Annotated in this window: 100 protein-coding genes, 2 tRNA genes and 2 pseudogenes (2 of these 104 only partly in view); 43 read left to right on the forward strand and 61 right to left on the reverse strand. The window is 72.7% G+C overall.

What is annotated here, in order from left to right; all coding sequences use genetic code 11:
* Together ACZ5DC_RS15885 and ACZ5DC_RS15890 are read right to left on the reverse strand one after the other, a co-directional pair.
* Positions 1–616, reverse strand: partial view of an alpha/beta fold hydrolase gene (locus tag ACZ5DC_RS15885; protein WP_468653070.1) — the 5' portion only. The gene continues 338 nt to the left of window position 1, outside the view; only the first 616 of its 954 coding nucleotides appear in the window; the start codon lies at positions 614–616; the stop codon falls past the left edge of the window.
* On the reverse strand, positions 613–2,139 hold the full coding sequence (locus ACZ5DC_RS15890) for a flavin-containing monooxygenase (RefSeq protein WP_468653072.1): 1,527 nt from the start codon (positions 2,137–2,139) through the stop codon (positions 613–615). The genes ACZ5DC_RS15885 and ACZ5DC_RS15890 overlap by 4 nt, the downstream gene beginning before the upstream one ends.
* 178 nt (positions 2,140–2,317) lie before the next feature.
* On the opposite strand from ACZ5DC_RS15890, the gene ACZ5DC_RS15895 reads away from it, so the two are divergent.
* Entirely contained in the window at positions 2,318–2,938 is a 621-nt protein-coding gene (locus tag ACZ5DC_RS15895) for a MerR family transcriptional regulator (RefSeq protein ID WP_366749948.1), read from the forward strand.
* A 24-nt stretch (positions 2,939–2,962) separates the two neighbouring features.
* On the opposite strand, the gene ACZ5DC_RS15900 is transcribed toward ACZ5DC_RS15895, so the two are convergent.
* The gene (locus ACZ5DC_RS15900) at positions 2,963–3,766 is read right to left on the reverse strand and encodes an exodeoxyribonuclease III (RefSeq protein ID WP_468653074.1); all 804 of its coding nucleotides are present in this window, start codon (positions 3,764–3,766) and stop codon (positions 2,963–2,965) included.
* 81 nt (positions 3,767–3,847) lie between these two features.
* On the opposite strand from ACZ5DC_RS15900, the gene ACZ5DC_RS15905 reads away from it, so the two are divergent.
* Entirely contained in the window at positions 3,848–4,324 is a 477-nt protein-coding gene (locus ACZ5DC_RS15905; RefSeq protein ID WP_468653076.1) for a GNAT family N-acetyltransferase, read from the forward strand.
* A 109-nt stretch (positions 4,325–4,433) separates the two neighbouring features.
* Here ACZ5DC_RS15905 and ACZ5DC_RS15910 read toward each other — a convergent pair.
* The 7 genes from ACZ5DC_RS15910 to galU all read right to left on the reverse strand — a co-directional run bounded on the left by ACZ5DC_RS15910 (position 4,434) and on the right by galU (position 9,973).
* Positions 4,434–4,507 (reverse strand) — tRNA-Ala (locus tag ACZ5DC_RS15910).
* 91 nt (positions 4,508–4,598) lie between these two features.
* Positions 4,599–5,834 (reverse strand): divisome protein SepX/GlpR, encoded by a 1,236-nt coding sequence (gene sepX / locus ACZ5DC_RS15915; RefSeq protein WP_468653078.1) that lies wholly within the window; start codon positions 5,832–5,834, stop codon positions 4,599–4,601.
* A gap of 176 nt (positions 5,835–6,010) precedes the next feature.
* Positions 6,011–6,625 (reverse strand): GNAT family N-acetyltransferase, encoded by a 615-nt coding sequence (locus ACZ5DC_RS15920; RefSeq protein WP_468653080.1) that lies wholly within the window; start codon positions 6,623–6,625, stop codon positions 6,011–6,013.
* 20 nt (positions 6,626–6,645) lie between these two features.
* Positions 6,646–7,149 carry a MogA/MoaB family molybdenum cofactor biosynthesis protein gene (locus ACZ5DC_RS15925; RefSeq protein ID WP_468653082.1) on the reverse strand — a complete coding sequence of 168 codons (504 nt, stop codon included), beginning with the start codon at positions 7,147–7,149 and terminating at the stop codon, positions 6,646–6,648.
* Positions 7,146–7,658: a cyclic pyranopterin monophosphate synthase MoaC gene (gene moaC / locus ACZ5DC_RS15930; protein ID WP_103809876.1), complete on the reverse strand. Its 513-nt coding sequence runs from the start codon at positions 7,656–7,658 to the stop codon at positions 7,146–7,148. Before moaC ends, ACZ5DC_RS15925 begins: the two co-directional genes overlap by 4 nt.
* Before the next feature lie 84 nt (positions 7,659–7,742).
* Positions 7,743–9,065: a molybdotransferase-like divisome protein Glp gene (glp, locus tag ACZ5DC_RS15935; RefSeq protein ID WP_468653084.1), complete on the reverse strand. Its 1,323-nt coding sequence runs from the start codon at positions 9,063–9,065 to the stop codon at positions 7,743–7,745.
* Positions 9,062–9,973, reverse strand: a complete 912-nt coding sequence (gene galU / locus ACZ5DC_RS15940; RefSeq protein ID WP_366749754.1) for a UTP--glucose-1-phosphate uridylyltransferase GalU — start codon at positions 9,971–9,973, stop codon at positions 9,062–9,064. The genes glp and galU overlap by 4 nt, the downstream gene beginning before the upstream one ends.
* 95 nt (positions 9,974–10,068) lie before the next feature.
* On the opposite strand from galU, the gene ACZ5DC_RS15945 reads away from it, so the two are divergent.
* Complete coding sequence (locus ACZ5DC_RS15945) at positions 10,069–10,689, forward strand: 5-formyltetrahydrofolate cyclo-ligase (RefSeq protein ID WP_468653087.1); 621 nt, start codon at positions 10,069–10,071, stop codon at positions 10,687–10,689.
* Between the two features lie 67 nt (positions 10,690–10,756).
* Here the strand turns inward: ACZ5DC_RS15945 and ACZ5DC_RS15950 are convergent, their stop codons facing one another.
* Positions 10,757–13,675, reverse strand: coding sequence for a penicillin acylase family protein (locus ACZ5DC_RS15950; RefSeq protein ID WP_468653089.1), 2,919 nt, complete (start codon positions 13,673–13,675; stop codon positions 10,757–10,759).
* A 195-nt stretch (positions 13,676–13,870) separates the two neighbouring features.
* Here ACZ5DC_RS15950 and ACZ5DC_RS15955 point away from each other — a divergent pair, with 195 nt between their 5' ends.
* The 6 genes from ACZ5DC_RS15955 to mscL all read left to right on the forward strand — a co-directional run bounded on the left by ACZ5DC_RS15955 (position 13,871) and on the right by mscL (position 20,179).
* Positions 13,871–15,400, forward strand: a complete 1,530-nt coding sequence (locus ACZ5DC_RS15955; RefSeq protein ID WP_468653091.1) for a potassium/proton antiporter — start codon at positions 13,871–13,873, stop codon at positions 15,398–15,400.
* A 244-nt stretch (positions 15,401–15,644) separates the two neighbouring features.
* Positions 15,645–16,940, forward strand: a complete 1,296-nt coding sequence (locus ACZ5DC_RS15960) for an MFS transporter (RefSeq protein ID WP_468653093.1) — start codon at positions 15,645–15,647, stop codon at positions 16,938–16,940.
* Between the two features lie 67 nt (positions 16,941–17,007).
* Positions 17,008–17,322: an FmdB family zinc ribbon protein gene (locus ACZ5DC_RS15965; protein ID WP_468653095.1), complete on the forward strand. Its 315-nt coding sequence runs from the start codon at positions 17,008–17,010 to the stop codon at positions 17,320–17,322.
* A 99-nt stretch (positions 17,323–17,421) separates the two neighbouring features.
* On the forward strand, positions 17,422–18,255 hold the full coding sequence (locus ACZ5DC_RS15970; RefSeq protein WP_468653097.1) for an S-methyl-5'-thioadenosine phosphorylase: 834 nt from the start codon (positions 17,422–17,424) through the stop codon (positions 18,253–18,255).
* 808 nt (positions 18,256–19,063) lie between these two features.
* Entirely contained in the window at positions 19,064–19,555 is a 492-nt protein-coding gene (locus ACZ5DC_RS15975; RefSeq protein ID WP_468653099.1) for a hypothetical protein, read from the forward strand.
* A 147-nt stretch (positions 19,556–19,702) separates the two neighbouring features.
* A complete protein-coding gene (gene mscL / locus ACZ5DC_RS15980; protein WP_468653101.1) occupies positions 19,703–20,179 on the forward strand; it encodes a large conductance mechanosensitive channel protein MscL in 477 nt (158 codons plus the stop codon).
* A gap of 23 nt (positions 20,180–20,202) precedes the next feature.
* On the opposite strand, the gene ACZ5DC_RS15985 is transcribed toward mscL, so the two are convergent.
* Complete coding sequence (locus ACZ5DC_RS15985; RefSeq protein WP_468653103.1) at positions 20,203–20,394, reverse strand: hypothetical protein; 192 nt, start codon at positions 20,392–20,394, stop codon at positions 20,203–20,205.
* Between the two features lie 123 nt (positions 20,395–20,517).
* On the opposite strand from ACZ5DC_RS15985, the gene ACZ5DC_RS15990 reads away from it, so the two are divergent.
* From ACZ5DC_RS15990 to ACZ5DC_RS16005, 4 genes are all read left to right on the forward strand, one after another.
* Positions 20,518–21,756: a low temperature requirement protein A gene (locus ACZ5DC_RS15990; RefSeq protein ID WP_468653105.1), complete on the forward strand. Its 1,239-nt coding sequence runs from the start codon at positions 20,518–20,520 to the stop codon at positions 21,754–21,756.
* A gap of 40 nt (positions 21,757–21,796) precedes the next feature.
* Positions 21,797–22,822, forward strand: a complete 1,026-nt coding sequence (locus ACZ5DC_RS15995) for a P1 family peptidase (RefSeq protein ID WP_468653107.1) — start codon at positions 21,797–21,799, stop codon at positions 22,820–22,822.
* A gap of 150 nt (positions 22,823–22,972) precedes the next feature.
* A complete protein-coding gene (locus ACZ5DC_RS16000) occupies positions 22,973–24,193 on the forward strand; it encodes a L,D-transpeptidase (RefSeq protein ID WP_468653109.1) in 1,221 nt (406 codons plus the stop codon).
* Between the two features lie 157 nt (positions 24,194–24,350).
* Positions 24,351–25,097: a DUF6227 family protein gene (locus ACZ5DC_RS16005; RefSeq protein WP_468653111.1), complete on the forward strand. Its 747-nt coding sequence runs from the start codon at positions 24,351–24,353 to the stop codon at positions 25,095–25,097.
* Positions 25,098–25,100: 3 nt separating this feature from the next.
* Here ACZ5DC_RS16005 and ACZ5DC_RS16010 read toward each other — a convergent pair whose 3' ends face one another.
* The 5 genes from ACZ5DC_RS16010 to ACZ5DC_RS16030 form a co-directional block, all read right to left on the reverse strand.
* Entirely contained in the window at positions 25,101–25,349 is a 249-nt protein-coding gene (locus tag ACZ5DC_RS16010; protein WP_468653113.1) for a hypothetical protein, read from the reverse strand.
* A 142-nt stretch (positions 25,350–25,491) separates the two neighbouring features.
* Positions 25,492–27,630, reverse strand: coding sequence for a PTS fructose transporter subunit IIABC (locus tag ACZ5DC_RS16015; RefSeq protein WP_468653115.1), 2,139 nt, complete (start codon positions 27,628–27,630; stop codon positions 25,492–25,494).
* A gap of 391 nt (positions 27,631–28,021) precedes the next feature.
* A complete protein-coding gene (gene pfkB, locus ACZ5DC_RS16020) occupies positions 28,022–28,969 on the reverse strand; it encodes a 1-phosphofructokinase (RefSeq protein WP_468653117.1) in 948 nt (315 codons plus the stop codon).
* Complete coding sequence (locus tag ACZ5DC_RS16025) at positions 28,966–29,727, reverse strand: DeoR/GlpR family DNA-binding transcription regulator (protein WP_014673267.1); 762 nt, start codon at positions 29,725–29,727, stop codon at positions 28,966–28,968. Before ACZ5DC_RS16025 ends, pfkB begins: the two co-directional genes overlap by 4 nt.
* Before the next feature lie 249 nt (positions 29,728–29,976).
* Complete coding sequence (locus tag ACZ5DC_RS16030) at positions 29,977–31,506, reverse strand: MFS transporter (protein ID WP_468653120.1); 1,530 nt, start codon at positions 31,504–31,506, stop codon at positions 29,977–29,979.
* A gap of 62 nt (positions 31,507–31,568) precedes the next feature.
* Between ACZ5DC_RS16030 and ACZ5DC_RS16035 the strand changes: the two genes are divergently transcribed.
* Positions 31,569–32,546 (forward strand): helix-turn-helix transcriptional regulator, encoded by a 978-nt coding sequence (locus ACZ5DC_RS16035; RefSeq protein WP_468653122.1) that lies wholly within the window; start codon positions 31,569–31,571, stop codon positions 32,544–32,546.
* 86 nt (positions 32,547–32,632) lie between these two features.
* Here ACZ5DC_RS16035 and ACZ5DC_RS16040 read toward each other — a convergent pair whose 3' ends face one another.
* Together ACZ5DC_RS16040 and ACZ5DC_RS16045 are read right to left on the reverse strand one after the other, a co-directional pair.
* On the reverse strand, positions 32,633–33,241 hold the full coding sequence (locus ACZ5DC_RS16040) for a TetR/AcrR family transcriptional regulator (protein WP_468653543.1): 609 nt from the start codon (positions 33,239–33,241) through the stop codon (positions 32,633–32,635).
* A gap of 527 nt (positions 33,242–33,768) precedes the next feature.
* Positions 33,769–34,767, reverse strand: a complete 999-nt coding sequence (locus tag ACZ5DC_RS16045) for a sigma-70 family RNA polymerase sigma factor (RefSeq protein ID WP_366749776.1) — start codon at positions 34,765–34,767, stop codon at positions 33,769–33,771.
* 218 nt (positions 34,768–34,985) lie between these two features.
* On the opposite strand from ACZ5DC_RS16045, the gene ACZ5DC_RS16050 reads away from it, so the two are divergent.
* Positions 34,986–35,522, forward strand: a complete 537-nt coding sequence (locus tag ACZ5DC_RS16050; protein WP_468653124.1) for a GNAT family N-acetyltransferase — start codon at positions 34,986–34,988, stop codon at positions 35,520–35,522.
* Positions 35,523–35,592: 70 nt separating this feature from the next.
* Here the strand turns inward: ACZ5DC_RS16050 and ACZ5DC_RS16055 are convergent, their stop codons facing one another.
* Positions 35,593–36,384 (reverse strand): dioxygenase family protein, encoded by a 792-nt coding sequence (locus ACZ5DC_RS16055; protein WP_468653126.1) that lies wholly within the window; start codon positions 36,382–36,384, stop codon positions 35,593–35,595.
* 108 nt (positions 36,385–36,492) lie between these two features.
* On the opposite strand from ACZ5DC_RS16055, the gene ACZ5DC_RS16060 reads away from it, so the two are divergent.
* Positions 36,493–37,005 carry a MarR family winged helix-turn-helix transcriptional regulator gene (locus ACZ5DC_RS16060; protein WP_366749779.1) on the forward strand — a complete coding sequence of 171 codons (513 nt, stop codon included), beginning with the start codon at positions 36,493–36,495 and terminating at the stop codon, positions 37,003–37,005.
* A gap of 36 nt (positions 37,006–37,041) precedes the next feature.
* On the opposite strand, the gene ACZ5DC_RS16065 is transcribed toward ACZ5DC_RS16060, so the two are convergent.
* On the reverse strand, positions 37,042–38,580 hold the full coding sequence (locus tag ACZ5DC_RS16065) for an MFS transporter (protein WP_468653128.1): 1,539 nt from the start codon (positions 38,578–38,580) through the stop codon (positions 37,042–37,044).
* 225 nt (positions 38,581–38,805) lie between these two features.
* On the reverse strand, positions 38,806–39,453 hold the full coding sequence (locus tag ACZ5DC_RS16070) for a TetR/AcrR family transcriptional regulator (protein ID WP_468653130.1): 648 nt from the start codon (positions 39,451–39,453) through the stop codon (positions 38,806–38,808).
* Positions 39,454–39,819: 366 nt separating this feature from the next.
* On the opposite strand from ACZ5DC_RS16070, the gene ACZ5DC_RS16075 reads away from it, so the two are divergent.
* The 3 genes from ACZ5DC_RS16075 to ACZ5DC_RS16085 all read left to right on the forward strand — a co-directional run bounded on the left by ACZ5DC_RS16075 (position 39,820) and on the right by ACZ5DC_RS16085 (position 43,096).
* A complete protein-coding gene (locus ACZ5DC_RS16075) occupies positions 39,820–41,130 on the forward strand; it encodes a M6 family metalloprotease domain-containing protein (protein ID WP_468653132.1) in 1,311 nt (436 codons plus the stop codon).
* Between the two features lie 190 nt (positions 41,131–41,320).
* Positions 41,321–42,976, forward strand: a complete 1,656-nt coding sequence (locus ACZ5DC_RS16080; RefSeq protein ID WP_468653545.1) for an IclR family transcriptional regulator domain-containing protein — start codon at positions 41,321–41,323, stop codon at positions 42,974–42,976.
* A 44-nt stretch (positions 42,977–43,020) separates the two neighbouring features.
* A tRNA-Arg gene (locus ACZ5DC_RS16085) sits at positions 43,021–43,096 on the forward strand.
* Positions 43,097–43,164: 68 nt separating this feature from the next.
* On the opposite strand, the pseudogene ACZ5DC_RS16090 reads toward ACZ5DC_RS16085, so the two are convergent.
* The 4 genes and pseudogenes from ACZ5DC_RS16090 to ACZ5DC_RS16105 form a co-directional block, all read right to left on the reverse strand.
* Positions 43,165–43,322 (reverse strand): annotated as a pseudogene (locus ACZ5DC_RS16090) (site-specific integrase); the annotation flags it as partial.
* Positions 43,323–43,582: 260 nt separating this feature from the next.
* Complete coding sequence (locus tag ACZ5DC_RS16095; RefSeq protein ID WP_468653134.1) at positions 43,583–44,395, reverse strand: maleylpyruvate isomerase family mycothiol-dependent enzyme; 813 nt, start codon at positions 44,393–44,395, stop codon at positions 43,583–43,585.
* Between the two features lie 171 nt (positions 44,396–44,566).
* Positions 44,567–46,075: an FAD-binding oxidoreductase gene (locus tag ACZ5DC_RS16100; RefSeq protein WP_468653136.1), complete on the reverse strand. Its 1,509-nt coding sequence runs from the start codon at positions 46,073–46,075 to the stop codon at positions 44,567–44,569.
* A 165-nt stretch (positions 46,076–46,240) separates the two neighbouring features.
* Positions 46,241–47,443: an MFS transporter gene (locus ACZ5DC_RS16105; RefSeq protein WP_468653138.1), complete on the reverse strand. Its 1,203-nt coding sequence runs from the start codon at positions 47,441–47,443 to the stop codon at positions 46,241–46,243.
* Between the two features lie 138 nt (positions 47,444–47,581).
* Between ACZ5DC_RS16105 and ACZ5DC_RS16110 the strand changes: the two genes are divergently transcribed.
* Positions 47,582–48,556, forward strand: a complete 975-nt coding sequence (locus tag ACZ5DC_RS16110; protein WP_468653140.1) for an ArsR/SmtB family transcription factor — start codon at positions 47,582–47,584, stop codon at positions 48,554–48,556.
* A gap of 103 nt (positions 48,557–48,659) precedes the next feature.
* The gene (locus tag ACZ5DC_RS16115; protein ID WP_468653142.1) at positions 48,660–49,166 is read left to right on the forward strand and encodes a glutathione peroxidase; all 507 of its coding nucleotides are present in this window, start codon (positions 48,660–48,662) and stop codon (positions 49,164–49,166) included.
* Positions 49,167–49,298: 132 nt separating this feature from the next.
* On the opposite strand, the gene ACZ5DC_RS16120 is transcribed toward ACZ5DC_RS16115, so the two are convergent.
* From ACZ5DC_RS16120 to ACZ5DC_RS16130, 3 genes are all read right to left on the reverse strand, one after another.
* Positions 49,299–49,490 carry a DUF397 domain-containing protein gene (locus ACZ5DC_RS16120; RefSeq protein ID WP_030642837.1) on the reverse strand — a complete coding sequence of 64 codons (192 nt, stop codon included), beginning with the start codon at positions 49,488–49,490 and terminating at the stop codon, positions 49,299–49,301.
* 203 nt (positions 49,491–49,693) lie between these two features.
* On the reverse strand, positions 49,694–50,551 hold the full coding sequence (locus ACZ5DC_RS16125; RefSeq protein WP_468653144.1) for a helix-turn-helix domain-containing protein: 858 nt from the start codon (positions 50,549–50,551) through the stop codon (positions 49,694–49,696).
* A 208-nt stretch (positions 50,552–50,759) separates the two neighbouring features.
* On the reverse strand, positions 50,760–51,515 hold the full coding sequence (locus tag ACZ5DC_RS16130; RefSeq protein ID WP_366749790.1) for a GOLPH3/VPS74 family protein: 756 nt from the start codon (positions 51,513–51,515) through the stop codon (positions 50,760–50,762).
* Between the two features lie 181 nt (positions 51,516–51,696).
* Between ACZ5DC_RS16130 and ACZ5DC_RS16135 the strand changes: the two genes are divergently transcribed.
* From ACZ5DC_RS16135 to ACZ5DC_RS16145, 3 genes are all read left to right on the forward strand, one after another.
* The gene (locus tag ACZ5DC_RS16135; RefSeq protein WP_468653147.1) at positions 51,697–54,108 is read left to right on the forward strand and encodes a D-alanyl-D-alanine carboxypeptidase; all 2,412 of its coding nucleotides are present in this window, start codon (positions 51,697–51,699) and stop codon (positions 54,106–54,108) included.
* 242 nt (positions 54,109–54,350) lie between these two features.
* Positions 54,351–56,171 carry an MFS transporter gene (locus tag ACZ5DC_RS16140; RefSeq protein ID WP_468653148.1) on the forward strand — a complete coding sequence of 607 codons (1,821 nt, stop codon included), beginning with the start codon at positions 54,351–54,353 and terminating at the stop codon, positions 56,169–56,171.
* Between the two features lie 167 nt (positions 56,172–56,338).
* On the forward strand, positions 56,339–57,898 hold the full coding sequence (locus tag ACZ5DC_RS16145; RefSeq protein WP_468653150.1) for a sodium:solute symporter family protein: 1,560 nt from the start codon (positions 56,339–56,341) through the stop codon (positions 57,896–57,898).
* A 22-nt stretch (positions 57,899–57,920) separates the two neighbouring features.
* On the opposite strand, the gene ACZ5DC_RS16150 is transcribed toward ACZ5DC_RS16145, so the two are convergent.
* Positions 57,921–59,036 (reverse strand): ADP-ribosylglycohydrolase family protein, encoded by a 1,116-nt coding sequence (locus ACZ5DC_RS16150; RefSeq protein ID WP_468653152.1) that lies wholly within the window; start codon positions 59,034–59,036, stop codon positions 57,921–57,923.
* A gap of 177 nt (positions 59,037–59,213) precedes the next feature.
* On the reverse strand, positions 59,214–59,543 hold the full coding sequence (locus ACZ5DC_RS16155; protein ID WP_468653154.1) for a zinc ribbon domain-containing protein: 330 nt from the start codon (positions 59,541–59,543) through the stop codon (positions 59,214–59,216).
* A 535-nt stretch (positions 59,544–60,078) separates the two neighbouring features.
* Here ACZ5DC_RS16155 and ACZ5DC_RS16160 point away from each other — a divergent pair.
* Positions 60,079–60,585, forward strand: a complete 507-nt coding sequence (locus ACZ5DC_RS16160; protein ID WP_468653156.1) for a DUF2165 domain-containing protein — start codon at positions 60,079–60,081, stop codon at positions 60,583–60,585.
* On the opposite strand, the gene ACZ5DC_RS16165 is transcribed toward ACZ5DC_RS16160, so the two are convergent.
* From ACZ5DC_RS16165 to ACZ5DC_RS16175, 3 genes are all read right to left on the reverse strand, one after another.
* Positions 60,578–61,141, reverse strand: coding sequence for a hypothetical protein (locus tag ACZ5DC_RS16165; RefSeq protein WP_468653157.1), 564 nt, complete (start codon positions 61,139–61,141; stop codon positions 60,578–60,580). The genes ACZ5DC_RS16160 and ACZ5DC_RS16165 overlap by 8 nt on opposite strands.
* 93 nt (positions 61,142–61,234) lie before the next feature.
* Positions 61,235–63,820 carry a bifunctional FO biosynthesis protein CofGH gene (locus ACZ5DC_RS16170; RefSeq protein WP_468653158.1) on the reverse strand — a complete coding sequence of 862 codons (2,586 nt, stop codon included), beginning with the start codon at positions 63,818–63,820 and terminating at the stop codon, positions 61,235–61,237.
* A 25-nt stretch (positions 63,821–63,845) separates the two neighbouring features.
* Positions 63,846–64,712: an LLM class F420-dependent oxidoreductase gene (locus ACZ5DC_RS16175; RefSeq protein ID WP_468653160.1), complete on the reverse strand. Its 867-nt coding sequence runs from the start codon at positions 64,710–64,712 to the stop codon at positions 63,846–63,848.
* Between ACZ5DC_RS16175 and ACZ5DC_RS16180 the strand changes: the two genes are divergently transcribed.
* The 4 genes from ACZ5DC_RS16180 (at position 64,705) to afsS (ending at position 70,194) form a co-directional block, all read left to right on the forward strand.
* A complete protein-coding gene (locus ACZ5DC_RS16180; protein WP_468653162.1) occupies positions 64,705–66,192 on the forward strand; it encodes a CehA/McbA family metallohydrolase in 1,488 nt (495 codons plus the stop codon). The two genes, ACZ5DC_RS16175 and ACZ5DC_RS16180, sit on opposite strands and share 8 nt — an antisense overlap.
* 91 nt (positions 66,193–66,283) lie before the next feature.
* Positions 66,284–66,679: a nitroreductase/quinone reductase family protein gene (locus ACZ5DC_RS16185; RefSeq protein ID WP_366749801.1), complete on the forward strand. Its 396-nt coding sequence runs from the start codon at positions 66,284–66,286 to the stop codon at positions 66,677–66,679.
* A gap of 164 nt (positions 66,680–66,843) precedes the next feature.
* Positions 66,844–69,807: an SARP-family global regulator AfsR gene (afsR, locus tag ACZ5DC_RS16190; protein ID WP_468653164.1), complete on the forward strand. Its 2,964-nt coding sequence runs from the start codon at positions 66,844–66,846 to the stop codon at positions 69,805–69,807.
* 201 nt (positions 69,808–70,008) lie between these two features.
* Positions 70,009–70,194: a regulatory protein AfsS gene (afsS, locus tag ACZ5DC_RS16195; RefSeq protein WP_468653166.1), complete on the forward strand. Its 186-nt coding sequence runs from the start codon at positions 70,009–70,011 to the stop codon at positions 70,192–70,194.
* A 186-nt stretch (positions 70,195–70,380) separates the two neighbouring features.
* Here afsS and ACZ5DC_RS16200 read toward each other — a convergent pair whose 3' ends face one another.
* Positions 70,381–70,995 (reverse strand): ATP-binding protein, encoded by a 615-nt coding sequence (locus ACZ5DC_RS16200; protein WP_468653168.1) that lies wholly within the window; start codon positions 70,993–70,995, stop codon positions 70,381–70,383.
* Between the two features lie 118 nt (positions 70,996–71,113).
* Here ACZ5DC_RS16200 and ACZ5DC_RS16205 point away from each other — a divergent pair, with 118 nt between their 5' ends.
* Positions 71,114–71,965, forward strand: coding sequence for a helix-turn-helix domain-containing protein (locus ACZ5DC_RS16205; RefSeq protein WP_468653170.1), 852 nt, complete (start codon positions 71,114–71,116; stop codon positions 71,963–71,965).
* Positions 71,946–72,149: a DUF397 domain-containing protein gene (locus ACZ5DC_RS16210; protein ID WP_468653172.1), complete on the forward strand. Its 204-nt coding sequence runs from the start codon at positions 71,946–71,948 to the stop codon at positions 72,147–72,149. The genes ACZ5DC_RS16205 and ACZ5DC_RS16210 overlap by 20 nt, the downstream gene beginning before the upstream one ends.
* A 29-nt stretch (positions 72,150–72,178) precedes the next feature.
* On the opposite strand, the gene ACZ5DC_RS16215 is transcribed toward ACZ5DC_RS16210, so the two are convergent.
* The 3 genes from ACZ5DC_RS16215 to kbpA all read right to left on the reverse strand — a co-directional run bounded on the left by ACZ5DC_RS16215 (position 72,179) and on the right by kbpA (position 76,142).
* A complete protein-coding gene (locus ACZ5DC_RS16215) occupies positions 72,179–72,742 on the reverse strand; it encodes a hypothetical protein (RefSeq protein WP_468653174.1) in 564 nt (187 codons plus the stop codon).
* A 123-nt stretch (positions 72,743–72,865) separates the two neighbouring features.
* On the reverse strand, positions 72,866–75,229 hold the full coding sequence (gene afsK / locus ACZ5DC_RS16220) for a protein serine/threonine kinase AfsK (protein ID WP_468653176.1): 2,364 nt from the start codon (positions 75,227–75,229) through the stop codon (positions 72,866–72,868).
* Positions 75,230–75,407: 178 nt separating this feature from the next.
* The gene (kbpA, locus tag ACZ5DC_RS16225) at positions 75,408–76,142 is read right to left on the reverse strand and encodes an AfsK-binding protein KbpA (RefSeq protein WP_366749810.1); all 735 of its coding nucleotides are present in this window, start codon (positions 76,140–76,142) and stop codon (positions 75,408–75,410) included.
* A gap of 134 nt (positions 76,143–76,276) precedes the next feature.
* Between kbpA and ACZ5DC_RS16230 the strand changes: the two genes are divergently transcribed.
* A complete protein-coding gene (locus ACZ5DC_RS16230) occupies positions 76,277–76,912 on the forward strand; it encodes a TetR family transcriptional regulator (protein WP_366749953.1) in 636 nt (211 codons plus the stop codon).
* Positions 76,913–76,996: 84 nt separating this feature from the next.
* On the opposite strand, the gene ACZ5DC_RS16235 is transcribed toward ACZ5DC_RS16230, so the two are convergent.
* On the reverse strand, positions 76,997–77,449 hold the full coding sequence (locus tag ACZ5DC_RS16235) for an Lrp/AsnC family transcriptional regulator (RefSeq protein WP_366749811.1): 453 nt from the start codon (positions 77,447–77,449) through the stop codon (positions 76,997–76,999).
* Positions 77,450–77,531: 82 nt separating this feature from the next.
* On the opposite strand from ACZ5DC_RS16235, the gene ACZ5DC_RS16240 reads away from it, so the two are divergent.
* The 3 genes from ACZ5DC_RS16240 to ACZ5DC_RS16250 all read left to right on the forward strand — a co-directional run bounded on the left by ACZ5DC_RS16240 (position 77,532) and on the right by ACZ5DC_RS16250 (position 80,249).
* Complete coding sequence (locus tag ACZ5DC_RS16240) at positions 77,532–78,194, forward strand: LysE family translocator (protein WP_468653178.1); 663 nt, start codon at positions 77,532–77,534, stop codon at positions 78,192–78,194.
* 60 nt (positions 78,195–78,254) lie between these two features.
* Positions 78,255–78,923: a pyridoxine/pyridoxamine 5'-phosphate oxidase gene (locus tag ACZ5DC_RS16245; protein ID WP_468653180.1), complete on the forward strand. Its 669-nt coding sequence runs from the start codon at positions 78,255–78,257 to the stop codon at positions 78,921–78,923.
* Between the two features lie 147 nt (positions 78,924–79,070).
* Complete coding sequence (locus tag ACZ5DC_RS16250) at positions 79,071–80,249, forward strand: flavin-containing monooxygenase (RefSeq protein ID WP_468653182.1); 1,179 nt, start codon at positions 79,071–79,073, stop codon at positions 80,247–80,249.
* 43 nt (positions 80,250–80,292) lie between these two features.
* Here ACZ5DC_RS16250 and ACZ5DC_RS16255 read toward each other — a convergent pair whose 3' ends face one another.
* On the reverse strand, positions 80,293–81,600 hold the full coding sequence (locus ACZ5DC_RS16255) for an MFS transporter (protein WP_468653184.1): 1,308 nt from the start codon (positions 81,598–81,600) through the stop codon (positions 80,293–80,295).
* Between the two features lie 71 nt (positions 81,601–81,671).
* On the opposite strand from ACZ5DC_RS16255, the gene ACZ5DC_RS16260 reads away from it, so the two are divergent.
* Positions 81,672–82,700, forward strand: a complete 1,029-nt coding sequence (locus ACZ5DC_RS16260) for a GlxA family transcriptional regulator (protein ID WP_468653186.1) — start codon at positions 81,672–81,674, stop codon at positions 82,698–82,700.
* Here ACZ5DC_RS16260 and ACZ5DC_RS16265 read toward each other — a convergent pair.
* Positions 82,605–83,885 carry an MFS transporter gene (locus ACZ5DC_RS16265; protein WP_468653188.1) on the reverse strand — a complete coding sequence of 427 codons (1,281 nt, stop codon included), beginning with the start codon at positions 83,883–83,885 and terminating at the stop codon, positions 82,605–82,607. The genes ACZ5DC_RS16260 and ACZ5DC_RS16265 overlap by 96 nt on opposite strands.
* Before the next feature lie 141 nt (positions 83,886–84,026).
* On the opposite strand from ACZ5DC_RS16265, the pseudogene ACZ5DC_RS16270 reads away from it, so the two are divergent.
* Positions 84,027–84,146 (forward strand): annotated as a pseudogene (locus ACZ5DC_RS16270) (cyclase family protein); the annotation flags it as partial.
* Positions 84,147–84,413: 267 nt separating this feature from the next.
* Here the strand turns inward: ACZ5DC_RS16270 and ACZ5DC_RS16275 are convergent.
* The 3 genes from ACZ5DC_RS16275 to ACZ5DC_RS16285 form a co-directional block, all read right to left on the reverse strand.
* Positions 84,414–84,887 carry an ATP-binding protein gene (locus ACZ5DC_RS16275; RefSeq protein WP_468653548.1) on the reverse strand — a complete coding sequence of 158 codons (474 nt, stop codon included), beginning with the start codon at positions 84,885–84,887 and terminating at the stop codon, positions 84,414–84,416.
* Positions 84,888–85,716: 829 nt separating this feature from the next.
* A complete protein-coding gene (locus ACZ5DC_RS16280) occupies positions 85,717–86,229 on the reverse strand; it encodes an EF-hand domain-containing protein (RefSeq protein WP_468653190.1) in 513 nt (170 codons plus the stop codon).
* 179 nt (positions 86,230–86,408) lie between these two features.
* A complete protein-coding gene (locus ACZ5DC_RS16285; protein ID WP_366749819.1) occupies positions 86,409–86,783 on the reverse strand; it encodes an STAS domain-containing protein in 375 nt (124 codons plus the stop codon).
* 350 nt (positions 86,784–87,133) lie between these two features.
* Here ACZ5DC_RS16285 and ACZ5DC_RS16290 point away from each other — a divergent pair, with 350 nt between their 5' ends.
* A complete protein-coding gene (locus tag ACZ5DC_RS16290) occupies positions 87,134–87,691 on the forward strand; it encodes a sigma-70 family RNA polymerase sigma factor (protein WP_468653192.1) in 558 nt (185 codons plus the stop codon).
* 122 nt (positions 87,692–87,813) lie between these two features.
* Positions 87,814–89,127, forward strand: coding sequence for a zf-HC2 domain-containing protein (locus ACZ5DC_RS16295; protein ID WP_468653194.1), 1,314 nt, complete (start codon positions 87,814–87,816; stop codon positions 89,125–89,127).
* Between the two features lie 45 nt (positions 89,128–89,172).
* Here ACZ5DC_RS16295 and purU read toward each other — a convergent pair whose 3' ends face one another.
* Entirely contained in the window at positions 89,173–90,057 is an 885-nt protein-coding gene (purU, locus tag ACZ5DC_RS16300; RefSeq protein WP_468653196.1) for a formyltetrahydrofolate deformylase, read from the reverse strand.
* 61 nt (positions 90,058–90,118) lie between these two features.
* A complete protein-coding gene (locus ACZ5DC_RS16305) occupies positions 90,119–90,616 on the reverse strand; it encodes an SCO4402 family protein (RefSeq protein WP_468653198.1) in 498 nt (165 codons plus the stop codon).
* 117 nt (positions 90,617–90,733) lie between these two features.
* On the opposite strand from ACZ5DC_RS16305, the gene ACZ5DC_RS16310 reads away from it, so the two are divergent.
* Positions 90,734–92,059, forward strand: coding sequence for an ABC transporter substrate-binding protein (locus tag ACZ5DC_RS16310; RefSeq protein WP_468653200.1), 1,326 nt, complete (start codon positions 90,734–90,736; stop codon positions 92,057–92,059).
* Positions 92,060–92,069: 10 nt separating this feature from the next.
* On the opposite strand, the gene ACZ5DC_RS16315 is transcribed toward ACZ5DC_RS16310, so the two are convergent.
* A complete protein-coding gene (locus ACZ5DC_RS16315; RefSeq protein ID WP_468653202.1) occupies positions 92,070–93,764 on the reverse strand; it encodes a hypothetical protein in 1,695 nt (564 codons plus the stop codon).
* A 198-nt stretch (positions 93,765–93,962) separates the two neighbouring features.
* Positions 93,963–95,348, reverse strand: a complete 1,386-nt coding sequence (locus ACZ5DC_RS16320; RefSeq protein WP_468653204.1) for a transcriptional regulator — start codon at positions 95,346–95,348, stop codon at positions 93,963–93,965.
* 282 nt (positions 95,349–95,630) lie between these two features.
* Here ACZ5DC_RS16320 and ACZ5DC_RS16325 point away from each other — a divergent pair, with 282 nt between their 5' ends.
* Entirely contained in the window at positions 95,631–96,296 is a 666-nt protein-coding gene (locus ACZ5DC_RS16325; RefSeq protein WP_468653206.1) for a bifunctional DNA primase/polymerase, read from the forward strand.
* Positions 96,297–96,398: 102 nt separating this feature from the next.
* Here the strand turns inward: ACZ5DC_RS16325 and ACZ5DC_RS16330 are convergent, their stop codons facing one another.
* Both ACZ5DC_RS16330 and ACZ5DC_RS16335 read right to left on the reverse strand, forming a co-directional pair.
* The gene (locus tag ACZ5DC_RS16330; protein WP_468653208.1) at positions 96,399–97,298 is read right to left on the reverse strand and encodes an alpha/beta fold hydrolase; all 900 of its coding nucleotides are present in this window, start codon (positions 97,296–97,298) and stop codon (positions 96,399–96,401) included.
* Positions 97,299–97,566: 268 nt separating this feature from the next.
* A complete protein-coding gene (locus ACZ5DC_RS16335) occupies positions 97,567–98,259 on the reverse strand; it encodes a metal-dependent transcriptional regulator (protein ID WP_014673345.1) in 693 nt (230 codons plus the stop codon).
* 250 nt (positions 98,260–98,509) lie between these two features.
* Between ACZ5DC_RS16335 and ACZ5DC_RS16340 the strand changes: the two genes are divergently transcribed.
* Positions 98,510–99,265, forward strand: a complete 756-nt coding sequence (locus ACZ5DC_RS16340) for an SIS domain-containing protein (protein ID WP_468653210.1) — start codon at positions 98,510–98,512, stop codon at positions 99,263–99,265.
* A gap of 16 nt (positions 99,266–99,281) precedes the next feature.
* On the opposite strand, the gene ACZ5DC_RS16345 is transcribed toward ACZ5DC_RS16340, so the two are convergent.
* From ACZ5DC_RS16345 to pdxH, 3 genes are all read right to left on the reverse strand, one after another.
* On the reverse strand, positions 99,282–100,694 hold the full coding sequence (locus ACZ5DC_RS16345) for a PAS domain-containing protein (protein WP_468653212.1): 1,413 nt from the start codon (positions 100,692–100,694) through the stop codon (positions 99,282–99,284).
* Positions 100,695–100,807: 113 nt separating this feature from the next.
* Positions 100,808–100,999: a hypothetical protein gene (locus ACZ5DC_RS16350; RefSeq protein WP_468653214.1), complete on the reverse strand. Its 192-nt coding sequence runs from the start codon at positions 100,997–100,999 to the stop codon at positions 100,808–100,810.
* Positions 101,000–101,321: 322 nt separating this feature from the next.
* Positions 101,322–102,008: a pyridoxamine 5'-phosphate oxidase gene (pdxH, locus tag ACZ5DC_RS16355; protein ID WP_468653216.1), complete on the reverse strand. Its 687-nt coding sequence runs from the start codon at positions 102,006–102,008 to the stop codon at positions 101,322–101,324.
* A gap of 176 nt (positions 102,009–102,184) precedes the next feature.
* Between pdxH and ACZ5DC_RS16360 the strand changes: the two genes are divergently transcribed.
* Positions 102,185–103,285: a citrate synthase 2 gene (locus ACZ5DC_RS16360; RefSeq protein WP_468653218.1), complete on the forward strand. Its 1,101-nt coding sequence runs from the start codon at positions 102,185–102,187 to the stop codon at positions 103,283–103,285.
* 102 nt (positions 103,286–103,387) lie between these two features.
* Here ACZ5DC_RS16360 and ACZ5DC_RS16365 read toward each other — a convergent pair whose 3' ends face one another.
* From ACZ5DC_RS16365 to ACZ5DC_RS16400, 8 genes are all read right to left on the reverse strand, one after another.
* The gene (locus tag ACZ5DC_RS16365; protein ID WP_468653220.1) at positions 103,388–104,413 is read right to left on the reverse strand and encodes an isopenicillin N synthase family dioxygenase; all 1,026 of its coding nucleotides are present in this window, start codon (positions 104,411–104,413) and stop codon (positions 103,388–103,390) included.
* A 250-nt stretch (positions 104,414–104,663) separates the two neighbouring features.
* Entirely contained in the window at positions 104,664–105,269 is a 606-nt protein-coding gene (locus tag ACZ5DC_RS16370; protein WP_468653222.1) for a TetR/AcrR family transcriptional regulator, read from the reverse strand.
* The gene (locus tag ACZ5DC_RS16375) at positions 105,257–106,003 is read right to left on the reverse strand and encodes an enoyl-CoA hydratase family protein (protein ID WP_468653224.1); all 747 of its coding nucleotides are present in this window, start codon (positions 106,001–106,003) and stop codon (positions 105,257–105,259) included. The genes ACZ5DC_RS16370 and ACZ5DC_RS16375 overlap by 13 nt, the downstream gene beginning before the upstream one ends.
* A complete protein-coding gene (locus ACZ5DC_RS16380) occupies positions 106,000–107,568 on the reverse strand; it encodes a 4-coumarate--CoA ligase family protein (protein WP_468653226.1) in 1,569 nt (522 codons plus the stop codon). Before ACZ5DC_RS16380 ends, ACZ5DC_RS16375 begins: the two co-directional genes overlap by 4 nt.
* Before the next feature lie 56 nt (positions 107,569–107,624).
* On the reverse strand, positions 107,625–108,785 hold the full coding sequence (locus ACZ5DC_RS16385) for an acyl-CoA dehydrogenase family protein (protein ID WP_468653228.1): 1,161 nt from the start codon (positions 108,783–108,785) through the stop codon (positions 107,625–107,627).
* 54 nt (positions 108,786–108,839) lie between these two features.
* Positions 108,840–110,681 (reverse strand): acetyl/propionyl/methylcrotonyl-CoA carboxylase subunit alpha, encoded by a 1,842-nt coding sequence (locus ACZ5DC_RS16390; RefSeq protein ID WP_468653230.1) that lies wholly within the window; start codon positions 110,679–110,681, stop codon positions 108,840–108,842.
* Between the two features lie 8 nt (positions 110,682–110,689).
* Positions 110,690–112,288 carry an acyl-CoA carboxylase subunit beta gene (locus ACZ5DC_RS16395; RefSeq protein ID WP_468653232.1) on the reverse strand — a complete coding sequence of 533 codons (1,599 nt, stop codon included), beginning with the start codon at positions 112,286–112,288 and terminating at the stop codon, positions 110,690–110,692.
* A protein-coding gene (locus ACZ5DC_RS16400) for an acyclic terpene utilization AtuA family protein (protein ID WP_468653234.1) crosses the window boundary here: on the reverse strand, positions 112,285–112,711 show its final stretch. It continues 1,250 nt past the right edge of the window; 427 of the gene's 1,677 nt are visible here — the last part of the coding sequence; its start codon lies beyond the right edge, outside the window — the gene reads right to left on this strand; the stop codon is at positions 112,285–112,287. The genes ACZ5DC_RS16395 and ACZ5DC_RS16400 overlap by 4 nt, the downstream gene beginning before the upstream one ends.

A 112,711-nucleotide genomic window follows, 5' to 3' on the forward strand; every position in this document is an offset into this window, starting at 1 on the left:
CGCACGCCTCCACCATGTGCGGGGCCGAACCCGCGCCCATCGTGGCGTACTTGAGGACGCTCCGCGCGACCGGTGTGACCGGCCCGAGGGGCGCGCGGGAACCGAGGACGCGACGGGTGATCCAGGTGCGCACGCGCCCGGCGGGCAGCGGCACCACCCGCGACTGGGCGACCAGCCCCGAACTCCCCGTGCTGCACAGCAGGACGGCGGCGGCGTGTTCCCGGAAGCGGGGGCGCCCGGCCGCCGCCATGACCGTCATGCCGCCCAGGGAGTGACCGGCGACGAGCGCCTTCTCCCCGCGCGCCAGCGTCTCTGCGAGCACCGCTTCCAGATCGTCCGCCAGCGCCTCGGTGGTACACGTGGGGCTCGCGGGACTGCGCCCGTGCCCCCTCTGGTCGTAGGCGATCACCCGGTGGTCGGTGGCCAAGTCCCGTATCTGCGCCGCCCAGAACGCCGTCGAGCAGGTCCAGCCGTGGGCGAGGACGACCGGTGGCGCGTCCTCGTGGCCGTGCACCTCCACGTGCAGCCGCGCGCCGTCGGCGGAGACGGCGGTGAGGGTACGGGCCGGGACGGGCGGGGCGTAGGGGCCGGAGGTGACGTGGGCGCTCCGGCTCATGCGGCGGCCCCGCTCTTGCGGCCGGCCGGCCCGGCGCCGGGGCCGGACACCGGCGCCGGTTTCCGCAGCACCTCGTACTCCGCGAGGTCCACCCGCCGGGTGGCGCGCCGGAACTCGGTCGTCGTACCGGGCCAGATGGTGGTGTTGCGGCCGCTCGCGTCCAGGTACCAGCTGGTGCAGCCGCCGGTGCTCCACACGGTCCGCTTCATGCGCTCCTGCACCCTGTCGTTCCAGGCGTCGACGGCGGCGGGCCGCGCGTCGAGGGCGGTACGGCCGCCCAGGACGTCGAGCTGGCGCAGATAGTCGGCCATGTAGCTGAGCTGGGACTCGATCATGAGGATCATGGAGGAGTTCCCGAGGCCGGTGTTGGGCCCGATGATCGTCATCCAGTTCGGGAACCCGGCCGCCGAGGCGCCGCGCAGCGCCCGCATGCCGTTCTTCCAGGACTCCGCGAGCGTGATGCCCTCCGCGCCGACCACGCGCTCGGCGATGGGCATGTCCGTCACGTGGAAACCGGTGCTGAAGATGATCACGTCGACCTCGGCCTCGGTGCCGTCGGCCGCCACCGCCGTGGACCCGCGGATCTCGCTCAGCCCGCCGACGACGTCCACGTTCGGCCTGGCCAGCGCCGGGTAGTACGCGCTGGACAGCAGGATGCGCTTGCAGCCGATGCGGTAGTCCGGGGTGAGCCTGGCGCGCAGCTCCGGGTCCTTGATCGCGCGGGCCATGTTCCGCTTGGCGAGCTGTTCGACCAGGCCGAGTTCGTCCGGGCGCTTGGTGAACGCCTGCACCTGGAGCTCCCGGATGCCCCACAGCAGTCCGCGCCGGACCTGGGCGGTGACGGGCAGCCGGCGGTGCAGCCAGCGCTCGGCGCCGCTGATGGCGCGGTCGACGCGGGGCAGCACCCAGGGCGGGGTGCGCTGGAAGAGGGTGAGCCGGCCGGCCTGCGGCTGGATGGCGGGGACGATCTGGATGGCGGAGGCTCCGGTGCCGATCACGGCGACCCGCTTGCCGCGCAGGTCGTAGTCGTGGTCCCAGCGGGCGGAGTGGAACACCTTGCCCGGGAAGGAGTCGAGACCGGGGACGTCGGGGATCTTCGGGTCGGACAGCGGCCCGGTGGCGGAGACGACCACATCGGCGGTCAGCGTGCCGCGCGTGGTCTCGATGGTCCACCACAGGTTCTCGTTGTCCCAGGTCATCAGCTTGACCTCGGAGTCGAGGCGGAGGTGCGGGCGCAGCCCGAAGACATCGGTGACGTGCTCCAGATAGGCGCGGATGTGCCGCTGTCCGGAGAAGGTGCGCGGCCAGTCCGGGTGGGGCGCGAAGGAGAAGGAGTACAGGTGCGAGGGCACGTCACAGGCGCACCCGGGGTAGCTGTTGTCCCGCCAGGTGCCGCCGACGCTGCCGGCCCGCTCCAGGACGACGAAGTCGGTGATTCCCTCGCGGCGCAGCCGCACGGCGGCCCCCAGCCCGCCGAACCCGGACCCGATCACCGCCACCCGTACATGCTCGTGCTCGGCCATCCCGAAGCCTCCACGCATCGCCTAGGAACTCTGCCAGTGAACACTGGCGCAATGGGACTGTAGAGCAGCCGCCTACCGAGCGGTAGGGGGTGGTCGAAGGAAAGTTACCGGCAGTACGCCATAGGCTGCGGTCGTGGCAGAGGACGCGGAACACCCCACGGTCAGGCGCGAGTACCGCATGGAGGAGCTGGCCCGGCGCGCCGGCATCACCGTGCGCACCCTGCGCTTCTACCGCGAACGCAAGCTGATCGGGCCGCCCCGCCGCGAGGGCCGCATCGCCTGGTACGACGACCACCACCTGGCCCGGCTGCGCACCATCGCGGCACTCCTGGAACGCGGCCACACCCTGAACGGCATCGCGGAGCTCGCCGACGCCCTCGACCAGGGCCGCGACGTCGCCGACCTGCTCGGCGTCGGCACCCCCACCGAGGAGGAGCCCGTCCGCCTCACCCCCGAGGAACTCGCCGCCCGCTTCGAGGGCGAGGTGACCCCCGAGAACCTGGCCGCCGCCCTGGAACTGGGCTACCTCGGCACCGACGGCGACGAGATCGTCCACATCAGCCGGCGCCTGCTGGACGTCTCCTCCGCGCTGGTCCGCGAGGGCATCCCGCTCGCCGAGGTGCTGGCGGCCGGCGCCCGCGTCCGCGAGCACGCCGACGCCCTGGCCGAACTCTTCGCCGACCTGATCCTGCGCCACGGCCCCGAGGAGGACCTGCGCCGACTGCGCCCGCTGGCCCGCAGCGTGGTGGAGGCGGAACTCTCCCTGGCACTGGACCGCCGGCTGAACAAGCGGGACTGACCGGGGAGGCCGGACGAGCGGGCCCTAGAGGTCGTAGACGACCGTCACCGGCGCGTGGTCCGACCAGCGGTCGGCGTGCGTGGCCGCGCGCTCGACGAAGCCCTTGACCACCTTGCCGGCGAGGCCGGGCGTGGCCACGTGGTGGTCGATGCGCCAGCCCGAATCGTTGTCGAAGGCCCGCCCCCGGTACGACCACCAGGTGTACGGGCCCTCCGCGTCCGGGTGCAGGGCGCGGACGACGTCGACGTAGCCGCCGTCCTGAGCGGCGAAGACGCGGTCGAGCCAGTCCCGTTCCTCGGGCAGGAAGCCGGAGTTCCTGGTGTTGCCGCGCCAGTTCTTCAGGTCGGCCTGGCGGTGGGCGATGTTCCAGTCGCCGCAGACGAGGACCTCGCGCCCGTCGGCGGCGGCCCGTTCGCGCAGCTCCTTCAGATGGACCAGGAACTCGCCCATGAAGCGGACCTTCTCGTCCTGCCGCTCGGTGCCGACCTCCCCGGAGGGCAGATAGAGGGAGGCGACGGTGACGCCGGGCAGATCGGCCTCGACGTAGCGCCCGCTGCCGTCGAACTCGGCGGAGCCGAAGCCGACCCGGACCCGGTCGGGTTCGCGCCTGGTGTAGAGGGAGACGCCCGCACGGCCCTTGGCGGCGGCCGGGGCGTGCACGACGTGCCAGCCGTCGGGACGGCCGGCCTCCTCGGGCAGCTGGTGCGGCTCGGCCCGCACCTCCTGGAGGCAGACGACGTCCGCGTCCGTCCCGGCGAGCCATTCCACGAAGCCCTTCTTCGCGGCGGCCCGCAGCCCGTTCACGTTCACCGAGGTCACAATCAGCATCCGGGCACGATACCGGCACACTGGTCGGGGTCCGCAAAATCCGGGGCCGCCCGCCGACTGCATAGAAGTACGATGCCCAGCATGATTATCCGCCGCGTTCGTTTCGATCACCCCGACGCCCTGAAGCTCAACGACGAGGTCCAGGCCGAGTACCACCAGCGCTACGGCGATGGGGGCGACGCCACCGTCCTGGACGCCGCCGACTTCGACCCGCCCCGGGGCGTGTACCTGATCGCGTACGACGAGCGCGACCGCCCCGTGGCCACCGGCGGCTGGCGCAGCCAGGACCGCAACGAGGAGGGCAACGAGGACGGCGACGCGGAACTGAAGCGGATGTACGTCGTCGCGCAGATGCGCGGCCGGGGCCTGGCCCGCCGCATGCTCGCGGCCCTGGAGGAGGACGCCCGCATGGCCGGCCGGGTCCGCATGGTCCTGGAGACGGGCACCAAGCAGCCGGAGGCCATCGCCCTGTACACCTCCAGCGGCTACGAGCCGTGCGCCAAGTTCGGCTACTACCGGCACCACGAGGAGAGCCTCTGCTACGCCAAGCGGCTCTGACCGGGGGCGGTGAAGCCGCCGCCCGTGCGGCGGCGACGCCGTCGTCGCACGGCGGAAACGCAGAAGATCCCGACCGGTCGTGATGACCGACGGGATCTTCTTCGTGCAGTGGACCTGAGGGGATTTGAACCCCTGGCCCCCTCGATGCGAACGAGGTGCGCTACCGGACTGCGCCACAGGCCCTTGCAACGAGTGAAACTTTAGCATCCCGATCGGGGTGCTTGGAAATCCGCTCCCCGACTGGTCAGGGCGGGGGTTCCCGAGGTGACCGGGGTCACTCGTTGGCCGCGCGCGGACGGTCGTCGTCCTCGTAGGGGTCGTACTGGTCGAAGAGCGGCGTGCGTTCGCGTTCCCGTGCCCGGCGGGCGGCGGCCGCGGCGGAGGCCGCGCCGCGCGAGCGGGTCCGGGCGTGGGGGCGGCCGTCCGCCGCCTTGTCCCCCTTCTTCTGTCCGGGCACCGCCTCCGGGTCGCGTGCCCCGCTCTCGGCGGCGTGACCCGCCTCCTGCTCCGGCACGACCGCGCTGGAGCGTGCCGAGCTCCAGGTGTCGGGCGCGCCGAGGTCCACGTCGGAGGTCGCGCGCGGGGCGACGGGCGCGGTCACGTACGTGGGCAGCGGCACCGGCACCGGGTCCCAGCTGTCCCCGTGGCCGGGCCTGCGCTGCCGCTCGCGCTGCTGGTCGACCCACTCGGCGTGGTCGGTCTGCTCGACGAGGGCGCGCCGGTCGGCGGCGAGCGCCGACAGTCCGGTGCCGGTCTCGGTGGGCTGGACCTCCTCCGGTTCCTCGGCGGCCGGTCCCGTCTCCAGGGGAGCGCGCCGGCGGGGCTGGCGCTCGCGCAGGCGCTGGGCGGCGGCCTCGGCGCGGCGCCGGTCCATCTGGTAGGCGAACCGGCGGCGCTCCTGCGTGCGCAGATAGGCGATGTACGCGCTGAGGAGCACGGCGGGCGCGGCGGGCACCCAGAGGAAGGCGAGGCCGCCGACGGCGGCGACGATCGCGCCGAGGGTGAAGGCGAGGAAGAGCACCACGGTGGTGCGCCGTCGGCGCGCGAGCACCTTGGTGCGCCGGGCGCGTGCCGCTGCCGACTGCGCCGAGGACGCGCTGCGCGCTGCCGGTTCACGCTGCTGGGCCGGCGGGGTCGCGGGGGCGGGCCGGGAGGCCGGGACGGAGACCTGGTCGCTCGGCGTCTCGGTGCCGCCGGGCGCCTCGGGCTCGGCCTCGACGGCCGCCTGACGGCGGGTCGGAGGCACGGCGAAGGCACGGACGTCCACCGAGTCGGTGACGGCGTCCGGATCGACGGCGCCCGGCTCCTCCTCCTGGGTGGAGCGCGCCCGCAGGTCCCTGGCGTACCGGCGCTCCATACCCGCCCGTCCGGACAGCAGCCGGATGGCGGTGCTGAAGCGTTCCGTCGGACGGGCCTCGTTCAGCTCGTCCTGCCTACGGAGCCACATCGGCACCAAGTAGGCGGCCCAGGCCCCGACAATGACTGCGTAGATGAGGCCGCTGCTGCTCACGCTCACACCGTAGAGGGGTTTGTGTGAGGCCATCCGCCAATTGGGCCGGTGTGTCGCACGATCTGGCTCATATTTCCAGCATTTTTTGCGACGCTTGCGATCAGCGGACCACCGCAGCCGGGAATTCAGCGCTCCGAGGCGGTCAACAGCCGGTCATTTTCGAACACATATTCAATTCAGGGACTCTCGGTGCGCTGGCTCCCGCGCGAGCGCGCCCGCTTCCACCGCGTGAGCAACCCGTCGGGCACCTCTTCCGCGGTGAGCGCGAAGACGAGATGGTCGCGCCAGGCGCCGTCGATGTGCAGATAACGCGGCCGGAGCCCCTCCTCGCGGAATCCGAGTTTCTCCACGACCCGCCGGCTCGGCCGGTTCTCCGGGCGAATGCAGACCTCGACGCGGTGCAGGCCGACGGTGCGGAAACAGTGGTCCACGACGAGCGCGACGGCCGTCGGCATCACCCCGCGCCCGGCCACCGCCTCGTCCACCCAGTAGCCGACGTGCCCCGAGCACATCGAGCCCCAGGTGATCCCGGCGACCGTCAACTGCCCGACCAGCTGCCCCTGGTACTCGATGACGAACGGGAGCATCCGGCCCGCGTTCGCCTCGGAGCGCAGATGCCGGACCATCTGGCGGTAGGTCGGCCGGTACGCGATCGGCCCGCTCGGCGTGGGCGGCGGGATGGTCGCCTCCCACGGGCGCAGCCAGTCGCGGTTGCGCCGGTTCACCTCGCGCCAGACCCGCTGGTCGCGCAGCTTTATCGGCCGGAGGACGACATCGCCGTCCGCCAGCACGACGGGCCAGGAAGGGCTGTTCAGCTCGCACCCCCCGTACCGCCGGGTCTCGGGTGGTCACCGCCGCGGATCTGGTCGACGGCGTGGAGCAGCAGGGGCTCCAGCACGGCGAGCCCGTCGCGCACCCCGCCGGTCGACCCGGGCAGGTTGACGATCAGCGTGCGCCCGGCCACTCCGGCCAGGCCCCGGGACAGCGCCGCGGTCGGCACCTTGTCCCGCCCGTACGCGCGGATGGCCTCCGCGATGCCCGGCACCTCGTACGCGATCACCGCGCGGGTCGCCTCGGGGGTGCGGTCGGTGGGCGACAGTCCGGTGCCGCCGGTGGTGACGACGACGTCGTACCCGGCGGCGACGCCCGCGCGCAGGGCCGCCTCCACGGGGTCGCCGTCGGGCACGACCCGCGGGCCGTCGACGTCGAACCCGAGGCCGCTGAGGCCGTCGGCGACCAGCGGGCCGCCCTTGTCCGCGTAGACGCCCGCGGCGGCCCGGTTGGAAGCGGTGATCACCAGAGCACGGTAGGTCATGCCCGGCTCCAGTCACCCGACTTGCCGCCCGTCTTCTCCTCCACCCGTACGTCCGTGATGACCGCCCCCTTGTCGACCGCCTTGACCATGTCGATCACGGTGAGCGCGGCGACCGTCACCGCGGTGAGGGCCTCCATCTCGACGCCCGTGCGGTCCGTGGTCTTCACGGTGGCCCGGATCTCCACGGCGTCGTCCGCGACCGACAGGTCCAGTGTCACACCGGACACCGACAACGGGTGGCACAGGGGGATCAGATCCGGGGTGCGCTTGGCGCCCATGATTCCGGCGATCCGCGCGGTGGCCAGGGCGTCCCCCTTGGGCACGCCCTCGCCGCGCAGCAGCTCGACCACGCGCGGTGCGACGAGGACCCGGCCGCTGGCACGGGCGGTGCGCGCGGTCACGTCCTTCCCGGACACGTCGACCATGCGGGCCGCGCCCGCCTCGTCGATGTGCGTCAGTCGGTCCTGCACAGGGGCTCCGGGGGTCTCCCCCCGGGAAGGCTGGGTCATGGCTGTGGCGCTCCCGGTCCGGGCCCGGCGCGGTGCGGCGCGCGGGCCTGCTGTGCGCGACACGGTACCGCCAACCAGCCGGGCTCAGCCGAGCAGGACCACCTCGACCTCGCTGCCGGGCTCCACGGACTCCATGTCCTCGGGCACGACGATCAGCGCGTTCGCCCGCGCCAGCGCGGCGATCAGATGGGAACCGGCACCGCCCACCGGGGTCACCTCGCCGCCGGCGTAGGTGCCGCGCAGGAACTGGCGGCGGCCCTTGGGCGAGCGCAGCGCCCCGTCGGCCTTGAGCACGGCCCGCACGCGGGGCCGGTGGAGGTCCGTGACACCCATCAGCGCGCGGATGGCGGGCCGGACGAACAGCTCGAAGGAGACGTACGACGACACGGGGTTGCCGGGCAGTGCCAGCAGCGGGGTGTGGTCGGGGCCGATGGAACCGAAGCCCTGGGGCTTGCCGGGCTGCATGGCGAGCTTGCGGAACTCCACGCCGCCGCCCGCCTCGTCCGCGTCCGCGGCGTACGCCAGCGCCTCCTTGACGACGTCGTACGCCCCGACGCTCACCCCGCCCGTGGTCACCAGCAGGTCGGCGCGGATGAGCTGGTCCTCGATGGTGGAGCGCAGGGTCTCGGCGTCGTCGGCGACGGCGCCCACCCGGTAGGCGATGGCGCCCGCGTCCCGGGCGGCGGCGGTGAGGGCGAAGCTGTTGGAGTCATAGATCTGCCCGCCGGCCAGTCGCTCCCCGGGCTGGACGAGTTCGCTGCCGGTGGACACCACGACCACGCGCGGGCGCGGGCGCACGCGCACCGTGCCGCGGCCGATCGCGGCGAGCAGCGCGATGTGCGGCGGGCCGAGGACCGTCCCGGCCTCCAGGGCCAGGTCCCCGGCCTTCACGTCGCTGCCCTTGTCCCGCACGTGCGCGCGTGCCTCGGCGGGGCGGTACACGTGCACGTGGCCCTCGGCGCCCTCGGGGGCCGAGCTGCGCGCCCGCATCCCGCTGACCGGGCCCTCGCCGAGCCCGCCGTCGGTCCACTCCACGGGGACGACGGCCTCGGCGCCGGGCGGCAGCGGCGCGCCGGTCATGATGCGCGCGGCCTGTCCGGGGCCGACCCGCACCGGGTCGGCCGCGCCGGCCGCGACGTCCCCGACGACCTCCAGGACGGCCGGGAACTCCTCCCCGGCGCCCGCCACGTCCGCGACCCGCACCGCGTACCCGTCCATGGAGCTGTTGTCGAACGGCGGCAGGGACACCGGCACCGTGACGTCGTCGACCAGGACGCAGCCCTGGGCGTCGAGCAGTTGCAGCTCGATGGGTTCGAGGGGGCGGACGGTCGAGAGGATGTCCTCAAGGTGCTCGTCCACCGACCACAGGTCGTCCGGGCCGGCGGGGCGGGTCGCGGCGCTGCTCAAGATTGCTGCATCTCCTCGGCTACGTAACTGCGGAGCCAGGTCCGGAAGTCCGGGCCCAGGTCCTCACGTTCGCACGCGAGTCTGACAATGGCACGCAGGTAGTCGCCACGGTCCCCGGTGTCATAACGGCGGCCCTGGAAGACGACGCCGTGCACCGGGCCGCCGACCTTCTCGTCCTGCGCGAGCTGCTGGAGTGCGTCGGTGAGCTGGATCTCGCCGCCCCGGCCCGGCTCGGTCTTGCGCAGTATGCCGAACACGTGCGGGTCGAGGACGTAGCGTCCGATGATCGCGTAGTTCGACGGGGCGTCCGCCGGGTCCGGCTTCTCGACCAGTCCGGTCACCTTGACCACGTCGCCGTCGGCGGTGGCCTCCACGGCCGCGCAGCCGTAGAGGTGGATCTGCTCGGGCGCGACCTCCATCAGGGCGACGACGCTGCCGCCGTGCCGCTCCTGGATCTCGATCATGCGCGCGAGCAGCGGGTCCCGGGGGTCGATCAGGTCGTCACCGAGGAGGACGGCGAAGGGCTCGTGGCCGACGTGCGGGGCGGCGCACAGCACGGCGTGCCCGAGGCCCCTGGGGTCGCCCTGGCGCACGTAGTGCATGGTGGCCAGGTCGCTGGACTCCTGCACCTTGGCGAGCCGTTCGGCGTCGCCCTTCTTCTGCAGCGCCGATTCCAGCTCGTAGTTGCGGTCGAAGTGGTCCTCGAGCGGACGCTTGTTGCGCCCGGTGATCATCAGGACGTCGTCGAGCCCCGCCGACACGGCCTCCTCGACCACGTACTGGATCGCCGGCTTGTCTACGACCGGCAGCATCTCCTTGGGAGTGGCTTTGGTAGCCGGCAGGAACCGGGTGCCGAGGCCGGCCGCCGGAATGACAGCCTTGCTGATCCTGGGGTGGGACTGAGTCATGCCCGCAACCATATCCGGTGCCTTTGTGGGGAATCTGTGGCTCAGGTTGCTTGACCCTTATATGACCTGCATTAAGAAGGGCGCGAGGACGACCAGTGGAACACGACGGACGTAAGGGCGAGCCTGACAAGCGCGCGTTTCGGCGAGAGTTCCTCGGGGTGAGGAAAAGGTTGACGGCGGATGACGTCCGCGTGGCGGGCCGCGCGCTGGCGGAGCGCGCCCTGGAGCTGCCCGAGCTGGCGCGCGGCCGCACGGTGGCGGCGTACGTATCGGTGGGCGGCGAACCCGGCACGCTCGACCTGATGGACGCCCTGCGCGCGCGGGGCGTGCGCGTCCTGCTGCCCGTGCTGCTGCCCGACAACGACCTGGACTGGGGCGAGTACGCCGGCCCGGACTCCCTCACCCGCGTCCGTCACGGCGGCAGAATGGCTCTTTTCGAACCCTCCGGTCCGCGTCTGGGCCCGGACGCCGTGGCGGACGCGGACGTGGTCCTGCTGCCCGGCCTCGCGGTGGACGGGCGCGGGATGCGCCTGGGGCGCGGCGGAGGGTCGTACGACCGGGTGCTGGCCCGGCTGGAGCGCGCGGGCGCGCGTCCCCGGCTCGTGGTGCTGCTCTACGACACGGAGGTCGTCGCGCGCGTCCCGGCGGAGGCGCACGACAAGCCGGTGCACGCGGTGGTGACGCCGTCGGGAGTGCGCCGCTTCCCTCAGCCCTGACCCTCCCCCGGACGGGAACGGCCCTCCACGCGCGCGTGGAGGGCCGTTGCGTGCACTGTGCCGTTGGTCAGGGCTTGAGGACCAGGGTGTCGCTCGTGCTCTTGCCCACCGCCTCGCCGGAGAACGACCAGGGCAGCAGCTCGCCCTTGGCCCACTTGCTCGTCTGGTCCGTGTAGTGCGCGCTGAAGGCGTGCCCGGAGGCGCCGGTCAGGTTGATCCACTTGGACTTGTCGAGGTCGGCGAGGTTGACGACCATCCGCATGGACGGCACCCAGACCACGCTGTAGCCGCCGGCGGCGTTCCAGCCGGTCGCGTTCACCGTCGCCTCGCCGCCGCTGAGCTTCCAGGGGCCGCGGTTGAGGAGGTACTGCAGGGCCTTGGGGCCCTCGGTGCCGAGCGTCTGGTTCTTCAGGAACAGCCGGTGCAGACGGCCCCAGCTCCAGGTGTCGATGTCCTTGCCGAGCTTGGCGGTCAGCTCCCAGCGGGCGTCGATCATGGCGCGGGCGAAGAGCTGGTCGCGGTTCTCGGCGGCGGGGCGGGTGCCCGACCTGGGCGTCTTCCACCAGTCGCTGTCCGGCTTGTCCATCAGGGTGCGCACGACCTCGAACCAGCGGTCGCCGCCGTCCGGCTGCGCCTGGTCGGCGTCGCGCTGGCCGCACTCGCGCACCTTGGTGTCGTCGTCCACCGGGCCGGTGCTGTCGATCTTGTCGACCCACAGGCACTGTCCCTTGACGCGCAGTTCCTTGGGGAGCTTGTTGCCGAAGGCGAGCTTGAGGATGTTGCGCCAGACGGCGTTGAAGTACGCGGCCGCCGCGGAGTCGGCGTCCTGGGTGTAGTCCCAGCCCTCCAGCAGCTTCTGCGCCTGGCGGACGTCCGCGTCCTTCAGGTTGATCTTCAGCAGCTTGGGCACCAGGAGCTTGGCGATCTCGCTGCTGTTGTCCAGCTGCATCTGCCGCATGTCGTCGGTGGAGATCTTGCCGCCGTCCTTGATCTTGGACTCGATCAGGTCGGTGATGCGCTGGCTGCGGGTGCCGTAGCCCCAGTCGGTGGTCAGGGTGTACGGGTACCTGTCCGGGTCGACCACGGCCTGGTTGGCGGTGACGATGTAGCCGCGCTTCGGGTCGTACTCGTAGGGCAGTTCGTCCTGCTTGATGAAGCCGTTCCAGCGGTACTTCGAGTCCCAGCCGGGCACCGGGACGGCGCCGGAGTCCTTGGCGGTGCGGGCGGGGATCCTGCCGGGCAGCGTGTAGCCGATGTGGTTGTCCGTGCTGGCGTAGACCAGGTTCTGCGAGGGCACGTCGAACAGGGCCGCCGCGGCGCGGAAGTCGCTCCAGTCCCCGGCCCTGTCCAGGGCGAAGACGGCGTCCATGGTCGTGCCCGGGTCGAGCGCGGTCCACCGCAGGGCGATGCCGTAGCCGTCACCGCGGTCGGGCGCGGCGGTGTTCACGGTGGCCCTCTTGCCGACCTGGACGAGTTCGTCGTCACGGTCGGACAGCAGCGGCATCCCGTCCTGGGTCTGCCGCACGACGATCGTCTTGGCCGAGCCCCCGGCGACCTTGATGGTCTCCTGGCGGGTCTTGAACGGCCGGACCTTGCCGTCGTACAGGTAGCCGTTGGCGCTGACCTTCTCCAGGTAGAGGTCGGTGACGTCGACCCCGGAGTTGGTCAGGCCCCAGGCGATCTTGCCGTTGTGGCCGATGATCACACCGGGCATGCCCGCGAACGTGTAGCCGGTGACGTCGTACTGGCACTTGCTGGAGACGGTGCGGCAGTGCAGGCCCATCTGGTACCAGACGGACGGCAGGGACGCCGACAGGTGCGGGTCGTTGGCGAGCAGCGGCTTGCCGGTGATGGTGTACTTCCCGGCGACCACCCAGGAGTTGGAGCCGATGCCCTGGCCGTTCACGCCGACGGCCGTGGGCAGGTCGTCCAGGACGCCGTGGAGGCCGCCCAGCTGGCTCGTGAGGGACGAACCCGTCCCGGCCGAGGCGGAGGACCCGGTCGCACCCGTCGAGCCCGCGGTGCCGCTCGTACCGGTCGTACCCGTCGTGCCGGTCGCACCCGTCGAGCCCGTGGTCCCGGTCGTGCCCGTGGTCCCGGTCGTACCGGTCGTGCCCGTGGTCCCGGTCGTGCCGGTCGTACCGGTCGTGCCCGTGCCCCCGGCGGAGCTCGTGGCGCCGCTCTGCTGGAAGGCCTGGGTCACCGCGTCGTACTGGCCCTCCTGGACGATCGGCTTGTTGCGGCCGTACGGGTACGCCGGGTACAGGTCCTGGATCTGCTGCGGGCCGAGGCGGCTGGTCATCAGGGCGCGGTCGATCTCGTCCTGCATGTTGCCGCGCAGGTCCCAGGCCATCGCCTTCAGCCAGGAGACGGAGTCGACCGGGGTCCACTTCGCCGGCTTGTAGTCGTTGGCGAAGCCCAGGGCCGCGTACTCCAGGGAGATGTCCTTGCCGTCCTTGCCCTGGAGGTAGGCGTTGACCCCCTTGGCGTAGGCCTGGAGGTACTTCTTGCTGGACGCCGACAGCTTGGTGTCGTACTCCTGCCGCGCGATCCGGTCCCAGCCGAGGGTGCGCAGGAACTCGTCGTTCTTGACCTGGCTCTTGCCGAACATCTCCGACAGGCGCCCGGAGGTCATGTGCCGGCGCACGTCCATCTCGTAGAACCGGTCCTGCGCCTGGACGTAGCCCTGCGCCATGAACAGGTCCTCGTCCGAGGACGCGTAGACCTGCGGAATGCCGTAGCCGTCCCGTTTGACGTCGACCGGCCCGGACAGGCCGTCGAGCTTGACCGAACCGGTGGTCTGCGGGAAGGAGGCGCGGACGGTGCTGATCGACCAGTACGCCCCGTAGGCGATGCCTCCGATGATGGCCAGGACCAGCACCAGCACGAGGAGTCGGGCTTTGCGCCCCTTCTTCCTGCCGGACTTGACGGACGTGGCACCCGCTGCGGCGGTGTCACCCGTGGTGGCGGTGGTGTTGGGGGGCATCGCTGTCCTTGCTGTCCTAACGCGAGCGGCAGGTCGGGCTGTGACTTTGAATGAGCGCTGGAGCAACCATAGGCGCAGGGCCCCGTCCCGCTTGACGCGGAGTCGGGAACGAGCGCGTACGAGCGTTCGATCTTGCCTCGCGAACGTCAAGAAATCGTCAAGAGTTAGGTAAGGTAACGAAGTAACCGAAGATCCGTGGGCCCGATCTCGGAGGAGGAACGCCCCCTGACTGTTCACCACCTCAACCAGCTCCTGCTCGTCTGCTCCGTCGTCCTGCTCGTCGCCGTCGCGGCCGTCCGGGTCTCCTCCCGCAGCGGCCTGCCCAGCCTGCTCGTGTACCTGGGCATCGGCGTCCTCATGGGCCAGGACGGCATCGCGCACATCCAGTTCAACAGCGCCGCGACGACCCAGGTCATGGGATACGCGGCCCTGGTCGTGATCCTCGCCGAGGGCGGTCTGGGCACGAAGTGGAAGGAGGTCCGGCCGGTCCTGCCGTCCGCCTCCGTCCTGGCGACCGTCGGCGTGGCGATCAGCGTGGGCGTCACCGCGGCGGGCGCGCACTACCTGGTCGGGCTGGAGTGGCGGCAGGCGTTCATCATCGGGGCGGTGGTGTCGTCGACGGACGCGGCGGCGGTCTTCTCGGTCCTGCGCAAAATCCCCCTCCCCGCGCGCGTGACGGGCACGCTGGAGGCCGAGTCCGGGTTCAACGACGCCCCGGTGGTCATCCTGGTCGTCGCCTTCTGCACGGCCGGCCCGGTCGAGCACTGGTACCTGCTGCTCGGCGAGATAGTCCTGGAGCTGGTCATCGGCGCGGCGCTGGGCCTCGCGGTGGGCTGGTTCGGCTCCTGGGGTCTCAGGCACGTCGCGCTGCCCGCCTCCGGTCTCTACCCGATCGCCGTGATGGCCATCGCCGTCACGGCGTACGCGGCCGGCGCGCTGGCGCACGGCAGCGGCTTCCTCGCCGTCTACCTGGCCTCCATGATCCTCGGCAACGCCAGGCTCCCGCACTGGCCCGCCACCCGCGGCTTCGCCGAGGGGCTCGGCTGGATCGCCCAGATCGGCATGTTCGTCGTGCTCGGCCTGCTGGTGACCCCGCACGATCTGGGCGACGACATCGTGCCCGCGCTGGTCATCGGGCTGGTGCTGACCATGGTCGCCCGCCCGCTGAGCGTGGTGCTCAGCCTGGCGCCGTTCCGGGTGCCGCGGCCGGAGCGGATCCTGATGTCGTGGGCCGGGCTGCGCGGCGCCGTGCCCATCATCCTGGCGACCATCCCCATGGTGAACGGCGTCGCCGGCAGCCGCCGCATCTTCAACATCGTCTTCGTCCTGGTCGTCGTCTACACCCTGATCCAGGGGCCGACCCTGCCCTGGCTGGCCCGCACACTCCGGCTCGGGGAGAAGGGCGAGGCCGCCGACCTCGGCATCGAGTCGGCGCCCCTGGAACGGCTCCGGGGACACCTGCTGTCCGTCACCGTCCCCGAGGGCTCCCGGATGCACGGCGTGGAGGTCGGCGAGCTGCGGCTGCCGCCCGGCGCGGCCGTCACCCTCGTCGTGCGCGAGGGGAAGTCGTTCGTGCCGCTGCCCTCGACCGTGCTGCGGCACGGCGACGAACTGCTGGTCGTCGCCACCGACCCGGTCCGCGACGCGGCGGAACGGCGGCTGCGCGCGGTCGCCCACGGCGGCAAGCTGGCGGGCTGGCTGGGCGCGGACGGCGACCGCGGGTGAGACCCGCGGCAATCACAGGCGGCCCCCGCGGGCGTGCTCGCTTTCACAGGGGCACAGCCCATGATCCCTGTAGTATGAAGGCACCCTGATCGAACCAACTCTGCCTGATGCAGAGCTGGCGCGACCGTATGGCGGCCGGAACACCCTCCGCGGAGGCACCGGTATCTACCGCAGTTCCGCGCAAGAGGACAGCTCTCGGCGCCCCCGCACGGGCGCGCTACCAGGCGGAAGAAAGGCACGGGCCGTGGAGTCCACGGTCACCAGCGGGCCGGCCGAGAACCCGCCGGCGTCGCCCCGCCCCGGATACGGACAGCTGCTGCGCACCCGCGGCGCCTGGACGTTCCTGCTCCCCGGTTTCGCCGCGCGCCAGCCGTTCGCGATGCTCACCCTCTCGATCGTGCTGCTCGTCCAGCACACCACCGGCTCGTACGGCGCCGCGGGCGCCGCCGCCGCGGCCACCGGCGTCTCCATGGCGGTGTTCGCGCCGTACAGCGGCCGCCTCGCCGACCGCTACGGCCAGCGGGCCGTGCTGATCCCCGGCGTCCTGGTGCACACGCTGTCCGGTCTGTCCCTGACCGCGCTCGCGCTGGCGCACGCGCCCCTGTGGGCGCTGTTCCTGGCCGCCGTCCCGACCGGCGCCTCCGTCCCGCAGGTCGGCCCGATGGTGCGGGCGCGCTGGGGCGTGCGGCTCCAGGGCTCGCCCCTGATGACCACGGCGGCGGCGTTCGAGTCGGTCACGGACGAGCTGACCTTCGTCGTCGGCCCCCTGCTGGCGACCGCGCTGTGCACGACCGTGACACCGGCCGCGGGCCTGGTCGCGGAGGCCGCGCTGACCCTCGTCGGCGGCCTGCTGTTCGCCGCGCGGAAGAGCACGCAGCCGCCGGTGTCCCGGGGAAGCGGGCACGCGCGCGTGCGGCACGCCTCCGCCCTGCGGGTCCCGGGCGTGCGCGTGCTGGTCGTCACCTTCCTCGGCATCGGCTCGGTCTTCGGCGGCATGCAGGTGTCGCTCGCGGCCTTCACCGAGTCGATCGGCGAGCCCGGCCTGAACGGGGTGCTGTACGGCGTCTTCGCCGCCGGGAACATGCTGTCCGGCATCGTCTGCGGCGCGGTCGCCTGGAAGACGGCTCCGCAGAAGCGGCTGGTGCTCGGTTACACGGCGCTCGCGGTGGCGGCGTCCGCCCTGTGGACGGCGCACTCGGTGCCGGTGCTCGCCGCGCTCGGTCTGCTGGTCGGCATGTGCATCGCCCCCTCGCTGATCACCGGCTACACGCTGGTCGACGGCCTGGTCCCGGACGGCGCCCGGACCGAGGCGTTCACCTGGCTGACCGGCGCCGTCGCGCTCGGCCAGGCCGCCGCCGTCACGGTCGCCGGACAGCTGGAGGACCGGCTGTGGGACGGCGCCGGGTTCCTGGTGCCGATGGGCGGCACCGTGCTCGCGCTGGTGACCCTGGTGACGCTGCGGTCGCGGCTGGCCGCACGGCACGGGAACCGCACGGTCGCGCGTGGCGTCGGTCACCGCGTGCCGGTCACGGTGGACTGATCCCCGGGAATACGTCACTATGGACCGTCGTTAGCACTCATTGAGTGAGAGTGCCAGGAGGAAGACAGTGCCGACCTACCAGTACCAGTGCACCGAGTGCGGCGAGGGCCTCGAGGCGGTGCAGAAGTTCACCGACGACGCCCTGACCGTGTGCCCCAACTGCAACGGCCGCCTGAAGAAGGTGTTCTCCGCGGTCGGCATCGTCTTCAAGGGCTCGGGCTTCTACCGCAACGACTCCCGCGGCTCCACGTCGAGCAGCAGCCCGGCGTCGAAGCCGGCCGGTTCGTCGTCCGACGCGAAGACGTCCTCCTCGACGTCCGCGTCCTCCTCGACGTCCGCGTCCTCTTCGGGCTCCGGCTCCGCCAGCAGCTCCGCCGCCTGACACCTCTCGTCCGGACCCCGCCGTCGCTCGACGGCGGGGTCTTCGGGCTTCCCCGGCACCGGCTCCCCCGCGCCCGCGCGGCCCGCTAGTGTGCTGGTCATGGCCAAAGCAGAGATCGGCGTCATCGGCGGTTCGGGTTTCTACTCCTTCCTTGACGACGTCACCGAGGTCCAGGTGGACACCCCCTACGGGTCGCCCAGCGACTCGCTCTTCCTCGGCGAGGTCGCCGGCCGGAAGGTCGCCTTCCTGCCCCGGCACGGCCGCGGCCACCATCTGCCCCCGCACCGCATCAACTACCGCGCCAACCTGTGGGCCCTGCGCTCGGTCGGCGTACGGCAGGTGCTCGGACCGTGCGCGGTGGGCGGCCTGCGCCCCGAGTACGGGCCGGGCACCCTGCTCGTGCCCGACCAGTTCGTGGACCGTACGAAGACCCGGGCACAGACGTACTTCGACGGGCTGCCGCTGCCCGACGGCACCGTGCCGAACGTCGTGCACGTGTCCATGGCCGACCCGTACTGCCCCACCGGGCGGGCCGCAGCGCTGAAGGCCGCCCGCGGCCGGGACTGGGAGCCGGTGGACGGCGGCACGCTGGTCGTGGTCGAGGGCCCGCGCTTCTCGACGCGCGCCGAATCGCTGTGGCACCAGGCCCAGGGCTGGTCGGTGGTGGGCATGACAGGCCACCCCGAGGCGGCGCTCGCCCGGGAGATGGAGCTGTGCTACACCTCGCTGACCCTGGTCACCGACCTCGACGCGGGCGCCGAGACCGGTGAGGGCGTCTCGCACGAGGAGGTGCTGCGCGTGTTCGCGGCCAACGTGGACCGACTGCGCGGCGTGCTCTTCGACGCGGTGGCGGCCCTGCCGGAGACAGGGCAGCGGGACTGCCTGTGCGTGAACGCGCTGGGCGGGATGGACCCGGGGTTCGTGTTGCCGTAGGTCGGAAGGTCGGGGCGGGCTGGGGGCCGGGCGGAGCTCGGCTCGGGCGCTGAGTGCGGCTCGGGTGCTGAGTGCGGCTCGGGCGCTGCGTGCGGCTCGGGCGCTGCGTGCGGCTCGGGTGCTGAGTGCGGCTCGGGTGCTGAGTGCGGCTGAGTGCGACTCGGTAGCTCAGTCCGCTCGGGCGCTGAGCTCGGCTGGGTGGCTGAGTGCGCTCGGGCGCTGAGTGCGACTCGGCGGCTGAGTGCGCTTGCGCGCTGAGCGCGGCTCGGTGACTCAGCCCGCTCGGGCGCTGCGTGCGGCTCGGGCGCTGGGCGAGGCTCAGTGCGCTGGGCGAGGCTCAGTGCGCTGGGCGCTGCGTACGACTCGGGCGCTGAGTGCGACTCGGTAGCTCAGTCCGCTCGGGCGCTGAGCGCGGCTCGGTGACTCAGCCCGCTCGGGCGCTGAGCGCGGTTCGGGCGCTCGGCGAGGCTCAGTGCGCTCGGCGCTGCGTGCGGGTCGGTGGCCAGGCGGAATTCCCCGTTCGGGTGGGCGAGTTATCCACAATCCGCCCGTGGTCCACGGGCCCCGGCGTGATCCGGCGCGAGGCGTCATCGTGGCAGGGCAAGCCGAACTCCTCGTCGCAGGCGGTGACCCCATGCCCTCGCTCCCGCGCCCCCTCCCGCCCACACCCGCGCCCCCGCCCTTTCCCTCTCCCACCGGCTTCTCGTTCCCGCCCCAACCACCGCCACCGCCCCTGCCGCCCCCAGCGCCCCTGTCACTGCCTCCGCGTCCGCGGCCGCTGGGCACCGAGGCCCCGCCGACCCGTGCGGTGCCCCCGTTCGATCCGGTGCGGGTGCGCGGCGGGCGGTACCGGCTGCAACGGCTGCTACGGCATCGCGGGCACGCCGTCGCGGCCGGGCTCGCGGTGACGGCGGTGGCGCTCGTGGCCGCGGGGCCCCGGACCGAGGGCGCCGGGACGCAGCCGCGCCGCGCCGAGCGGGTCCACGGCCGCCCGGTGGCGGAGCCCGCACGGCCCCGCCCGCCGGTCGAGCTGGTGACGGCGCCGGTCCGGATCGCCGACGCCGCCACGGTGCGCCTGCTGCACTCTGGCGACCGTGTCGACGTGATCGCCGCGGAGGACGCGTCGGCCGGGGCCGGCGTCCGGGTGCTGGCGCGCGGTGCACGGGTGACGGAGGTGCCGGAACCGCCGCCCGGCGCGGCCGAGAGCGGTGCGCTGGTCGTGCTGTCGGTGCCGCGGCCCACGGCAGCCCGGCTGGTCGGCGCGAGCGCCACCGCGCGCCTGGCGGTGACGCTGTGCTGAACCGGCTCGTACGCCTCCTCCGTACCGTGGCCGGCCTGGCGGCGAGGGTCTCGCTCCGGTTACGGGAGTGGACACGACGACCGCCCCGTGCCGTAGGTTGCGGAGCGTTTCGTTCCACACCCGGTGCACGCGAGGAGAGTCCCCTAGGTGAGCGCGAAGAAGGAACCGAGCGTCTGGCAGGGCTTCAAGGCCTTCCTGATGCGCGGCAACGTCGTCGATCTGGCGGTCGCGGTGGTCATCGGCGCGGCCTTCACGAACATCGTCAACTCGATCGTGAAGGGGATCATCAACCCGGTGGTCGGGGCGATCGGCACGCAGAGCCTCGACAACTACAGCTCCTGCCTGAAGGACCCGTGCCGGGTGAGCGCGGACGGCACGGTCACGAGTGGCGTGCCGATCATGTGGGGCTCCGTCCTCGGGGCCACGCTCAGCTTCGTGATCACCGCGGCGGTGGTGTACTTCCTGATGGTCCTGCCGATGTCGAAGTACCTGGCCCGGCAGGCGGCCCGGAAGGCGGCCCGGGAGGGCACGAAGGAAGTGGTCGAGGTGACCGAGCTGGAGGTGCTCAAGGAGATCCGCGACGCGCTGCTCGCACAGCGCGGGGCCGGGGACGGCGAGCGGTAGCGGCGCCGCCGCCCGCGGACCGCTCAGAGGTGGTGGGGCGGCTTCTCGTCCAGGAAGCGCCTCAGGTCGGCGGCGCTGTCGCCGCCCGGGCGCTCGCCCCACCCGCGGTCGGTGTCGTCCGAGGACTGCTGGTCCAGCGGGTCGTCGAAGACCAGCGCGGGCTTCGGGTCGCGCGGCTCGGGTTCACGCGGCTCGGGGTCGCGGGCGGTGCTCATGCCTCAAGGGTACGGCGCCGGCCGGGGCCACCGGCCTGGGGTTTCCGCCGGACCGGGGCCCCCTCCCGCACTTGTGAAAGCCTTCACAAGATTTCACGCCGGTTTTCTGCTGTGCTGGGAACCATGACGTCGAGTTCCCCTGCCACGCCCGCCCCCTCGGGGGCGCCGAAGCCCTCCGGCCCCCTGCGGCGGCTCACCGCCCGCGAACGCGGCGAGTCGCACCGCGTCGCCTCCTCGCTGGAGCTCTTCTTCGATCTGTGCTTCGTCGTGGCGGTCGCGCAGGCGGGCGTGCAGTTGGTGCACGCCGTGGCGGCGGGCCACGCGGGCGAGGGGATCCTCAATTACGCGATGCTGTTCTTCGCCATCTGGTGGGCGTGGATGAACTTCAGCTGGTTCGCCTCGGCGTACGACAACGACGACGCCCTCTACCGGGTGGTCACCCTGGTGCAGATCGCCGGCGTCCTGGTGCTGGCCGCCGGTATCTCCCGGGCGTCCGCACAGCACGACTTCCTCCTGGTCTGGCTCGGTTACGTGATCATGCGGCTGGGAATCGTCTGGCAGTGGCTGAGAGCCGCGAGATCGGCCCCGGGCGCGGAACGGACCACGGCGCTCCGGTACGCGTGCGGCGTGCTGCTGTGCCAGGTCGGCTGGCTCGGTCTGGTGGTGCTGCCGGAACCGGCCCGGCCCTGGGTGTTCCTGGTGATGGTGGTCGCGGAACTGTGCGTGCCGCTGTACGCCGAGAGGGCACACAACACCCCCTGGCATCCGCACCACATCGCCGAGCGGTACGGCCTGTTCACGATCATCGTGCTCGGCGAGACGATCGCCGCGGCCACGGTGGCGGTGAAGTCGGCGGCGGACGAGCACAGCGCCCTGGGCGAGCTGCTGCCCATCGCGGCGGGCGGACTGCTGGTCGTCTTCTCCGCGTGGTGGATCTACTTCGTGGTGCCGATCCACGGCCATCTGCGCTCCAGCCGGCGGGCGTTCGTCTGGGGCTACGGCCACTACCTGGTCTTCGCCTCGGCGGCGGCGATCGGCGCGGGCCTGGAGGTCGCCGTGGAACAGGCGGTCGGCAAGGCGCACATCTCCGTCCTGTCCGCCTCGGCCGCCGTCACCCTGCCGACGGCGCTGTACCTGCTGACCGTGTGGGCGCTGCACGCCCGGCACTTCAAGGCGGGCCTCGCCCAGCAGCTGGTGCTGCCGGTCACGGCTCTGCTGGTGATCTGCTGCACCTTCCTGGGCGAGTGGGCGGTGCTCGCGGCGGGGCTGGTGTCCGCGGCCTCGGTGGCGGCCGGGGTGGTCCTGGCAGCGCGCGCGGCCGGCCGGGAGGGCGCGGCGCGCGCCACCGCCGCGACCGGCTGACCTTCCGGGCGGTGCGCCGCACTGGGCCAGACTGACGTTCATGACAGCTGACGCTTTGACGGACGTCGCCGGGATGCGCGTGGGGCACGCCACCCTGACCGGCGACGGGTGGCTCACCGGCACGACGGTCGTCCTCGCTCCCGTGGGCGGCGCGGTCGCGGCCGTGGACGTGCGCGGCGGCGGCCCCGGCACCAAGGAGACCGACGCGCTCGACCCGCGCACCGTGGTGCGGAAGATCGACGCCGTCGTGCTGACCGGAGGCAGCGCCTACGGGCTCGACGCGGCCTCCGGGGTGATGGCCTGGCTGGAGGAGCGGGAGCGGGGCGTGCGGGTGGGACCGGATCCGGCGCATGTCGTGCCGGTGGTGCCCGCCGCGTGCCTCTTCGACCTGGGGCGCGGCGGGGACTTCCGGGCCCGTCCGGACGCGGGGACGGGACGCGCGGCGGTGGAGGCCGCGGCGGCCGGTGTGCCGGGGGCCCGGGTGGCGCAGGGGTGCGTCGGCGCGGGCACGGGCGCCGTCGCCGGACGGTTCAAGGGTGGCGTGGGCACCGCGAGCACGGTGCTCGACTCGGGGATCACGGTGGGGGCGCTGGTGGTGCTGAACGCCGCGGGGTCGGTGCTGGATCCGGAAACGGGGGTGCTGTACGGGGAGTTGTTCGAGGGACGGGTGGAGTATCCCGCGGAGCGGGTGCACGAGGCCGCGTGCCGGCGCCTGGACGAGGCCGCCGCCGGGAACGGCCCGGCACCGCTCAACACGACGCTGGCGGTGGTCGCGACGGACGCGGACCTCTGCAAGGCGCAGGCGCAGAAGCTGGCGGGCACGGCGCACGACGGGATCGCGCGGGCCGTACGGCCGGTGCACCTTCTGCACGACGGGGACACGGTGTTCGCGCTGGCGACCGGCACGCACGCGCTGGACACGCACCCCCTGGCGCTCAACGACCTCCTCGCCGCCGGCGCGGACGTGGTGACGCGCGCCATCGTCCGGGCCGTGCGCGCCGCCGAGTCGGTCGACGGGCCGGGTGGAGTGTGGCCGTCGTACGGGGAGTTGTACGGCGCCGGGTAACGGTACGGCCCCGGGGGCGGGGTGGATTGTCGCGGTTCTGTCACGTGATGGCGTTCGAAGGGAGCGGAAGGGAACCTTCCCCGGCGTCGGCGCCCTCTTTCTCCACGCACTGGAACGGATCACGCACATCACACGAACTGGGAGCAGCCCGTGACAACGCCGGACATTGCAGCGCGGCGCGTACTCGGGGCCTGTGCCGCCCTGATGGTCGGCGCCCTCACCCTGACCGCCTGCGGCGGCAACGCCAAGGCGGACAACGGCGACGGCAAGGGGGGCAAGGACTCCCCGAAGACGTCGACGGCGAAGATAGCGATCTCGGCCAAGGACGGTTCGACGGGGGCGTCCATCAACGCGACCGGGGTGAAGGTCAGCGACGGCAAGCTGACCGACGTGAAGATGACCGTGGCGGGGTCGGGGCAGACCGTGCCGGGGGCGATATCGGACGACGGCCGCAGCTGGAAGCCCAAGGAGCGGCTGGAGCGCGGGACGAAGTACCAGATATCCGCGACCGCGAAGGACGCCGGGGGGCGCACGGCGGCGGCCAACTCCGTCTTCACCACCGTCTCCTCGGCGAACAGCTTCATCGGCACCTACACGCCCGACGACGGCACGACGGTCGGGGTGGGCATGCCGGTGTCGTTCACCTTCGACAAGTCGATCACCGACAAGAAGGCCGTGCAGTCGCACATCACGGTCAACACCACCAGCGGCCAGCAGGTGGTCGGGCACTGGTTCGGTGACCGGCGGCTCGACTTCCGGCCGCAGGAGTACTGGAAGGCCGGCTCCAAGGTCACGATGGACATCGACCTGGACGGGGTCCAGGGCGCCCAGGGCGTCTACGGGGTGCAGAAGAAGACCGTCTCCTTCACCGTCGGCCGGTCGCAGGTCTCCACGGTCGACGTCCGCACGCAGACCATGACGGTCGTGCGGGACGGCCGGACCGTCAAGACGGTGCCGATCTCGGCGGGCAGCCCGCAGCACACCACGTACAACGGGCAGATGGTGATCTCCGAGAAGTTCGTGCAGACCCGGATGAACGGCTCGACGGTCGGCTTCGGCGGGGAGTACGACATACCGGACGTGCCGCACGCGATGCGGCTGACGTCGTCCGGGACGTTCATCCACGGAAACTTCTGGTACAGCAAGGGCAACCCGCCGTTCGGGCGGGAGGGCACCAGCCACGGCTGCGTCGGCCTCGCGGACGTGCAGGGGGCGCAGGGCGCCACGCCGGCCAAGTGGTTCTACGACAACTCGCTCGTCGGCGACCTGGTGATCGTGAAGAACTCCCCCGACACGACGGTCGCCCCGGACAACGGCCTCAACGGCTGGAACATGGCGTGGAACGCCTGGACCGCGGGAAGTGCCGTCTGAGCGGCGGGTTTTGACAGGACGGCGGGCCGCGCGGGAACTTTTCGCGCGGCCCGCGCGTTTTCCAGGCGTACGTTTTCTCGGTTCCCGGACACGATGTCCGACCGAGGAGCTACGGTATGCACCCACAAGGTGACATGCAGCAACGCCGGGAGAAGCCTTGAGCGTTCCGTACGAGACGGCAGCGTACGAACCAGCCGAGTCGCCCGAGTCTCCTGAGGAGCATCTCGCGCGGCTCCTCGGCCGTGCCCTGAACTCCTTCGAGCTGCCCGACGAGGTGATAAGGCAGCTCGACTGCGCGCTGGCGCACGACAGTTCGCTGCACTCCGCGTACCACAGCGCGGGGCTGCACCGGGAGACGTACCGGCACACCTGGCTGCTCGCCGACGGCTCGGCGGTCACGCTGTGGGAGCTGGTGCACAACCCGACGCCGGGCAGCGCGCCGGAGCACGAGGTGTACGTAGACGAGGAGGAGGTGCAGACCGCCACGGCGCGGCTCGGTCTGCCCCCGGACACACGGGACTTCGAGCTGCCCGCGCTGATGCGGCTGTGGCCCGTGCCCGAGCCCCGGCACATGTTCGCCTCCGACGACTCCGCCGACCACGCGCGCCGGCTGCTGCGCCGCGCGGAGAACCCCGACCGGCCCGGCGAGCGGACGGCGGCACTGCTGGCGACGGCGACCGCGCACGAGATCACCCAGGCGTTCGGCCGGCCGGGGCGGGCCGGACGCACCGGGCTGAGCTACGCGCTGTACGAGCACGCCTTCCTGCTGCCGGACGGGACCGAGATCTCCCTGTGGGAGGTGGAGCACACGGCGACGCCCGACGGACGGCACATGTGCGAGGTCTACCTGTCGGAGGACGCGGCCCGGGACGCGATGGAGCGGCGCGCGGCGCGGCAGGGCTGAGGGTCAGCCGTTGGCGAGGTGCCGTACCAGGCCCGCGAACGCGTCCTGTTCGGCGGGGGTCAGCTCGACGGACTCCCGGGAGGGGCCGACCCGCGTCTGACTCGGCAGGGCCGGGAGCGGCGCGGTGGAGCGCCGGACGGTCCGGCGGCCGGCACGGCGCAGCAGACGCAGCAGAACGACGGCCCAGACGACGGCCGCCGCGCCGAGGACGGCCACGCCGATCAACTGGAGGGTCGTTGCGTGCTCAGGCATGCCTCCCAGTACACACCACGGTCCGGGACTTTGGTCCCGGACCGTGACGTATCTCGCAGGTGCCGTGAACAACTCACAGCGAACCAAAGGGACAAGGAGGCAGGAGGGGTGCCGCGCGGCGCCGTGGACGGCGGTGCGGCGCTCAGGCCGCTATGGGCTGTTTGGTCTCCTTCGGCGCGGTGGCCGCCGGCGCGGCGGGATCGGTGGCCGTGGCCCCGGGGGCCGGCTTGCGCAGCCCCTTCAGGAGGACCACCAGGGCCGTGGTGACGCAGACGCCGGCCGCGATGGCCAGCAGGTACAGGAACGGGTTGCCGATCAGCGGGACCACGAAGATGCCGCCGTGCGGGGCGCGCAGGGTGGCGCCGAAGGCCATCGACAGGGCGCCGGTGAGCGCGCCGCCCACCATCGAGGACGGGATGACCCGCAGCGGGTCGCCCGCGGCGAACGGGATCGCGCCCTCGGAGATGAAGGACGCGCCCAGCACCCAGGCGGCCTTGCCGTTCTCCCGCTCGGTCTGCGTGAACAGCCTGCCGCGCACGGTGGTCGCCAGGGCCATCGCCAGCGGCGGGACCATACCGGCCGCCATCACCGCGGCCATGATCTCCATGGCGGAGTCGCTGGGGTTGGCCACGGCGATGCCGGCGGTGGCGAAGGTGTAGGCGACCTTGTTGACCGGGCCGCCGAGGTCGAAGCACATCATCAGGCCGAGCAGGGCGCCCAGCAGGACGGCGTTGGTGCCGGTGAGGCCGCCCAGCCAGTCGGTCAGGCCCTTCTGCGCGGAGGCGATGGGCTTGCCGATCACGACGAACATCAGGAACCCGACGATCGCCGAGGAGATCAGCGGGATCACCACCACCGGCATGATGCCGCGCATCGCCGCCGGGATCCTCACCTTCTGGATCGCCATCACCACGCCACCGGCGATCAGACCGGCCGCCAGACCGCCGAGGAAGCCGGCGTTGATGTCGAAGGCGATGGCGCCGCCGACGAAGCCGGGCAGGAGACCCGGCCGGTCGGCCATGCCGTAGGCGATGTATCCGGCCAGCACCGGGACGAGGAAGTTGAAGGCCACGCCGCCGATCTGGAACAGCAGCGCGCCCCAGCTGCCGGTCTGCGTCCACACGAAGTGGTCCATGACCGAGGGGGCCTTGTTGACCTGCCAGCCGCCGATCGCGAAGCCCAGGGCGATGAGGAGACCGCCCGCGGCGACGAACGGGACCATGTAGCTGACGCCGGACATCAGCCACTTGCGGAGCTTGGTGCCGTAGCCCTCGGTGGAGTCGCCCGCGCGCTCGACCGGCGTACCGGACCCGGCGTGCGCGGGAGCGCTCACCTCACCGCGCGCCGCCTTCTCGCGGACCTCCGCGAGGAGTTCGGCGGGGCGGTTGATGCCCGCCTTCACTCCGACGTCCACGGTGGGCTTGCCCGCGAAGCGGTCCTTGTCGCGCACCGGGACGTCGTGCGCGAAGACCACGCCGTCCGCCGCCGCGATCACCGCCGGGTCCAGCCGGTCGAAACCGGCCGAGCCCTGCGTCTCGACGACCACCTCGAAGCCCGCCTCGCGGCCGGCGTTCTCCAGGGACTCGGCCGCCATGTAGGTGTGGGCGATGCCGGTCGGACAGGAGGTGACGGCGACGACACGGAAGGGACGTTCACCGGAGCCGGCGGGCTCCGCGGCGGGTGGTGCGGTGTCCGCGGCGGGGGTGCCGGCCGGGCTCGCGCCCCCGGTGCCCGCGTCCGGCGTGGGCGCCGTCCTGCCCGCTGCGGCGCCGGTGGAGGCCGCCACCGGGGCCGCAGCGGTGTCTTCGGGTGCCTTCTCGGCGCTCTGGGCCGAGGGTGCCTCGTCGCCCCGGATCAGCGCCGCCGCCGTCTCCGGGTCGCCCACCGCCCGCAGCGCGGAGGTGAACTCGGCGTTCATCAGCTGGCGGGCGAGGGAGGAGAGGATCGTCAGGTGGGCGTCGTCGGCACCGGCGGGCGCCGCGATCAGGAAGATCAGGTCGGCCGGGCCGTCCGCCGCGCCGAAGTCGATGCCGGCGGCGCTGCGGCCGAACGCGAGGGTCGGTTCGGTGACATGGGCGCTACGGCAGTGCGGGATGCCGATACCGCCGTCCAGGCCGGTGGGCATCTGGGCCTCCCGGGCGGCCACGTCGGCGAGGAAGCCCTTCAGGTCGGTCACCCGGCCCTGGCTCACCATGCGCTCGGCGAGGGCACGGGCCGCCGCTTCCTTGGTGTCGGCGGACAGGTCGAGATCGACCAGGTCCGCGGTGATCATGTCGCTCATCGCGGGCTCCTCTGCTCGCGTATCGCCCGGGGGGAGGGGTGGGCGGAGGTGGGGACGGGGGTCTTGTGGGGGGCGGTGGGGCGGACGGGGACCGACGCGACACCGCGGTGGGGTGAGCGGGGCGGGGCGGTCGTACCGGGTGCGGGGGGCGGCGGGTGGGGAGCGGTGCTGCGGTACGGGGCCCACGGGAGACTCCTCCCGCGGCGGCCGGCGGGGGCGGACGCGGGCCGGGTGGTGGACGCCGGCCCGGCTACGTCCGCTCCGGCGGTGCGAGGTACGTCCGTTGCGTCCGGCCGCCCCCGGTCGGCCGCGGTGCCGGGCGCCGAGTCCGCCACCTGAGCACGCGCACCGTGCACCACCGGGGCGGCCGAGGCACGCGCCCGCGGGGCGGTCATGACGCCGGCTCCCTCAGTTCGCGGTCCACGGGGACGTCGGTGGTGACGGTCACCGCCGCCGGGTCCAGGTCGGCCGGGGTCGGCATCACGCTGCCGGGCAGCTGGACGGCGGCGGCGCCGTGGGCGACGGCTGAGGCGAGGGCGTCGGGGCCGGTGCCGCCGGCGATGAGGAAACCGGCCAGGGAGGCGTCACCGGCCCCGACGTTGCTGCGGACCGCGGACACGCGCGCGCTGCCGAACCAGGCACCGGCGTCCGACACCAGCAGCTGGCCGTCGGCGCCCAGGCTCGCCAGCACGACGCGGGCGCCCATCGAGCGCACCTCCTCCGCCGCCTTGAGCGCGTCACCCACGGTCGTCAGGGGGCGCCCGACGGCTTCCGCCAGCTCCTCGGCGTTCGGCTTGACGACGTCGGGCCGCGCGCGCAGCGCCTCCACGAGCGCACGCCCCGAGGTGTCCAGTGCGATCCGGGCGCCCCCTGCGTGCGCTCGCGTGACGACATCGGCGTACCAGGAGGGCGCGAGCCCCCGGGGCAGGCTGCCGCAGCAGGCGATCCAGTCGGCGTCGTGGGACTGCGACCGGACGGTGTCCAGGAGGAGTTCCTGCTCGGAACCCGACAGCTCCGGGCCCGGCGCGTTGATCTTCGTGAGGACGCCGTCGGCCTCCGCGAGCGCGATGTTGGAGCGGGTGGCCCCGACGACCGGGACCGGCGCGACCTCGATGCCCTGGGCGTGGAGCAGTTCGGCGATGAGCGCCCCCGGCGCACCGCCCAGGGGTAGAACCGCGACCGTGCGCCGGCCGGCGGCGGCGACCGCGCGCGAGACGTTCACGCCCTTGCCACCGGGGTCCATGCGCTCGGTCTCGGCGCGGATGACCTCGCCGCGCTTGAGGGCCTGGACCTCGTAGGTGCGGTCGAGGGACGGGTTGGGGGTGACGGTGAGGATCATGCGCGCACTACTTCCGTGCCGCCGCGCTCGATCGCGGCGGTGTCTTCGGGGCTCAGCCCGCTGTCGGTGATCAGCAGGTCCACATCGCTCAGGTCGCCGAAGCGGGCGAAGTGCTCCTGGCCGTGCTTGGAGGAGTCGGCCAGCAGCACGACGCGCCGGGCGGCGGCGACGGCGGCCCGCTTGACCGCGGCCTCGGCGAGGTCGGGGGTGGTCAGTCCGTGCTCGGCGGAGAAGCCGTTGGCGGCGACGAACAGCACGTCGGCGCGGATCTCGCCGTACGCGCGGAGTGCCCACGCGTCCACGGCGGCGCGCGTGCGGTGCCGTACGCGCCCCCCGATCAGATGGAGCTGGATGCCCGGGTGATCGGCGAGCCGGGCGGCGATCGGCAGGGAGTGGGTGACGACCGTGAGCCGCGCCTCCAGCGGGATGGCGGCGGCGACGCGGGCCACCGTCGTACCGGCGTCGAGGATCATCGTGCCCTCGGCCGGCAGCTCGGACAGGGCGGCCTTGGCGATGCGGTCCTTCTCGTCGGCGGCGGTGGTCTCGCGCTCGGCGAGGTCCGGCTCGAAGTCGAGGCGCCCGGCCGGGATGGCGCCGCCGTGCACCCGGCGGAGCAGACCGGCCCGGTCGAGGGCCTTCAGATCGCGGCGGATCGTCTCCGCGGTGACCTGGAACTCCTCGGCCAGCGACAGCACGTCCACCCGGCCGCCGTCACGGGCGAGCCGGAGGATCTCCTGCTGCCGTTCCGGTGCGTACATGTCCGTCGCCTCCGCCTCAAGGTCCGACCGATGTCCGGTCACTTCCGGGTCCATGCCCGAACGTGTGGTTTCACTGGGAGACTACGCCCGGATGTCCGGAAAGTAAACAGATTCGGGCCCAGGCCGGGCATGATCGGACTTCCGGACGGCCCCGGACGGTCTCCGGACGGCCCCGGACGGCTCTGGGACGGCTCAAGGCAGCGAAGAGGCCCGGTACCGAACCGGTACCGGGCCCCTCGCCCTGCCTGGTCAGTGCACCAGCGCGGGTTCCCCCTCCACCGCCGGCGCCTCCTCGGCGCCGCCCTCCACGTGCTGGGCCGGACGCTTCGGCAGGGCGGACATCAGCAGGAAGATCACGCCCATGATCCCGGCGACCCACCACAGGGCGTACTGGAAGGCGTGTGTGAAGGCCGGGCCGACCTGGGCCGGGGTCAGCCGGTCGCCGATCCGCCCGAAGAAGACCACCGACACCAGCCCCAGCCCCAGCGCGTTGCCCATCTGCTGCACGGTGTTGATGAGCCCGGAGGCGGAACCGGCGTGCTCGCGCGGCACCTCCGAGAGGACCGCGTCGGTCAGCGGAGCGACGATCAGGCCCATGCCGGCGCCCATCACGACCAGCGGCAGGGCCATCTGCCAGGAGGAGATGGCGAGGCCGTAGTGGCGGGCCTCCGCCAGGTACAGCAGCACGCCCGCGCCCATGACCAGCGCGCCCGCCTGGAGCACCTTCCGCCCGAACCGCGGGACCAGCTGCTGCACCGACAGGCCGGCCGCAGTGGAGACGGCGAGGGAGAACGGAACGCCGGTCAGCCCGGCCCGCAGCGGGCTCCAGCCCAGGCCGATCTGCATGTACAGCGTCCAGACCAGGAAGAAGATGCCGAGCGCGACCCCGAAGACGGTCTGCACGGCGATGCCCGCGGCGAAGCTCTTCACCCGGAAGAGGGACAGTTCGATGAGCGGGGAACCGTCCCTGGCGGCCTTCCGTTTCTCGTACGACACCAGCGCCGCGAAGACGGCGAGCGCGCCGGCCATGCAGAGGTACCCCCACAGCGGCCAGCCCAGCTCGCGTCCGCGGGTGAGCGGATAGAGCAGCATCAGCAGGCCCAGCGTGACCAGCGCGACGCCGACGAGATCCAGCTTCAGCGCCTTGGGGGCCTTGGACTCGGTGATGAAACGGCGGCCCAGCAGCCAGGCCAGGACGCCGACAGGGAGGTTGATGAGGAAGATGGGCCGCCATTCGAGGCCGAACAGGTCCCACTCCGTCAGTAGTGCGCCGAGCAGCGGGCCGGAGACGGCGCCGAGGCCGACGATCGCGCCGAACAGACCGAAGACCTTGCCGCGTTCGTGGGCCGGGAAGGTGGCGTGCACGATCGACAGCACCTGCGGCACCATCAGCGCCGCCATACCGCCCTGGAGGATGCGGGAGGCGACCAGCATCTCCGGGTTGGCGGCGAAGCCGCACAGGGCCGAGGCGAGCGTGAAGCCGCCGATGCCGACCAGGAAGAGCCGCTTGCGGCCGTGGATGTCGCCGAGCCGCCCGCCGGTGATCAGACCCGCGGCGAAGGCGAGGGCGTAGCCGGCGGTTATCCACTGGATCTGGCTGACCGAGGCGCCCGCGCTGCGCTGGATGGACGGGATGGCGATGTTGACGATCGTCACGTCCACCAGGTCCATGAAGGCCGCGGTCATGACGATGGCCAGGGCGAGCCAGCGGCTGCGGTCGGCGGTGGGTGCGCGCAGTTCTCCGCGCCGCCGTGCGGTGGTGCTGTCGTTCGGGGTCATGGAACGACCCTAGGACCGCACTAGGACAGATCGTGTCCTACTTCTCCGGCATGCTCGGACGCATGACGACCGATACTCCGGCCCGGCTGCTGCAACTCCTCTCGCTCCTCCAGACGCCCCGTGAGTGGCCCGGCGGTGAGCTGGCCGAGCGGCTCGGGGTGTCGCGGCGGACCGTGCGACGGGACGTCGACCGGCTGCGGGAGCTGGGGTATCCGGTGCAGGCGACGATGGGCGCGGACGGCGGGTACCGGCTGGTGGCGGGCAAGGCGATGCCGCCGCTGGTGCTGGACGACGACGAGGCGGTCGCCATCGCGGTGGGATTGCGGGCCGGCGCCGGGCACGCCGTGGAAGGAGTGGACGAGGCGTCCGTACGGGCCCTGGCCAAGCTGGAACAGGTGCTGCCCTCCCGGCTGCGCCACCGGGTGTCCACGCTCCAGGCCGCGACCACGGCGCTGACCCACGGGGACGGGCCGAGCATCGCCCCGGAGACGCTGACCGTGATGGCGTCGACGGTGGCCGGACGGGAGCGGCTGCGGTTCGCCTACCGCGACAAGGACGGCAGCGCCTCCCGGCGGCTGACCGAGCCGCACCGGCTGGTGTCCACGGGCCGGCGCTGGTACCTGGTCGCGTACGACCTGGACCGGGCGGACTGGCGCACCTTCCGGGTCGACCGGGTGAGCGAGCCGTTCGCGACCGGTGTCCGGTTCGCGGCCCGTGAGTTGCCGACGGGGAGCGCCGCCGAGTTCCTGCGGCAGTCGCTCCACGGGCGGCAGGAGACGTACGCGTTCGAGGTGCGGTTCGCCGCACCGGCCCACCGGGTGTCCGAGCGCCTGCCGGCGTGGTTCGGGGCGCCCGAGGACGACGGCGCGGGCGGCTGCGTCCTGCGGGGCGCCACCGGCGATCCCCTGGAGTGGCTCGCGGCGCGGCTGGTGATGGCAGGCTGCGAGTTCGCGGTGCGCGGGCCCGGGGAACTGGTGGAGTGCGTGCGGGAATTGGGGGGCCGGTTGAGCCGGGCGGCCGGCGCCGACGGCAGGGCGTAGGGCGTAGGGCCCTCTCGCGTCGGTGCGGGGCTCACTGGAGCCGGGGAGCCGCGGGTCGCCGGCTCCACCGGTCCCATCAGGGCCTCTCACCCCGCCCCGTCCGCACTCCGGCTCTCGCCCCAGTCGAAGGACCGGAGGGCGCGCAGGTTGTCGAGGGCCAGGGCCGCCGGGCCGTCCGGGCCGGTGGGCGGGGTCGTCGAGGCGGCCCAGGACTCCACGGCCACGCGCACGGCGGCACCGGCCACGGCCGCGGCGAACCGCAGGTGCGGGGTCAGCGGGGCCGGTCCGCCCGTCGCCTCGGCCCGCCTCACCAGGATCTCCGCCAGCGCGCCCTCCGCCATCTGGCACACCTCCGCCCACACCTTGCGCAGGGCCGGGCTGGTGTCGGCGAGGCGGACCAGGGTGCGGAGCCATTCCCAGGAGGCCGCCGAGACGCCGAGGCCGGGGGTGAGGGTGTGGTGGACGGCGTGCTCCAGCGCCTCGGGGAGGGTCAGGTGCGCCGGGGCCGTACGAACCGCCTCGGTCCAGCGCTGGGCCCCGGCCGCGTAGAGGGGGGACACCGCTTCTTCCTTGGTGGCGAAATAGCGGTAGAAGGTGCGCGGTGCGACGCCCGCGGCCTGGGCGATGTCCTCGGCGCGGGTGGCCCGCAGTCCGCGCTGGACGAAGAGGGCCGCCGCCGCCCGGGCGATCTCCATCCGGGTCTCGGCCTTCCTGCGTTCGGTGAGGGACACCGGCGCGGAGGCGGAAAACGGCTGGTGGGCAGGGCTGGGGGTGGTGCTCATCCGGGCAGGTTATGCCGGTGTGGCAGAATCTGCCATCCGGCGGTCCACCCCGGGGTTCAGGTACGGGGTGGGCCGTCTTCCAGCAGGTCGGGCCGGGTCGGCGCCGGCACGCTCGGTGGCCGCCCGAGCTTGCAGCTCCCCCGGTCCCCGCTCCCCCTCACGAGAAGAAGCCGGACTCCGGCGCCCGGGGGGGGATGGGCGCCGAAGTCCGGCTCGGGAAGGTCCCGGCGCCGGGGGGGGATTGCGACGGGACACGTGGTTCACGTGGGCCGGCCGGGTGGGGTCGGCCGGGTTGTGCGGTGGGTGGGGAGTGCGGTTCCCGGGGCCCGCTCCTGGGCCCGGAAGGGTTGTTCCCTCGGGCCCAGCGGTTGAAGCGAGGCGGCAGCGCCGTGTTTGCGCCGTCTTTCGCCACCGGGCGTACGCCCCGTGCGCCCCCTGCGTCACGCGGCAGCGTCGAAACCGGTCTGGCGGGCCAGCTTCTTCAGCTCCAGCAGCGCGTGCTTCTCGATCTGCCGGATCCGCTCACGGGTGAGCCCGTGCTCCTTGCCGACCTCGGTCAGGGTGCGCTCGCGGCCGTCCTCGATGCCGTACCGCATCTTGATGATGGAGGCCGTGCGCTGGTCCAGGCGGCCGATCAGGTCGTCCAGCTCCTCGCTGCGCAGCAGGGTCATGACGGACTGCTCGGGGGAGACCGCCGAGGTGTCCTCCAGCAGGTCGCCGAACTGGGTCTCGCCCTCGTCGTCCACCGACATGTTCAGCGACACCGGGTCGCGGGACCAGTCGAGGACGTCCGTGACGCGCTCCGGCGTCGAACCCAGCTCCGCGGCGATCTCGGCCGGCTCCGGCTCGCGGCCGTGCTCGCGGTTGAACTCGCGCTGCACGCGGCGGATGCGGCCCAGCTCCTCCACCAGGTGGACGGGGAGCCGGATCGTGCGGGACTGGTCGGCGATGGAGCGGGTGATGGCCTGCCGGATCCACCAGGTGGCGTACGTCGAGAACTTGAAGCCCTTGCGGTAGTCGAACTTCTCGACGGCGCGCACCAGGCCGGCGTTGCCCTCCTGGATCAGGTCGAGCAGCGGCAGACCGCTGCGCGGGTAGCGCCGGGCGACCGCGACGACCAGACGGAGGTTGGAGCGGATGAAGACGTCCTTGGCCCGCTCGCCGGCGGCGGCCAGGGCCTCCAGCTCCTCGCGGGTGGCGTCCGTCGTGGACTCCTCCTCGCCGTCGAGGACCTGCCGCGCGAACACACCCGCCTCGATGGTCTGGGACAGCTCGACCTCCTTGGCGGCGTCGAGCAGCGGCGTACGCGCGATCTCGTCGAGGTACATGCCGACCAGGTCGCGGTCTGCGATCTCGCCGCCATGAGCGCGAACACTGCTTGCCGAGTCGGCCGTCTCGCCGGTGGCGGACTGACGACGGGCGACGGCACGGGTTGCCATGCGTGCTCCCTTGCGATGGTGGGCTGGCGGGTAGTCCTGGCGAACGCTCGGCACTGACGGGGGAGTCTCCTGGACTCGCTCACTCGCTCTCGCTCCGAGACTCTCTCCGAGTGCCCTGCATCCGAAGGAAACAACGACTGGAATCCGGACAGAATTCCCAACCCGCCCTCCGATTTTTCTGATCATGCAGTACCCTGTCCGCCACGCTGGGAGGCGAGATGCCGTCGGAACCTACTGAGGCGCAGGTCAGACCGGGAGTCGAGGCGGACCTCGAAGCCCTCACGGCGATCTACAACCACTATGTGCGTGAGACGGCCGTCACATTCGATACCGCGATCTTCGCTCCGGAAGAGCGCCGCCCTTGGCTGCTCTCCCACCCGGAAGACGGCCCGCACCGGCTGATGGTTGCCACGGACGCGCGCTCACAGGAGATTCTGGGGTACGCCACATCCAGCCCTTACCGGCCGAAGCCGGCGTACGCGACGTCCGTGGAGACCTCGGTGTACGTCGCCCCGGACTGCGCGAGAGGGGGCACCGGCGGCCGCCGGGGGATCGGCACGCTGCTCTACCGGGCCCTGTTCGACGCCCTGGCCGGGGAGGACGTGCACCGCGCCTACGCGGGCATCGCCCAGCCGAACGAGGCCTCCACGCGGCTCCACGAGCGCTTCGGCTTCACGCACGTCGGCACGTACCGCGAGGTGGGCCGCAAGTTCGGCCGCTACTGGGACGTCGCGTGGTACGAGAAGCCCCTCTAGGGTCTTTCGTCTGGATCGGGCCGGACCGTCAGCCCGGCCGGACCGCCACGGCCCGGCCGGACTCCTCACCTCATCCGAACTGCACCGACCGCTTGGCCATTCCCATCCAGAAGCCGTCGATGACGGACTTCTGCGCGTCCAGCTCGCCGCCCGCCTCCGCCGCGCCCATGGTCACGAACAGCGGGGCGAAGTGCTCGGTGCGCGGATGGGCGTAGCGGCCGGCCGGGGCCTTGTCCAGGAAGTCGAGCAGCGCGTCCCAGTCGCGGGTCTCCAGGGCCCGCCGCCCCCAGTCGTCGAACTCGGACGACCAGCTCGGCACGCCCGGGCCGGCGTACCGCAGGGCGGCGAGGTTGTGGGTGAAGAAGCCGGAGCCGACGATCAGCACGCCCTCGTCGCGCAGGGGGGCGAGCTTGCGGCCGATGCCCATCAGGCGCACCGGGTCGAGGGTGGGCAGGGAGATCTGCAGGACGGGGATGTCGGCGTCCGGGAACATCTCGACCAGGGGGACGTACGCACCGTGGTCCAGGCCCCGGTCGGGGATGTCCTGGACGGGGATGCCGGGGGCGCGCAGCAGCTTGCGGACGGACTCGGCGAGCGCGGGGGCGCCTGGGGCGGCATACCGGACCCGGTAGTAGTGCTCGGGGAAGCCCCAGAAGTCGTAGACGAGCGGCACGGTCTCGACGGCGCCGAGGGCGAGCGGGGCCTCCTCCCAGTGCGCGGAGACCATGAGGATCGCCTTGGGCCGGGGCAGGGAGGCGGACCAGGCGGCGAGCTGGCCGGGCCAGACGGGGTCGTCGGCGAGCGGCGGGGCGCCGTGGCTGAGGTACAGGGCGGGCATGCGCTCCTGGGCGGTGGCGGACATCGCGGCGGCTCCCGGTGATCCAGTTGCTTTAAGTCTCAAGTTCTCAGGAGAGGAACTCTACGCCCGACTTGTTCAAGTTTCAAGGAGCTGCCTCGTACAGTGGGGGACATGAACACGGCACCGGACCCCGCCGCCGCGCGGCACCGCTGGCTCACCGACGAGGAACAGCGCATCTGGCGCGCCTACCTGCACGCCACCACCCTGCTGGAGGACCACCTCGACCGGCAGCTCCAGCGCGACGCGGGCATGCCGCACATCTACTACGGCCTCCTCGTCAGCCTCGCCGAGGCGCCGCGCCGCCGGCTGCGGATGACCGAGCTGGCGATGAAGGCCAAGATCACCCGCTCCCGGCTGTCGCACGCCGTCGCGCGGCTGGAGAAGAACGGCTGGGTGCGCCGTGAGGACTGCCCCAGCGACAAGCGCGGCCAGTTCGCCGTCCTCACCGACGCGGGCCACGAGGTGCTGCGGCGCACCGCGCCCGGCCACGTCACCGCCGTACGCCAGGCGCTGTTCGACCGGCTGAGCCCGGAACAGCAGAAGGCCCTCGGCGAGATCATGGAGATCGTCGCCGAGGGCCTCCAGCCCAACGAAGCGGGTGCGGACCTGCCCTGGCTCCGCTAGTCGGTCAGCGCCGGGCGGGCCGGGCCGTACGGCCGGTCAGTGGGCCACCACCGGCACCGGGAGCTCGTCCTCGACGCCCTCGCCCGAGGCCATCGGGGTGGAACCGGGACGTCCGGCGTTGACGAAGGTGAAGGCGATCAGGGCGGCGACGGCCAGGATGCCGACGGCGAACCAGATCGCCGTGCTGTAGCCGTGCACCTGGCCCTGGAGCGCCACCAGCTGCTGCTGCGGCCTGGAGGCGGCACCGGCGATGTGGTCCTTGATGTACGAGGTGGTCGCCGAGGCGGCGATGGTGTTCAGCAGGGCGGTGCCGATCGCGCCGCCCACCTGCTGCGAGGTGTTGACCATCGCGGAGGCGACACCGGCGTCCCGGGGCTCGACGCCCTGGGTGGCCAGCGACATCGCCGGCATGAACGCCGTACCCATGCCGAGGCCCAGCAGCACCATCGCGGGCAGCAGCAGGGCGGCGTAGGAGGAGTCGATCTCCAGCTGGGTCAGCAGCAGCATGCCGATCGCGGCGACCAGGAAGCCCGGGCCCATCAGCAGGCGGGCCGGGACGCGGGTCATCAGCCGGGTGCCGATCTGGGTGGAACCGGTGATCATGCCGGCCACCATCGGCAGGAAGGCGAAGCCGGTCTTGACCGGCGAGTAGCCCTTCACGACCTGGAGGTAGTAGGTCAGGAAGAGGAACAGGCCGAACATGCCGATGATCGCCAGGCCGAGGGAGAGGTAGATGCCGCCGCGGTTGCGGTCGGTCACCACGCGCAGCGGCAGCAGCGGGGCCTTGACCTTGGACTCCACGAGCGCGAACGCGACGAGCAGCACCACGGACGCGACGAACATCGACACGGTCACCGCGTCGCCCCAGCCGTCGGACTCGGCGCGGGTGAAGCCGTAGACGAGCGCGACCAGGCCGAGGGTGGACAGCAGGACGCCCGGGATGTCGAGCGGGTTGCGGTTGCGGCCGCCCTCCGGCTCACGGATGACGAAGTAGGCGCCGGCCGCGGCGACCACGGCGAACGGGACGTTCACGAAGAAGGTCCAGCGCCAGTCCAGGTACTCGGTGAGGAAGCCGCCGAGGATCAGGCCGACGGCACCGCCACCGCCCGCGATGGCGCCGTAGATGCCGAACGCCTTGGCGCGCTCCTTGGCGTCGGTGAACATCACCGCGAGCAGGGACAGCGCGGCCGGGGCGAGCAGCGCGCCGAAGACGCCCTGGAGGGCGCGGGCGCCGAACATCATCGAGCCGGTGGTGGCGGCGCCGCCGAGCGCGGAGGCGGCGGCGAAACCGGCGAGGCCGAGCACGAAGGCGCGCTTGCGGCCCCACAGGTCGGCGATGCGGCCGCCGAAGAGCAGCAGGCCACCGAAGGCGAGGGCGTAGGCCGTGACGACCCACTGCCGGTTGCCGTCGGATATGCCGAGGTCGGTCTGGGCGGAGGGAAGGGCGATGTTCACGATGGTGGCGTCGAGGACGACCATCAGCTGGGCGAGCGCGATGAACACGAGCGCTTTCCAGCGGTTGGCGTCACCGCTCGCAGCGGCGGCGCCGGGAGCCTTGAGGGCTGCTTCGGACATGGAGATACCCACTTCGGGACTTCGTGACGGAGAAGACCGGGCCTTCGTGAGGGAGAGGACCGGAGCTTCGTGAAGGAGACGGTGACGAAAGGCGTGACGGAAAAATGACGAGAAAACGGAGTACGACGGGAAGGTAAAGAGGCCGTGCTTCAGAAGGGCCGTGCTTCAGAAGGAAGGACGAGAGGAGGGAAGGGGCGGGAGCTGGACTGATCGGTCAGTCGTCGGTCAGCGGTCGCGCAGCTCCTTGATGTTCACGGCCCGGCCCGGCAGGGCGGAGCGGGCGGGGGCCCGCAGACCGTCGAGGAACAGCTGAAGGTGGCGGTGGACGAAGCGGTCGCCGCGCATGCAGTCCGTGCCGGCGGGGGGCCGGCTCAGCTGGGCCACGACGATCATCAGATCGCCGACGCCGACGTCCGCCCGGAGCTGCCCGGCCGCCTTGGCCCGGCCCATGACCTCCTCGACCAGCTGCTCGATGCGCTCGCGGGAGGCCTCCAGGTCGGGGTGGTGCTTGTCGAAGGTGCTGGACACCATGGGACACAGCGCACTGATCCGCTCGTCGGCGGCGGTGTGCACGAAGCGCTCCAGGGCGGCGAAGGCGTCCCCGGTCTCCGCGAGGGCCAGCTCGGCCGCCTCGGCCGTCCGGTCCATGACGGAGCAGACGATCTCGCGGACGAGGGCGTCGCGGTCGGGGAAGTTGCGGTACACCGTGGCGTTGCCGACGCCGGCCCGGCGGGCGATCTCGTCCAGCGGCACGTCCGGGCCGTGCTCGACGAACATCTCCCGGGCGGCGGTGATGATCCGCTCCCGGTTGCGCAGGGCGTCGGCGCGCGGCCGGGGCGCCTTGCGCACGGAGGGGGCGGTCGTGGCGGACACGGTGAACTCCTCGGGTCGGTCGGGATGTTGAGCGGTGGTGGTGCGCCTGGCGCATCCGGTGGCTCGGTGACTCGGCGGCGGCCGCTCGACGCTGAGCGTTCGCGCGTCCGCCGGGATCCGGGGAGCCGGCCCCCGTTTCCGTCGGACACATGGCTAAACGGGGAAACCATCCCCGGTTATTTCCCGCCCGCCGAAAGAAGTGATGTGACCTGAGACACAATCACCACGCGCCGGGATTCACCCCGGCGCCGCCCCGCATTCCCACGATCGGTCTCCTCCAGCGCGCGCCCGCCGCCCCGCCGACACAGGGTGAGCGCAAGGGTGCAGCCGGAGATCGGCGGCTGCCGTGGCGCGAAAGGTCCCTGCATGCAGCCGCAGCCGCAGCCCCGCCCCCGCCGCCGCATACGCCCGCGCCGGGTTGCCGCCCTGTCGATGGTGACCGCACTGACCCTCGCGGTCAGCACCTCGGCCGGGACCGGGAACCTCACGGCGCCCCCCTCCGCCGCCGGGCCCGACAACCTGGCCCGCAACTCCGCGCTCATCCCCTGCATGATCCGTGGCGGTCTGGACGTGCAGATGACCGAGGGCGTGCCCACCCCGTCCGGCTACTCCCGCGCCACCGGCACCGTCCGCGCCCTGACCCTGATGGTGGACTTCCCCGACGCGCCCGGACCGGGCAGCGCGATGGACCGCTTCCACGAGTTCTTCCCGCAGACCCAGGAGTGGTTCCGCACCGCGTCGTACGGCCGTCTCGACTACCGCGCCGAGACCCCCGTCACCACCTGGCTGCGCATGCCGAAAACCTTCCAGGCGTACGGCATAGAGCGCGGCGCGCCCTTCGACCCCGGCTACCGCAACCTGGTCCAGGACATCGTGGCCGCCGCCGACCCGGCCGTGGACTTCCGCGACTACGACCTGCTGAACGTGCTCATCACCCCGAACGCCGGCCCCTCCGCCCTGGACACCGTGCTGTCCGTGACCTTCGCCGGGAACGACGACGCCCCGGTCGCCGACGGCGTCCGCATCTCCAACGCCTCCTTCGTCTACTCCCGCCAGGACGACGGCTCCGGCTCCTACTCCCGCACCGGCTACCGGGTGCTGCCGCACGAGAACGGCCACACCTTCGGCCTGCCCGACCTGTACACCCAGGAGGGCGGAGGCGCGGTCGGGCACTGGGACATCATGAGCGAGGACTGGGGCGCCAACAACGACCTGCTCGGCTGGCACAAGTGGAAGCTGGGCTGGCTGGACGGCGGCCAGGTCGGCTGCGCGGCGGCCCGGGGCAGCACCGAGTACACCCTGTCCCCGCTGTACAGGCCGGGCGGCGGAAAGCTCGTCCTGGTGCCGGTCACCGCGCGCAGCACCTACGCGCTGGAGGTGCGCGCGCAGGGCGGCAACGACGAGGCGGTGTGCTGCCCGGGAGTGCTCATCTACAAGGTCGACGGCGCCGTCGACACCGGCCGCGGCCCGGTCACCGTCTACGACAGCCACCGCCAGAGCGGCGGCTGCACCCGCAGCCCCAACGTCCACGCCGAACTCTCCGACGCGCCGTTCACCCCCGGCGAGACGTTCAAGGACCCCCGCCACGGCATCACCGTCCAGGTCCTGAGCACGGACGAGGAGGGCAACTACCGAATACGGATCACGCGGGGGGCGGGGGCGGGGGTCGGGGCATGAGGGGACGACCGGGGGCTGGAACGTGAGGGGACGGCCGGGGGCTGACGATCGATGCGTCCTTCCGAGGCATCGCTGCCTCCCAGGCAGGCCGCGAGCCGGCTGACGCCGGGCGGCCACGGGACCGGCTCACGGCCGATCGGCAGGGGTTTACCGTAGGCGTGCCCCGATGGGACGCCGTACCGGAGAGACGATGCCCGCGATGACCGCAGTGGATGCCGACGCCCGCGCCGGGACCGGGACGCCGGCGGAGGCGGTGGGACCGCTGCTGCGGGGCGTCGCGGTGCTACGACGGCTCACCGAGGCGGGCGGCACGCTGAGCCCGAGCGCGCTGGAACGGGCCACCGGCCTCGCCCGCTCCACCGTGGACCGGATCACCGGCACCCTCGGCCGCATGGGCTACGTCCGCCTCGACGGCCGGGACGTCGTCCTCGCCCCCCGCGTGATGGAGCTGGGCAACGCCTACCTGGCCGCCCTGCGCCTGCCCGCCCTGCTCGACGCGCGCGCCGACGCCCTCGCCGACGAACTGGACGAGTCGGTGTCGCTCGCGGTCCCCGATCTCGACGGCATCCGCTTCATTCACCAGGCCACCCGCCGCCGCGCGCTGTCCGTGAGCTTCCGCATCGGCGACCTGCTCCCGGCCGAACGGACCTCGCCGGGCGCGCTGTTCGCGACCGAGTGGACGGAAGCGGACTGGACCCGCTGGCGGGAACGTCGGGCGGAGGACACACGGGACGCGTCCTTCCCCGCGGTACCGCCCAGGGCGGACCTTACGGCCGGCCCCTCCTCCCCATCCTCCTTCTCGGACTCCTCCTCGGACTCCTTCGCGGAGCGGGTGGAGGGGGCGCGCCGGGACGGCTGGGCCGTGGACGACCAGCTGGTCGAGCCGGGCCTGGTCGCGGTGTCCGTACCGGTACGGGACCCCGGCACCGGCCGGGTGGCCTGCGTGGCGAGCGTGGTCAGCCACACCAGCCGGCACTCCGCGGCCGGCCTGCGCACCAGCCTGCTGCCCCGGCTGCGTACGGCGGTGACGGCGATGGAGACGGACCTGCGCACCGCGCCCGCACCGGAGCCGGGTCCGGCACCGGCCGGCCTGGCGACCTGGACCACGGCGTCCAAGCACGAACTCGGCCGGGACTTCGTGGAATCGCTGGCCCGGGGCCTGACGGTGCTGACGGCGTTCGGCGAGGGCCGCTCGGCGCTGTCCCTGACGGAGGTGGCCCGCGCGACCGGCCTGTCCCGGGCCACCGCACGCCGGGCCCTGCTCACCCACGAGCACCTGGGCCTGGTGGCCGCACACCCCGACCGCACGTTCACCCTCACCCCGCGCGTCCTGGACCTCGGCTTCCCGGCCCTGTCCCGGACGACACTGCCCCGCCTGGCCGAACCGCACCTGCGGGCCCTGGCGGACGCGGTACGGGAACCGACGGCACTGGCGGTGCTGACGAGCGACGGCAAGGAGATCCAGTACACGGCCGGTGCGGGCACGAGCCGGGTACTGACCGTACGGATCACCGTGGGCACGCGACTGCCGGCGACCGCGACCTCCCTGGGCCGCGTCCTCCTGGCGGACACCGCCACCCCCCTGTCCCCCACGCTCGCCGAGGTCCGCTCCCAGGGCTACGCCCTGGTCGACGAGGAACTGGAATCGGGCCTGCGGTCCATCGCCGTACCGGTGCGGGACCGCACGGGCCGGACGGTGGCCGCCCTGAACGTCTCCACCCACGCGGCCCGCCGCACGCTGCGGGACGTCGTCGCCGATCTCCTCCCCGCCCTGCACGCGACGGCGGCCCGCATCCAGCAGGACCTCCACACCGCGTCCCGCTTCACCCACGTCCCCCCGTCCTGATCCGGTACCCTGTGGACCAAGCGCCCACCAGGACGCCCACCCACGCCTTCGTAGCTCAGGGGATAGAGCACCGCTCTCCTAAAGCGGGTGTCGCAGGTTCGAATCCTGCCGGGGGCACCAGGGCAAAGGCCCCGGGCCGATCTTGGTCCGGGGCCTTTGACATCTGCTTCTGACATCAACGGGTGCGGTCACCCGCGATCGGGGCGCCTCTTCCGCAGCAGCCGGTCCATGTGACTAATGGTCTCGCGCTGCGTGTCCCGCACGACGTGGGTGTAGACGTCCATGGTGATGCCGATCTGAGAGTGACCGAGGACTCCCTCACGACGCGGGATGCGACTCCGGCCGCCGCAGCGTGCGGGCAACCACTGACAACACCCGTGCACCACAGCCGCACCAGATAGGGCGGGGGAACCACGGGGAATCTGCCCCACCCCGAGGAGGCGGCGGATCCACGGTTCGCCCAGACCAACGCCCCAACTGCCCGCTGCAAGCCGGATTCGGCGAGCTGAACTACAGGCCGTCGCGCTCGATGCGCGGCGCCGGCATCGCTCTTCGCGTCTCGAGGAAGCTCAATGTGCTTTCTGGGCGGGAGCAGACAAGCGTCCGTCATGGTGCGGTGAACAATGCGGGGAAACTTGGCGCGAGCCAGGGCTTGCGCCCCCAGGCGAAGACCTTGCCGCGGGCGATGGCACCGGTGGCACTGCGCCTGCCCAGTGCGAGCAGGAAGAACGTGATCGGTTCGATCATGATCGTGCAGTCGGGACGGCGCGGGGGCTCGGCGTGCACGGCCACCGTGCCGCTGGTGAACGTCACTGTGAGCCGAGAGAGGCCGCGCACCCTCAGCTCGTAACAGGCACTGTGCCCGTCAGCCGCTCGTACATCGACGACACGGGGCATCGCAGTGATCAGAAACGGCATCGCCAAATCGACCCTGTCACGGTCGATCATGTGTGGTTGGCCAAGTGCCGCTGCGATGTCATAGCCGTGCCCAAGCATGTGGGTCAGCAGGTAGGAGCCAAGGGTTCCCAAGTCCATGGGCCCCAGCGGTGTCACCGTCGGTGTGTCCGCCGACCGCAGGCCGGCCGCCTCGGTGAATGCCCGCGCATGCCGGACGATGCCGTCCGCCAGGACGGAGGTGTCGCGTTCGGGGAAGGAAACCAGCGAGGCGGCGTTGGCCGCCGCAAGTCCCCCTGGTGTGCCGTCGCCGTACACCTGCTCACGTCCTGCGGCAAGGGCAGCCATCAACTCGTTGGCCACGACGAGGTGCGCCGCAGACTCTCCAACCGTCCACTCAGCACCAGGTATGGGCACCGTGGCATCTGTACACGACCGGAGCAACCTGGCTATCTCCTCGGCTACGACACAAATGGCTCCAGGCAGCCGCGATCGCGTGGCAGCCTCACGATGAGGGGCGGTCATAGAAGTGAAGGGTGGACCAGCCCTTCACTTCTGTCCATCTGTCCCGGCACCCCGGAGCGACCTCGGTCCGGGGTCTTCGACCTCCCTGCCGGCCCACACGTTCACCACGGCCAGGTCATGACTGAGCCCCCTCCGCGCTGCCGAGCGGGAGGGGGCTCAGTGCGTGCTCGGTCAGTGGGACGCGGGCGGGATGCTCTGTTCGTACTGGAAGACGTTGCGGGGGTCGTACTCCGCCTTGATGCGGCGCAGGCGGTTGTAGTTGGACTCCCAGTAGGCGGTCTCCCATTCCTGCATGCCGATGTTCGGCACGTTGACGTAGGCGCCGTCCACGTAGGGCCGCAGGGCCTGGCTGAATTCGGCGATCCAGGCCTGGGCCTTCGGGGTGAGCGGGTCGCAGACGCCCGGCTGGTCACTGCGCTCGCCCCAGCCGGCGCCGGGCTCGGCGTAGAAGAGGGCGTCGCGGTGCGGGAACGCGGTGCCGCCGCGGGGGCTCTTCCTGACCTCGCCCCCGAACGCCTGGACGAAGTAGTTGCTGTCGTCCGTGGGGGCTTTCTTGATGAACGAGGCGATCACGTCGATCGCCTTGGTCGGGAACGGCTTCTTGGCGAACTGCGAGTGGAACTTCCAGTTCGCGGGTTCGGTCGTGACGGGGGTCTGGAATCCCGCGTAGACGTCGCCCCAGTTCCCCACCTCCGTCGTCACCTTGGGGCTGTCGATCGACAGGAGCGGGGCCAGCAGCTTCTTCGCCTCCGCGGGCGTGCCTTCGGCGAGGACCGCGAACAGCAGGATCTGGTTCGGGTGGATTTCGAGCTGGGTGCCGAGGCGGTGGTCGGTGAACGGCATCGTGCGCTGGTAGGCCTTGAAGACCCTGCGCAGGTCGCCGATTCCGTCCCACGTGGCCGTCAGATACGTGACGCTCTTCAGCGGGGCCAGCTTGTAGGTGAGCGAGGTGACGATCCCGAAGTTGCCGTTGCCCGCTCCGCGCAGCGCCCAGAGCAGGTCGGAGTGGTGATGCAGGTCGACCTTGAGCACCTTGGCGCACTCGTCGCCGTCCGCCACGACGATCTCGGCGCCGATCAGGCTGTCGCAGGCCATGCCGATCCAGCGGGTGAGGAAGCCCAAGCCGCCGCCGAGCGTCGCGCCGGCCAGGCCCACGCTGCCTTCGGTACCGGTCGTCACCGCGAAGTTCCGCTTCGCGAGCGTGGTCACCGCTTCCAGCTGGTTGAGTCCGGCGCCGACCGTCGCGACACGGGCGCCGGCGTCGATGTGGACCGACTTCAGCTCGCTGATGTCGATCACGAGGCCGTTGTCGACGTTCGACCAGCCTTCGAGGCTGTGACGGCCGCTCCGCACGCGCAGCGCGACGTCGTTCTGCCGCGCCCACGTCAGGGCGTTGACCACGTCCTGGGTGTTCTGAGCGAAGACGATGACCAGCGGATAGTGGGAGAAGAGCTGGTCCCAGCCGAGGCGCGCGTCCGTGTACCCGGGGTCGTGGGGGCGGACGATGCGGCCGGTCAGCTTCGCCGGCGCGCACCGTGACCCGTAGCCCTCGCTCACGGCGGCCCCGGTCACCGCACTCGCACCGGGTGCTTCCATCGCCGCGACGGCCGGCACGACGACCGCGCCGGCACCTGCGACGGCCGTCGTCTTGAGCAGTCCGCGACGGGAAAAGTCGTTCATGGTCCCTGTCCTCTCACCCACCCATGGGTGCAAATCGGCACTTCGTGGACTATTTACGCGGAGCGGACGCTAGCAAGGGTGTTCCCGGCGAACCGTCTCGACACGCTCGCAACCTCGGACGAGGCGCCTGACGCCGTAGCCCCGCACCTCGACGCCGAGCCGGCGTCAGGACGGAGCCCCGTCCCGCGCGGGCTCGGCGGAACGGCGGGACGGGGTCCGGCGGGCGGCCGTGGCCAGCGCCAGCGTGACGCAGAGCGAACCCGTCGCCATCACGGTCATCGCCGTCGCCGGCGACGTGAACTGGGCCACCGCACCGGCCAGCGCCGCGCTCACGCCCTGGAAGGTCAGCATGCCGGCCGAGTGCAGTCCCAGCGCCTGGCCGGCCAGGTCGCCGGGGGTCAGGCTCATCAGCCGCTCCTGCTGGACCAGGCTCGCGCCGAAACCGGCGGAGGCCACGGTCACGCAGACCGCCGCCACCGGCACCGGCGGGTGCGCGGAGAAGAGCAGGTACGGCGCCGCCAGCAGCAGCAGGAGCGGGGTGGCCAGCCGGCGCCGGGTCGCGGGCCGCAGCAGACGGCCCACCGTCGCGTCCCCGGCGAACATGCCGAGCGCGGCACACGCGAACAGGGTGCCGGCCGCGTGCGGGGCGTACGACACGTACAGGGACTCGCAGCCGACGACCAGGCCGTTGGGCAGCCACAGGCCCAGGTAGGTAAGGCGGCGCGGGCGGGACGACCACAGCTCTGCGTTGGCGCGCCAGGTCGCCGACGGCGAGGGGCGGCCCGTGGCCCGGGGCGGGCGGGCGGTCAGTCCGAGGCGCAGGACGAGCGCGGCCGTCAGGTACAGGGCCACGGCCAGCAGCAGACAGGCCCGCGGGGAGAGGGTGGCGAGCAGGGCGCCGCCGGTGGCGAACCCGGCGATCTGCATGAGCCCGCTCATCATGTTGAACAGCGAACGCCCGGGCAGGTAGCCGTCCTCGGCGAGGATCTCGTTCAGCAGGCCCCAGCGGACCCCGCCCCCGAGGGAGGCGACCAGACCCAGGACCAGGACGACGGTGAACAGCGCGCCGAGCGGCAGGCCGGGCAGCGCCTGTACCGCCGTACCCGCGGCGAAGGCCAGCGAGATGGCGGTAAGGGTCGTACGCGGGGGCAGCCGGTCGGCGCCGGAGAGCAGGAGGGTCGCGCCGAGCACCTGGGCGAGGGACGGGCCGAACATGCTCAGCGCCGACAGCAGGGGCGAGCCGGTCGTCCGGTACACGAGTGTGCCGAGGGCGAGGCCGCCGGCGGTCCCGGCGGCGGTCTGGGCGGCGGCGCCGAGGAAGAGGGGGGTGAACTCGGGGGTGCGGAACAGGGATCGGTAGCTGGGCATGTCCCGGAGTCTCGGGCGGGCCGCGGCGGACTCGTTACTGTTTCGCCGTCGTGCGAAAGGTCCGTGCGAAAGGTCCGTGCGAAAGGTCCGTGCGGCAGGCCGAAGGTCCGTGCGAAAGGTCCGTACGAGGGGGCGCTCGTGGGATGGTGGCAGCTCAACGCGGACACCCTGGCGCGGAGCCGCTTCGTGATCTCGCCGTTCGCCGAGACCTTCGCCGGGCTGAAGCTGCTGCACGCCGGGCAGGGGGCGCATCCCGGTGAGCACTCCTGGCTGGGCACCCACCTGCCCGCCTACCGGGACAGGCTCGCGGCCGACCCGGTGACGGCCCGGCTGGTGCGGGCGGGGCTGGGGCGGGAGTGGATCGCCGACTTCCTCACGCCCACGCCCCGCGACGGCGAGAGCTTCCGGGACGCGATCGCCCGGGTCCGCGCCACCCGGCCGGCGGACGCCCGCGCGCACCTGCGGCTCTCCCTCGCCGGACCGCTGCCCGCCGGGCTGGACCGGGACGACCTGCCCGAGCGGGCGGCCGTCCTGCTGGAGTGGGTGTGGGAGGAGACGGTACGACCGTACTGGGGGCGGCGCCGGCGGGTGCTGGAGGCGGATGTGGTGGCACGGACCGCGCAGGCGAGCCGGGGCGGCTGGGCGAGCGTGCTGGACTCCCTGCGGCCGGGCGGCACGCGGTGGCTCGGGGACAACCGGTTCCAGATCAATCTGCACGAGTATCCGCCGCGCGAGATCTCCGGCGCCGAGCTGCTGTTCGTGCCGGTGACGGCGCAGCGCACGGGCTGGGTCGCCTGGGAGGACCATGCGCGGTACGCCGTGGTCTACCCCTGTGCCGGTGTCCTGGCCGGGGACGCCGACCGGGTGGCGCCCGCCGGGCTGAGCGCGCTGCTCGGGCCGGGCCGGGCAGCGGTGCTGGTGCTCCTCGGCTCCCCGCTGAGCACCACCCAGCTGACCGCCGTGACCGGGCAGGGGCTGGGCTCGGTGGGCCGGCACCTGAAGGTGCTCCGGGAGGCGGGGCTGGTGACGCGGCGCCGGGCCGGGCGGTCGGTGCTGTACGTACGGACGGCGGCGGGCGACGTCCTGGTCGAGGCGGGGGGAGGGGCCCGGTGAACAGGGCCGGTCGCGTCCTGGGCGAGGCCGGACGACACCGGGCGAGGGCCTCCTGGGCGAGGCCGGGCAGGGAGGCGGGATCCGGCGGGGCTAGCATCCGGGCATGACGACTACCGAGCACAACGACTCCCCGCTGGACGTCGAGATCGGGGCCCTCCAGGGTGGCTCCGCTGATCTGTCACGGTTCGCGGGCCAGGCCGTCCTCATCGTGAACGTGGCCTCCAAGTGCGGGCTGACCCCGCAGTACACCGGGCTGGAGAAGCTCCAGGAGCGGTACGCCGAGCAGGGCTTCACCGTGCTGGGCGTGCCCTGCAACCAGTTCCTCGGGCAGGAGCCCGGCACCGCCGAGGAGATCGCGGAGTTCTGCTCGGCGACCTACGGCGTGACCTTCCCGCTGACGGAGAAGGTGGAGGTGAACGGCGCGGGCCGGCACCCGCTGTACGAGCGGCTGGTGGGCTTCGCCGACGCGGAGGGGCACAGCGGGGACATCCGCTGGAACTTCGAAGAGTTCCTGATCGGCCGGGACGGTCGGGTCGTCGCGCGGTTCTCGCCGCAGACGGAGCCGGAGTCGGCCGAGGTCGTCTCCGCGATCGAGGCCCAGCTCGGCTGAGCGAGGGCCGGGCCTCCCGGGTGGCCCGGTGGAACGCGGTGAGCCCTCTCGGCAAGGACGGCGACTGGTCGAGAGGGCTCTCCTGGTGATGCGTATGCAGTTGTCGTCCGGACCAGGGTCAGGGAGAACCCCTCACGCCTTGACCGAGGACACGAACGCGTTCCAGGCGTCGGCGGGGAAGGCCAGGATCGGCCCCTCGGGCGTCTTGGAGTCGCGTACGGCGAGTTCGGCGGCGGTGGGCGACTTGACCTCGACGCAAGCGCCGTTGCCCGCGGAATAGGAGGACTTCATCCACGTCTCCGAAGCGCCCTGAATCAGTGCCATGTCCACTCCTGTTGCGAGTTGCGAGTTGCGAGTTGCGGTAGTGCGGTTCGCGCCAACCATGTGGTCTGACTGGCGTGATCGACGCTACCGGGCAACTGCGGCCCGCGGAGGAGCCGTTCACTCGACCGGATGGCATATTCCAGGTGAGCCTTCCACTGGAGTGGACCTCCGGTGTACGATCCCGCGCCCTGAGCGGTCCCGCATCAGTCGGCGTACTCCTTCGCCACGTCCGCGATGAATTTCCGGGACGCCTCCACATTGAGGGACTGCGCCCGCAGGTGCTCGTACATCACGGCGTACTTCTGCACGTCCTGCGCCTTCTCCAGGTACAGGTCGCTGGTCACGCCCTCCAGGTACACCACGCTGGAGTCGGCCGCGTCGGCGAACTCCAGGATCGCGTACTGGCCGTTGAGCCCCGGATGCGCGCCCACGTCGAACGGCAGCACCTGCACGGTGACGTGCGGCAGCTGCGACATCTCGATCAGGTGCTCCAGCTGTTCCCGCATCACCAGGCGGCTGCCCACGACCCGTTTCAGCGCGGCCTCGTCCAGCACCACCCACAGCCGGAGCGGGTTGGCCTGGGCGGTGATACGTTCCTGTCGGCGCATCCGCACCTGGACACGCTTCTCGATCTCCGCGGTCGACGTCTCCGGCAACGCGCCCTGCACCAGAGCCTCGGCGTAGGACCGGGTCTGCAACAGACCGGTCACCAGCTGGGGTTCGTAGACCCGCAGCGACTCGGCGTCCGTCTCCAGACCGATGTACACGCTGTACGGGATGTCACCGAAGGTGTGCCACCAGCCCTGCTGCCGGGAATCCCGGGCCATCTCCATCAGCGAGTCGACGATCCGCTGGTCCTCGACCTCGTACACCCCGCACAGATCGCGCACATCGCGCTGGCTGATGCTTCTCCGGCCGTTCTCCAGCCTGCTGATCTTCGACTGCGACACCAGCAGCCGCTCCGCCACCTCTTCGGCCGTCATGCCCTTGAGCTCACGGAGCCTGCGCAGCTCCTGGCCCAGCCGGCGCCGCCTGACGGTGGGATTGACATTGGACGCCACGGGACGCGCACCTCCGGCTGCCTGCCTGTTGCCTGACACTTTGCGTATCTGCTGTTGAGCAGATTGCCACCAAGGCGCTTTCCACCGCTGGGAAACCGTGGATATGCGGCCGGGGACGCGTCCGAGCGGGGCGGCGAGACCAGAGATCTCACCGCCCCGCTCGGACCTGCGGCTCCCGAACCGGGTCTGTGGGGACCGGGGTTACGGCTCAGTGGGCCACGGCGCGCGCCATGGACCCGCGACGCGGCTGCATCGGCACCCCGCGGGCGGGTTCCGGCGCGGGCCTGGCGCCGGGCGCGGGCTGCCGGCCGGCCGGGGCCTGACCGCGGCGCGGCTGTGCGACCGCGCCGTTCTGCACGTCCATGACGGCGTGGGCGACGAGCCCGCCCATGGGGTCGTGCCGGATCAGATCCCGCAACCGGGACCGGGACGAGCGGCCCTCGTTCCCCGGGTACAGGTGCTTGCCGAGCCCGACGGCGTGCGCCAGGGCGGCGAGCGCCGCGGTCCGCGGGTCCGGCGGCACGCCGGTGCGGATCGCGGAGTCCAGCCGGGAACGGATCTCCCGGCTGATGGCGGTGTCCGTCGCCTGGTAACGCGTGGTCGGCAGCACCCCGCACATCTGACCGGCCACGGCGGCGACCATGCCGCACCGCTCCAGATGCGAGAGGTAGGTCTGCCTGAGCCCCAGCCGGGGCCCGCCGATCCAGTGGACGGCACGCACGGGAGCGCCACGCCTTCGCAGCAACTCCAACGCGCAGTCCAGAGTCGGATCTCCTGTCGGCCGTGGCACCACCACGGCGATACGATCCCCGTCTGGGGCTATCCGTCCGGCCAGCGCCAGCTCCACTAGCTGTGCACCGGCCAGACCGAGGTCGAGCGACTGCGGCTGCGCAGTGGTACCCGTGGCCGGGTCCAGTGCGAGCAACAGAAGCTCCTCCGGAAGTGTTCTGCGGCTCCTGCCCATCCATGCCTCCCCGCGTGGATGAATGACAGGGTGACCCCTCTCACATTGGTCTGTCGAGGGCGCGTGACCGGTTCGTGAGGGAACCGGTAGGTATGTCGTTCTCGTCTAGCGCAGGGGCCAAGCCCTCACACAGGACACTGGTACATGGTTCGGACAGGGCGCGCGCCCAGGCGTGCGGCGCATGGAGGAGGCATCGGTGGCGGGCGAGTCCCCCGACAGGTCGAAGCAGCGCGAGTCGTCGGCGGAACCGACGTCGGGGAGCGCGGGTTCGGTTCCCGAGGCGCGTGATCCGCGTCCCGCGGTGTCCCGCGAACGGAAGTCCTCGGGCGGCGACACGGCGACGAAGGTCCTGACGGTACGACCCGAAACCCCGGCCGCGCGGGAGCAGTCGGCCGATCCCGAGGACACCGATCTCCAGGCGGCGGTGTCGGCGTGGGTGCGGGAGCCGAGCCCGGACGCATCCGCGAACGCCGACGACACCGCCGAGGAGGCCCCGAAGGCGAAGGCTGACACCTCGTCTCCCGCGAAGGCCGAGCTTGAGGAGCCGTCCGACGGGGACGGGGACGCGGGCGCGGGCACGGACGGGGAGACCGAGGCGGAGGATGCCGCTGACGTGAAGGCCGCGGCTGACGCCCCGTCCGGCTCCCGCCCGAAGGCGGAGCCGAAGGACACCGCCGACACCGAGCCGCCCGGGGGCGAGAACGCCGACGCGACCGTGAAGGACGAGGCTGACGCGGACACCGACGCGGACGCGGAGGCCGCGGCAGACGCGAAGACGGCCACCGAGGACGACGCGGAGGACGCCGATGGCGAGGACGCCCCACAGGGGCCACCCGCGGCCGACGACGAGACCCGCACGGGTGGTGCGGGTGGGAACGAGGACGCCGAAGGCGAAGCCGAGGCGGACCCGCGCCCGCAGCCGCCGCAGGCATCCGGTGCGGGTGGGAACGAGGACGCCGAAGGCGAAGCCGAGGCGGCGGATGGTGACGGGCCCCGCACGGACCCCGCTGCCAAGGACACCGGCGTCGACCAGCCCACCACCGTCTTCAAGGCCGTCCGCCCCGGGACACCCCCCGTCGACCAGCCGACCACCATGCTCAAGCTCGGCGGCAAGCCGGAGGGCAAGCCGGAGGGCAAGCCGGACGAAAAGCCGGGAGCCAAGCCCAGGACCCCCGAGTCGGACCCCGAGCGCACCAGCAAGTTCGTCGCGCTGAAGGACGACCTGCGCAAGCCGGCCGCCCAGGCCAAGGCGCCGGACGCCACCACCCCCGTCCCCCAGGTCGGCCCCGAGCGCACCACCCAGCAGCCGCTGCCGCCCAAGCCCCCGCTGGACCTGCTGGCGGAGCTGACGAACACGCCCCCGCCCCCGGAGACCCCGGTCCGCACGCTCGTGCGCCGGATCAAGATCTGGACTCCCCTGGTCCTGCTCCTGGCGATCATCTTTGCGGTCGTACAGGCCGTGCGCCCGCTGCCGGCGCCCACCCTCGCCCTCACCGGCAAGGACAGCTACACCTTCGCCGGGGACCGCGCGCAGCTGCCCTGGCCCGGCGAGGGCCAGGGCTGGATGGACGTGGACGGCGTCGGCACGATGGGGCACTTCGGCAAGCAGACCCCCGTGGCCATCGGCTCGGTCGCCAAGACCATGACGGCGTACATCATCCTCAAGGACCACCCGCTGAAGCCGGGCCAGGAGGGCCCGAAGATCAAGGTGGACGCGACGGCGGAGAAGGAGGGCGGCTACAACAAGGCCGGCGAGTCCACGCTCGACACCGTCAAGGCCGGTGACCCCCTCACCGAGAAGCAGGCGCTGTCGGCCGTGCTGATCCCCTCCGCCAACAACATCGCGCGGCTGCTCGCGCGCTGGGACGCGGGCTCGGAGGCGGCGTTCGTGAAGAAGATGAACGCCACCGCCAAGGAGCTGGGGATGACCCGCACGACGTACACGGACCCCTCGGGGCTGAAGGAGACCACCGTCTCCACGGCCGAGGACCAGGTGAAGCTGGGCCGCGCGTTCGTGAAGGTCCCGGCCCTGGTCGCGATCAGCAGCGCGGCCAGCTGGACGGACCCGTCCGGGAAGTTCTGGCCCAACTACAACGAGCTGCCGTACCGCATCGGCGCGATCGGCATCAAGACCGGCAGCACCACCGCGGCCGGCGGCAACCTGCTGTTCGCCTCCCGCAAGCAGGTCGGCGGGCAGACGGTGACGATCGTCGGCGCGATCCTCGGCCAGCACAAGCGGGAGATCCTCCAGACGGTCAACGCGGTCAGCAAGACGGCGCTGCTTGCCGCCCAGTCCGCGCTGACCTCGGCGAAGATCGTGAAGAAGGGGGACGTCGTCGGGTACGTGGACGACCGGCTCGGCGGCCGTACCCCGGTGGTGGTGACGAAGGACGTCACGGCGGCCGGCTGGGCCGGGATGAAGGTGAAGCTGTCCTTCGCCTCCGGCACCGTGCCGCACACCGCGAAGGCCGGCACCCGGGTCGGGACGCTCACCGTGGGTGACGGCACGGCCGGTGCGGTGAAGGTCCCGGTGGCCCTCCAGAAGGACCTGGCCGAGCCCGGTATCGGCGCCAAGCTGACCCGGCTGGGCTGACCGGCGGGCGGGCCGTACGACCCGGCCCGTCCCGCGCCCGGACCGCCGCGCACCCCGTCCCCGTCCCCCGCGCACCCCGTCATGGAGCCCCCACCCGGGAGCCCTGAGGCGGGGTGCGTGCTAGCGTCACGAAACGGGGCAGGTCGCCGGTCCCGGGACAGGGCCGCGAACTGGACGGAACGCGGCCGGGTACTCCGAGGGAAGCGGCCGGGAACGAGACGGGACACGGGGAGTGCCTTCAGGTGGCCACAGCGGAGCCGACACACGCCGACGACGCGGATCCGGGCCCGGGGTCCGGCCCGCGAATACGTCCGTCCGCGACTGATCCGGACCGGCACGCGGCCGAGCCCGGCCCCGGGGTGCGCCCCGGCCGGCGCGCCCGTCTGCTCGCCGCCCTGGAGCCGCTGCGGCAGCGGCTGCTACGGCACCCCGCGCTGTCGATGACGGCGCTCTCGGGTGTCCTGCACATCATCTGGTTCTTCACGTTCGCGAACAGCGGCGGCGATCTCGCGGCGCAGGACGCGTGGGCGGAGTTCGTCGGCCGGCACCCGGACTCGGCGTACAACCTCGCCTGGTACGGCGGTATGCACCCGGTGTCGTACAGCGTGGTGTCGCCGTATCTGATGTCGGTCCTCGGTGTGCGGACGACGATGATGATCGCCGGGACGGTCTCGGCCGGTCTGCTGACGACGGTGCTGATCCGCAGCCGGGCGGTGCGGAACCCGCTGTGGGCCTCGCTCGCCGGGGTCTTCGCGTTCCTGTGCAACGCGATCTCCGGCCGGGTGACCTTCGGGCTCGGCACCGCGTTCGCGCTCGGCTCGGTCGCGGCGGTGTTCTGCTGGCCGTACCGGTGGCGGTTCAAACGCTGGGCGAAGGCCCTGGTCGCCGCCCCGCTGGCGGCGCTCGCCACGATGGCCTCGCCGGTCGCGGGGCTGTTCGTGGGCCTGGTCGCGGTCGCCCTGTTCCTGCAGAAGCGGCGGCCGGGCGCGTGGGCGCTGGGGCTCGCGCCGGCGGCGGTGGTCGCGGTGTCGGCCTGGCTGTTCCCGTTCTCCGGCACCCAGCCCATGGGGTTCGGCTCGGTGATCATGCCGCTGTCGTACGGCCTGCTGTGCCTGTTCCTGGTGCCGAAGGAGTGGGTGACGGTCCGGCTGACGGCCGCCGTCTACAGCGTCGCCGTCGTCCTGGTGTGGCTGATCAGCTCGCAGATCGGGTCCAACATCTCCCGGCTGCCGATGCTGTTCGCGGGCGCGACCCTGATCGCGGCCCTGCCGTACACCGTGCCGAAGTCCCGCAAGTGGTACGTGACCGTGCTGGCCTTCCTCGGCTTCGTCGGCTGGATCGGCTTCAAGTCGGTGGACGACATCCTCCACACCACCCCGGCCGCCTCCTGGGCGCGGGAACTCGCCCCGCTGGTCAACGAGCTCCAGAAGGCCGGCGCCGAGAAGGGCCGGGTGGAGGTGGTCCCGGCCCGCTCGCACCGCGAGGCCTCCGCGCTCGCGCCGTACGTCAACCTGGCCCGCGGCTGGAACCGGCAGGCCGACATGGAGCGCAACCCGCTCTTCTACGACGACACGCTCAACTCGGCGAACTACCACGAGTGGCTCCAGCGGTGGGCCGTGCACTACGTGGTGCTGCCCAAGGACAACCCGGACGGTGACGGCGGCCAGCGCGAGCGGCAGCTGCTGCGGCGCGGGATGCCGTACCTGAAGCAGGTCTGGGGCGACACGAACTGGCAGCTGTTCAAGGTGACCGATCCGGCGCCGCTCGCCGAGCCGAACGCGGTGGTGGACCGGGCCGAGCAGGGCGAGATGACGCTGCGGGTGAGCAAGGCCGGGCGGATCCTGATCCGGATCCCGTACTCGCCGTGGCTGAGCATCGTCGACGAGCACGGCAAGAGCCAGCCCTACGAGAAGGCCAGGGCGTGCCTGATGGCCACGCCGGAGGACGTCGACGGGGACAAGTGGACCACGCTGGTCGCGCCGAAGCCGGGCACCTACCGGCTGGCCGCGCCGTACCAGCTCCCGCGGGGCACGCCGTGCCCCGACGAGCTGCGGAAGCCCTGACGGCCGGCTTCCTCTGACAACCCCTCGAAGGAGGCGCTGACCCAGCTCCTCGACGAACTCCAAGCGTTCATACTGATGAACTCAGATCAGCAAGCCGAACAATTTTACTCCGACTTGACCTTACGCTTGCTTGTCGTGTTCATGTGGGCGGACCCACGATCGGGCACATGAACAGTCTCGACTGGGCCGTGCTCATCGGCTACTTCGGTGTGATGGTCGCGATCGGCGTCTGGTCGCACAAGCGCGTGGACAACGTTTCCGACTTCTTCACGGCCGGCGGCAAGATGCCCTGGTGGCTCTCCGGCATCTCGCACCACATGTCGGGCTACAGCGCCGTGATGTTCACCGGATACGCCGGCATCGCCTACACCTACGGCGTCACCTCCTTCATCACCTGGTCCTTCCCCATCGCGCTCGGCATCGCCATCGGGTCGAAGCTGTTCGCGCCCCGCATCAACCGGCTGCGTTCCCGGCTCCACGTGGCCTCCCCGCTGGAGTACCTGAAGAACCGCTACAACCTGCACACCCAGCAGGCACTCGCCTGGTCCGGCATGCTCCTGAAGATCGTGGACGTGGGCGCCAAGTGGGCGGCCATCGCCACCCTGCTGTCCGTCTTCACCGGCGTCTCGCTGAACCAGGGCATCCTCATCACCGGCGCGATCACCGCGGTGTACTGCACGATCGGCGGCCTGTGGGCGGACGCGCTGACCGAACTCGGCCAGTTCGTCATCCAGTTACTCGCCGGTGTCGCGATGTTCGTGGCGGTCGTGCTGAAGCTGAACGACAAGCACATCGGCTTCCTCGGGGCCTGGGACGAGCCGGCCCTGCACGGCCACGGCAAGCCGCTGGTCGGCCCCTACGGCACGGTGTTCCTCCTGGCGTTCCTCTTCATCAAGCTCTTCGAGTACAACGGCGGCATGCTCAACCAGGCCCAGCGCTACATGGCCACCGGCAGCGCCTACGAGGCCGAGCGCTCGGCCCGGCTGTCGGCGGTGCTGTGGCTGGTCTGGCCGGTGGTGCTGTTCTTCCCGATGTGGATGGCCCCGCTGCTGGTCCACGCGCAGAAGCCGGACGGCTCCGACTCCTACGCCCTGATGACCGAACAGCTGCTGCCGCACGGCCTGCTGGGCCTCGTCATCGTCGGGTTCTTCTCCCACACCATGGCGATGTGCTCCTCCGACGCCAACGCCATCGCCGCCGTGTTCACCCGGGACGTGGCGCCGGTGCTGTCGGCCAGGGCACGGGGCTGGGGCGAGCGGTCGGGACTGATCGCGGCCCGCGTCACGACGGTCGTCTTCCTCGGCCTGTCCATGGCGGTCGCGACCCAGGTCAACTCCCCCGCCTTCAAGGACATCATCACCGTCGTCATCAAGTGGGTGGCCGGTCTGATGGGCCCGATCGCGATCCCGATGATGCTCGGCCTGCTCCGCGCCTTCCGCCGCTCCGGCCCGACGGCGGCGCTCACCAGCTGGGCGGCGGGCCTGCTGGCCTTCTGGCTGGTCAACTACCCCATCAACTGGGAAGTCGACGGCGGCGTCCCGCTCCAGTACCAGGTCTCGATCCCGCTCGCGGTCTCCCTGGTCCTCTACGTCCTCATCGGCTACCTCAAGCCGGAGGACACCCCCGCCCGGCTGGCCGTCATCGAGAAGGTCAACACGGACGGCGACGCGGTGGCGGCGGTACCGGTGCCGGCCACGGCGGGCGACGACGTGGTCGGGGCGCCGTAGCGACCGCCCTGCGGAACCGCGCTCACGCCCGCGGGTACTTCGCCAGCCACCCTGGTGACGCACCGGCCGGGCCGTGCAGCGCCGGGCCCTGGGTCATCTCCATCGCGAAGTCGTCGGCCAGTTCCAGGATCGTGGGGCGGCCCTCCAGCTCGGCCAGCCAGGCCGGCGGGAGGGCCGTCTCGCCGTGCAGGGCGCCGAGGAGGCCGCCGGTGAGGGCGCCCGCGGCGGCGGAGGGGCCGCTCTGGTTCACCGCCAGGCACAGCCCGTGCCGTACGTCCTCCCCCACCAGCGCGCAGTACACGGAGGCGGCCAGCAGCCCGTCCGCCGTGCCGTCGCCGGCCAGTTCCTCGACCCGGGCCGGGGCCGGCATGCCCTGCCGCACCGCCCCGAGGGCGTGCTGGAGGGCGTCGGAGACCGGCTGGTGGCCGGGGCGGACGGCGAGCAGGGCGAGGGCCCGCTGCACCGCGCCGTCCAGGCTGTCGCCCCGGGCGAGCGCGTGCACGATCACGGCGTACGCGCCCGCCGACAGGTAGGCGATGGGGTGGCCGTGGGTCTGGGCTGCGCACTCCACGGCCAGCTGGACGACCAGTTGGGGCTCCCAGCCGACGAGCAGGCCGAAGGGCGCCGAGCGGGCGACCGCCTCCGGCCCCAGCTCCCCCGGGTTCTTCGGGGACTCCAGCGTGCCCATGGTGTCGTCGCCGAACCCGATCAGCAGCGCGCGGGAGGGGTCACGGCGGGCGTACAGCCACTCCTCGCGGGCCAGCCAGCCGTCGTCCTTGCGGCGCTCGTCGGGACCCCAGTCCCGCTGGGTGGCCGCCCAGCGCAGATAGGCCCGGTGCAGATCGGTCGGCGGGTGCCAGGCGCCGGTGTCGCGGCGCACCTGGGCGCGTATCAGCCCGTCCACGGTGAACAGGGTCAGCTGGGTGTGGTGGGTGACCGTGCCGCGCCGCCCGTGCCCGAAGGCCAGGTCGAGCAGCCCCTCACCGCCGTACGCGGCCCGGATCTCCGCCAGGGACAGGGGATCGGCGGGCCCGCCCAGCGCGTCGCCCACCGCGGTCCCGAGCAGTGTGCCCCGCACCCGGCTCCGGAAGTCCTGCTGTTCGGCACGCCCCCAGACGGCACCGGCTGTCGCCCCCACCAGACCTCCCCTGGCACCGTCCGCCTGTACGACGCCCAGCACTTTGGCTTCCCTTCCCTCCCAGGGCAAGAGGGATTCCCGTCTGCCGTCCGGTACCCCGGCACGGCTTCGGGCGGGTTCCTGCTTCATCGCCGACAGCCCCGGCTTGCGGGGTCCTACGTGGGCTCCGCAGGCGTTTCACCTCTCCGCATGCCCTGCGGCGAGTTTACGTCCTTCCCTACGCAGGTTGATTTCAGCATTCTCGTCCCGATCGTGTGTACTTCCGCACGCAGTACACGTCCAAAAACGGACATGCAACTGACGGCGCCCCTTGGGGCCGGATAATTCCGCACAGTTCGGGGTGGAGCACATCTGGGTGGAGGGGAATGGCTTCCAGGGTGCGCGTGAACATCCCCAGGGACTGGTCATGGGCAGACTTCCTGACCGCCAGTCGGGCCTTACGTCGGTTACTGCCGCGCAGCACCGCGTAGGTGGACAAGCCCAAGTCGATGCCACTGTCTGTGGCATCCGCGTCCAGCGGGGGAAGTGGTTTTTGATCTACCTCCACCACGAAGCCGGCGAAGTATCGACCAGACGAGTCCTTGATGATGGTGACTGACTTCACCGATCTTGGCCAAGTAGAGCGCACCGTCTTCGCGAATCCTGAAGCCGTTCCGGGGCAATCGAATCGCCTGTCGGCCACTCTTCCTCTTGTACGTGAGCGGCTGCGCCCCGGGGTCCTTCAGCCAAGACCGCTCAGGGGTCTTTTTCGCCACCGTCGTGACCATCTTCTGGAGCTCATTGTCCCGGATGAATGGTTCACCCCGCCCGTAGGCATCCTTCCGGGCTTCACGGAGGCGACTGTAGAACAGCGGCGACGAGCGGGTTAGAGGAACCCCAAAAGGGTCAATGTGATCGGAATCACGTCATCGATGCGCTGGGGACTGCCGGGCTGAAGTGAAGGGAGCTGGGCGCGTGAAGAGCCTTCGCCGCTCGCTCCGCACGTCGAGCTCTGGCTCAATACGCGTGGGAGAAGCCGGTGTTCGTCGGGAAGAATCCAGCCATGACCACCACCCCCACCCGCCACACCGGCCTCAGACTCGCCGCCGGTGTGCTCACCGGCATACTCGCCCTCTACATCGCCCTGGTCGCGCTCGGGAACATCACCGACTTCGGGACCAACCAGCAGTTCGTGCGGCACGTACTGGCGATGGACACGACGTTCAAGGACGACGATCTGATGTGGCGGGCCGTCACCAGTACGGCACTTCAGGACACCGCGTACGTCCTCGTCATCGTGTGGGAGACCGTGGCGGCCCTGCTGCTGGTCCGGGGGACGTACCTGTGGGCGCGGCGCGGGGACGACCTCGCCCGGCGCTGGTCCACCTACGGTCTGCTGATGCTCCTGCTGCTCTTCGGCGCCGGGTTCATCGCGATCGGCGGTGAGTGGTTCGCGATGTGGCAGTCGAAGACGTGGAACGGCCTGGACGCGGCGACCCGCGTGTTCCTGCTCAGCGGCGTCGCGCTGATCGTCAACCAGCTGCCCGCGGGCGGCCGGGACGCTACTTGACCACCGCGACCCGGGTGCCCTGGTCGCCGAAGGCCCACAGGGCGGCCCCGTCGTCCTTGTGGAGGCGGATGCCGCCCAGTTTCTGGCCGTTCGCGGGCGGGGGCGAGGAGCCGTCGAGGGCGTTGGAGAAGGCGACGTTCACGCCGGACGCCTTGGTGAAGTACATGACGTGCTCGATCTGCACGCCGTCCGAGCCCTTGAGGGACTGGGTGCGCAGGGTGATCGAGTAGCGGCCGGGCTGCGGGCTCACCGTGCCCGGCCACACCGTGAACGTGCGGGACGCCTTGCCGGTCGCGTCGACCAGCCAGACCCGCTTCTCACCGAGCGAGTACACGATCCGGCGGCCCTCGCCCGACTCGTCCGGCAGGGCGGGGGCGGACGGCGTCCTCGGTGTCAGCGTCGCGTGGGGGCTCGCCGTCGCCGACGCGCTGGGCCTGGTCACCGCGGCCGTGGGATGCGGCCCGTGGTCCGCCTGGACGGCGAGGGCGACGACGGCCGCGGTCGCCCCCGCCGTCAGACCGGTGACCCAGGCCCACGAGGGCAGTCGGGCAGCCACGGGACGCATCTCCTCCGCTACGGGTCCCCCTTCTCAGCACAGGGGTCGGATCATCGTACTCAGTCCGCGGAGGGGGATCGGCCGGGAGGCCGCTCAGTCCAGGACCGGGAGCAGCTCCGGCAGGTGGCCGTCGGACGCCTCGGCCGCCCGCCGGCGCTCCTGCGGCACCTCGCCGTAGAGGGTGGTGCGCGGCTTCGCGGGCCGGCCGGCCGCCTCCGCCACCGCGACCAGGTCGCGGACGGACTTGTACGAGCCGTACGAGGAGCCCGCCATGCGGGAGATCGTCTCCTCCATCAGCGTCCCGCCGAGGTCGTTCGCGCCGGAGCGGAGCATCTCCGCCGCCCCCTCGGTGCCCAGTTTGACCCAGCTCGTCTGGATGTTGGGGATCCAGGGGTGCAGCAGCAGGCGGGCCATCGCCGTCACTGCCCGGTTGTCCCGCAGCGTCGGGCCGGGGCGGGCGATGCCGGCCAGGTACACCGGCGCGTTGGTGTGGATGAACGGGAGCGTGACGAACTCCGTGAAGCCGCCGGTCTCGCGCTGGATCCCGGCCAGCGTGCGCAGGTGGCCGAGCCAGTGCCGGGGCTGGTCCACGTGCCCGTACATCATCGTGGACGACGAGCGGATGCCCAGCTCGTGCGCGGTCGTGACGACCTCGATCCAGGTGGCCGTGGGCAGCTTGCCCTTGGTCAGCACCCAGCGGACCTCGTCGTCCAGGATCTCCGCCGCCGTACCTGGGATGGAGTCCAGGCCCGCCTCCTTGGCGGCGGTGAGCCACTCGCGGACCGACAGGCCCGTCCGGGTCGCGCCGTTGACCACCTCCATCGGGGAGAAGGCGTGCACGTGCATGCCCGGGACGCGCTCCTTCACCGCCTTCGCGATGTCGAAGTACGCGGTGCCCGGCAGGTCCGGGTGGATGCCGCCCTGCATGCACACCTCGACCGCGCCCACCTCCCACGCCTGCTGGGCGCGGTCGGCGACCTGCTCCAGCGAGAGCGTGTACGCGTCCGCGTCCGTGCGGCGCTGCGCGAAGGCGCAGAACCGGCAGCCGGTGTAGCAGACGTTGGTGAAGTTGATGTTGCGGGTGACGATGTAGGTGACGTCGTCGCCGACCGCCGACCTGCGCACGTCGTCCGCGACCCGGCACAGCGCGTCCAGCGCCGGGCCGTCCGCGTGCAGCAGGGCGAGGGCCTCGGCGTCGGTCAGCCGGGTGGGGTCGTCGGCCGCCGTGCGCAGCGCCTCGCGGACGTCGGCGTCGATGCGCTCGGGGGCCATGCCGGGGGCGGCCGCCTCCCGCAGGGCCTCCCAGTCGCCGTACACCTCGTCGAAGTCGGCGCGCCGGTCGCCGGTGCGCCCCTCGGTGTCGATGGAGGAGTGCAGGTCGGTGCGGCCGGTGGCGGTGAACACCTCCTCCGGCTCCTGCCAGGGCCGGCCCGTGACCGGCGCGTCCGGCAGGGCGAGGCCCGTCTCCGGGTCGGCGAGGGCGGACACGTGCGGGCGCAGCCGCGGGTCCAGCCAGGGTTCGCCGCGGCGGACGAACTCGGGGTAGACGCAGAGGCGTTCGCGCAGCTCGAAGCCGGCCGCTCGGGAGCGTTCGGTGAGTTCCTCGATCTGCGGCCAGGGCCGCTCGGGGTTGACGTGGTCGATGGTCAGCGGGGAGACCCCGCCCCAGTCGTCGATGCCGGCGCCGATCAGCCGCTCGTACTCGGCGTCGACCAGGTTCGGCGGGGCCTGGAGGTTGGCCGAGGGGCCCATGATGTGCCGGGCGACGGCCACCGTGGCGACCAGGTCGTCCAGTTCGGCGTCCGGCATGCCGCGCATGGCCGTGTCCGGCTTGGCGCGGAAGTTCTGGATGATCAGTTCCTGGATGCCGTGGTAGGCCCGGGAGACCTTCCGGAGCGCGAACAGGGACTCCGCGCGCTCCTCGTAGGTCTCGCCGATGCCGATGAGCAGGCCGGAGGTGAAGGGGACGGAGGAGCGGCCGGCGTCCTGGAGGACGCGGAGGCGGACGGCCGGTTCCTTGTCCGGGGAGCCGTGGTGCGGGCCGCCCGGCTCGGACCACAGACGGGTCGCGGTGGTCTCCAGCATCATGCCCATGCTGGGCGCGACGGGCTTCAGCCGCTGGAAGTCGGTCCACGTCAGCACGCCCGGGTTGAGGTGGGGAAGCAGTCCCGTCTCCTCCAGGATGCGGATGGAGACGGCGCGGACGTAGGCGATGGTGTCGTCGTAGCCGTGCGCGTCGAGCCACTCGCGCGCTTCCGGCCAGCGGTCCTCGGGCTTGTCGCCGAGGGTGATCAGGGCTTCCTTGCAGCCGAGGGCGGCGCCCTTGCGGGCGATGTCCAGCACCTCGTCCGGGGACATGAACATGCCGTGCCCGGCGCGGCGCAGCTTGCCGGGCACGGTGACGAACGTGCAGTAGTGGCACTTGTCCCGGCACAGCCGGGTGAGGGGGATGAAGACGCTCTTCGAGTACGTGATGACACCGGGCCTGCCCGCCGCCTCCAGGCCCGCGTCCCGCACCCGGGCGGCGGAGGCGGCGAGGGCGGTCAGGTCCTCACCCCGTGCCTGGAGCAGCACCGCCGCCTCGGCGGCGTCGAGGGCGACGCCGTCCCGGGCGCGTTTGAGGGCGCGACGCATGGAGTTCTCGGTGGGGCCGGTTCCGGAGGTCGCGGAAGTCGTCATTCCTTGAGCATACGTTCGCGTTTGATCACTGTTGCGGGGCACTGTCCGGCAGGAGGGAGCCGTATGCGTCGAGTGCCCGCAGCACCTCCGCCTCCCGGGCGGGCGGCAACTGCACCACGACCTCCTCGATGCCCAGTTCGGCGTAGTGGGCGAGTTTGCCGGGGGTGGGCCGGACGGCGTACGGGACGACCTGGAGGGCGTCCGGGTCGCGGCCCGCGTCCGCCCACACCGAGCGCAGCACAGGCAGCGACTCGGACAGCCCGCGCCCGCCGATCGGCAGCCAGCCGTCGGCGTACTCGGCGATGTGCGCGAACAGCCTGGGTCCGGCGGCCCCGCCGACGAGCGTGCGGGGGCCGACGACCGGGCCGCGCGGCTTCTGCACGGGCTTGGGGTGGGCGAGGCTGGCCCGTACGGCGCCGAACTCCCCCTCGTACGCGGTCGGCTCCTCGCTCCACAGCGCGCGCATCAGCGCCATCCGGTCCCGGACGAGGTCCCGGCGGGTCCGCCAGGTCACGCCGTGGTCGGCGGCCTCCTCCACGTTCCAGCCGTAGCCGAGGCCGAGGGTGAAACGGCCGCCGGACAGGTGGTCGAGCGAGGCGATCTGCTTGGCGAGGTCGATGGGGTCGTGCTGGGCGACGAGCGTGATGCCGGTACCGAGCGCCAGCCGCCGGGTCACGGCCGCGGCCTGGGCCAGGGCGACGAAGGGGTCGAGGGTGCGGCCGTACTCGCGGGGGAGGTCGCCGCCGGCGGGGTACGGGGTCGTGCGGTCGACCGGGATGTGGGTGTGTTCCGGGAGGTAGAGGCCGAAGAAGCGGCGCGCTTCCAGCTCCTGCGCCAGCCGGACGGGGGTGATGGTCTCGTCGGTGAGGAAGATCGTGACGGAGATGCGCATGGGACATCGTACCGACTGGTCGGTCACCCGTCAGGGGGGCGCGCGGACCGCTCGTGGCCACCGCGGGCCGTTCGTGGTTACCGTGGGCCTCGTGACGACCTTGCGCGGCACCTTGGCACCGGGCTCGCCGGACTATGTGTACCTGCCGTTCCAAGTGCCGCCCGGAATCCGTGAGTTGAAGGTCTCCTACACCTACGGCACACCCCCCGTCCCGCCCGGCACCCCCGGCAACGCCCTCGACATCGGGCTGTTCGACCCGCGCGGCACCGAGCTGGGCGGGCGGGGGTTCCGGGGATGGTCGGGGGGTGCGCGGAGCGAGTTCTTCGTACGGGCCGACGAGGCCACGCCGGGGTACCTTCCGGGGCCGCTGACGCCCGGGACCTGGTACGTCGCGCTCGGGCCGTACACCGTGGCGCCGCAGGGGCTGCCGTACGAGGTGACCGTCACGCTGACGGCGGGCGCGGCCGGGGAGGCGCCCGAGGCGGTGTACCCGCCGGACCGGGCCCGGGGGCGGGGGCGGGACTGGTACCGGGGCGACTGCCACCTGCACTCCTGGCACTCCGACGGGCGCCGCACCCCGGCCGGGATCGCGGACCTGGCGCGCGCGGCCGGGCTGGACTTCGTCAACAGCTCCGACCACAACACGCACGCCTCGCACGCCCACTGGGCCGACGCGGCCGGCGACGACCTCCTGGTGCTGCTCGGCGAGGAGGTCACCACCAGGAACGGGCACGTGCTGGCGATCGGCACCGAGCCGGGCACCTTCGTCGACTGGCGCTACCGGGCCAGGGACGGCCACTGGGCGCGGTTCGCGCGGGAGATCCGGCGGGCCGGCGGTCTGGTCGTCCCGGCCCATCCGCACGCCGACTGCGTTGGCTGCGCCTGGAAGTTCGGGTACGCGCACGCGGACGCCGTGGAGGTGTGGAACGGGCCCTGGACACCCGACGACGAGCTGGCGCTGGCGGCCTGGGACGCGGGGCTGGTGGCGTCGGCGCGGGGCGGGCGGGCGTGGCTGCCGGCGATGGGCAACAGCGACGCCCACCGCGCCCCGGACGTCGTCGGGCTGCCCCAGACGGTCGTCCTCGCCGACGGCCTGACCCGGGAGGCGATCCAGGAGGGGCTGCGGGCGGGACGGTCGTACGTGGCCGAGTCGCGGCACGTCTCGCTGGCCTTCTCCGTGACGGCCGAGGGGGGTGAACGGGCCGGGATCGGGGAGCGGCTGGCGGTCGGGCACGACACCCCGGTGACCGTGCGGCTGGAGGTGTCCGGGGCGCCGCGCTGCTCGGTGCGGTTCGTCACCGACCAGGGCGTGCTGTGCACCGGCGGACCGCTGCCGGTGTCCGGCACGGGCGCCCTGGAGTGGCGCACGACCCCGGACCGCGCGGCGTATGTGCGCGCCGAGCTGCGCCACGAGACGGCGTTCGGCCCGGCGCCGGGAGCGATGGCCGCGCTCACCAACCCGGTCTTCCTGGGAACCTGAGGCGTGCCGGTCCGTGCCCCCGTTGCGTCCGGGCCCGCAGCCGGTGGAGGCTGGCATCCTCGTGCCGGGAGAGAGCAGGGGAGCCGGAACCGTGTCAGGCCGCGCAGACCGCAAGCACCGCCTCGTGACCCGCCTCCAGCGGTACGTCGCCAACCCGCTCAACCGGCGCCTGCCGTTCCAGACCCTGCTGGAGACCACCGGCCGGACGTCCGGCCTGCCCCGGCGGACCCCGGTCGGCGGGCGCCGGGTCGGCGACTCCTTCTGGCTGGTCTCCGAGTTCGGGCTGAAGTCGCAGTACGTGCGCAACATCCAGGCCGACTCCCGGGTCCGGGTCCGTATCGCGGGCCGCTGGCACCACGGCACCGCCCACCTGCTCCCCGACGACGACCCGGTGGCCCGGCTGCGCACCCTGCCCCGCCTGAACAGCACGGCGGTACGGGCGTTCGGCACGGACCTGCTGACCGTACGGGTGGACCTGGCCGACTGAGCGTCCGTGACTCCCGGTGCCGGGCCGCCGGCATGCGGAGAGGTTGTGAGGGCTCTGTGCACCCAGGTGGGGCCCGCTGTGATCGGCGTCTCCCACGGCTGACGCAACCGCCCGGAACAAGGCAAACTGACGGGGTTGTTCGTGATGCCGAGGGGGACGAACGCATGGACGGTGGGCCGCGAGTACCCGAGCAGCGGCGTGCCGGCTCCGCGCCCGTCGCGGAGCCCGGCCCGCTGCGCTTCGGCGTGCTCGGTCCGGTGCGGGCCTGGCACGGCGAGGACGCGCTCAGCACGGGCTCCCCCCAGCAGCGCGCCCTGCTGGCCGCCCTGCTGCTGCGCGAGGGCCGCACGGCCACGGCGGCGGAGCTGATCGACGCCCTGTGGGGGCCCGAGCCGCCGTCCCAGGCGCTGGCGGCGGTCCGCACGTACGCCTCCCGGCTGCGCAAGGTGCTGAGCCCCGGCGTCCTGATCAGCGAATCCGGCGGGTACGCGATCCGGGGCCTGGGCGAAGGCGCCCTGGACCTCGCGGTCGCGCAGGACCTGGCGGCGGAGGCGGAGAAGGCGCGGGGCACCGCCGAGCTGGGCCGGGCGCGGGCCCTGCTGAACCAGGCTCTCGACCTGTGGGACGGCGAAGCCCTGGCCGGCGTCCCCGGCCCGTACGCCGAGGCCCAGCGGGCCCGCCTGGAGGAGTGGCGGCTCGGCCTGCTGGAGACCCGCCTGGACCTGGACCTGGAACAGGGCTGCCACGCGGAGGCGGTGTCGGAACTGACGGCGCTGACGGCGGCGCACCCGCTCCGGGAGCGCCTGCGCGAACTGCTGATGCTGGCGCTGTACCGCAGCGGCCGCCAGGCGGAGGCCCTCGCGGTCTACGCCGACACCCGCCGCCTGCTCGCCGAGGAGCTCGGCGTCGACCCCCGCCCCGGCCTCAGCGAACTCCAGCAGCGCATCCTCCAGGCGGACCCGGCCCTCGCGGAGCCGTCCGCACCCGTGACGGAGCCGACGGCGACCCCGGTGCGCCCGGCCCAGCTGCCCGCCTCCGTACCCGACTTCACCGGCCGCTCCTCCTTCGTGTCGGAACTGACCGAGGTGCTGTCCTCGGCGTCCGAGGCGGAGGGCCGGGTGATGGCGGTCTCGGCCCTGGCCGGCATCGGCGGCGTGGGCAAGACGACCCTCGCGGTCCACGTGGCCCACCGGGCCCGCCCGGCCTTCCCCGACGGCCAGCTGTACGTGGACCTCCAGGGCGCGGGCCCCCGCTCGGCGGAACCGGAGACGGTCCTGGGCTCCTTCCTGCGGGCCCTGGGCACGCCCGACACCGCGATCCCCGACTCCCTGGAGGAACGCTCGGCGCTGTACCGCTCGGTCCTGGACGGCCGCCGGGTCCTGGTGCTGCTGGACAACGCGAAGGACGCGGCCCAGGTACGGCCCCTGCTCCCCGGCACCGAGGGCTGCGCGGCCCTGGTCACCTCCCGCGTCCGGATGCTCGACCTCGCCGGCGCCCACCTGGTCGACCTCGACGTCATGTCCCCCGACGAGGCGCTGGCCCTCTTCACGAGGATCGTGGGCGAGGAACGGGTGGCGGCGGAGCGCGAGGCCGCGCTGGACGTGGTCGCGGCCTGCGGCTTCCTCCCGCTGGCGATCCGCATCGCGGCGTCCCGGCTGGCGGCCCGCCGCACCTGGACGGTGTCCGTCCTGGCGGCCAAGCTGGCGGACGAACGCCGCCGCCTGGACGAGCTCCAGGCCGGCGACCTCGCGGTGAAGGCCACCTTCGAACTGGGCTACGGCCAGCTGGAACCGCCCCAGGCCCGCGCGTTCCGCCTGCTGGGCCTCGCCGACGGCCCGGATATCTCGCTCGCTGCGGCGGCAGCGGTCCTGGACCTCCCCTCGGAGGACACGGAGGACCTCCTGGAGTCCCTGGTGGACACGTCGTTGCTGGAATCGGCGGCACCCGGGCGCTACCGCTTCCATGACCTGGTCCGCCTGTACGCACGGTCTTGCGCGGAAAGGGACGAGCGGCCACCCAGCGAGCGGGAGGCGGCCATGTCGCGGGTGCTGGACTTTTATCTGGCCACGGCAGCTCGGGTCTATGCGATGGAGCGGCCGGGGGACCGGCTGGTGGAGCACCTGCAACCGACCGAGTATCCGGGGTTGGGCTTCACCCATCGTCAAGAGGCACTGGACTGGCTGTACTCCGAGGCCAACTGCTTGTTGGCCTCGGCCCGTCAGGCCCTGGGGGGCAGCAGAATCCGCCGAGGCGTGGACCTTCTGTGGGCTGCCAAGGACCTGGGGGAGTCAGGGGCCAACTCCAAGCAGTACGAGTCTGTCGCGCTCACCGCCAGGGACGCCGCCCAGGCCTCGGGTGACGCGCACGCTGAAAGCCGCGCGCGTACCGTGCTGACGAACGTCCACCTCGTGGCGGGTCGTTACAGCGAGGCCGACGAGGAAGCCCGACTGGGCGGCCTGCTCGCGGACACGGCTGGAGATCCCACGCCGGTCTTCTGGACGAGCAACGACCGGGGAATCATCGGCCTCAATCAGGGCCGTTACGCGGACGCCGAACGACACCTCATGCGCGCCATCGAGGCATCGCGTCAGGACGGCAACCTCGCAGGCGAAGCGAGCGCTCTGTGCAACTTGTCGCGCGTTCACCTGGCCATGGGACGCACCGGTCACGCGATAACGCTCGCCCAGCAGGGGATCGACCTGTACGACCGCCTGGGAGCCACCGTCCGTTTGGCGAACGCCCGGTACGCCCTGGGGCTCGCGCTGACCGAGGCCGGACGTCCGTCCGAGGCCCTCGACCAGCTCGCGGACGCTCTGAGCACGTTCCAGACGAACCGGCAGCGTCTGTGGGAGGGGACGACTCACTTCCGTATCGCGCAGGCTCACCTCGTGGGGCGGGAGCACACGCTGTCCGCCAAACACGCGGAACAGGCCCTGGCCATCGGCTGTATCGGCGGTGACCGTGTGCGTGCCGGCGTCCTCACCACCCTGGGGCGGTCGTTGTCCGGTCTGGGCCAGGTCGACCGCGCACGGGTCTGCTGGCTGGAGGCGCTGCCTCTCTATGAGCAGTCCGGCTCTCCGGAGGCCGACGCCGTCCGGGCGTTGCTGTCACCGGTCTCCACAGCCTGACGAGCGGCGGCAGCGTTCATCGATTGTTTATGCCTCGCTGGCATGCTCGATCCATCGGCCCGTCGCGTCGGGGGGCAGGCGGGCCGAAGAGGGACTCACCAGGTATGCGAGAGTCCTGTCAGGTCCCTGCTCGGGAGCACTCGGGGGAGTTGCCGGGCAGGGACCGCTCAGATCCAACTCACCTTCAGGGGAGCCGTGCACATGGCCGAGGCCAAGAAGAAGTCCGAGGACGTCATCGCGCTGGACAACCACTCGCCGGTCCCGCCGATCGACGACGCGATCACCACCATGGACAACCACTCGCCCGTCCCGCCGATCGACGACGCGATCACCACCATGGACAACCACTCGCCCGTCCCGCCTGCCCTTGAACTGGACGGCAAGTAAGTCCCGAACACTTCCATCCCGACGGGGATCGGCCGCGGCGGCGCGGAGGGGGAGCCGCCGCGGCCGAGGTGTGTGCGGGGCAAGATCCGGCCGTTCCGACAACCAGATGCCGTAACACGGCAGCACACCTCCGAGGGGCCGGGCGGATGCTCGGCCCCTTGGCGTGTGCCCCGCCGGGCGGACCGGTCACTCTCCCTCCGCCAGCTCACACCACACGGTCTTCTCCGCCCCCTGCTCCACACCCCACCGGAGGGTCACCGCGTCGATCAGGGCGAGACCGCGGCCCGCCTCGTCGTCGTCTCCGGCAGGCAGGAGCACCGGCACGGCTTTCGGCTCCGGGTCGGTGACCTCGACACGGATGCGCCCGCCATCCGTCCGGGCCACCCGTACGCGGACGCACACCCCCTCCCCCACATGCCGGATGACGTTCCCGACGAGTTCGGTGACGCAGAGCTGGACGTCGTCGCAGGGTGCGTCCAGGTAGCGGCGCACGGTACGGCGCAGCCCTTGCAGTGCCTTCGGTACGGCGACCACCTCGACGTCCAGCGGCGGCCGGTTCGGCGCAGGTTCCTCACCCCGCAGCGCCCTCGCCAGTTTGCGTGCCGTCGCCGCGTTGCAGTTGCCGAGCGCGACCAGGCCGGCCGGGGGCTGGTACGTGCCCGCGAAGCTCGGCAGGTCCACCCGCAGTGAGGGGAGGGTGATGCCGCGTGCGGACAGCGCCTCGCGCAGGTCGTCCACGCAGAGGGTGGTGTCGTAGACGGAGTTGACGCGCCGGGCGGAGGGGGGATTCGAGGACGACAATTGCGCGGACCTTCCTGTGCGTACTGTGATGAAGCAGTCACAGAGTGATGCCCACACCGGTACCTTTTGAAGAGGTTTCGGCTGCGCAAGCACATCTGGCAAACGGCGGTGACGAGTTATGCCCCCACGCAAAGACCCGGACGCATCGGCGAACGTCCCCTCCTTCTACGGCGCCGAGTTGCGTTATCGACGTGAGCTGGCGGGGCTCACCTTGGAGCAGTTGGCGGAGGGAAGCTTCCGAGGCGTGCCGTTCCTGAGCCAGATCGAGCGGGGGGAGCGGCGGATGCCGGTGGATCTGGCCCGGCACGTCGACAAGGTGCTGGGGACGGACGGGTTCTTCGAGCGGCGGTGTGAAGACGCGCGCCGGGCACGGCAGTCGGGGCATGCCGAGTACTTCGCGGACGTCGCGGAGATGGAGCGGCATGCGGAGACGATCGAGGACTGGGCGCCCATGCTCGTACCGGGCCTGCTGCAAACGCAGGCCTACGCGGAGGCCGTCGTCCACACGTCGCTGCCCTGGCTGCCGCCCCCGACCGTCGACAAGCAGGTACGGGCCCGGCTGGAGCGCGCGAGGATCTGGGACCGGGAGGGGCGGCCGTCGTTCTGGGCGGTGCTGCACGAGTCCCTCGTCCGCAAGCCCCTGCTGCCCCCGGCGGAGATGGCGGAGCAGTTGGAGCACATCGCCCAGGTGATCCGCTCCACGCAGGGCGTTCTGCAGATCCTCCCGGAAACGGCGCACGCCCACCCGTTCATGATGGGCATGATGAGGGTGATGACCTTCCCGGACGCCCCGCCGGTGGCCTACACCGAGGGGCTCCACAATGGCCAACTCATCGACTATCCGGCGCTCGTGAAGGACTACCGCAGGTCGTACGATCTGCTCAGGGCCACGGCACTACCGCCAGAGGCGTCCCTGGCCATGGTCGAACGAGCGGCGGAGGACTATCGAGATGGCAAGCACCGGGACTGACCTGAGCGCCGCCGTGTGGCGCAAGAGCAGCTACAGCAACGGCAGCGGCGGCGAGTGCGTGGAAGTGGCCGACGCACGCCCCGGCCTCGTCCCCGTCCGCGACTCCAAGAAGCCCCAGGACGGACCCGTACTCCTCTTCCGTCCCCTCGCCTGGAGTGCCTTCCTCGGCTCCCTGAAGGGCTGACCGCACCCGTACGCCTACTGCGGCGGCGGTCAGGGCGCGAGGGGCGCCGTCCGGTCCACCTCGCAGTGGTCGAGCAGGTCGAGGTGGGCCTTCCGCGTGAACGGGACCCGGACCGTCCTGGTGCCGCGGGCGGGTACGGAGACCTTCGCGCGGCCCGAGTCGATGGCGGGCGGGGTCTCCGGCAGGAAGAGCACCTCGACCGCGAAGGTCGCCTTGCGGCCGTTGGGGTTGGCGACCTCGACCGTGGCGTACGGCTTCCCGGCGCTCGCGCAGGCGACCAGCCTGGCCGTCCCGTCCCTCAGCGCGGTGCTGCTGCCGCCGCTGCCGGACGGCGTGGAGGTGGGGCGGTGGGTGCGCCGGTAGGAGCCGCCGCCCGTGCGGCCGTAGCCGTCGTCGTCGGAGCCGTACGATCCGCCGCCCGAGGTGGACGACGAACCGTCGTGGTCCTGGTGCGAGCTGCTGCACCCGCCCCCGCCGCCTCCGTGCCCCCGGCTGCCGTGGTGCCGGCCGGACGAGAAACCGGTCAGGCTGAGCACCACCAGGGTCAGTACGGCCGTGAACCTGAGCGCGCGCGTCCGTGAAGGCATGTGCATGCCAGCAGATTAGCCGCCGGTCGCACCGCATGGCGGCCGCCGGGCGCCGGAGGTAGCGTCGGCGTGGGCGGCCGCCGTCCGGAGCCCTTCCGTGCAGACCCGGTACGACGGCCGTCGCGCGGCTCACGCGGTCCGCGCGGTGCCCGTGCCCTTCTCCGCGTCCAGCGCGTACACGCACCGGTCCTTGCTGCACGCGTACACCACGCCGTCCTTGACCACCGGGGAGCCGGTGATCTCGCCGCCGGTCGCGAGCTTCCAGCGCAGGCGTCCGTCGTCGGCCTTCAGGGTGTAGAGGAGGTGGTCGGTGGAGCCGAAGTGGATGCGGCCCTCCGCCACCGCGGGCGCGCCCACGACGTCGCCGCCCGCCTGGAAGCGCCACTTGGGGGTGCCGGTGACCGCGTCCAGGGTGTACAGGCCCTTGCCGCTGCCGACGTGCACGTGCCCCGCCGCCACCAGGACCGGCTCGACGGAGGAGCGGGCCTCGGTGGCGATGCGCCAGCGGTCGCGGCCGTCGGCGGCGTCGAGGGCGTAGACCGTGCCGAGGTAGTCGGCGAGGTAGACGCCGCCGCCGGTGACGGCCGGGCCGGGGGCGAAGGCCGGCGGGCTGAGGAAGACCGCCGGGGCCTCGAAGTGCCAGCGGACCAGGCCGCTCACCGCCTCGACGGCGAGGACGCGGGTGCCCGCGGAGACGTAGACGCAGCCGTCGGGGGCCGGGGTCAGCCGCACCGGGACGCCACCGCAGGAGGCCGCGTCACCGATGGGGTACGACCAGCGCTCCTCGCCGGTGCGGGCCTCCAGGGCGCGCAGCCGGGCGTCCTGCCAGACGTAGACCGTGCCGTCGTGCACGACCGCGCCCGCCTCCGGGGACTCGAAGTCGGTCTGGCAGCCGGTGATCTCCCACAGCTTCTGCCCGCTCGTCGCCTCCCACGCCTGGACGCCGCCGCCGCGGGTGCCGGTGACGACGGTGCCGCGGTCGGCCTTGAGGGAGTACACCCAGGCGTCCGTGGACAGCCGCCACAGGTCGGTGCCCTCGCGGGCGTCCAGGGCGAACAGGGTGGGGCCGTCGGAGGCGTGGATGCGGCCGTCCGCGACCGCCATGGACCAGGCCACGTCCCGGGTCTTGAAGCGGCGGCGGCCGGTGGCCACGTCCAGGGCGTGCACCTCGAAGGAGGTGACGTAGACGAGGTCCCCGTCGACGGAGGGGGTGCCCCACACGTCGTTGGACATGCGGAACCGCCAGGGGCGCCAGCCCGCCGCCGTCTCCGGGGGCTGCGGCGGCACGGGCGGTACGGCGGGGTCGGCGCCGGCCACGCCGGGGCGGGGCCGGGACCAGCCGGCCACCAGGCCGGCCTCGGGCGGGGGCGCCTTGACGGCGGCGGCGCGGGCGTCGGCGACCCGGGGGCCGGGGCCGATGGGCACCTGGGCGCCGGCCAGCCGGACCGGGCCGGTGTCGGGGGCGCCGGCCGGGACGGGGACCGCGGCGCTCGCGGGCGCCGGGACCGGCGGGTCGTACGGCGGGGGCGGGGGCACGGCCTGCCGGCCGCCGCTGCGCGGGCCGCCGGCCGGGGCCGGGGCGGGCTTGAGGGCGGGGCGTCCGCCGCGGCGGGACTCGATGAGGGCGACCGCCTTCTCCGGCAGCCAGGCGGAGGCGGTGCCGCTGTCGTCGGAGCCGGAGCCGAAGAGGTGCGGGGCGAGCTGGGCCTGGAGGTCGGCCGGGGTGGGGCGGGCGGTGGCCTCCATCTGCATGCAGACCTCGATGAGCGGGCGCAGCTCGTCGGGCAGGCCGGTGAGGTCCGGGCCCTCCCGGAGCAGCATGAAGACGGTCTCGACCGGGTTGGCGCCGTGGAAGGGCGGGTGGCCGGTGGCCGCGAAGACCAGCATGGAGCCGAGCGAGAAGACGTCGCTGGCGCCGGTGACGCTGCGGGAGTCCTTGGCCTGCTCCGGGGACATGTAGGCGGGGGTGCCGACGGCGACGTTCGTCATCGTCAGACGGGTGTTCGACACTCCGGAGGCGATACCGAAGTCGATCACCCGGGGGCCGTCCTCGACCACGAGCACGTTGGACGGCTTGAGGTCGCGGTGGACCAGCCCGGCGCCGTGGATGGACTGGAGGGCCTCCGCCACCCCGGCCGCGAGCCAGCGCACGGCCTGGGCCGGGAGCGGTCCGCACTCGTTCACTATCTCTTCGAGCGAGGGCGCGGGGACGTAGGCGGTGGCCAGCCAGGGCACGGCGGCGCGCGGGTCGGCGTCGACCACGGCCGCGGTGTAGAAGCCGGAGACCGCGCGGGCCGCCTCCACCTCGCGGGTGAAGCGGACGCGGAAGAGCTGGTCCTCGGCCAGCTCGGTGCGCACCGTCTTGATCGCCACGCGCCGGCCGGACGCCGAGCGCGCGAGATAGACCAGCCCCATGCCGCCGGCGCCCAGCCGCCCCAGCACCTCGAACGGCCCGATCCGCCGCGGATCGTGCTGTGTCAGCTGATCCACCACTGCCTGCCACCTCCCCGTACGAGCCGCGCCACTCTCCATATGTACGCGGCCGAAGTGCAGCGTCTCACCACCGCACCGCCATGGCGGCACGCACCCTGATTCTTCCTGGCCGGGCGGCTGGTTGCGAACCCGGCGACAATCAGGGTGTCTCACACCGAAGCACCCTAAAGCGGATGATTCAGCGCTGGAGCAGTGCGAACGACGCCCCTTGATTGTCGGTGACGACGGCCACCACTCCGTACGACGTCCCGAAGGGCGGCGCCTGCACCCGCCCGCCGAGCCGGTGCACCGCCGCGAGGGCGTCCGCCAGCTCCGCGACCCGGAAGTGGACCAGGAAGTGCGGGGGCATCTCGGCCGGGAAGACGTCGGTGACCTCCGCGCGGCCGAAGTCCGGCTCGGCGTCGGTGCCGAACAGGGCGTCGTGGAAGAGACCGCCGTAGAAGGTGTTGGCCGCGGCGGTGTCCCGGGTGTACAGCTCGGCCCAGACGAAGGTGTTCGGCTCGCGCCGCCGCCCGAAGCCGCGATGGGTGCCGGGCTGCCACAGGCCGAAGACCGCGCCCTCGGGGTCGGCGGCCAGGGCGGCGACGCCCAGGTCGCCCACCGGGAACGGGGCCGTGACCACCTGCCCGCCGGCCGCCGTGATCCGCCGGCCGAGGGCCCCGGCGTCCGAGGTGGCGAAGGAGACGGTCCAGACCGTCGGCATCCGGCCGTCCGTCTTGGGGGCCAGCGAGGCGACGGGGTCGCCGTCCAGCAGGGCCCACACCGAGGAGCCGTGCGCCTCCTCGAAGGTCCACCCGAAAAGATCACCGTAGAACCGCTTGCCCGCCTCGACGTCGGGCAGCTGGGCGTCCACCCAGCAGGGGACGCCCTCCCCGTATGCGGCTTCGTTCGCGGATGCCCTGTTTTCGGCCATGTCGTCAAAGTAACCGGGCCGCGCGCACCGCGCAGACCAGGCACACCATCCCCGTTTCCCCCCTGCACCCCATTTGCAGTCGGCCGAATCGCGCTCCCATCACCCCTCGGTAAGCTGACGACATGACAGGACAAGTGCGTACCGTCGACGGCCGCGTGGCCGGCCGGCGTGGGCAGGCGACCCGGCAGAAGCTGCTCGACTGCCTCAGCGAGATGCTCAGCTCCTCCCCGTACCGGGACGTCAAGGTCATCGATGTCGCCCGGAAGGCGGGCACGTCGCCCGCGACCTTCTACCAGTACTTCCCGGACGTCGAAGGCGCCGTCCTGGAGATCGCCGAGCAGATGGCGGCCGAGGGCGCCGGACTGACCGAACTCCTCGAAGGGCGCACCTGGACCGGCAAGTCGGGCTGGCAGACGGCCCAGGAACTCGTGGACGGGTTCCTGGAGTTCTGGCGCGAGCACGACGCGATCCTGCGGGTGGTCGACCTCGGCGCGGCCGAGGGGGACAAACGGTTCTACAAGATCCGCATGAAGATCCTGAACTCGGTCAACAACTCCCTCGCGGACTCCATCGCGGAGCTCCAGGCCAAGGGCCGGGTCGACAAGGACGTGAACCCGGCCGCGGTGGCCGGTTCGCTGGTCGCGATGCTCGCGGCGGTGGCGTCCCACCAGAAGGGCTTCTCGTCCGGGGGCGTGAAGCCGGCCGAACTCAAGCCCAATCTCGCGCTGTTGGTGCACCTGGGCGTGACGGGCAGGAAGCCCTCCAGGTAAGTCACGGTAAGTCACGCACCCGTTGCCAGGGTCCATGTCCTGTCTGGCAGGCGGTGGTTCACACGGTGAGCCACCGCCTGTCGTCTATGCCGGCAGCGGCCGGTCCCGCACCACGTGCTTCATCACGAGCGTCGACGTCAGCCGCTGCACCCCCGGCAGCGTCGCCAGCCGCTCGTCGTAGAGCCGCTGGAAGGCGGCCAGGTCGGCGGTGGCCACCCGCAGCAGGTAGTCCGGCTCGCCGAACAGCCGCTGGGCGTCCAGCACATGCTCCAGCTCACCGACCGCCCGCTCGAACCCGGCGACCGTGTCCCGGTCCTCCTGGCGCATGGACACGAAGACCAGCGCCTCGAAGTTCAGGCCGAGCGAGGCCGGGTCCACCATCGCGCGGTAGCCCTGGATGGCACCGGACCGCTCCAGCTCGCGCAGTCGCCGGTGGCAGGGCGAGACGCTGAGCCGCACCCGGGCGGCCAGCTCGGTCACGGTCAGCCGCCCGTCCTGTTGCAGCTCGGCAAGGATTTTCCGGTCCACGTCGTCCATGAAGAAGATTCTTGCGCAGAGTACGCGATCATGAGCAAATTTCGGGAACACTTTCGGGACTTTCGCGCCTAATGTCCCCGGTATGGACTCAGGGCTGCTCTTCTCCTTCCTCGTCGTGGACCTGCTGCTGGTGTGCGTACCGGGCGCCGACTGGGCGTACGTCATCGCGACCGCCTTGCGCGCCGGCCGGGTCCCGCGCGCGGTGGCGGGCCTGGTCTGCGGCTACGCCCTGCACACCGCCCTGGCGGCGGCGGGCCTGGCGGTGCTGGTGGCGGGCTCGCCCCGGCTGCTGACGGCCCTGACGGTGGCCGGCGCGGGCTACCTGCTGTGGCTGGGCTGGGGCGTCCTGCGCCGCCCGGCGGTCCCGGACGCCGACACCACGGCGACGCCCGACGGCCGGCTGTTCCTGCGCGGCGCGACGATCAGCGGCCTGAACCCCAAGGGCCTGCTGCTCTACCTCTCCGTGCTCCCCCAGTTCCTCACCCTGCGGGGCGCCCACCTCCCCGTCCCCGCCCAGACGGCGGTCCTCGGCGTCCTCCACATGGCGTGCTGCGCGGCCGTCTACCTCGCCGTCGGCACCCTCGCCCGCACCCTCCTCGGGGCCCGCCCGGCGGCGGCCCGGGCGGTGACCCGCACGTCCGGCGCGGCGATGCTGGGCATCGGCGCGCTGCTGCTGGCGGAACGGTGGCGACGCTCTAGCCGTGCCGTCCGGCTCGCCAACCGTGGTGCCGGGACGGGAGAGTGAGGCCGCGGGCCCGTGCCGCCCGGGGCCGCGGGCCGGGCCCGGCCGGGTGATACTCGCCCCATGGCACAGCACGATCTCCACGAGCTGCTCCGGTCGCTGCGGGTCTGGGACGCCCAGGTGACCGAGCTGCGGCCCTTCGACCCGGACACCGCCCCGCCCACCCCGCTGACCCTGTTCACGAACTGGTTCGCGGAGGCCGTCGCGGCGGGGCAGCCGGAGCCGCACACCATGTCGCTGGCGACCGCGGACGAGGAGGGCAGGCCGGACGTGCGGATCGTGATGCTGCACGGCGCCGACGCGGACGGCTGGTCCTTCGCCACCCACGCCACGAGCCGCAAGGGCCGCGCGCTGAGCGCCCGGCCGTACGCCGCCCTCGCCTTCTACTGGCCGGCGCTCGGCCGCCAGGTGCGGGTGCGCGGGCCGGTGACGCCGGCGCCGGCCGAGGAGGGCCAGGCCGATCTGCACGCGCGGTCCACGGGCGCGCTGGCCGCCGCGCTGACCGGCCGGCAGAGCGAGGAGCTGTCCTCCGTGGAGGAGCTGCGGCGGGCCTCGGACGCGGCCTGGCAGCGGGCCCGGGAGAACCCCGCCGAACCGTCGCCGACCTGGACCCTGTACCGGCTGCGCCCGGATACGGTGGAGTTCTTCCAGGGGGACGCGGAACGGCGGCACGTACGCCTGGAGTACCGCAGCACCGGGTTCGGCTGGAGCAGGTCGCTGCTGTGGCCGTGAGGCCGAACGCGAGCCCCGCCCGGCGCCGCGCCCGCCGGTGAGTCCGGCCTGGAGCAGGCGGCGGTGGCGGACACCCGTGATCAATCCGCAACCAATTCCGGTCTTGACCGAGACCCATCAACCGGGTGTGTGATTACGCTCCCGCTCATGGCCGTCTCCCGTCCCTCCCCCGTCCCCCCGTCGCCGACCCCCGCCGACCGCCCGGTCTATGTGATCGGCGCGGGTCCCGGGGGTCTCGCCGCCGCGTACGCGCTGCGGGCCCGGGGCGTACGGGCGGTGGTCCTGGAGAAGTCCGACCGCGTGGGCGCCTCCTGGCGCCGGCACTACGACCGGCTGCACCTGCACACCACCCGGCGGCTGTCCTCGCTGCCCGGCCTCGTCATCCCCCGCAGGTTCGGCCGCTGGGTCTCCCGGGACGACGTGGTGCGCTACCTGGAGAAGTACGCCGAGCACCACCGGCTGGAGATCGTCACCGGGGTGGAGGTGCACCGCGTCGAGCGGAGCGGGGACGGCACCGGGTGGCTGCTGCACGCCTCCGGCGGCCGGGAGCTGACCGGCAGCGCGGTGGTCGTCGCCACCGGCTTCAACCACACCCCGCGCATCCCCGACTGGCCGGGCCGGGAGTCGTACGGCGGCGAGTTCCTGCACGCGGCCGGGTACCGCGACGCCGGACCGTACCGGGGCCGTGACGTGCTCGTCGTCGGCGTCGGCAACACGGGCGCGGAGATCGCCGTGGACCTGGTGGAGGGCGGGGCCGCGCGGGTGCGGCTCGCGGTGCGCACGGCGCCGCACATCCTGCGCCGCTCCACGCTCGGCTGGGCCTCCCAGTACTCGGGCGTGCTGGTCCGGCGGCTGCCGGTGTGGCTCGTGGACCGGCTCGCCGGGCCGGCGGGACGGCTCAGCACCCCGGACCTGACCGCGCACGGGCTGCCGCGCCCGGCCACCGGCCTGTACAGCAGGGCGAAGCAGGGCGCGATCCCGGTCCAGGACGTCGGCCTGATCGACGCCGTGCGCACGGGCAAGGTGGAGATCGTGGCGGCCGTGGAGGCGTTCGAGGACGGCAAGGTGGTCCTCGCCGACGGCAGCCGGATCTCGCCCGACGCGGTGATCGCGGCGACCGGGTACATGCAAGCGCTGGAGGGACTGGTCGGGCACCTCGGGGTGCTGGACGGGCGCGGCAGACCGGTGGTGCACGGCGGCCGTACGCCCGCGCAGGCGCCCGGCCTGTACTTCACCGGGTTCACCAATCCCCTCAGCGGGATGCTCCGTGAGCTGGCGATCGACGCGGGACGGATCGCGAAGGCGGTCGCGAAGCGGCTGTCCTAGCCGCGCGGGGAACTGTGCGCGCGGTGTGCGTCCGGTGGCGGGGTCAGGACAGGGCGAGCGTCCGGGCCGCCGGTGTGGTGCGCCGGATGACCAGCGCCATCAGGGCCGCCGCCGCGCACAGCGTGCCGGAGGCGTACCAGACGACGTCGTAGGAGCCGAAGACGTCCCGAACGACTCCGCCGAGGTAGGCGACGACGGCCGCGCCGACCTGGTGGGAGGCGAGCACCCAGCCGAAGACGATGGCGCTGTCCTCGCCGAACTGCTCGCGGCACAGGGCCAGGGTGGGCGGGACGGTGGCGACCCAGTCGAGACCGTAGAAGACGATGAAGAAGAGCATCGGCGGGTGGACGGCGGGGCCCAGCAGCATCGGCAGGAACAGCAGGGACAGGCCGCGCAGGGCGTAGTAGACGGCGAGCAGGCGGCGCGGTTCGAAGCGGTCGGTGAACCAGCCGGAGGCGATCGTGCCGACGACGTCGAACACGCCGATCACCGCGAGCAGCGAGGCCGCCGTCGTCACAGGCATGCCGTGGTCGTGCTCGGCGGGCACGAAGTGCGTCTGGACCAGGCCGTTGGTGGAGGCACCGCAGATCGCGAAGGTGCCGGCGAGCAGCCAGAAGGTGCCCGTGCGGACGGAGGAGGACAGCACGCCGAGCGTGCGGCGGGCGGCGCCGGTGACGGGTGCCGGCTTGGGCACGAACTCCCGCGCCCCGTACGGCGCGACGCCCACGTCCGCCGGGTGGTCGCGCAGCAGGAGCCAGACGAACGGGACGACGGCGAACGCGGCCAGGGCGACCGTGACCGCGGCGGGCCGCCAGTCGTGGCGCTCGACTATCCAGGACAGCAGCGGCAGGAAGACCAGCTGGCCGGAGGCCGAGGCGGCGGTGAGGATGCCGGTGACCAGACCGCGCCGCTGGGTGAACCAGCGGTTGGTGACCGTCGCCGCGAAGGCCAGCGCCATGGAGCCGGTGCCGAGCCCCACCAGCAGGCCCCAGCACAGCAGCAGTTGCCAGGCCGCCGTCATCCACACGGTCAGGCCGGAGCCGAGGGCGATCACGGTCAGCGCCGCGGCCACCACCCGGCGGATGCCGAAACGGTCCATCAGCGCGGCGGCGAAGGGGGCGGTGAGGCCGTAGAGCGCGAGGTTGACGGAGACGGCGGCGCCGATCGTGCCGCGCGACCAGCCGAACTCCTGGTGCAGCGGGTCGATGAGCAGGCCGGGCAGGGATCGGAAGGCCGCCGCACCGGTGATCGTGACGAAGGTGACGGCGGCGACGAACCAGGCACGGTGCACGCGGCCGCGCCGGGCCGGCGGGACCTGGACGGGAGCGGCGGCTGGAGTTGTCTGAGTCACGTCCCCCACCCTCCCGTGCGCGCGCCCGTCCATCGAGTGGCCCGATGGACAGCCTTCGCTATGATCGGGCCATGACGAGCGCAGTCGCGGGGGAATTCCGGCCGCACCGGGTCGTCGTCCTCGCCCTGGACGGCCTGCTGCCCTTCGAACTGGGCATCCCGCACCGGATCTTCGGCCGCCCCCGGGACGCCCGGGGGCGGCACCTGTACGAGGTCGTGACCTGCTCGGCCCGGCCGCCCGGCCCCGTCGAGACGGACGCCGACTTCGCCGTGCAGGTCGCGCACGGCCCGGAGACGCTGGCGACGGCCGACACGGTGATCGTCCCGGCGTCCTACGAACTCGGCCCGCTCTACGACGAGGGCCGGCTCACCGGCGAACTGGCCGCCGCCCTCGCCCGCATCCGCCCCGGCACCCGGCTGGCCTCCATCTGCACCGGCGTCTACGTCCTCGCCGCCGCCGGTTACCTCGACGGGCGCCCGGCGACCACGCACTGGGCCGACGCCGAGCGCTTCCAGCGGATGTTCCCGAAGGTCAAGGTGGACGCGGACGTGCTGTTCGTCGACGACGGGGACGTGCTGACCTCAGCCGGGGTCGCCGCCGGGATCGACCTGTGCCTGCACATGGTCCGCCGGGACTTCGGCACGGCCGTCGCCAACGACGTGGCCCGCCGCACGGTCGTACCGCCCCACCGCGACGGCGGACAGGCCCAGTACATCCACCGCCCGGTCCCCGACCCGCAGGTCGCCACGACGACCGCGGCCCGCGCCTGGGCGCTGGGCCGGCTGCACGAGCCGATCCAGCTGCGGGACCTGGCCGAGCAGGAGGCCATGTCGGTACGCACCTTCACCCGCCGCTTCCGGGAGGAGGTCGGCGTCAGCCCCGGCCAGTGGCTCACCCAGCAGCGCGTGGAGCGGGCCAGGCACCTGCTGGAGTCCACGGACCTGTCGATGGACCAGGTGGCCCGGGAATCGGGCTTCAACACGGCCCAGTCGATGCGCCAGCACCTACAGTCCGCCCTCGGGGTCACGCCCACCGCCTACCGGCGTGCCTTCCGCACCGGCGGCGCCGAGCGGCAGGGCGTCGCCGGCACCCGGCGCTGACCGGCCGGCCCGTCTCTCCCCCCACCAGCCGACCGCCGTCAGCAGCAGGGTGAGGACCACTCCGGCCAGGATCGCCGTGGAGGGCGCGGTGTGCGGCAGCAGGGCGCCCGCGAGCGAACCGGTCGCCGCGTAACCGGCGCCCACGGCGGCGTACATGACCGAGTAGCCGGCGGCCAGGAGGTGCGGCGGGAGCACCTCGCGCAGGGACAGGTTCCGGGTGAGCATCGCGCCGGACTGGAGCAGCCCGGCCACGGCCAGCGCCGCCGCGATGCCCGGCGTGCCGGGTATCAGGGCGACCACGGCGACCGCGGCCGACATGCCGGTCATCAGGACCGCGCTGCGGGTGCGCAGCAGCCCCGGCCAGGACCGCAGGCCGTACAGGAAGGCGCCGACGGCGGAGGCCGCCGCCATCACCGTGAGCAGCGGGCCCGCCCAGCCGACGCCGATGCCGCGCTGTTCGAGCAGGGCGGGCAGGACGAGTTCGGCGAGGGCCAGCAGGGAGAGGCTGGCCGCGCCCGTGACGTACACCGGCCAGGCCCGGGCCAGCAGGCGTGACGTCGACGCTCCCGCGCCGTCCCGGGCGTCCCGCCCGGCGGAACCGTCGGGTCCGTCCGCCGCCCAGCCGGCCGGGAGCGACCACAGGCCCGCGGCGGACGACGCCATCAGGGCGGCGGCGAGCAGCGGCGGGAGGCGGGGGTCGGCGCCGAGGGCGAGCCCCGTGACGGTGGCCGGGGAGACGGCCCAGACGCCGAACGTGAGCACGGACTCGGCCGACAGCGCCTGGGCCGCCGCGTGCGCCGGCACCAGGGAGGTGAGCAGGGTGCGCAGCCCGCCGGGCGCGGCGGCGGGCCCGGCCCCGGCCAGGAACGCGAAGGCCATGAGTACCGCGGTGGGCGCGCCGGGGAACGCGCCGAGGCCCGCGAATCCGGCGGCACCCGCGAGGAGTCCGGCGGCCAGGTGCGGGCGGGCCCGCCGGGGGTCCAGGCGCATGCCGAGCACGGGGGCGCCGGTGATCTCGCCGATGACGTAGGCGGCGGCGAGGGCGGCGCCCAGGGAGTAGCCGCCGGGGCGCTCGCGGACCAGGAAGACCAGGGCCAGCGGGGCCATGGCCACCGGCATGCGGGCGCCGACGGCCACCGGGGCCCAGGTCAGGACCCGCCGGGAGACGATGTCGCGGTAGCTCATGCCTCGACGGTAGGGGCCGCCGCCGACAACCGCCGCCCCCTTTTCCCGAGCCTGTGGACAACGCCGGCCGCCAGCCCCTGACGGGTGCTCAGAAAGGTCGGTGTCAGCACCACTCGCGTACAGCGCGATGTTCCGCTCCGGAATCCCGAAGAGTTGTCCACAACCTGTGGAGAAACGGACCGGCACACGGTCCCGCTGTCGGCGGTGCCCGAGCCGTTCGCGGGCGCGACGGGGACACCGGTGGCCCCGGTGGCGATCCTGGGAAACGACGAAGACGGCGGCGGCGCGACCGCGGTCGGCGGCGCGCGCCTCCCCCACCGTCACGCGCACGCGCCGCCGTCCGACGCGACCCGCACTCGGCGAGGACCGCGCCTCGGGCCCTCGCCGTCCCCTCGCGGCGGATCGACCCACCCCAGCCTGATCAGGCACCCGGGGAACGTCAACGCCGGTACGGGGCCGTGTTGCGGCAGCCCGCTCACGGCACCCGCGCACGGGTGCACCGGACCGGCGCACCGCCGCTCCGGTCCGCTACACCGCCTCGAACGCGAGATCCTCGTACGCGGACAGTCCGCCCCCGCACGCCACCGCGGCGCTCTGCCGGGGCTGGGAACAGCGGTCCAGTTCGCACCAGATGCTCTTTCCGGCGTCCTCGGGGCTCCAGCCCCAGCGGTCGGCGAGACAGTCCACGAGGGCCAGGCCCCGGCCGCCCGTGGCGTCGTCGTCGGCGCAGCGGGGTACGGGCGCGCGAGTGCTGCGGTCGGCCACCTCGACCCGCACCGTGGCCGACGCGCACTCCTCGGCCGCCGGACCCGGCAGGCAGAGCCGCAGCACGGCCGGACGGCCGGTGTGCACGACGGCGTTGGTCACCAGCTCGGAGACGAGCAGGATCAGCGTCTCGGCCAGCGGCTCGTCGGCCGTTATCCCCGAACCCGCGAGCCGCGAGCGGGCCCACTTCCTCGCCCGCCCCACCTCCGCGGGGTCGGGCCGGATCTCCAGCTGCACTTGAAGCACCTGCACCGCTCACACCATCCGAACCGGCGGATCCATGACCCCACGCCGACCACGCTCCGCGGTCCCAGCCGCGGCGGCGATCACGAGGGCCACGATCCTAGCCATTTTCTGCATGGCCAGAACAACGGCCAGAGCAAGGGTCACGGAGCGTGACTCCCTTGCGAGACAGCATGGTTGACGTACAGTCACCCCAACAAGCGCTTCGGGCATATTCCCGCGCGAAGGAGTACGCCTGGGGCATACTGTGCGACGCTCGTGCCGGGGAGTCGAACAGACGGGGGCAACGGGCCTGACCGCCCCGCGAACTGCGGCGCGCACCGCGCGACCCGGCACCGCCCCAGGGGCACCGCCGGCCCGGCTCGTCCCCGCAGCCACTCGCATCTCACACAAGGTACCCGAGCGGACACCCGACTCCGGACCGTGACGAGTCCCGCGAAGGACACAACCCGGTATCAACGCTCCGTGACGCCGACAGGCCACGATGCGCGACATCGTTGGCCATGGTTTCTCGGGTGCGACGGCCCGGGACACCACCGGCTGCTGGGGGCGCCGGCACGGCGGCGAGCGGTTCCCCGGCCTCCCGGACCGGCGGGACCGGCCGTGACGGCGGCGGCGCAGACGGCGGCGCGCGCGGTCTCCGGCCCGCGCCGGCAGGTCCGCGCACCGGTGCGGGACGGCCCGGGAAGGCGCCGATGGGCCGTCCGAACTGTTCCCGGGTCCGGGCGTGTTGCGCGGCGGGTTCGCACACCCGCCCGACGGTGCCCGGTTGCTCGGCCGCGACCGACGCGGCGGTGGCCGGACCGCGTTCCGCGGGTCCCCGCTACTCGGGGACCGTGAAGTAGCGTGCGAACGCCGGGACGACCTCCGCCTCGCCGATCCCGCCGTCACCGTCGGTGTCGAGGGCGGCGGCGGCCTGGCGGGCGGCCTCCTCCGGGACGCGGAACACGCGCAGCACGCGCGCGGTGTCGGCGGCACTGATCCGGCCGTCGGCGTCCGTGTCGGCCACCGCCAGGGCCGCGTGCAGGAAGGGACGGGCGATCTCGGCGAAGCGGTCGGGGTTGTCGCGCAGCCGCTTGACCGCGCCGTTGACGAACTCCGCGCGGCTGACGCGCTGGTCGCCGTCGCGGTCGGCGATGCCGGCCATGCCCTGCCAGAACGCCTCGGCCCCGGCGTACAGCGCCTGCCCCTTGTCGGAGCGGGCGGGTACGGCGAACTCGGCGAGCAGCGCCTTGGCCGCCGCGTTGAAGTCCTCCCGGTCGATGTAGCCGTTGCCGTCCTGGTCGAAGGTGGCGAACCGGGCGGCGATCCTGCGCTCGTACTCGGTGCTGACCATGTCTGTTCGGGCCGCCTTACGTGGGGGTCGTACGGGTGGTCCTGCCCGTGGGCGGGGGTGACCTGGCAGGGAGCGTACGACGTGGGTGGCCGGCGGACGGCGGGAAACCGGCAGTTGTGCCAAGACCGGGGGAATTCTGCGACAACAGTGTGGCCCTGTCGCGATGCCGTGACGGCCGCTCAGGCGGAGAGCGGCCCGGCCTCGTCCGTGGTCGCGGAGTCGAGGTCGGCGCGGACGTCGAAGAGGCGGCGCACGCCGAGCGCGCCGAGCACGCGGTTGACGTGCGAGCCGTCCTCGGCCCCCCGGTCCGGCAGGATCAGCCGCAGCCGGCCCTGGCAGGAGCGGATCAGCCGGCGGGCGGCGACGAGGACGCCGACCCCGCTGGAGTCGCAGAAGAACACGTCGGAGAGGTCGACGACGAGGCTGTGGTGTCCGTCGGCGACGATGTCGTGCACCCGCTGGCGCAGCACCGGCGAGGTCATCAGGTCCAGTTCCCCGGACACCCGGAGGACGGCCCACTCGCCCTGCTCGACGCCGGTCACGCTGAATGCCACGGCCCTGCCCTCCGCTCGCCGGATCTCCCGGAACCGCCCGGAACCGCCCGGAAACGGAAGCAGTTCCTACGTTTCTTGTCGCGCAGCTGCCCAGCGGCCGTTCCCTGAAACGTGACGGGGCAAACGGCAGTCGATCGACTAGGGGCTTGTTTCGGTCACTATCGATCCTGTTCGATCAGAGGTGCACGCATCTTGTGTGAAGGATGTGTGAAGGGGGCACTATCACCTGCGGCCCTTCCGGGGGCGCACATTGACACAAAGGGGCGTACACCCTCAGGCGTGCCGACTACATTCGAGAGGGCAGGACCGACAGGCTGGACGGGCCGGACAGGGCGAGGGGAGGGGACCGCATGGCCAGGAAGGACGTACCGCCCCGCTGGGACCGCAAGATGCAGCAGCGGCTCGCGCGCGGTGAGGCGGCCGCCCTCGGCGAGGTGTACGACCGCTTCGCCTCCCTCGTGCACAGCCTCGCCCACCGTGTCCTCACCGAAGAGCAGGACGCCGACGCCGTCACCCGCGAGGTCTTCGCCCACGTCTGGGAACACCCCGAGACCTACGACCCCCAGCAGGGCCCCCTGCGCTCCTGGATCGCCGCCGTCGCCCAGCGGGTCGCCGTCCAGCGGCTGCGCGACCGGGAGGAACTGGAGCAGCCCCGGCGTACGGAAGTGGAGAGCGAGGTCCGCCGCGCCTCGGTCGCCGCACGCGCCGACTACATCGTGCACTCCATGCCGGCCCCGCTGCGCGCCGCCCTCGACCTGGCCTACTTCCAGCGCCGCGACTACCGCCAGACCGCGGCCGACCTCGGCGTCACCGAGGACGAGGCCCGCCGCCGGCTCCGCCTCGGCCTCCAGCTCCTGTCCACCGCCCACGACGCCGGCACACCGCCGGGATACCGGGGTGCGGTGTGAAGGGGACGGGCGGCTCCGGGGCGCACGACGGGTACGGCGAGTACGGCGAGCACGCCGGCCGCGGGGGAGAAGAGGACCACGGCGGTGACGCACGCGCGTAACGTCCCTTCAAGGACGTCGACTTGGGCGGGCGCGGGGCCGGTGCCGGGGGTTCCGGCGGGCGCGGCGGCGGCTCGGGGGACGTGCCGCGCGGTGCCGGCGGGTCCGGGCCCGCCCGGACACCGCGGATACCCACGCCCCGCGCGTCCGTGGAGGACAGCGGGCTCCCGCTGCCCGACCCCGCCGATCCGGGAGACCTCGAACCCGTGCCGCTCGACCTGTCGCACGACGTCCTGAAGTCACTGCTCGGCGCCTGGGCGCTGGCCGCCTGCTCGGCCGCGGAGACGGCGGCCGTCGAGGAGCACCTGGGCGACTGCGGCGCCTGCGCCGACGAGGCCCGCCGGCTGCGCGAGGCCGTCGGCCTGCTGCACCAGCCGGAGAGCCTGGACCTGAACCCGGCGCTGCGCACCCGCGTTCTGGCCGCCTGTCTGAACCGCCGGCCGCCGCGCATCCCGGTGCCCGACTGGGCCGCGCCGTACGACGCGGAGACCGCGCGGCTGGACGCGCTGCTCCAGGACTTCGGGGACGCGGAGTGGCACGCGCCGGTGCGGCTGCGCTGGTTCGAGGCCGACGAGTCGACGAGCCGTCGTACCACCGTCGCCGGGGTGATCGCGCACCTGCTGTCGGTGGACGGGCTGATCGCGACGGCGCTCGGCCTGGAGGACCCGCTGGCCGAGGTCGCCGAGGCCGACAAGGACGCGGTGGGTCCGGCGGGCCGCACGGAGGCGTTCTGGCGGGCCTCGCACTTCCCGCCGACGCGCTCGGTGCGGGGACCGTGGCGGGAGCAGAGCCACAGCCTGGTGCGCACCGTGTCGTTCACCGGCGGCCACGCGGGCGGGCTCACGGTGCCGTACGGCGACTTCGCGCTGCCGCTGCACGACGCGATGCTGGACCGCGCCTTCGAGTGCTGGGTGCACGCGGAGGACATCGCCGAGGCGGTGGACTATCCGTACGCCCCGCCCGCGCCGCGGCACCTCAACCGGATGATCGACCTCGCGGCCCGTCTGCTGCCGACGGCGCTCGCCGCGCGCCGCCGGGCCGGACTGTCCGCGCCGGGCCGCCGGACCCCGCACCTGGTCCCGGCCGGCGCGCCCGGCCGCAGCCTGCGTCTGGAGATCGAGGGCGCGGCCGGCGGCGAGTGGCTGATCCCCCTCGACTCACCGGCGGCGGTGGGCTCCGCCGACTTCGAGGTGGCCCACGTGGCCCTGGACGGCGTGGAGTTCTGCAAGCTGGCGGCGGGGCACGTGTCTCCGGCGGAAGCGGCGGCGGGTCAGGTCGGTGACCGGGAGGCGATCAGGGACGTGCTGTTCGCGGTCGCGTCGCTGAGCCGGATGTAGGGGCGGGACCGGACAGGACCGAGCGAGCTGCGGCCGCGGCCGCGGCTAGGCGAACACCACCGTCCGGCGCCCGTTGAGCAGGATCCTCCGCTCCGCGTGCCACTTCACGGCCCGCGCCAGCGCCTGGCACTCCACGTCCCGGCCGATGGCCACCAGCTGGTCCGGCGTCACGCCGTGCCCGACCCGCTCGACCTCCTGCTCGATGATCGGCCCCTCGTCCAGGTCCGCGGTGACGTAGTGCGCCGTCGCGCCGATCAGCTTCACGCCCCGCGCGTGCGCCTGGTGGTACGGCTTCGCGCCCTTGAAGCTCGGCAGGAAGGAGTGGTGGATGTTGATGATCCGGCCGCTGAGCTGCTTGCACAGGTCGTCGGAGAGCACCTGCATGTAGCGGGCGAGGACGACCAGCTCGACCCTCTCCTCGCGGACGATCTCCAGCAGCCTCGCCTCGCCCTCCGACTTGGTGTCCTTGGTCACCGGGATGTGGTGGAAGGGGATGTTGTAGGACCCCACCAGCTCCTCGAAGTCGGTGTGATTGGACACCACACCCACGATCTCCACCGGCAGCGCGCCGATCCGGGCCCGGAACAGCAGGTCGTTCAGGCAGTGCCCGAACTTGCTGACCATCAGCAGGATGCGCATCTTCTGGTCGGCCCGGTGGATCTGCCAGTCCATGTGGAAGGAGTCACCGATCGCGGCGAAGCTCGCCCGCAGTTTGTCCACCGTCACCGGCGCCTCGGCCGAGAAGTGGACCCGCATGAAGAACAGTCCCGTGTCGTGGTCGCCGAACTGCTGGCTGTCCTCGATGTTGCAGCCGGTCATGAACAGGTAGCTGGACACGGCGTGCACGATGCCCTTTTTGTCCGGGCAGGAGAGCGTGAGGACGTACTGGTCGGCCGGTGCGGCGGCGGAAGGGGCGGACTGATCGGTCATGCACCACAGGGTCCCACACCGGCCGCCCGCCGTGGGGCGGCCGTCCGCCACGCGGACCCCGTCAGGACCTCGTCAGGATCCGCAGCACGTCCAGGCTCTTCGGCGGTGTGTCCGGCTCCTCCCCGTCGCTCACCGACATCCGCACGTGCGCGTCCCGGGCCGCCCGCACCGCGTCCGGCCAGCCGGAGTGGTCCAGGTAGGCGGCGACCGGCGCGTCCGGGCCGACCTGGTGCATGATCCGCAGCACCCGCAGCACGGCGGTGTCGACGAGCGCCGCCTCCTGCGAGTCCCGGAATATGGTGCCGACGTACTTCTCGGCCGACCAGCTGTCCAGCCAGGTGTCCTCCACCAGCCGGTACACGGCGTCCGTGACGTCGCCGTAGCCGTCCACGCCGGCCAGCCAGACCTCCCGCTGGAACACCGGGTCGGAGAGCATGTGCAGCGCCGAACGGACATTGCTGCGCCAGCGCCACCACGGCATGTCGTTCAAGGGCATGCCGCCCATGGTGGAGGAGCGACGGCCGCGACGGGAAGAGTTCTCCGAACCTTGCACGGTCATCGATCGTACGTTCCCCGCCGGGCAAGCCTCACCGGCCCCCGTAATTCACCTCCGCGTCACCCTTCGTCGACCGGCGGTCACTCCGGGGTTGGTGCTGTGAGGGAATCGTGCGTGTGCATGACCGGCAGGCGACGCACGCGCAGTACTCCTCCTCCCGTCCTTCCCCGCCCCGTCAGAGCCACCGCCCTCGCGGCGGGCGCGGTGGCCCTCTGTGCGTCCCTCACCGCCGCGTGCGGGGTCATCCCCGGTGCCACGGGGGGCTCCGGGGACGACCCCGTGAAGGTGATGACCTGGGCGCCGCAGGACACCGACGCCACCAACAAGCCCGGCATGCCCGCGATGGCCCGCGCCTACGCCAAGTGGATCAACTCCCACGGAGGCATCAACGGCCGCAGGCTCGAGGTGCTGACCTGCAACGACCACAACGACGGCGTGGGCGCCGCGAAGTGCGCCCGGCGCGCGGCGACCGAGGACGTGGTCGCGGTCGTCGGCTCCTACAGCCAGTTCGGCGACTCCTACCTCGCCCCGCTGGAGGGCGCCGGCATCCCCTACATCGGCGGCTACGGCGTCACCAACGACGAGTTCACCGGCGCCATGTCCTACCCGGTCAACGGTGGCCAGCCCGCCCTCCTGGCCGGCCTCGGCAGGGCGCTCGCGGAGGGCTGCGGCAACGTCGCCCTGGTCCGCCCGGACAGCATCGCCGGGGACCAGCTGCCCGCGATGCTCGACGCCGGCCTCAAGGCGGGCGGCCACGCGGAGGCCGGCGACCGGCTCGCCGCCGACGACGCCACCGAGTACGGCGGCCAGGCCGAGCAGGCGCTGCGCTACGCGACCGAGGACGCCACGCGGAAGGGCTGTGTGGTGCCCGCGCTCGGAGACCGCACGGACACCTTCATGGACTCCTTCCGGCGGGCCCGCGCGAACTTCCCGGCCGTGCGCACGGCGACCGTGCTGGGCAGCGTCGACCAGACCGTGATCGACTCGACCGGCGGGGCGTCGAGCCCGTACGAGGGTGCGTACATCACCGGCTGGTACCCGGTCGCCTCCGACCCCCGCTGGGACCCGATGAAGAAGGTGATCAACGAGGAGGCCTTCGGCGACAACCGCATCGACCCCGCGGACGCCGGTGTGCAGACCACGTGGATCGCCTACACCGTCCTCAAGGCCGTCCTGGAGAGGATCGGCGAGGGCGAGGTGAGCGCCGACACCGTGCGGCGCACCCTCAACGACGGCCTGCGGGTCTCCACCGGCGGCCTCACCCCCACCCTGCACTGGCCCTACGAGAGCAAGCTGGCCGCCGTCGGCTTCCCGCGGCTGGTCAACGCCGACGTCACCCTCCAGGTCGTGCGGAGCGGCAAGCTGGTCGCCGCCCGCAAGGGCATCGGCGGCGCCCACGGCATCGCCGACATGACCGCCACCCTGGAGCACGCCGACGTGCCGTGACGGCCGGCGGTCACAACTGGGTCGGCTGGCGCTGGGTGAGGCCGTACTTGCCCGCGATCGCGTTCCACAGCGCCGCCGCCTTCGTCTTCTGCGCGCTGGCGGTGCCGCTCTCCCGGTTGCCGGCCTGCGTCTCGCCGGTGGTGCGGGCGTGCCCCTTGCGGCAGACCTTGTGCCCCTTGGCCTGGTCCGCCCAGGCCGCGTAGTGGTTGTCGGCCGCGGCGGACGCCTGCCACGCCTTGGTCAGCGCGGCCGTCAGGTCGGCGTTGCCGGGCAGCTTGTCCACGGACAGCCCGCCGAGCCGCGTGACCAGCCGGCCGCGCTGCCGGGCCGCGTCCCGCAGGCTGGACGCGGCCTGGTCGAGGTTGTCGCACTGCTTGACGTCCGCCACCGCCTGGATCACCGCGGCCCGGCTGCTGCCGCTGTCCGCGAGCAGCTTGTCCAGCTCGACGGCCTGCTGCCGGGCGGGGTCGGCGGCGGGCGAGGCGGAGTCCTGGGCGGCCGGGGAGGTGGCGGCGACCGTCTTGTCGTCCCCGCCCTGGTCCTTGCCGCCCCCGCCGCTGAGCAGCGCCCCGGCGCCGACGCCGAGCACGACGATGCCGACGCCGACGGCGGCGATCAGCGGCACCCGCGACCGGCCCCGGCGCCGCCCGCCGTCGTCGCCCGGACCCGCGTCGTACGACGGCTGCGCCGGGCGGTACGACGACTGCGCCGGGCCGGGATGGGCGTCCGGCTGCTGCACCCGCGGCAGCTGCTGGGTGGACCCGGCCGGGCTGTCGCCGCCCCCGGGACCGCGGAAGAGGTTGTCGAACTCGGCGGGCGGCTGCCGGTCCGCCCCCTGCGCCTGGGCCTGGGCGGCATACGGCGGGATGTACTGCGTGGCCTCCGCGTCCGAGGGCGCGGGTGCCGCCTGCCGGGGCGCCTGGCCGAGGTAGCGGGTCTCCTCGCCGGCCGACTCCGGCGGCAGCGCGCCGGGCGTGACCGGCGGCATGTACTGGGTGGCCGCCTCGTGGACGCCGCCCCCGGCGGGGATTGGCGGTATGTACTGGGTGGCGCCGTCGGCCTGCACGGGCGGTATGTACTGGGTGGCGCCCTCGTCGCCGGGCGCGGCGGGGCCGGCGGGAACCGGCGGCAGGTACTGGGTCGCGCCGTCCGCGCTCGGGGGCAGCGGGGCACCCGCGGCCGGGTAGGCGGACGGCTGCGGCGCGGCGGCGGCCTGTCCCGGCACGGACTGCCCCGGGTACGGCTGCTGCTGCGCGTGCTGCTGGTACGGGTCGGGCGCGCCGTAGGCGGGCTGCTGGGGCGCGCCGTAGGCACCGGCGCCGGCCTGGCCGCCGCCGTACTGCGGCTCCTGGCCGCCGTAGGAACCCGCCGGGCCGCCGTACCCCTGGGCCTGGCCGCCGTACGACGGGGCCGGGGCTCCCTCCGGGGGCAGCGGGCCGGGGTTCGCGGCCGCCGGGGGCCGCTGCCGGCCGGGGCCGCCGGGGGCGTCCCACTGCCCGTCCGCCGGGGGCCAGCCCTCATCCGACTGGGGGGCCTGCTGCCCGGGGCCCCAGGAACCGCCCCAGGCCTGCCCGCCGGCCGGGTGGGCGGGTGCGGGCGTCCCGGTCATGCCCGGCAGCAGGGGCTCTCCTCCGTCGGAGGGCAGCACGATGCCTTCGCGCGCGGTCCGCGCCGAGGGCTCCTCGCCCTGTCCACTCTGCGTCACCGGGACTCCTACAAATGGGGGACCTTGTGAATCGTCGGCTCACGCTACCGGCTCCCCCGAGCCCCGTGCCACGCAGCGCCGTTCGCGACCTCCTCCCTGTGACGGCGGTAACACCCCGCACCGCGAAGCGCCGTTCACGGCACCGGCGCGCACCCGGGTGCCGTTTGCCGTTCTTCCACGCGCCGGCGGGACCGGTGCTCACGCGGCCTGCTGGAGGTCGAGCCGCGCCCCGAACTCGCGTACCACCGCCTCCTCCCGGAAGGGCTCCAGCCGCTGCTGGAGGTCGTCCAGGTACTCGGCGCCCCGGTTGGAGCGGAGCGTCTCCAGCAGCTCCACCGCCTTCATGCCCGTGGTGCAGGCCTGCTCGATCTCGCGCTGCTGCACCTGGGCCGTGGCGAGCAGCACGTAACCGATGGCGCGCCGGCGGGCCCGGGACTCCGGGTGCCCGGCCAGCGACTGCTCGGCGTACCGCGCGGCCTGGTCGGCCTGCCCGAGGTCGCGGTGGCAGTGGGCCAACTCGTCGGCCAGGTAGGCCTCGTCGAAGTGCGCGATCCACGCCGGGTCGTCCCCGGCGGCGTCGTCCGCCCCTTCCATCGCCGTGATCGCCCGCCCGCCGGCCGCCTGTGCCGCGCGCGCGTCCCCGAGCAGGGCGTGCCCGCGCGCCTCGGCGGCGTGGAACATCGCCTCCACGCGCGGGGTGACCTGCCCGCGCGCCCCCTCCTGCGCCGCCCGCGCCAACTGGGCGATCTCCCGCGGGTTCCCGAGCTGCGCGGCGAGGTGGCTCATGGACGCGGCGAGCACGTAACCGCCGTATCCGCGGTCCCCCGCGGCCTGCGCGAGACGCAGCGACTGGATGTAGTACCGCTGGGCGAGGCCCGGTTGCCCGGTGTCGACGGCCATGTACCCGGCCAGCTCCGTCAACCGGGCGACGGCGGCGAAGAGTTCCCGGCCGACCGTCTCCCGGTAGGAGCCCGCGAGCAGCCCGGAGACGACGCTGTTGAGGTAGTGCACGACGACCGGGCGCACGTGTCCGCTGCCGTACTGGTGGTCGAGGTCCACCAGCGCCCGGGTCATGGACCGTACGGCCGCCACGTCGGCCTGGCCCACGCGCGGGCCCGCCTGCCGGGCCACCTGCGGGTCCGGCGCCGAGATCAGCCAGTCGCGGCTCGGCTCGACCAGCGCGGAGGCGGCGACGGAGGAGCCGGACAGGAAGTCCCGGCGCCCCACGTCGCTGCGCCACAGCTCGCAGACCTGCTCGATGGCTCCCAGTACCGTCGGCGAGAACTGGAGGCCGACCCCCGAGGCGAGGTTCTTGCCGTTGGCCATGCCGATCTCGTCGATCGTGACCGTACGGCCGAGCTTGCGCCCGAGCGCCTCGGCGATGATCGCCGGGGCCCGGCCGCGCGGCTGCTGGCCGCGCAGCCAGCGGGCCACGGACGTCTTGTCGTAGCGCAGGTCGAGGCCGTGCTCGGCGCCGCACATGTTGACCCGCCGGGCCAGCCCGGCGTTCGAGCACCCCGCTTCCTGGATGAGCGCCTGCAGCCGTTCGTTCGGCTGCCTGGCCACGAGAGGCCTTGCGGCCATGTGCTACCCCCTGTGTCGCGATCCCCTGAGGCGTGTTGTGATCCTCCGGAGCACAAAGTTCCGGCCGGAAGATCACTGCCCAGCTGACATACCGTCAATGCGTGACATGTGCGGTTTGCCGGGGTAAAAGCGGTCGCCCCCCTCTCTGGCTACCCATCTCACGCCCCGCCCCCTCCCGCGCGCCCCCGGCCATGCACCCATGCGCCCGGCTGCCGGGCCGGTGCTCCTCCCCCGCGCGCGGTACGGCCGTAACTCCAGGTGGGCGCGGGAGTTGAGTGGAACGTGGAAGAGACGATCGCGGGCGCCCGAAACACTCAGATGGCCGGTCACATCCCGCAGCAGCGCAGGGAATCGCTGCTGGAGACCGCCGTACGCTACGCCGAGGAGCGGCACTGGGACGTGGTCCCGGGCACCTGGCTGGAAGCCGTCGACGGCAGGCAGCGCTGCTCGTGCGACGACGCCTCCTGCCCTGCGCCGGGTGCGCACCCCGCGCGCCCCGACTGGGCGACCCAGGCGACCGGCAGTGCGACCGTCGTGCGCCGGATGTGGCAGGAGCAGCCGGCGGCGGCGATCCTGCTGCCGACCGGCCGGACCTTCGACGCGCTGTCCGTCCCGGAGAGCGCGGGGTTCCTGGCGCTCGCCCGTATGGAGCGGATGGAGCTGACGCTCGGACCGGTCACGCTGACCCCGGACCGGCGCATGCAGTTCTTCGTCCTGCCCGGTGCGCCCGCGAAGGTGCCGGAGCTGGTACGCAAGCTCGGCTGGTCGCCGGCGTCCCTGGACCTGACGGCCCTGGGCGAGGGCGCGTACGTGGCGGCGCCGCCCACGCGGTTCGGGTCCCGGGGGGCCGTGCAGTGGGCCCGCCGGCCGACGCCGGCGAACCGATGGCTGCCGGACGCGGAGGAGTTGATCTCGCCGTTGGCCTATGCGTGCGGGAGGGATCGTTAGGCGGTTCGCCCACTCGTCCGCCAGGTCGTTCTCTCGCCGGCGAGTGCGGGTGAGTGGTGCGTACTCGCGCAGCCGCCCGTGAGAGAACGACCCGGCAGACGCTCAGGCGCTCAGCCGCTCAGCCCCGGGCAAGCCGTCGAGGAACGGCGAGACGGCGGCCCGCCACGCCACCGGCAGGTCATAGTGGGCCAGGTGCCCCGCGTCCGGGACCTCCGCGTACTGTCCGCGCGGCAGCACCCGCACCATCTCCTGGGCCTCCGCCCGCCCCAGCTCGCCGTCCACGCCGCGCACCACCAGCGTTGGGCACCGGACCTGGGCCAGCTCCTCCCAGTGGGCGTCGTGGACCCACGTCTCGCGGGAGCTGAGCATCTGTTCGGGGTCGAAGACGGGCCGCCAGCCGTCCTCGCACTCGTGCATCACCTCGGCGTAGAAGGACCCGCGCGCGGGGTTCGGGCGCTCCACCCAGGGGTCGTCCTCGCCGAACCACGTGCGGACGTCGGCCAGGCTGGCGAAGGGGACGGGCCAGGACCGGAACCAGTCGGCCCACTCGCGCTGCGAGGCCCCGCCGAGGGCGGAGGCCCGCATGTCGCAGATGATCAGGCCGCGCACCAGATCGGGCCGCTTGGCGGCGAGCTGCCAGGCGGTCAGCGCGCCCATGGCGTGGCCGATGAGGAGGACGGGGGCGAGGCCGAGCTGCTCCACGGCGGCCTCCGCGTCCTCGACGTAGGCCTCGCGGGTGTACGCGGCGCGCGGGGGCTTCTCGCTCTGGCCGTGGCCGCGCTGGTCGAGGGCCACGGCGCGGTGGCGGCCGGCGAGCCAGCGGGCGGTGGGCGCCCAGTGGGAGGCGCGGCCCATCAGACCGTGGAGTAAGAGCGCGCCCGGAGCGCCCGGGCCCGCTTCCCCCTCGGCGTCCGCGTCCGCCTCCGGTTTCGGAGGGTCGGCGAACTCCCAGGCGGCCAGGCGCACCCCGCCCGCTCCCGTCACATCGATACGCCGTGCCATCTGACCTGGCCCCCCAGCTCCGCCGTGCTCGTCCAGCTGTTTCAGGCTATCGAATACGTATTCGAAAATTGCGTCTCCGCAGACAACACCCCTCATTTGAGTGACAACCCTCCGGGCATGATCGCCTCAGTCGAGGGGATGTCTTCTGGCGGGAGGCGGACCGCTCGGGGAAAAGCCGGTCCGAGGGGATGACCCTGAGAGCTCGGGGCTCCGGGTCAGCACAGGGGAGGACAGGCCCCGGCGCGCAAGCGCCGGGGCCCTCTCCGTGTCAGCGCTTGGCGACGAACACGTGGGAGGCCGTGTCCGCCTCCAGCTCGGCCGCCTCGCCGCCGCTGCCCACCAGCACGCCGCCGGGCGACTCCGTCACGCTCACCACCGAACCGGGCTGCACACCCGCCCGCCGCAGCGTGTACATCAGCTGGGCGTCCGTCTGGATCGGCTCGCCGATACGGCGGACGACGACCGTCTTGCCGTCCGAGCCCGGGTCCAGGTCGGCCAGCGACACCATGCTCTCGTCCAGGAACGGGTCCGCGCCGTCCTTCTCGCCCAGCTCCTCGAGGCCCGGGATGGGGTTGCCGTACGGCGACTCGGTGGGGTGCCTCAGCAGCTCCAGCACACGACGCTCGACGGCCTCGCTCATCACGTGCTCCCAGCGGCACGCCTCCGCGTGCACCTGCTCCCACTCCAGGCCGATCACGTCGACGAGCAGACACTCGGCCAGGCGGTGCTTGCGCATTACGCGGGTCGCCAGCCGGCGGCCCTCGTCCGTCAGCTCCAGGTGCCGGTCGCTGGCCACGGAGACCAGGCCGTCGCGCTCCATGCGCGCGACCGTCTGGCTCACCGTCGGCCCGCTCTGGTCCAGCCGCTCCGCGATGCGGGCGCGCATGGGGACGACGCCTTCCTCTTCGAGTTCGAGGATGGTGCGGAGATACATCTCCGTGGTGTCGATCAGTCCGGACATACGTGCCCCTCGATTACCTCTGCCGGCAGCCGGCCGCGTGCGCTGGCCCTGGCACCAATTCTGCCGGATCCCACCGACAAGCGGGCGGCACCGGCGAAACGGGGGCCGAGTCGGGGTGCGGGGCGGTCCCGGGGCCGGGTGCGGGCGGGGCGCGCGCTCCCGTCCTGAAGCTCCCGCCCGGCCGTATTGACACCGCCCTGGTCCAGACCGCACGGTGATCCGCGACACAGACGCTGCGAAGGGGCACCGCATGAGCGACGGCACGCCTGCCGACCTGTTCTTCGACGCCGCCATCGGCCTGCTGCACCGGGTCCGCGACGAGGAGGCCGGGGCGATCACCGCGGCCGGCACCCTGCTCGCCGACACCGTCACGGCCGGTGGCCGCCTGTTCGCCTTCGGCGCCGGGCACTCCTCCCTGGCCGCCCAGGACGTCGTCTACCGCGCCGGCGGCCTGGCCCTGATGAACCTGCTCGCCGTCCCCGGCGTCGTCGGCGTCGACGTCACCCCGGCCACCCTCGGCTCCGCCCTGGAACGCGTCGACGGCCTCGCGAGCGCCGTCCTCGGGACCTCACCGCTCCGCGCCGGTGACGCCCTCGTGATCGTCTCCCTGTCCGGCCGCAACGCGCTGCCCGTGGAGATGGCCCTCACCGCCCGCTCCCGCGGCGTGAAGGTCATCGGCGTCACCTCGGTGGCGTACGCCTCGCAGACGACGTCCCGGCACTCCTCCGGCACCTTCCTCAAGGACCACTGCGACGTCGTCCTCGACTCGAAGATCCCCGTCGGGGACGCGGAACTCACCCTCGACACCATCCCGGCGCCCTTCGCCCCCGCGTCCACGGTCGTCACCAGCGCCCTGATGCAGGCCGTCATGGCCACCACCGCCGCCACCCTCGCCGACCGCGGCGTCGAACCCCCGCTGCTGCGCTCCGGCAACGTCGACGGCGGACACGAGTGGAACGCCCGGGTGATGACGGAGTACGGCGACCGGATCTTCTACCGGCACTGACCGCGCCCCGCGGCCGTCAGGGGGCGCGTTCCTCCGGTCGGTCGCGCAGTGTTTCCGCCAGGTCCAGGGCCGCCGCGATCCGTACGGCCACGTCCTCCGCGTACGCCGTGTCGGAGCGCTCGAAGCGGCTGCGGCCGGACCCGCGCAGGAACGTCACGACGCCCAGCGTCCGGCCCCGGCTGCGCAGCACCGCGCACAGGGCGTGCACCGCGTCGCCGGGCCACTGGCGCTGCTCCGCCCACTCCCGCGTCCGCTGCTCGGAGACCGGTCCGGCGTCCGCGCGCACGGTGCCGCCGCGCTCGACGCACTTCAGCGCCGGGTGGCCCTGCGGGTAGCGCAGCGGAAGCCCGGCCGCGCCCGTGAACAGGCTCGGGCCCGGCGCCCCGGCGGGCGTGGCCGCCAGCCGTACCAGCCGGACCGGACCGGCGCCGTCGGCGTCCTGCGCGCGCGGGCGGTCCGCCACCCGGTCGACGAGGGCGTGGTCGGCGAAGCCGGCGAGGGCGAAGTCCAGGTGGACGGTGGCCGCCTCCGCCGGGTCCTCGCACTCGGCCGCCGCACGGGCCGCCCGGTGCAGCTGGTTCGTCCGGAACCGCAGCAGGGCCGCCTCCTGCTCCCCCTGCTTGGCCTCGGTGACGTCCTCGAACAGCCACCCCACGCCGAGCGGCACCGGCTCCTCGGCGAGCGGCGAGGACAGCCGCAGGAACGCGCTGCGCCAGCAGCGCCGCTTCTCGCCCGCCGGGGCGCGGACGGTCACCCACATCTCGGCGGGGGCCGGCGGCGCGCCCTCGGCGAGGACGTGGGTCAGCGCGGCCTCCAGCTCCTCCACGCCCTGCGCGAGCAGCTCGCCCAGCGGACGTCCCAGCACGGACGTGCGCCCCACTCCCAGCGCCCGCGCCGCGTGCGCGTTCACCACGGCGGGCCGCAGGTCGGCGTCGACCAGGACGACCCCCCAGGACGCGTCCTGGAACAGCGCCTCGCTCAGCGCGATGGACCGCTCCAGGTCGATCTGGGCGTGCACCTCGCTGAACGCGCAGTACACCCCCGCGGGCTCGCCGTCGGGTCCGCGCACGGCGGCCGACTGCGTCCGCACGAGCACGCGCCCGCCGCCCTTGGTGACCAGCGCGAACTCGTGCACCTGCCGGCCCGGCGCCCGCATCGCCGACAGCAGCCGGGCCTGCACCTCCTCGGCGTCGGCGCTGCGCACCGCCCAGCCGGCGAACCCCCGCCGCCCGACGGCCTCGGCGGCCGTCCAGCCGAGGATCCGCTCGGCCTCCCGGTTCCAGTGGGTCACGACCCCGTCGGCGTCGAAGGCGCACAGCGCCGCGTCCATGCCGTCGAGCAGCGCGGCGAGCAGGTCGGAGCCGCCGGACTCGCCGGGCTCGTCCGGCCCCAGCTCGTCAGTGGTCCCACTCCGCCGCGAAGCACTCACCTCGACCCCCTGGAGACTGCGTCCGCGCACGCACGGCGCTCGGTTCGCTCACTGCCCCTCATTCAACTGGAACGTGACACACCCCACACCCTGTTCCCGCAAGATTGCGGGGATCAATGCCGCGGGCCGCCCGGTGAGAGCCGCAGGTCCACCCACTCGTCGCGCTCCCCGTCGAGCACATACCGGTCGATCTCCGCATACCCGTGCCGTTCGGCGAACCGCAGCCCGTCCTCGTCGACCGCCGGCACGCGCGCGATGACGTCGCCACCCTCCGCTCCCCCGCCGGCGGACGCACGGTCGAGCACCCGACGAGCACCTCGCCCGGATTGCGGGCGGCGCGTGAAAAAAACAGTTGAGCCCGTCGCGGCGGTTTCTTAGGGTGTCGGTTACACGAGAAGGGAGGTGGTTCGGCAGATGTATGACAACCGGACGCGTGAGGTGGCTGCGGGCTAGCGGCCCGTCCCACACCATGTGCGGTGCCGGACCAGCACGCGAACGATGCGTGCAGCCGGCCCAATCCCAAGCAGTCACCCGGCCCGCGGGCTGCCGGTACGTCCGGCCGGCTCCTCCTCGAGGAACCCAGCCCGCGGGTCGTCTGCGTTCCCGCCCGTCTCCACCGGGCCCCGGTCAGGGGCTGAGGCGTTCGACCTTCCAGGTGCCGTCCGGCCGGGCGACGTAACGCAGGCGGTCGTGGAGGCGGTTCTCGCGGCCCTGCCAGAACTCGATCGTCTCCGGGCTGACGCGGAAACCGCCCCAGTGCGGGGGGACCGGGACCTGTGCGTCCTCCGGGTAGCGGGCCTCGAGCGCGGCGTAGGCCGTGTCCAGCTCCGCGCGGGAGGCGATCACCGAGGACTGGGCGCTGGCCCAGGCGCCCAGCCGGGAGCCGTGCGGGCGGGTGCGGAAGTAGGCGGCGGTCTCGTCGCGGCCGGTGCGCCGGGCGGTGCCGGTGACGATCACCTGGCGGGCCAGCGGGTGCCAGGGGAAGAGCAGCGCGACGTGCGGGTTCTCCGTCAGGTCACGGCCCTTGCGGGAGTCGTAGTTGGTGAAGAAGACGAAGCCCTCGGTGTCGTACTGCTTCATCAGCACCGTGCGTGAGCTGGGGCGGCCCTCGGCGTCCGCCGTGGAGACGACCATCGCGTTGGGCTCGTAGAGCGTGCCGTGCAGGGCCGCGCGGGCGGCGTCCTCGAACCACCGGGTGAACTGGTCCATCGGATGGGTGGCGAGATCCTGTTCGGCGAGGCCGTCGGCCCGGTACTGCTTGCGCATGGCGGCGGGATCGAGGACGGGGTCCAGGAGCGGGTCGCGGTCGGTCACGCGGTCATCCTGCCGTATCGAACGGGTATGGCACTCAGTGTCGCGTGGTCTCCCCAACTATGGCACCGGGGGTTATCGTGCTGCTCCCTTTGCGGTTGGGTTGACCACGGGTGACCACCGGCAGATCGGGGCATCACCGGGTTGACCGCCGCCCGCACATCACGAGGAGCCGCCTGATGTCCGATTTCGTACCCGGACTCGAGGGTGTCGTCGCGTTCGAGACGGAGATCGCCGAACCGGACAAGGAGGGCGGCGCCCTGCGCTACCGGGGCGTCGACATCGAGGACCTGGTCGGCCACGTCTCCTTCGGGAACGTGTGGGGTCTGCTGGTGGACGGCGCCTTCAACCCCGGTCTGCCGCCCGCCGAGCCGTTCCCGATCCCCGTGCACTCCGGCGACATCCGCGTGGACGTCCAGTCGGCGCTCGCCATGCTCGCCCCCGTGTGGGGGCTGCGGCCCCTGCTCGACATCGACGAGGGGCAGGCCCGGGAGGACCTGGCGCGGGCCGCCGTCATGGCTCTGTCGTACGTCGCCCAGTCCGCGCGCGGCCAGGGGCTGCCGATGGTGCCGCAGCGGGAGATCGACAAGGCGAACTCGGTCGTGGAGCGGTTCATGATCCGCTGGCGGGGCGAGCCGGACCCCAAGCACGTGGCGGCCGTGGACGCCTACTGGACCTCCGCCGCCGAGCACGGCATGAACGCGTCCACCTTCACCGCCCGGGTCATCGCCTCCACCGGCGCGGACGTCGCCGCCGCGCTGTCCGGGGCGGTGGGCGCCATGTCCGGGCCGCTGCACGGCGGCGCGCCCTCGCGCGTGCTCGGGATGATCGAGGAGATCGAGCGCACGGGGGACGCCGAGGCGTACGTCAAGCAGGCGCTCGACCGGGGCGAGCGCCTGATGGGGTTCGGGCACCGGGTGTACCGGGCCGAGGACCCCCGGGCCCGGGTGCTGCGGCGTACGGCGCGGGAGCTGGGGGCGCCGCGGTTCGAGATCGCCGAGGCGCTGGAGAAGGCCGCGCTGGAGGAGCTGCACAACCGGCGGCCGGACCGGGTGCTCGCCACCAACGTGGAGTTCTGGGCGGCGATCATGCTGGACTTCGCCGAGGTGCCGGCGCACATGTTCACGTCGATGTTCACGTGCGCCCGTACGGCCGGGTGGTCGGCGCACATCCTCGAGCAGAAGCGGACGGGGCGGCTCGTGCGGCCTTCTGCTCGGTATGTGGGGCCGGGGCCGCGCCGGCCCCAGGACATCGAGGGGTACGCGGACATCGTCCACTGAGCGGGGTCCTGGGGCGTGCGGGCGGCTGCGGGCCTGGTGCGGCCCGGCGCGCCCGCGCGGCGGAGCCGCGTATCGATGCGGCCCCGCGCCCCAGGGAACCGATCACGCCGGGGTCAGCAGGTTCCCGTGGTGCCGCCGCGCCACCAGCGGGTGGGCCCTGAGCTTGCCCTTGAGCTCGTTGTAGCCGTACTCGGCGTACAGCGGGTTCGTCGGATCCGTCGTGACGCCGGGGGCCTTGGACGCGTGCGGGAAGGGGAGCGGCTCGATCCGCGCGTCCAGGCGGGGGTTGTAGAAGAACGGGACCGAGAAGCGCTCGGTGGCGCCGGGCGGGCTGACGACCCGGTGGTTGGTGGCCAGCAGGTAGCCGTTGGTGGCGACCTCCAGGAGTTCGCCGAGGTTGACGACGAACGCGCCCTCGATGGGCGGGACGTCGTGGAAGCGGCCGTCCTCGCGCTGCACCTGGAGACCGCCGACCGTGTCCTGGAGGAGCAGGGTCAGGAAGCCGTAGTCCTTGTGGGCGCCGACGCCCTGGCCGGTGCCGTCGTCCGCGCTGCCGGGGTAGCGGACGAGCTTGAGGTGCGGGTGGGCGTGGTCGCCGAAGACCGGGTCGTAGAAGTCGGCCGGGGCGCCGATGGCGGTCAGCAGCTCCCGCAGGAGCCGGTGGGCGACCCCGCTCAGCTTGTCGATCCAGGCGAGGGCGGCCGTGCGCAGTCCGGGCAGGGCGGCCGGCCACTGGTTGGGGCCCTGGAGCCACCAGTACGGCGGCTCGCCGGGGCCGGGGACACGGGCGGGGCGTTCGGCGCCGATGTCGAGCTGGTCGCGCCAGTCGCGGGCGCCGCCGGTGCGCTCGTCGCCGGTGCGGGTGTAGCCCCGGAAGTGCGGGGAGCCGACGTTGTCCAGGGCGAGCCGGTCGGCCTCGGGGAGGGCGAAGAAGGCGCGCATGGCGGTGAGCAGCGCGTCGGTCTCGGCGCGGGTCACTCCGTGGCCGACGAGCTGGAAGAAGCCGACGTCGTGGGCGGCGCTGTGCAGCTGGGCGTGGAGCAGGGCGCGGGCCTGCGGGTCGCCGTCGGCGGCCGACAGGTCGATGATCGGGAGCTGGTCGTACGACGTCACTGTGTGCGTGGTCATGATGCGTCCGCGGGTGTACGGGGCACGGGTGACCGCCGGGGGGTGGTGGCGGCCCCCGGGTGCCGGAAAAAGGGAGGAAGAGAGAGGAGGGGGCTGGTCAGGCGGACAGACGCCGACAGCCCATGCTCGTGACGCGCACGTAGTCCACGTGGCGGCGGCGAACGAGCATCGGAAGCATGCGCCAAGAGTAACGCGCCCCCTGATGCCCCCCCTCGGCACGATCCCGGGCCCGCGCCCACCAGACCCGGCCTCAGCCGAGCGCTTCCTCCAGCAGCGCCGCCCACTGGGCGACGACCCGTTCGCGGCGGGCGGTGTCGTCGGTGAGGAGGTTGGCGAGGCCCAGGCCCCGGGCCATGTCCAGCAGGCCCTGGACGGTCTCGCGGACGCCGGGACGGGACTCGTCGGCGCGCAGGAGGTCGACGGCGATGCGGTGGGTCTCGCGGCCGACGCGGGCCTCCAGCTCGGTCACGCGCGGGCGCAGCTGTTCCTCGTCGGACGCGGCGACCCACAGGTGCAGGGCGGCCCGGAACAGGGGGCCGGTGTAGAGGTCGACCAGGGCGGACACGACGGCCCGGCGGTCGCCGGCGCCGTCCGGGAACAGGGCCCGCAGGGCGAGGGAGCGTTCCTCTGAGACGTACTCGACGGCGGCGGTGAACAGGTCCTCCCTGGTCGGGAAGTGGTGCTGGGCGGCGCCCCGGGAGACACCGGCCCGCTCGGCCACGACGGCGACCGTGGAGCCCGCCCAGCCCCGCTCGGCGAGGCAGGCCACGGCGGCTTCCAGGAGCCGCTGCCGCGTGGCGCGGCTGCGGTCCTGCTTGGGCACGCGCTCCCGTTCCGTCGTCCTCACACCACCCACGCCGCATCACGTCTTTCCAGGAAGGCCGTCATCCCCTCCCGGGCCTGGGGGGAGGAGAACAGCCGGGCCGAGAGCGCGGTCAGCTCGGCCGCGTCCCGGTCGAATGTCTCCAGCACCCTAGCCGTGAGCAGCCGTTTCGTCTCGGCCAGGGCCTGCGGGGAGGAGCGGCGCAGACCGTCGAGGACGGGGGCCAGGGCGTCGTCGACTTCCTCCGCCGCCACCGTCAGCAGGCCCAGGCGCACGGCCTCGGCCGGGCCGAGGCGTTCGCCGGTGAGGTAGTAGCGGGCCAGGGCGCGGGGGTCGGTGCGCGGGATCACCGGCAGGGAGATCACGGCCGGGGCGACGCCGATGCGCACCTCGGTGAAGGCGAAGGTGGCGTCGGTGGAGGCGGCGGCGATGTCACAGGCGGCGAGCAGGCCGAGGCCGCCGGCGCGGACGTGGCCGGTGACCCGGGCGACGACGGGTTTGGGCAGCTCCACGATCTGCCGGAGCAGGGCCACCAGGGCGTCGGGGTCGGGCGGGTCGCGCAGGTCGGCGCCGGCGCAGAACGTCGTACCGGTGTGGGTGAGGACCACGGCCCGTACGTCCGGGTCCTTGCCGCAGTCGGCCAGGGCCCCGGCGAGTTCCGTGACGAGTGCGGCGGACAGGGCGTTGCGGGTGCCCGTGGAGTCCAGGCTGAGGGTGTCGACGGCACGCGCGCGCGTGCGGCCGATGCGTGCGGTCGGGTGCGTCACGTGTGCTCCCTGAGCTGTCGGCGCAGGATCTTGCCGGAGGCGGCGCGGGGGACGGTGTCGATGAAGGTGATCCGGCGGACGCGTTTGTACGGGGCGACGCGTTCGGCGACGTACAGCAGGACGTCGTTCTCGGTCAGGCCGTCGGCGGTGGGCCGGCGGACCACGAAGGCGTGCGGGACCTCGTTGCCGTCGGCGTCGTACGCGCCGATGACGGCCGCGTCGGCGATCTCCGGGTGGGTGAGCAGGAGCGCCTCCAGTTCGGCGGGGGCCACCTGGAAGCCCTTGTACTTGATCAGTTCCTTCACCCGGTCGACCACGAACAGCCAGCCGCCGGCGTCGACGCAGCCGACGTCCCCGGTGTGCAGCCAGCCGTCGGCGTCGATCAGCGCGGCGGTGGCGTCGGGCCGGCCGAGGTAGCCCTTCATCACCTGGGGGCCCCGGATCAGGATCTCGCCGGACTCGCCGGTGCCCAGGTCCTTGCCGGGGTCGTCCAGGGAGACGATCCGCATCTCGGTGCCGGCGATGAGCCTGCCGACCGTGCCGGCGGGGGCCTCGCGCAGCCGGTCCAGGGGGACGACATGGGTGCCGGGGGACAGTTCCGTCATGCCGTACGCCTGGCCGATCGGGGGCAGGCCCAGGCGCTCGGCGCAGGCGACGGCGAGCCGGGCGTCCAGCGGGGCGGCGGCGCTGATCACGTACCGCAGCGAGGAGAGGTCGTAGCGGCTGACCGCCGGGTGCTTGGCGAGGGCGAGGACGATCGGCGGGGCCACGTACAGGCCGGTGATGCGGTGCTTCTCGATCGCTGCGAGGAACGTCTCCAGCTCGAAGCGCGGCAGGACGACGACCGTGGCGCCCTTGCGCAGGGGCGCGTTCATCAGGGCGGTGAGGCCGTAGATGTGGAAGAACGGCAGGACGGCGAGGATGCGGTCGCCGGGTCCGGCCGGGACGGCGGGCTCGAGCTGGGCGAGGTTGGTGGCGATCTGCCGGTGGGTGAGCATGACCCCCTTGGGGGTGCCGGTGGTGCCGGAGGAGTACGGCAGCGCGGCGATGTCCTCGGCCGGGTCGATCCCGGTGTCCGGCTCGGGGGCGGTGGTGGCGAGCAGGTCGATCAGCGAGCGGTGGCCGGGCGCGCTGTCGCAGACGAGGATCTCCCGGACGCCGCCCGCGAGTTCGGCGGCCCGGCGGGCGGTCTCCAGCAGCGGGGAGACGGTGACGATCCAGCGGGCCGCGCTGTCGCCGAGCTGCTTGGCGAACTCCTCGGCGGTGGCCAGCGGGTGCACGGTGGTGACGGCGGCGCCCGCGCGCGTGGCCGCGTAGAAGGCGGTCGGGAACGCGATCGTGTTGGGGCTGTGCAGGGCGAGGACGTCGCCCTTGCGGACGCCCGTCTCGGCGAGGGCGGCGGCCAGGCGCCGGTGGAACCGGTCCACCTGCTCGTACGTGAGGGTGGTGCCGTCCGTGCCGTCGATGAGGGCCGGCTGGTCGCCGAAGCCGGCGGCCCGGCCGAGGACGGCGTCGTGGATGGGGAGTTCTACGGGCGGAACGTCTGCGTACTCGCTGCGGAACACGGTTCCTCCTCGCACGGGACGCCTAGGGTCTTTCGTTTGGATCCGAACGAGAGGCCCTAGTACGACTTGGGCAGGCCCAGGGTCTGGTGGGAGACGTAGTTGAGAATCATCTCCCGGCTCACCGGGGCGATACGAGACACGCGCGCGGCCGTTATCAGCGAGGCGAGCCCGAACTCGCGCGTGAGCCCGTTGCCGCCGAGGGTGTGCACGGCCTGGTCCACGGCCCGCACGCAGGCCTCGCCCGCCGCGTACTTGGCCATGTTCGCGGCCTCGCCCGCGCCGATGTCGTCGCCGGCGTCGTAGAGCCGGGCCGCCTTCTGCATCATCAGCCGGGCCAGCTCCAGGTCGATGTGCGCCTGCGCCAGGGGGTGCGCGATGGCCTGGTGGGCGCCGATGGGGGCCTTCCAGACCGTCCGCTCGCGGGCGTACGCGACGGCCTTGGCGAGTGCGTACCGGCCCATGCCGATGGCGAACGCGGCGGTCATGATCCGCTCGGGGTTGAGCCCCGCGAAGAGCTGGAGGAGCCCCGCGTCCTCATCGCCCACCAGCGCGCCGGCGGGCAGCCGTACGTCGTCGAGGACCAGCTCGAACTGCTTCTCGGCGGCGTTGAGTTCCATGTCGATCGGGTGCTTCTGGAAGCCCTCCGCGTCCGTCGGGACGATGAACAGGCAGGGCTTGAGGCGTCCGGTGCGGGCGTCCTCGGTGCGGCCGACGATCAGCACGGCGTCGGCCATGTCGACCCCGGAGATGAACACCTTGCGGCCGGTGAGCAGCCAGTCCGTGCCGTCCCTGCGGGCCGTGGTGGTGATGCGGTGGCTGTTGGAGCCGGCGTCGGGCTCGGTGATGCCGAAGGCCATCAGGCGACTCCCTCCGGCGAGCCCGGGGAGCCAGTCCCGTTTCTGCTGCTCCGTGCCGAAGCGGGCGATCACCGTGCCGCAGATCGCCGGTGAGACGACCAGCATCAGCAGGGGGGAGCCCGCGGCGCCCAGTTCTTCGAGCACGATGGAGAGTTCCGCTATGCCGCCGCCTCCACCGCCGTACTCCTCCGGGAGGTTGACGCCGAGGTAGCCGAGCTTTCCCGCCTCGCTCCACAGTTCGGCCGGGGGCCTGCCCTCGGCGACGGTGCGGGTGAGGTAGTCGCGGCCGTAGCGCTTGCCGAGGGCGGCCACCGCCGAGCGGAGGGCCTTGTGTTCTTCGGATTCGACGAGAGTGGTCATGCGGTTCCTCCGCGTGCGGGTCGTGGGTGGCTGGTCGCGCGGTTCCCCGCGCCCTCAGGTCGGCTGCACCACCGCCAGCACCGTGCCGGGCTCCACCTGCTGCCCTGGCTTGGCGTTCAGCGTGCTGAGCGTCCCCGCCGCCGGGGCCGAGATCTGGTGCTGCATCTTCATCGCCTCCAACCACATGAGGCCCTGACCCGCCCGAACCGTTGCTCCTTCGGTCAGGCCCTCGGCGATCCTGACCACCGTGCCCGGCATCGGGGCCACCAGGGACCCCGGCGCGAGCTGGGCCGTCGGGTCGGGGAAGCGGGGCAGGGCGGTGAGGCGGACGGTGTTGACGTGGACCTGGTCGCCGTACCGGGACACCTCGAACCTGCGGCGTACGCCGTCCGCTTCGAGCACCACCAGACGCGCGTCGGCGTGCACGACCCGGACCCCGTCGGCGGCCAGGCCCTCCCGGGTGTGCCGGTACCGGACCTCGTGCTCCTCGCCGTCCATCTCGTACCGCTTCACCTGCGGCTGGGAGGGGACGTTGCGCCAGCCGCCGAAGCGCGAGCGGCCGTGGGCGTCGGCGAGGGCGGCGGCCAGGGGGGCGTGGGGGTCGCGGGCGGGTTCGGTGAGGGCGTCGAGGTGGCGGTCGTAGAAGCCGGTGTCCATGCGTCCGCTCGTGAACTCCGGGTGGCGCAGGGAGCGTACGAGCAGGTCGCGGTTGGTGACCGGGCCGTGGACCACGGCGGACTCCAGCGCGCCCGCGAGCCTGCGGACCGCCTCCGCGCGCGTGGGGGCGTGCGCGACGACCTTGGCGAGCATCGGGTCGTAGTGGACGCCGATGGTGTCGCCGTCGGTGTACCCGGTGTCCAGGCGGACGCCTTCCGGTACGGCGAGCCGGTGCAGGGTGCCGGTCTGGGGGGCCCAGTCACGGGCGGGGTCCTCGGCGTAGAGGCGGGCCTCGACGGCGTGGCCGCGCGCGTGCGGGGGCTCGGCGCCGAGGGCGTGGCCCTCGGCGATCCGGATCTGTTCCGCGACCAGGTCGAGGCCGAAGACCGCCTCGGTGACGGGGTGTTCGACCTGGAGGCGGGTGTTCATCTCCAGGAAGTGGGCGCGGCCGTCGGCGACCAGGAACTCGACGGTGCCCGCGCCGGTGTAGGAGACGGCGCGGGCGGCGCGTACGGCCAGCGCGCGCAGCTCCTCCCTGAGCGCCGTGGGGAGTCCGGGCGCCGGGGCCTCCTCGACGACCTTCTGGTGGCGGCGCTGGAGGGAGCAGTCGCGGGTGCCGAGCGCCCAGACGGTGCCGTGGGTGTCGGCGAGGATCTGCACCTCCACGTGGCGGCCGTGTTCGAGGTACGGCTCCACGAAGACCTCGCCGTCACCGAAGGCGCTCGCGGCCTCGGCGCGCGCGCCCTCCAGCGCGGCCCGCAACTCGTCCGGGCGGCGCACGATCCGCATGCCGCGCCCTCCGCCGCCGGCCGCCGCCTTCACCAGGACGGGCAGGTCGGCCTCGGTCACCTCCTGGAGGGGCTCGATGCCCAGCAGGCGCTTGGCCCGGGTCTTGGACGCCATGGCCTCGATGGCCTCCGGGGGCGGGCCGATCCAGACCAGGCCGGCGTCGAGGACGGCGCGGGCGAAGCCCGGGTTCTCGGAGAGGAAGCCGTAGCCGGGGTGCACGGCGTCGGCGCCGGACGCCAGGGCCGCCTTCACGATCAGGTCGCCGCGCAGGTACGTCTCGGCGGGCGCAGCGCCCGGCAGCCGTACCGCCGTGTCGGCCACGCGCGCGTGGAGCGCGTTCTCGTCGGCGTCGGAATGGACCGCGACCGTCCGGATTCCCGACGCGCGGCAGGTGCGGAAGACACGGCAGGCGATCTCGCCCCGGTTGGCGACGAGCACACTGGAAATCACGGGATCCCTCACATCCGGAAGACGCCGAAGCCGCCGCGCGCGCCCTCGTAGGGCGCGGTGTGCAGGGCGGAGAGGCACAGGCCGAGGACGGTGCGGGTGTCGCGCGGGTCGATGACGCCGTCGTCGTACAGCCGCCCGGACAGGAACATGGGCAGCGACTCGGACTCGATCTGCTGCTCCACCATGGCGCGCAGGGCCGCGTCCGCGTCCTCGTCGTACGGCTGCCCCTTGGCCGCCGCCGACTGCCGGGCGACGATCGACAGCACGCCGGCGAGCTGCTGCGGGCCCATGACGGCGGACTTGGCGCTGGGCCAGGCGAACAGGAAGCGGGGGTCGTAGGCCCGGCCGCACATGCCGTAGTGCCCGGCGCCGTACGACGCGCCCATGAGGACCGACAGGTGCGGGACCCTGCTGTTGCTGACCGCGTTGATCATCATCGCGCCGTGCTTGATGATCCCGCCCTGCTCGTACTCCCTGCCCACCATGTAGCCGGTGGTGTTGTGCAGGAACAGCAGCGGGATGTCGCGCTGGTTGGCGAGCTGGATGAACTGGGCGGCCTTCTGCGACTCGGCGCTGAAGAGGACGCCCCGGGCGTTGGCCAGGATGCCGACCGGGTAGCCGTGCAGGGCCGCCCAGCCGGTGACCAGGCTGGTGCCGTACAGCGGCTTGAACTCGTCGAAGTCGGAGCCGTCCACGACACGGGCGATGACCTCGCGCGGGTCGAACGGGATCTTCAGGTCCCCGGGGACGATGCCCAGCAGCTCCTCGGGGTCGTGCTTGGGGGGCTCGGCCGGGCCGGGGTCCGGGTACGCCTTGCGGTGGTTGAGGCGGGCCACGACCCGGCGGGCCTGGCGCAGCGCGTCCGGCTCGTCCAGGGCGAAGTGGTCGGCGAGACCGGACACGCGCGCGTGCATCTCGGCGCCGCCCAGCGACTCGTCGTCGCTCTCCTCGCCGGTGGCCATCTTCACGAGCGGCGGCCCGCCGAGGAACACCTTCGCGCGCTCCTTGACCATGATCACGTGGTCGGACATGCCGGGGATGTAGGCGCCGCCGGCGGTGGAGTTGCCGAAGACGACGGCGATGGTCGGGATGCCGGCGGCGGAGAGCCGGGTGAGGTCGCGGAAGATGGCGCCGCCGGGGATGAAGATCTCCTTCTGTGACGGCAGATCGGCGCCGCCCGACTCCACCAGGCTGATGCAGGGCAGCCGGTTGGCGAGCGCGATGTCGTTCGCGCGGAGGGCCTTCTTCAGGCTCCACGGGTTGCTGGCGCCGCCGCGCACGGTCGGGTCGTTGGCGGTGATCAGGCACTCCACGCCCTCGACCACGCCGATCCCGGTGACGAGGGACGCGCCGACGGGGTACTCGCTGCCCCAGGCGGCCAGCGGGGACAGCTCCAGGAACGGGGTGTCGGGGTCCAGCAGCAGCTCGATGCGCTCGCGGGGCAGCAGCTTGCCGCGCGAGCGGTGCCGCCGGACGTACTTCTCACCGCCGCCCGCGAGCGCCTTGGCGTGCTCGGCCTCCAGCTCGGCGAGCTTGGCGAGCATGGCCGCGCGGTGGGCCTGGTGGTCGGGGCCGGTGGGGTCGACAGTGGTCCGCAGAACCGTCACAGCAGAGTCTCCGGGATGTCCAGGTGGCGGGAGCGCAGCCATTCGCCGAGGGCCTTGGCCTGCGGGTCGAAGCGGGCCTGCGCGGCGACTCCGGCGCCGAGGATGCCCTCGACGACGAAGTTGAGCGCGCGCAGGTTCGGCAGCGGGTGCCGGGTGACGGGCAGGTCGCGGGTCTCGGGCAGCAACTGACGGAAGGCGTCGGTGGTCAGGGTGCGGGCGAGCCACCGCCAGGCCTCGTCCGACCGCGCCCACACCCCCACGTTGGCGTTCCCGCCCTTGTCCCCGCTGCGCGCCCCGGCGACCAGGCCGAGGGGCGCCCGGCGGACCGGGCCGGGCGGGAGGGGCTGCGGGAGGGGCGGGGGCGGCACGGCGTCGAGGGGCCGGGTGTCCTGGGGCGGCGGCACGGGGACACGGCGTCCGTCG

This window comes from Streptomyces sp. NPDC031445 (assembly GCF_055581365.1).

Excerpts from the sequence above, each read along its gene's own strand:
- ACZ5DC_RS15890 (WP_468653072.1), bottom strand. The coding sequence starts at position 2,139 with ATGGCCGAGCACGAGCATGTACGGGTGGCGGTGATCGGGTCCGGGTTC.
- ACZ5DC_RS15895 (WP_366749948.1), top strand. The coding sequence starts at position 2,318 with ATGGAGGAGCTGGCCCGGCGCGCCGGCATCACCGTGCGCACCCTGCGC.
- ACZ5DC_RS15900 (WP_468653074.1), bottom strand. The coding sequence starts at position 3,766 with ATGCTGATTGTGACCTCGGTGAACGTGAACGGGCTGCGGGCCGCCGCG.
- ACZ5DC_RS15905 (WP_468653076.1), top strand. The coding sequence starts at position 3,848 with ATGATTATCCGCCGCGTTCGTTTCGATCACCCCGACGCCCTGAAGCTC.
- ACZ5DC_RS15925 (WP_468653082.1), bottom strand. The coding sequence starts at position 7,149 with ATGACCTACCGTGCTCTGGTGATCACCGCTTCCAACCGGGCCGCCGCG.
- moaC (WP_103809876.1), bottom strand. The coding sequence starts at position 7,658 with ATGACCCAGCCTTCCCGGGGGGAGACCCCCGGAGCCCCTGTGCAGGAC.
- galU (WP_366749754.1), bottom strand. The coding sequence starts at position 9,973 with ATGACTCAGTCCCACCCCAGGATCAGCAAGGCTGTCATTCCGGCGGCC.
- ACZ5DC_RS15950 (WP_468653089.1), bottom strand. The coding sequence starts at position 13,675 with ATGCCCCCCAACACCACCGCCACCACGGGTGACACCGCCGCAGCGGGT.
- ACZ5DC_RS15970 (WP_468653097.1), top strand. The coding sequence starts at position 17,422 with ATGGCCAAAGCAGAGATCGGCGTCATCGGCGGTTCGGGTTTCTACTCC.
- ACZ5DC_RS15985 (WP_468653103.1), bottom strand. The coding sequence starts at position 20,394 with ATGAGCACCGCCCGCGACCCCGAGCCGCGTGAACCCGAGCCGCGCGAC.
- ACZ5DC_RS15990 (WP_468653105.1), top strand. The coding sequence starts at position 20,518 with ATGACGTCGAGTTCCCCTGCCACGCCCGCCCCCTCGGGGGCGCCGAAG.
- ACZ5DC_RS15995 (WP_468653107.1), top strand. The coding sequence starts at position 21,797 with ATGACAGCTGACGCTTTGACGGACGTCGCCGGGATGCGCGTGGGGCAC.
- ACZ5DC_RS16010 (WP_468653113.1), bottom strand. The coding sequence starts at position 25,349 with ATGCCTGAGCACGCAACGACCCTCCAGTTGATCGGCGTGGCCGTCCTC.
- ACZ5DC_RS16015 (WP_468653115.1), bottom strand. The coding sequence starts at position 27,630 with ATGAGCGACATGATCACCGCGGACCTGGTCGATCTCGACCTGTCCGCC.
- pfkB (WP_468653117.1), bottom strand. The coding sequence starts at position 28,969 with ATGATCCTCACCGTCACCCCCAACCCGTCCCTCGACCGCACCTACGAG.
- ACZ5DC_RS16025 (WP_014673267.1), bottom strand. The coding sequence starts at position 29,727 with ATGTACGCACCGGAACGGCAGCAGGAGATCCTCCGGCTCGCCCGTGAC.
- ACZ5DC_RS16030 (WP_468653120.1), bottom strand. The coding sequence starts at position 31,506 with ATGACCCCGAACGACAGCACCACCGCACGGCGGCGCGGAGAACTGCGC.
- ACZ5DC_RS16035 (WP_468653122.1), top strand. The coding sequence starts at position 31,569 with ATGACGACCGATACTCCGGCCCGGCTGCTGCAACTCCTCTCGCTCCTC.
- ACZ5DC_RS16040 (WP_468653543.1), bottom strand. The coding sequence starts at position 33,241 with ATGGAGATCGCCCGGGCGGCGGCGGCCCTCTTCGTCCAGCGCGGACTG.
- ACZ5DC_RS16045 (WP_366749776.1), bottom strand. The coding sequence starts at position 34,767 with ATGGCAACCCGTGCCGTCGCCCGTCGTCAGTCCGCCACCGGCGAGACG.
- ACZ5DC_RS16050 (WP_468653124.1), top strand. The coding sequence starts at position 34,986 with ATGCCGTCGGAACCTACTGAGGCGCAGGTCAGACCGGGAGTCGAGGCG.
- ACZ5DC_RS16055 (WP_468653126.1), bottom strand. The coding sequence starts at position 36,384 with ATGTCCGCCACCGCCCAGGAGCGCATGCCCGCCCTGTACCTCAGCCAC.
- ACZ5DC_RS16060 (WP_366749779.1), top strand. The coding sequence starts at position 36,493 with ATGAACACGGCACCGGACCCCGCCGCCGCGCGGCACCGCTGGCTCACC.
- ACZ5DC_RS16065 (WP_468653128.1), bottom strand. The coding sequence starts at position 38,580 with ATGTCCGAAGCAGCCCTCAAGGCTCCCGGCGCCGCCGCTGCGAGCGGT.
- ACZ5DC_RS16075 (WP_468653132.1), top strand. The coding sequence starts at position 39,820 with ATGCAGCCGCAGCCGCAGCCCCGCCCCCGCCGCCGCATACGCCCGCGC.
- ACZ5DC_RS16080 (WP_468653545.1), top strand. The coding sequence starts at position 41,321 with ATGCCCGCGATGACCGCAGTGGATGCCGACGCCCGCGCCGGGACCGGG.
- ACZ5DC_RS16095 (WP_468653134.1), bottom strand. The coding sequence starts at position 44,395 with ATGACCGCCCCTCATCGTGAGGCTGCCACGCGATCGCGGCTGCCTGGA.
- ACZ5DC_RS16100 (WP_468653136.1), bottom strand. The coding sequence starts at position 46,075 with ATGAACGACTTTTCCCGTCGCGGACTGCTCAAGACGACGGCCGTCGCA.
- ACZ5DC_RS16105 (WP_468653138.1), bottom strand. The coding sequence starts at position 47,443 with ATGCCCAGCTACCGATCCCTGTTCCGCACCCCCGAGTTCACCCCCCTC.
- ACZ5DC_RS16115 (WP_468653142.1), top strand. The coding sequence starts at position 48,660 with ATGACGACTACCGAGCACAACGACTCCCCGCTGGACGTCGAGATCGGG.
- ACZ5DC_RS16120 (WP_030642837.1), bottom strand. The coding sequence starts at position 49,490 with ATGGCACTGATTCAGGGCGCTTCGGAGACGTGGATGAAGTCCTCCTAT.
- ACZ5DC_RS16130 (WP_366749790.1), bottom strand. The coding sequence starts at position 51,515 with ATGGGCAGGAGCCGCAGAACACTTCCGGAGGAGCTTCTGTTGCTCGCA.
- ACZ5DC_RS16135 (WP_468653147.1), top strand. The coding sequence starts at position 51,697 with ATGGAGGAGGCATCGGTGGCGGGCGAGTCCCCCGACAGGTCGAAGCAG.
- ACZ5DC_RS16145 (WP_468653150.1), top strand. The coding sequence starts at position 56,339 with ATGAACAGTCTCGACTGGGCCGTGCTCATCGGCTACTTCGGTGTGATG.
- ACZ5DC_RS16155 (WP_468653154.1), bottom strand. The coding sequence starts at position 59,543 with ATGCCACAGACAGTGGCATCGACTTGGGCTTGTCCACCTACGCGGTGC.
- ACZ5DC_RS16160 (WP_468653156.1), top strand. The coding sequence starts at position 60,079 with ATGACCACCACCCCCACCCGCCACACCGGCCTCAGACTCGCCGCCGGT.
- ACZ5DC_RS16170 (WP_468653158.1), bottom strand. The coding sequence starts at position 63,820 with ATGACGACTTCCGCGACCTCCGGAACCGGCCCCACCGAGAACTCCATG.
- ACZ5DC_RS16180 (WP_468653162.1), top strand. The coding sequence starts at position 64,705 with ATGCGCATGGGACATCGTACCGACTGGTCGGTCACCCGTCAGGGGGGC.
- ACZ5DC_RS16175 (WP_468653160.1), bottom strand. The coding sequence starts at position 64,712 with ATGCGCATCTCCGTCACGATCTTCCTCACCGACGAGACCATCACCCCC.
- afsR (WP_468653164.1), top strand. The coding sequence starts at position 66,844 with ATGGACGGTGGGCCGCGAGTACCCGAGCAGCGGCGTGCCGGCTCCGCG.
- afsS (WP_468653166.1), top strand. The coding sequence starts at position 70,009 with ATGGCCGAGGCCAAGAAGAAGTCCGAGGACGTCATCGCGCTGGACAAC.
- ACZ5DC_RS16205 (WP_468653170.1), top strand. The coding sequence starts at position 71,114 with ATGCCCCCACGCAAAGACCCGGACGCATCGGCGAACGTCCCCTCCTTC.
- ACZ5DC_RS16210 (WP_468653172.1), top strand. The coding sequence starts at position 71,946 with ATGGCAAGCACCGGGACTGACCTGAGCGCCGCCGTGTGGCGCAAGAGC.
- ACZ5DC_RS16215 (WP_468653174.1), bottom strand. The coding sequence starts at position 72,742 with ATGCACATGCCTTCACGGACGCGCGCGCTCAGGTTCACGGCCGTACTG.
- kbpA (WP_366749810.1), bottom strand. The coding sequence starts at position 76,142 with ATGGCCGAAAACAGGGCATCCGCGAACGAAGCCGCATACGGGGAGGGC.
- ACZ5DC_RS16235 (WP_366749811.1), bottom strand. The coding sequence starts at position 77,449 with ATGGACGACGTGGACCGGAAAATCCTTGCCGAGCTGCAACAGGACGGG.
- ACZ5DC_RS16240 (WP_468653178.1), top strand. The coding sequence starts at position 77,532 with ATGGACTCAGGGCTGCTCTTCTCCTTCCTCGTCGTGGACCTGCTGCTG.
- ACZ5DC_RS16245 (WP_468653180.1), top strand. The coding sequence starts at position 78,255 with ATGGCACAGCACGATCTCCACGAGCTGCTCCGGTCGCTGCGGGTCTGG.
- ACZ5DC_RS16250 (WP_468653182.1), top strand. The coding sequence starts at position 79,071 with ATGGCCGTCTCCCGTCCCTCCCCCGTCCCCCCGTCGCCGACCCCCGCC.
- ACZ5DC_RS16260 (WP_468653186.1), top strand. The coding sequence starts at position 81,672 with ATGACGAGCGCAGTCGCGGGGGAATTCCGGCCGCACCGGGTCGTCGTC.
- ACZ5DC_RS16265 (WP_468653188.1), bottom strand. The coding sequence starts at position 83,885 with ATGAGCTACCGCGACATCGTCTCCCGGCGGGTCCTGACCTGGGCCCCG.
- ACZ5DC_RS16280 (WP_468653190.1), bottom strand. The coding sequence starts at position 86,229 with ATGGTCAGCACCGAGTACGAGCGCAGGATCGCCGCCCGGTTCGCCACC.
- ACZ5DC_RS16290 (WP_468653192.1), top strand. The coding sequence starts at position 87,134 with ATGGCCAGGAAGGACGTACCGCCCCGCTGGGACCGCAAGATGCAGCAG.
- purU (WP_468653196.1), bottom strand. The coding sequence starts at position 90,057 with ATGACCGATCAGTCCGCCCCTTCCGCCGCCGCACCGGCCGACCAGTAC.
- ACZ5DC_RS16305 (WP_468653198.1), bottom strand. The coding sequence starts at position 90,616 with ATGACCGTGCAAGGTTCGGAGAACTCTTCCCGTCGCGGCCGTCGCTCC.
- ACZ5DC_RS16310 (WP_468653200.1), top strand. The coding sequence starts at position 90,734 with ATGACCGGCAGGCGACGCACGCGCAGTACTCCTCCTCCCGTCCTTCCC.
- ACZ5DC_RS16320 (WP_468653204.1), bottom strand. The coding sequence starts at position 95,348 with ATGGCCGCAAGGCCTCTCGTGGCCAGGCAGCCGAACGAACGGCTGCAG.
- ACZ5DC_RS16330 (WP_468653208.1), bottom strand. The coding sequence starts at position 97,298 with ATGGCACGGCGTATCGATGTGACGGGAGCGGGCGGGGTGCGCCTGGCC.
- ACZ5DC_RS16335 (WP_014673345.1), bottom strand. The coding sequence starts at position 98,259 with ATGTCCGGACTGATCGACACCACGGAGATGTATCTCCGCACCATCCTC.
- ACZ5DC_RS16340 (WP_468653210.1), top strand. The coding sequence starts at position 98,510 with ATGAGCGACGGCACGCCTGCCGACCTGTTCTTCGACGCCGCCATCGGC.
- ACZ5DC_RS16360 (WP_468653218.1), top strand. The coding sequence starts at position 102,185 with ATGTCCGATTTCGTACCCGGACTCGAGGGTGTCGTCGCGTTCGAGACG.
- ACZ5DC_RS16365 (WP_468653220.1), bottom strand. The coding sequence starts at position 104,413 with ATGACCACGCACACAGTGACGTCGTACGACCAGCTCCCGATCATCGAC.
- ACZ5DC_RS16385 (WP_468653228.1), bottom strand. The coding sequence starts at position 108,785 with ATGACCACTCTCGTCGAATCCGAAGAACACAAGGCCCTCCGCTCGGCG.